The 112,328-nt window shown below is 70.5% G+C and carries 98 protein-coding genes and 1 pseudogene (2 of these 99 cut by a window edge); 47 read left to right on the forward strand and 52 right to left on the reverse strand.

Annotated features, from left to right (window positions below; all coding sequences use genetic code 11):
* The 4 genes in view from ACE101_RS17265 to ACE101_RS17280 are tightly spaced (at most 36 nt apart) and all read right to left on the reverse strand, a layout consistent with a single transcriptional unit that may run on beyond the window.
* Positions 1–344, reverse strand: the start of a protein-coding gene (locus ACE101_RS17265) for a M20 family metallopeptidase (RefSeq protein ID WP_379131835.1). It extends 1,069 nt beyond the left edge of the window; 344 of the gene's 1,413 nt are visible here — the first part of the coding sequence; the start codon lies at positions 342–344; the stop codon falls past the left edge of the window.
* A gap of 36 nt (positions 345–380) precedes the next feature.
* Complete coding sequence (locus tag ACE101_RS17270; protein WP_379131838.1) at positions 381–1,313, reverse strand: ABC transporter permease; 933 nt, start codon at positions 1,311–1,313, stop codon at positions 381–383.
* On the reverse strand, positions 1,310–2,224 hold the full coding sequence (locus ACE101_RS17275) for an ABC transporter permease (RefSeq protein ID WP_379131841.1): 915 nt from the start codon (positions 2,222–2,224) through the stop codon (positions 1,310–1,312). The genes ACE101_RS17270 and ACE101_RS17275 overlap by 4 nt, the downstream gene beginning before the upstream one ends.
* Before the next feature lie 9 nt (positions 2,225–2,233).
* Positions 2,234–3,775: an ABC transporter substrate-binding protein gene (locus ACE101_RS17280; RefSeq protein ID WP_379131844.1), complete on the reverse strand. Its 1,542-nt coding sequence runs from the start codon at positions 3,773–3,775 to the stop codon at positions 2,234–2,236.
* A gap of 177 nt (positions 3,776–3,952) precedes the next feature.
* Here ACE101_RS17280 and ACE101_RS17285 point away from each other — a divergent pair, with 177 nt between their 5' ends.
* Positions 3,953–4,858 (forward strand): LysR family transcriptional regulator, encoded by a 906-nt coding sequence (locus tag ACE101_RS17285; protein ID WP_379131846.1) that lies wholly within the window; start codon positions 3,953–3,955, stop codon positions 4,856–4,858.
* A 138-nt stretch (positions 4,859–4,996) separates the two neighbouring features.
* Here the strand turns inward: ACE101_RS17285 and ACE101_RS17290 are convergent, their stop codons facing one another.
* Positions 4,997–5,701 carry a GntR family transcriptional regulator gene (locus ACE101_RS17290; protein ID WP_379131848.1) on the reverse strand — a complete coding sequence of 235 codons (705 nt, stop codon included), beginning with the start codon at positions 5,699–5,701 and terminating at the stop codon, positions 4,997–4,999.
* 253 nt (positions 5,702–5,954) lie between these two features.
* Here ACE101_RS17290 and ACE101_RS17295 point away from each other — a divergent pair, with 253 nt between their 5' ends.
* The 10 genes and pseudogenes from ACE101_RS17295 (at position 5,955) to ACE101_RS17340 (ending at position 15,875) form a co-directional block, all read left to right on the forward strand.
* Complete coding sequence (locus ACE101_RS17295; RefSeq protein WP_379131851.1) at positions 5,955–6,647, forward strand: ABC transporter ATP-binding protein; 693 nt, start codon at positions 5,955–5,957, stop codon at positions 6,645–6,647.
* Positions 6,640–7,380 carry an ABC transporter ATP-binding protein gene (locus ACE101_RS17300; RefSeq protein WP_379131853.1) on the forward strand — a complete coding sequence of 247 codons (741 nt, stop codon included), beginning with the start codon at positions 6,640–6,642 and terminating at the stop codon, positions 7,378–7,380. The genes ACE101_RS17295 and ACE101_RS17300 overlap by 8 nt, the downstream gene beginning before the upstream one ends.
* 80 nt (positions 7,381–7,460) lie before the next feature.
* Positions 7,461–8,696 (forward strand): ABC transporter substrate-binding protein, encoded by a 1,236-nt coding sequence (locus ACE101_RS17305; protein ID WP_379131856.1) that lies wholly within the window; start codon positions 7,461–7,463, stop codon positions 8,694–8,696.
* A 139-nt stretch (positions 8,697–8,835) separates the two neighbouring features.
* A complete protein-coding gene (locus tag ACE101_RS17310) occupies positions 8,836–9,741 on the forward strand; it encodes a branched-chain amino acid ABC transporter permease (protein ID WP_379131859.1) in 906 nt (301 codons plus the stop codon).
* Positions 9,742–9,824: 83 nt separating this feature from the next.
* Complete coding sequence (locus ACE101_RS17315; protein ID WP_379138750.1) at positions 9,825–10,805, forward strand: branched-chain amino acid ABC transporter permease; 981 nt, start codon at positions 9,825–9,827, stop codon at positions 10,803–10,805.
* Positions 10,806–10,897: 92 nt separating this feature from the next.
* Entirely contained in the window at positions 10,898–11,794 is an 897-nt protein-coding gene (locus ACE101_RS17320; RefSeq protein WP_379131862.1) for a dihydrodipicolinate synthase family protein, read from the forward strand.
* 10 nt (positions 11,795–11,804) lie between these two features.
* A complete protein-coding gene (locus ACE101_RS17325; RefSeq protein WP_379131864.1) occupies positions 11,805–13,040 on the forward strand; it encodes an NAD(P)/FAD-dependent oxidoreductase in 1,236 nt (411 codons plus the stop codon).
* A 29-nt stretch (positions 13,041–13,069) separates the two neighbouring features.
* Positions 13,070–14,071, forward strand: coding sequence for a 4-hydroxyproline epimerase (locus ACE101_RS17330; protein WP_379131867.1), 1,002 nt, complete (start codon positions 13,070–13,072; stop codon positions 14,069–14,071).
* Positions 14,072–14,099: 28 nt separating this feature from the next.
* A pseudogene (locus tag ACE101_RS17335) lies at positions 14,100–14,344 on the forward strand (M20/M25/M40 family metallo-hydrolase); the annotation flags it as partial.
* 133 nt (positions 14,345–14,477) lie between these two features.
* The gene (locus tag ACE101_RS17340; protein ID WP_379131870.1) at positions 14,478–15,875 is read left to right on the forward strand and encodes a rhamnan synthesis F family protein; all 1,398 of its coding nucleotides are present in this window, start codon (positions 14,478–14,480) and stop codon (positions 15,873–15,875) included.
* 54 nt (positions 15,876–15,929) lie between these two features.
* On the opposite strand, the gene ACE101_RS17345 is transcribed toward ACE101_RS17340, so the two are convergent.
* Together ACE101_RS17345 and ACE101_RS17350 are read right to left on the reverse strand one after the other, a co-directional pair.
* The gene (locus tag ACE101_RS17345; protein WP_379131873.1) at positions 15,930–16,670 is read right to left on the reverse strand and encodes a TylF/MycF/NovP-related O-methyltransferase; all 741 of its coding nucleotides are present in this window, start codon (positions 16,668–16,670) and stop codon (positions 15,930–15,932) included.
* A 117-nt stretch (positions 16,671–16,787) separates the two neighbouring features.
* Positions 16,788–17,618 (reverse strand): glycosyltransferase family protein, encoded by an 831-nt coding sequence (locus tag ACE101_RS17350; RefSeq protein WP_379131875.1) that lies wholly within the window; start codon positions 17,616–17,618, stop codon positions 16,788–16,790.
* 284 nt (positions 17,619–17,902) lie between these two features.
* On the opposite strand from ACE101_RS17350, the gene ACE101_RS17355 reads away from it, so the two are divergent.
* Positions 17,903–18,265, forward strand: coding sequence for a hypothetical protein (locus ACE101_RS17355; protein ID WP_379131878.1), 363 nt, complete (start codon positions 17,903–17,905; stop codon positions 18,263–18,265).
* 18 nt (positions 18,266–18,283) lie between these two features.
* Here the strand turns inward: ACE101_RS17355 and ACE101_RS17360 are convergent, their stop codons facing one another.
* Complete coding sequence (locus ACE101_RS17360; RefSeq protein ID WP_379131881.1) at positions 18,284–18,646, reverse strand: hypothetical protein; 363 nt, start codon at positions 18,644–18,646, stop codon at positions 18,284–18,286.
* 263 nt (positions 18,647–18,909) lie between these two features.
* Between ACE101_RS17360 and ACE101_RS17365 the strand changes: the two genes are divergently transcribed.
* The 6 genes from ACE101_RS17365 (at position 18,910) to ACE101_RS17390 (ending at position 29,032) form a co-directional block, all read left to right on the forward strand.
* Complete coding sequence (locus tag ACE101_RS17365) at positions 18,910–19,659, forward strand: AAA family ATPase (RefSeq protein ID WP_379131883.1); 750 nt, start codon at positions 18,910–18,912, stop codon at positions 19,657–19,659.
* Positions 19,660–20,340: 681 nt separating this feature from the next.
* On the forward strand, positions 20,341–21,225 hold the full coding sequence (locus ACE101_RS17370) for a hypothetical protein (protein ID WP_379131886.1): 885 nt from the start codon (positions 20,341–20,343) through the stop codon (positions 21,223–21,225).
* An 85-nt stretch (positions 21,226–21,310) separates the two neighbouring features.
* On the forward strand, positions 21,311–23,170 hold the full coding sequence (locus ACE101_RS17375) for a calcium-binding protein (RefSeq protein WP_379131888.1): 1,860 nt from the start codon (positions 21,311–21,313) through the stop codon (positions 23,168–23,170).
* Between the two features lie 297 nt (positions 23,171–23,467).
* Positions 23,468–25,687 (forward strand): peptidase domain-containing ABC transporter, encoded by a 2,220-nt coding sequence (locus ACE101_RS17380; protein ID WP_379131890.1) that lies wholly within the window; start codon positions 23,468–23,470, stop codon positions 25,685–25,687.
* Positions 25,688–25,799: 112 nt separating this feature from the next.
* Positions 25,800–27,140: an HlyD family type I secretion periplasmic adaptor subunit gene (locus ACE101_RS17385; RefSeq protein WP_379131891.1), complete on the forward strand. Its 1,341-nt coding sequence runs from the start codon at positions 25,800–25,802 to the stop codon at positions 27,138–27,140.
* Positions 27,137–29,032, forward strand: a complete 1,896-nt coding sequence (locus ACE101_RS17390; RefSeq protein WP_379131894.1) for a tetratricopeptide repeat protein — start codon at positions 27,137–27,139, stop codon at positions 29,030–29,032. Before ACE101_RS17385 ends, ACE101_RS17390 begins: the two co-directional genes overlap by 4 nt.
* Positions 29,033–29,080: 48 nt before the next feature.
* On the opposite strand, the gene ACE101_RS17395 is transcribed toward ACE101_RS17390, so the two are convergent.
* From ACE101_RS17395 to ACE101_RS17450, 12 genes are all read right to left on the reverse strand, one after another.
* Complete coding sequence (locus ACE101_RS17395; RefSeq protein ID WP_379131897.1) at positions 29,081–29,983, reverse strand: polysaccharide pyruvyl transferase family protein; 903 nt, start codon at positions 29,981–29,983, stop codon at positions 29,081–29,083.
* 22 nt (positions 29,984–30,005) lie between these two features.
* The gene (locus ACE101_RS17400) at positions 30,006–30,875 is read right to left on the reverse strand and encodes a beta-1,6-N-acetylglucosaminyltransferase (protein WP_379131900.1); all 870 of its coding nucleotides are present in this window, start codon (positions 30,873–30,875) and stop codon (positions 30,006–30,008) included.
* A gap of 123 nt (positions 30,876–30,998) precedes the next feature.
* Positions 30,999–33,602, reverse strand: a complete 2,604-nt coding sequence (locus tag ACE101_RS17405) for a glycosyltransferase (protein ID WP_379131902.1) — start codon at positions 33,600–33,602, stop codon at positions 30,999–31,001.
* Between the two features lie 63 nt (positions 33,603–33,665).
* Positions 33,666–35,183, reverse strand: a complete 1,518-nt coding sequence (locus ACE101_RS17410; protein ID WP_379131903.1) for a DUF6212 domain-containing protein — start codon at positions 35,181–35,183, stop codon at positions 33,666–33,668.
* 295 nt (positions 35,184–35,478) lie between these two features.
* Positions 35,479–37,404 carry a response regulator gene (locus ACE101_RS17415; protein ID WP_379138753.1) on the reverse strand — a complete coding sequence of 642 codons (1,926 nt, stop codon included), beginning with the start codon at positions 37,402–37,404 and terminating at the stop codon, positions 35,479–35,481.
* On the reverse strand, positions 37,401–39,128 hold the full coding sequence (locus tag ACE101_RS17420; RefSeq protein WP_379131906.1) for a response regulator: 1,728 nt from the start codon (positions 39,126–39,128) through the stop codon (positions 37,401–37,403). The genes ACE101_RS17415 and ACE101_RS17420 overlap by 4 nt, the downstream gene beginning before the upstream one ends.
* On the reverse strand, positions 39,125–40,189 hold the full coding sequence (gene cheB, locus ACE101_RS17425; RefSeq protein WP_379131909.1) for a chemotaxis-specific protein-glutamate methyltransferase CheB: 1,065 nt from the start codon (positions 40,187–40,189) through the stop codon (positions 39,125–39,127). The genes ACE101_RS17420 and cheB overlap by 4 nt, the downstream gene beginning before the upstream one ends.
* Before the next feature lie 85 nt (positions 40,190–40,274).
* On the reverse strand, positions 40,275–42,518 hold the full coding sequence (locus ACE101_RS17430) for a hybrid sensor histidine kinase/response regulator (protein ID WP_379131912.1): 2,244 nt from the start codon (positions 42,516–42,518) through the stop codon (positions 40,275–40,277).
* Positions 42,519–42,544: 26 nt separating this feature from the next.
* Positions 42,545–44,230, reverse strand: coding sequence for a methyl-accepting chemotaxis protein (locus tag ACE101_RS17435; RefSeq protein ID WP_379131915.1), 1,686 nt, complete (start codon positions 44,228–44,230; stop codon positions 42,545–42,547).
* Positions 44,231–44,248: 18 nt separating this feature from the next.
* On the reverse strand, positions 44,249–44,821 hold the full coding sequence (locus ACE101_RS17440; protein WP_379131916.1) for a chemotaxis protein CheW: 573 nt from the start codon (positions 44,819–44,821) through the stop codon (positions 44,249–44,251).
* Complete coding sequence (locus tag ACE101_RS17445) at positions 44,818–46,221, reverse strand: CheR family methyltransferase (RefSeq protein ID WP_379131918.1); 1,404 nt, start codon at positions 46,219–46,221, stop codon at positions 44,818–44,820. Before ACE101_RS17445 ends, ACE101_RS17440 begins: the two co-directional genes overlap by 4 nt.
* Positions 46,209–46,697, reverse strand: coding sequence for a chemotaxis protein CheW (locus ACE101_RS17450; protein ID WP_379131921.1), 489 nt, complete (start codon positions 46,695–46,697; stop codon positions 46,209–46,211). Before ACE101_RS17450 ends, ACE101_RS17445 begins: the two co-directional genes overlap by 13 nt.
* 348 nt (positions 46,698–47,045) lie before the next feature.
* Between ACE101_RS17450 and ACE101_RS17455 the strand changes: the two genes are divergently transcribed.
* On the forward strand, positions 47,046–48,824 hold the full coding sequence (locus ACE101_RS17455; protein ID WP_379131924.1) for an acetolactate synthase 3 large subunit: 1,779 nt from the start codon (positions 47,046–47,048) through the stop codon (positions 48,822–48,824).
* Between the two features lie 18 nt (positions 48,825–48,842).
* Entirely contained in the window at positions 48,843–49,385 is a 543-nt protein-coding gene (gene ilvN, locus ACE101_RS17460) for an acetolactate synthase small subunit (protein ID WP_379131927.1), read from the forward strand.
* Between the two features lie 312 nt (positions 49,386–49,697).
* Here the strand turns inward: ilvN and ACE101_RS17465 are convergent, their stop codons facing one another.
* The 4 genes from ACE101_RS17465 to ACE101_RS17480 all read right to left on the reverse strand — a co-directional run bounded on the left by ACE101_RS17465 (position 49,698) and on the right by ACE101_RS17480 (position 53,608).
* The gene (locus ACE101_RS17465) at positions 49,698–50,195 is read right to left on the reverse strand and encodes a hypothetical protein (protein WP_379131930.1); all 498 of its coding nucleotides are present in this window, start codon (positions 50,193–50,195) and stop codon (positions 49,698–49,700) included.
* A 51-nt stretch (positions 50,196–50,246) separates the two neighbouring features.
* A complete protein-coding gene (locus tag ACE101_RS17470; RefSeq protein ID WP_379131933.1) occupies positions 50,247–50,711 on the reverse strand; it encodes a GIY-YIG nuclease family protein in 465 nt (154 codons plus the stop codon).
* A gap of 361 nt (positions 50,712–51,072) precedes the next feature.
* Positions 51,073–52,797: a class I adenylate-forming enzyme family protein gene (locus ACE101_RS17475; protein WP_379131935.1), complete on the reverse strand. Its 1,725-nt coding sequence runs from the start codon at positions 52,795–52,797 to the stop codon at positions 51,073–51,075.
* A 43-nt stretch (positions 52,798–52,840) separates the two neighbouring features.
* Positions 52,841–53,608: an SDR family oxidoreductase gene (locus tag ACE101_RS17480; RefSeq protein WP_379131937.1), complete on the reverse strand. Its 768-nt coding sequence runs from the start codon at positions 53,606–53,608 to the stop codon at positions 52,841–52,843.
* 215 nt (positions 53,609–53,823) lie between these two features.
* Between ACE101_RS17480 and ACE101_RS17485 the strand changes: the two genes are divergently transcribed.
* The 6 genes from ACE101_RS17485 to ACE101_RS17510 all read left to right on the forward strand — a co-directional run bounded on the left by ACE101_RS17485 (position 53,824) and on the right by ACE101_RS17510 (position 62,113).
* Positions 53,824–55,026: an acetyl-CoA C-acyltransferase gene (locus ACE101_RS17485; RefSeq protein WP_379131940.1), complete on the forward strand. Its 1,203-nt coding sequence runs from the start codon at positions 53,824–53,826 to the stop codon at positions 55,024–55,026.
* Between the two features lie 83 nt (positions 55,027–55,109).
* Complete coding sequence (locus ACE101_RS17490; RefSeq protein ID WP_379131943.1) at positions 55,110–57,188, forward strand: 3-hydroxyacyl-CoA dehydrogenase NAD-binding domain-containing protein; 2,079 nt, start codon at positions 55,110–55,112, stop codon at positions 57,186–57,188.
* 127 nt (positions 57,189–57,315) lie between these two features.
* A complete protein-coding gene (gene pimC, locus ACE101_RS17495; protein WP_379131945.1) occupies positions 57,316–58,524 on the forward strand; it encodes a pimeloyl-CoA dehydrogenase large subunit in 1,209 nt (402 codons plus the stop codon).
* Between the two features lie 179 nt (positions 58,525–58,703).
* Positions 58,704–59,852, forward strand: a complete 1,149-nt coding sequence (locus ACE101_RS17500; protein WP_379131948.1) for an acyl-CoA dehydrogenase family protein — start codon at positions 58,704–58,706, stop codon at positions 59,850–59,852.
* Positions 59,853–59,925: 73 nt separating this feature from the next.
* Positions 59,926–61,032, forward strand: a complete 1,107-nt coding sequence (locus ACE101_RS17505) for a CobW family GTP-binding protein (protein ID WP_379131951.1) — start codon at positions 59,926–59,928, stop codon at positions 61,030–61,032.
* Between the two features lie 127 nt (positions 61,033–61,159).
* Entirely contained in the window at positions 61,160–62,113 is a 954-nt protein-coding gene (locus ACE101_RS17510) for a GNAT family N-acetyltransferase (RefSeq protein WP_379131953.1), read from the forward strand.
* A 24-nt stretch (positions 62,114–62,137) separates the two neighbouring features.
* Here the strand turns inward: ACE101_RS17510 and ACE101_RS17515 are convergent, their stop codons facing one another.
* The 5 genes from ACE101_RS17515 to ACE101_RS17535 form a co-directional block, all read right to left on the reverse strand.
* Entirely contained in the window at positions 62,138–62,455 is a 318-nt protein-coding gene (locus tag ACE101_RS17515) for an HPr family phosphocarrier protein (protein WP_379131954.1), read from the reverse strand.
* 81 nt (positions 62,456–62,536) lie between these two features.
* Positions 62,537–62,938, reverse strand: coding sequence for a PTS sugar transporter subunit IIA (locus ACE101_RS17520; RefSeq protein ID WP_048432106.1), 402 nt, complete (start codon positions 62,936–62,938; stop codon positions 62,537–62,539).
* A 90-nt stretch (positions 62,939–63,028) separates the two neighbouring features.
* Complete coding sequence (locus ACE101_RS17525) at positions 63,029–63,490, reverse strand: HPr kinase/phosphorylase (RefSeq protein WP_379138756.1); 462 nt, start codon at positions 63,488–63,490, stop codon at positions 63,029–63,031.
* On the reverse strand, positions 63,487–65,187 hold the full coding sequence (locus ACE101_RS17530; RefSeq protein ID WP_379138759.1) for a sensor histidine kinase: 1,701 nt from the start codon (positions 65,185–65,187) through the stop codon (positions 63,487–63,489). Before ACE101_RS17530 ends, ACE101_RS17525 begins: the two co-directional genes overlap by 4 nt.
* Before the next feature lie 279 nt (positions 65,188–65,466).
* Entirely contained in the window at positions 65,467–66,183 is a 717-nt protein-coding gene (locus ACE101_RS17535; RefSeq protein WP_379131956.1) for a response regulator transcription factor, read from the reverse strand.
* A 313-nt stretch (positions 66,184–66,496) separates the two neighbouring features.
* On the opposite strand from ACE101_RS17535, the gene ACE101_RS17540 reads away from it, so the two are divergent.
* From ACE101_RS17540 to lepA, 4 genes are all read left to right on the forward strand, one after another.
* Positions 66,497–67,279: a HugZ family pyridoxamine 5'-phosphate oxidase gene (locus ACE101_RS17540; RefSeq protein WP_379131959.1), complete on the forward strand. Its 783-nt coding sequence runs from the start codon at positions 66,497–66,499 to the stop codon at positions 67,277–67,279.
* A gap of 208 nt (positions 67,280–67,487) precedes the next feature.
* Entirely contained in the window at positions 67,488–69,098 is a 1,611-nt protein-coding gene (locus ACE101_RS17545) for a phosphoenolpyruvate carboxykinase (protein ID WP_379131961.1), read from the forward strand.
* 122 nt (positions 69,099–69,220) lie between these two features.
* Positions 69,221–70,315, forward strand: coding sequence for an NAD(P)/FAD-dependent oxidoreductase (locus ACE101_RS17550; protein WP_379131964.1), 1,095 nt, complete (start codon positions 69,221–69,223; stop codon positions 70,313–70,315).
* A gap of 242 nt (positions 70,316–70,557) precedes the next feature.
* Positions 70,558–72,363, forward strand: coding sequence for a translation elongation factor 4 (lepA, locus tag ACE101_RS17555; protein ID WP_379131967.1), 1,806 nt, complete (start codon positions 70,558–70,560; stop codon positions 72,361–72,363).
* 17 nt (positions 72,364–72,380) lie between these two features.
* On the opposite strand, the gene ACE101_RS17560 is transcribed toward lepA, so the two are convergent.
* The 4 genes from ACE101_RS17560 to ACE101_RS17575 all read right to left on the reverse strand — a co-directional run bounded on the left by ACE101_RS17560 (position 72,381) and on the right by ACE101_RS17575 (position 76,119).
* Complete coding sequence (locus ACE101_RS17560) at positions 72,381–72,785, reverse strand: hypothetical protein (RefSeq protein WP_379131969.1); 405 nt, start codon at positions 72,783–72,785, stop codon at positions 72,381–72,383.
* A gap of 137 nt (positions 72,786–72,922) precedes the next feature.
* Positions 72,923–73,303 carry a hypothetical protein gene (locus ACE101_RS17565; protein ID WP_379131972.1) on the reverse strand — a complete coding sequence of 127 codons (381 nt, stop codon included), beginning with the start codon at positions 73,301–73,303 and terminating at the stop codon, positions 72,923–72,925.
* A gap of 73 nt (positions 73,304–73,376) precedes the next feature.
* Positions 73,377–75,212, reverse strand: a complete 1,836-nt coding sequence (locus ACE101_RS17570) for a methylmalonyl-CoA mutase family protein (protein ID WP_379131974.1) — start codon at positions 75,210–75,212, stop codon at positions 73,377–73,379.
* A gap of 103 nt (positions 75,213–75,315) precedes the next feature.
* Positions 75,316–76,119 (reverse strand): undecaprenyl-diphosphate phosphatase, encoded by an 804-nt coding sequence (locus ACE101_RS17575; protein ID WP_379131977.1) that lies wholly within the window; start codon positions 76,117–76,119, stop codon positions 75,316–75,318.
* A gap of 290 nt (positions 76,120–76,409) precedes the next feature.
* Here ACE101_RS17575 and ACE101_RS17580 point away from each other — a divergent pair, with 290 nt between their 5' ends.
* From ACE101_RS17580 to ACE101_RS17590, 3 genes are read left to right on the forward strand one after another with little or no spacing between them, the layout of a single operon-like run.
* Complete coding sequence (locus ACE101_RS17580; RefSeq protein WP_379131978.1) at positions 76,410–77,102, forward strand: glutathione S-transferase family protein; 693 nt, start codon at positions 76,410–76,412, stop codon at positions 77,100–77,102.
* 44 nt (positions 77,103–77,146) lie between these two features.
* Positions 77,147–78,283, forward strand: coding sequence for a tRNA epoxyqueuosine(34) reductase QueG (queG, locus tag ACE101_RS17585; protein WP_379138762.1), 1,137 nt, complete (start codon positions 77,147–77,149; stop codon positions 78,281–78,283).
* A gap of 26 nt (positions 78,284–78,309) precedes the next feature.
* Positions 78,310–79,161 (forward strand): SDR family oxidoreductase, encoded by an 852-nt coding sequence (locus ACE101_RS17590; protein WP_379131979.1) that lies wholly within the window; start codon positions 78,310–78,312, stop codon positions 79,159–79,161.
* 76 nt (positions 79,162–79,237) lie between these two features.
* On the opposite strand, the gene ACE101_RS17595 is transcribed toward ACE101_RS17590, so the two are convergent.
* The 3 genes from ACE101_RS17595 to ACE101_RS17605 are packed head-to-tail and all read right to left on the reverse strand — an operon-like array spanning position 79,238 to position 82,509.
* Entirely contained in the window at positions 79,238–80,650 is a 1,413-nt protein-coding gene (locus ACE101_RS17595) for an O-antigen ligase family protein (protein ID WP_379131981.1), read from the reverse strand.
* Between the two features lie 3 nt (positions 80,651–80,653).
* The gene (locus ACE101_RS17600) at positions 80,654–81,124 is read right to left on the reverse strand and encodes a GtrA domain-containing protein (protein WP_379131984.1); all 471 of its coding nucleotides are present in this window, start codon (positions 81,122–81,124) and stop codon (positions 80,654–80,656) included.
* Entirely contained in the window at positions 81,121–82,509 is a 1,389-nt protein-coding gene (locus tag ACE101_RS17605) for a glycosyltransferase family 87 protein (RefSeq protein WP_379131987.1), read from the reverse strand. Before ACE101_RS17605 ends, ACE101_RS17600 begins: the two co-directional genes overlap by 4 nt.
* Before the next feature lie 261 nt (positions 82,510–82,770).
* On the opposite strand from ACE101_RS17605, the gene ACE101_RS17610 reads away from it, so the two are divergent.
* Both ACE101_RS17610 and ACE101_RS17615 read left to right on the forward strand, forming a co-directional pair.
* Positions 82,771–83,826 (forward strand): acyltransferase family protein, encoded by a 1,056-nt coding sequence (locus ACE101_RS17610; RefSeq protein WP_379131989.1) that lies wholly within the window; start codon positions 82,771–82,773, stop codon positions 83,824–83,826.
* Between the two features lie 29 nt (positions 83,827–83,855).
* Positions 83,856–85,382, forward strand: a complete 1,527-nt coding sequence (locus ACE101_RS17615; protein ID WP_379131991.1) for a right-handed parallel beta-helix repeat-containing protein — start codon at positions 83,856–83,858, stop codon at positions 85,380–85,382.
* A gap of 67 nt (positions 85,383–85,449) precedes the next feature.
* Here the strand turns inward: ACE101_RS17615 and ACE101_RS17620 are convergent, their stop codons facing one another.
* Positions 85,450–86,517 (reverse strand): GNAT family N-acetyltransferase, encoded by a 1,068-nt coding sequence (locus ACE101_RS17620; protein ID WP_379131993.1) that lies wholly within the window; start codon positions 86,515–86,517, stop codon positions 85,450–85,452.
* A gap of 259 nt (positions 86,518–86,776) precedes the next feature.
* On the opposite strand from ACE101_RS17620, the gene ACE101_RS17625 reads away from it, so the two are divergent.
* Positions 86,777–87,976: an FAD-dependent oxidoreductase gene (locus tag ACE101_RS17625; protein WP_379131996.1), complete on the forward strand. Its 1,200-nt coding sequence runs from the start codon at positions 86,777–86,779 to the stop codon at positions 87,974–87,976.
* A gap of 75 nt (positions 87,977–88,051) precedes the next feature.
* Here the strand turns inward: ACE101_RS17625 and ACE101_RS17630 are convergent, their stop codons facing one another.
* The 5 genes from ACE101_RS17630 to ACE101_RS17650 form a co-directional block, all read right to left on the reverse strand.
* Positions 88,052–88,375 carry a CsbD family protein gene (locus tag ACE101_RS17630; protein WP_379131999.1) on the reverse strand — a complete coding sequence of 108 codons (324 nt, stop codon included), beginning with the start codon at positions 88,373–88,375 and terminating at the stop codon, positions 88,052–88,054.
* Between the two features lie 97 nt (positions 88,376–88,472).
* Positions 88,473–89,375, reverse strand: coding sequence for a PhnA-like protein (locus tag ACE101_RS17635; RefSeq protein ID WP_379132001.1), 903 nt, complete (start codon positions 89,373–89,375; stop codon positions 88,473–88,475).
* A 35-nt stretch (positions 89,376–89,410) separates the two neighbouring features.
* Positions 89,411–89,755, reverse strand: a complete 345-nt coding sequence (locus ACE101_RS17640; protein WP_379132003.1) for a CsbD family protein — start codon at positions 89,753–89,755, stop codon at positions 89,411–89,413.
* 213 nt (positions 89,756–89,968) lie between these two features.
* A complete protein-coding gene (locus ACE101_RS17645) occupies positions 89,969–91,444 on the reverse strand; it encodes a PAS domain S-box protein (protein WP_379132004.1) in 1,476 nt (491 codons plus the stop codon).
* Positions 91,445–91,842: 398 nt separating this feature from the next.
* A complete protein-coding gene (locus ACE101_RS17650) occupies positions 91,843–92,352 on the reverse strand; it encodes a Fur family transcriptional regulator (RefSeq protein WP_379132007.1) in 510 nt (169 codons plus the stop codon).
* A gap of 167 nt (positions 92,353–92,519) precedes the next feature.
* On the opposite strand from ACE101_RS17650, the gene ACE101_RS17655 reads away from it, so the two are divergent.
* Genes ACE101_RS17655 through ACE101_RS17665 form a run of 3 tightly spaced genes read left to right on the forward strand, consistent with a single transcriptional unit; the run spans position 92,520 to position 94,386 of the window.
* Positions 92,520–92,672, forward strand: a complete 153-nt coding sequence (locus ACE101_RS17655; protein WP_379132009.1) for a hypothetical protein — start codon at positions 92,520–92,522, stop codon at positions 92,670–92,672.
* Positions 92,669–93,523 (forward strand): metal ABC transporter ATP-binding protein, encoded by an 855-nt coding sequence (locus ACE101_RS17660; protein WP_379132011.1) that lies wholly within the window; start codon positions 92,669–92,671, stop codon positions 93,521–93,523. The genes ACE101_RS17655 and ACE101_RS17660 overlap by 4 nt, the downstream gene beginning before the upstream one ends.
* Positions 93,520–94,386, forward strand: coding sequence for a metal ABC transporter permease (locus ACE101_RS17665; protein WP_379132013.1), 867 nt, complete (start codon positions 93,520–93,522; stop codon positions 94,384–94,386). Before ACE101_RS17660 ends, ACE101_RS17665 begins: the two co-directional genes overlap by 4 nt.
* Before the next feature lie 15 nt (positions 94,387–94,401).
* Here the strand turns inward: ACE101_RS17665 and ACE101_RS17670 are convergent, their stop codons facing one another.
* The 4 genes from ACE101_RS17670 to ACE101_RS17685 all read right to left on the reverse strand — a co-directional run bounded on the left by ACE101_RS17670 (position 94,402) and on the right by ACE101_RS17685 (position 99,134).
* Complete coding sequence (locus ACE101_RS17670; RefSeq protein WP_379132016.1) at positions 94,402–95,436, reverse strand: transporter; 1,035 nt, start codon at positions 95,434–95,436, stop codon at positions 94,402–94,404.
* The gene (locus tag ACE101_RS17675; RefSeq protein WP_379132019.1) at positions 95,436–97,076 is read right to left on the reverse strand and encodes an inorganic phosphate transporter; all 1,641 of its coding nucleotides are present in this window, start codon (positions 97,074–97,076) and stop codon (positions 95,436–95,438) included. The genes ACE101_RS17670 and ACE101_RS17675 overlap by 1 nt, the downstream gene beginning before the upstream one ends.
* A 225-nt stretch (positions 97,077–97,301) precedes the next feature.
* On the reverse strand, positions 97,302–98,777 hold the full coding sequence (locus tag ACE101_RS17680; RefSeq protein ID WP_379132021.1) for an amino acid permease: 1,476 nt from the start codon (positions 98,775–98,777) through the stop codon (positions 97,302–97,304).
* A 138-nt stretch (positions 98,778–98,915) separates the two neighbouring features.
* A complete protein-coding gene (locus ACE101_RS17685; protein WP_379132024.1) occupies positions 98,916–99,134 on the reverse strand; it encodes a hypothetical protein in 219 nt (72 codons plus the stop codon).
* Positions 99,135–99,386: 252 nt separating this feature from the next.
* Here ACE101_RS17685 and ACE101_RS17690 point away from each other — a divergent pair, with 252 nt between their 5' ends.
* Positions 99,387–101,114 carry an IlvD/Edd family dehydratase gene (locus ACE101_RS17690; protein WP_379132026.1) on the forward strand — a complete coding sequence of 576 codons (1,728 nt, stop codon included), beginning with the start codon at positions 99,387–99,389 and terminating at the stop codon, positions 101,112–101,114.
* On the opposite strand, the gene ACE101_RS17695 is transcribed toward ACE101_RS17690, so the two are convergent.
* On the reverse strand, positions 101,102–102,043 hold the full coding sequence (locus ACE101_RS17695; RefSeq protein WP_379132029.1) for a hypothetical protein: 942 nt from the start codon (positions 102,041–102,043) through the stop codon (positions 101,102–101,104). The two genes, ACE101_RS17690 and ACE101_RS17695, sit on opposite strands and share 13 nt — an antisense overlap.
* Positions 102,044–102,122: 79 nt before the next feature.
* Complete coding sequence (locus ACE101_RS17700) at positions 102,123–102,773, reverse strand: alpha-ketoglutarate-dependent dioxygenase AlkB (RefSeq protein WP_379138765.1); 651 nt, start codon at positions 102,771–102,773, stop codon at positions 102,123–102,125.
* Positions 102,774–102,854: 81 nt separating this feature from the next.
* Between ACE101_RS17700 and yddG the strand changes: the two genes are divergently transcribed.
* Positions 102,855–103,739 (forward strand): aromatic amino acid exporter YddG, encoded by an 885-nt coding sequence (yddG, locus tag ACE101_RS17705; protein ID WP_379132031.1) that lies wholly within the window; start codon positions 102,855–102,857, stop codon positions 103,737–103,739.
* Between the two features lie 4 nt (positions 103,740–103,743).
* On the opposite strand, the gene ACE101_RS17710 is transcribed toward yddG, so the two are convergent.
* Positions 103,744–104,187, reverse strand: a complete 444-nt coding sequence (locus ACE101_RS17710) for a cupin domain-containing protein (RefSeq protein ID WP_379132034.1) — start codon at positions 104,185–104,187, stop codon at positions 103,744–103,746.
* Positions 104,188–104,198: 11 nt separating this feature from the next.
* Positions 104,199–104,966, reverse strand: a complete 768-nt coding sequence (gene gloB, locus ACE101_RS17715) for a hydroxyacylglutathione hydrolase (RefSeq protein ID WP_379132036.1) — start codon at positions 104,964–104,966, stop codon at positions 104,199–104,201.
* A gap of 232 nt (positions 104,967–105,198) precedes the next feature.
* On the opposite strand from gloB, the gene ACE101_RS17720 reads away from it, so the two are divergent.
* The 4 genes from ACE101_RS17720 (at position 105,199) to ACE101_RS17735 (ending at position 108,226) form a co-directional block, all read left to right on the forward strand.
* Positions 105,199–105,939, forward strand: a complete 741-nt coding sequence (locus ACE101_RS17720; protein WP_379132038.1) for a methyltransferase domain-containing protein — start codon at positions 105,199–105,201, stop codon at positions 105,937–105,939.
* 2 nt (positions 105,940–105,941) lie between these two features.
* Complete coding sequence (locus tag ACE101_RS17725) at positions 105,942–106,658, forward strand: MarC family protein (protein WP_379132041.1); 717 nt, start codon at positions 105,942–105,944, stop codon at positions 106,656–106,658.
* A gap of 88 nt (positions 106,659–106,746) precedes the next feature.
* Positions 106,747–107,544: a 4-hydroxy-tetrahydrodipicolinate reductase gene (dapB, locus tag ACE101_RS17730; protein ID WP_379132043.1), complete on the forward strand. Its 798-nt coding sequence runs from the start codon at positions 106,747–106,749 to the stop codon at positions 107,542–107,544.
* Positions 107,545–107,599: 55 nt separating this feature from the next.
* On the forward strand, positions 107,600–108,226 hold the full coding sequence (locus ACE101_RS17735) for a 2,3-bisphosphoglycerate-dependent phosphoglycerate mutase (RefSeq protein ID WP_379132046.1): 627 nt from the start codon (positions 107,600–107,602) through the stop codon (positions 108,224–108,226).
* 469 nt (positions 108,227–108,695) lie between these two features.
* Here the strand turns inward: ACE101_RS17735 and ACE101_RS17740 are convergent, their stop codons facing one another.
* On the reverse strand, positions 108,696–109,655 hold the full coding sequence (locus ACE101_RS17740) for a ring-cleaving dioxygenase (protein ID WP_379132049.1): 960 nt from the start codon (positions 109,653–109,655) through the stop codon (positions 108,696–108,698).
* 176 nt (positions 109,656–109,831) lie between these two features.
* Between ACE101_RS17740 and ACE101_RS17745 the strand changes: the two genes are divergently transcribed.
* Entirely contained in the window at positions 109,832–110,767 is a 936-nt protein-coding gene (locus ACE101_RS17745; protein ID WP_379132052.1) for a glycosyl hydrolase, read from the forward strand.
* Between the two features lie 24 nt (positions 110,768–110,791).
* A complete protein-coding gene (locus tag ACE101_RS17750; protein WP_379132055.1) occupies positions 110,792–111,643 on the forward strand; it encodes a PIG-L deacetylase family protein in 852 nt (283 codons plus the stop codon).
* Positions 111,644–111,745: 102 nt separating this feature from the next.
* On the opposite strand, the gene ACE101_RS17755 is transcribed toward ACE101_RS17750, so the two are convergent.
* Positions 111,746–112,328, reverse strand: the 3' portion of a protein-coding gene (locus tag ACE101_RS17755) for a CgeB family protein (protein WP_379132058.1). It continues 512 nt past the right edge of the window; only the last 583 of its 1,095 coding nucleotides appear in the window; its start codon lies off the right edge, out of view; its stop codon occupies positions 111,746–111,748.

Consider the following 112,328-nt stretch of genomic DNA (forward strand, 5'->3'; position numbering starts at 1 on the left):
ACGGTGATCCGCCAGGGATGCAGGCCCTCGCGCCACTGCTCGGGATAGCCCCGCACGGTATCGCCGTGGCCGTAGATCAGCACGGTGGGCAGGTTCTCGCCCTCGCGGCGCTCGGCGATCAGGAAGGGCCCGTGCGTGCCGTCCGGGTTGTCGAGGAGGCGGCTCGTGAAGCCGAGGCGCGCGACGGCGGGTGCGAGGAACTCGGTGAGGTAGGCGGTCAAGGCCGGGATCTGGCCGGGGGCCTGGCTCTCGGTGGGGCGCGCGACGGCGTCCTGAAGGGTGGCGAGGAAGCCGCCCTCGTCGAAGTGCCGGGTCGCGGTCGCGATGGCGTCGTGTCGGGACATGTGGGAACTCGGGATGCGGGAGGGGCGGGCGCCGCGCTAGCGGCGCCCCTCGGGGGCGGTGATGTCGCGCAGGCCGTCGCCGAGCAGGTTGATGGCGAGCACGAGGAGGAGGAGCGCCACGCCCGGGATGGTGATCACCCAGGGCTGGAACAGCATGTACGGCTTGCCCTCGGCGATCATCAGACCCCAGGAGGGCAGGGGCGGCTGCACCCCGAGGCCGAGGAAGGAGAGGGCGGCTTCGAGCAGGATCGCGTGCGCCATCTCCAGCGTCGCCACCACGATGAGGGCGTTGAGGATGTTGGGCAGGATCTCCTGCAGCAGGATCCGCGCGGTGGTGAAGCCCGCGGCCTCCGCCGCCGCCACGAAGTCCTGGCTGCGCACCTGCCGGGTCGCGGCCCGGGTGACCACCGCGAAGCGGTCCCACAGGAGCAGGCCGAGCACCAGCACCACGACCTTGAGCGAGCCGCCGACCAGGGCCGCCATGGCGAGCGCCACCAGCACCACGGGGAGCGCGAGGCGCGTGGTGACGATGTAGCTCACCACCGCGTCGACCCGGCCGCCGAAATAGCCGGCGAGGATGCCGAGCGTGGTGCCGATCAGGCCGGAGATCAGCGCCGCCGAGAGGCCGATCAGCAACGAGATCTGGCTGCCGTAGATCAGGCGGCTGAGATAGTCGCGCCCGAGCTTGTCGGTGCCGAGCACGTGCTCCCAGGTGCCCTTGGCCTGCCAGACCGGCGGGATCAGCCGGCGCGAGACGTCCTGCGCGTAGGGGTCGTGGGGTGCGATGAGCGGCGCCGCGACGGCCGCGAGCAGGATGAGGCCGAGCAGCACGGCCCCGATCATGAAGCCCGCATGGGTCAGGCCGCGCCGCAGCACGATGGCGGTGGGCGAGCGCACGGCGGGCAGCGCGTCGGCCGCCGGGGCGGACAGGCCGGTCTCGGCCGGAGGGGAGGAGGTGGGAGCGATCATTGGCGCAGCCGCGGATCGAGGAAGGCGTTGAGGAGATCGGCGGCGAGCGTCAGCGCGATGTAGATCATCGCCAGCACCAGCACGATCGCCTGGACCACCGGGAAGTCGTTGCGGGCGATCGATTCCCAGGCGAGCTGGCCGAGGCCCTGCAGGGAGAACACCGCCTCGACCACGATCGAGCCGCCGAGCATGAAGCCGAACTGCACCGCCGCGAGCGCGATCACCGGGATCACGGCGTTGCGCAGGGCATGGCGGATCAGGACCTTGCGCGGCGGCAGGCCCTTGGCGCGGGCGGTGCGCACGAAGTCGGAGGAGAGCACCTCCAGCATGCCGTTGCGGGTGAGGCGCATCACCGCCGGCATGGCGTAGTAGCCGAGCGCCACCGCCGGCAGCACGAAGTGCTTCCAGGTGGCGTTGCCCGAGACCGGCAGCCAGCGCAGGTTCACGGCGAAGACCGTGATCAGGGCGAGGCCGAACCAGAAGGTCGGCATCGCCTGCCCCAGCACCGACACGAACAGGGCCGCCCGGTCGATCCAGGTGTCGCGGCGCACCGCCGCCAGCACGCCGAGCGGGATCGCCACGAACAAGGCCACCGCGAGGGCGACGACGCCGAGCGTCAGCGTCACCGGCATCCGCGCCGCGATCAGGTCGGAGACCCGCTCGCGGAAGTAGAACGAATGCCCGAAATCGAGGTGCAGCGCGTTCCAGGCCCAGGTGGCGAACTGCGTGAGGAGCGGCTGGTCGAGCCCGTACTGGACCCGGATCGCCTCGATCTGGGTGCTGGTCGCCTCCGGCCCGGCGATCGCGGTGGCGAGGTCGCCGGAGAGGTGGAGCAGCATGAAGCTCGCCACCGAGACGGTGACGGCCACGCTGAGCGCCACCAGGAGGCGGCGCAGGGCGAAGCGGAGCATCTCAGGCCCTCACTTCCACGAGGCGGCGTAGAAGCGCGGCACCTCGTCGGGCTGCGCCGTGAAGTTCAGGTCCTGCGTGAAGGCGTAGTTCGACGGGTAGGAGAACATCGGCAGGGCGTAGGCCTCGCCCGCGATGCGCGAGAGGGCCTCGCGGTACTTCGCCTTGCGGCCCTCCGGATCGCCCGCCGTGTCGCCGGCCTGGAGCGCCGCGATGGTGGCCGGGTCCTTGGTCAGGTCCTCGTCGCCGCCGCGGAAATACACGCCCGTGAAGGCCGAGACGTCGTTGACCGAGAACGAGCCCCAGGTCTGGAAGCCGATCGAGACCTTGCCGCCGCGCAGGGCGTCGCGGAAGGCGGCGTAGCGCAGGTAGTTGAGGCGCGCCTTGATGCCCACCGCCCGCAGGTAGCCGATCACCGCCTCCGCGTATTCGCGCTCGCGATAGGCCGCGAGGTCGATCTCGAACCCGTCCGGATAACCGGCCTCCTTGAGGAGCGCCTTGGCCTTGGCGGGATCGTAGGCGTAACGCTGCGCGCCCTCGTCGACGCAGCCGAACTGCCCGACGAAGCAGAGCACGTTCATCACCCGGGCGCCGCCCCGCACGAGGTTGTCGACCATGGCCTGGCGGTCGATGGCGTAGGAGATCGCCTGGCGCACCCGCTTGTCCTTGAGCGGCGACTTCTCCGTCGCCCGGCCCGCCACGTCGAATTGCAGGAAGCCGACCCGCATGGTCTCGGCGCTCAGCACCGTGACGCCGGGGGCCGTCCGCAATTGGTCGGCCTGGTCGCCCGGCACGCGCCAGATCCAGTCGATGCCGCCGGTGACGAGTTCCGCCATGCGGCTGTCGCCGTCCGGGATGACGCGGAATTCGAGCTTGCCGATCTTCGGCTTCGCGATCGGGCCGCCGGTCCAGTACTTCTCGAAGCGCTCCAGCTTCACGCCGCGCCCGCTGTCGACGCTGACGATCCGGTAGGGGCCGGTGCCGACCGGCGCCTTGGCGAAGCCGTCGAGCCCGACCTTCTTGAAGTAGGCGGCCGGGAAGATCGGGGTCGGGCCGGCGAGGTATTCGAGGGCGGCCGGGAACGGGGCCTTGAGGTGGATGCGCACCGTGTGCGCATCGACCACCTCGGTGGACTTCATCCAGTCCACGTTCTGCTTGGTGACGGTGCGGGCCTCGGGCGTCAGCACGTAGTTGAAGGTGAAGGCCACGTCCTCGGGGGTGAGGGCATCGCCGTTGTGGAAGGTCACGCCCTCGCGGATGGTCAGTTCCAGGGTGACCGGATCGACCCATTTCCAGGCGGTGGCCAGCATCGGCTGGTACTGCCCGGTGGCGGGATCCCGGTAGATCAGCGTGTCCCAGGCGTTGCGGGCCAGGATCACGCCCTCGCGGGCGCTGTTGTGATAGGGGCTGACGTTCTCGGGCTCGCTGTCGGAGGCGTAGACCAGGGTGTCGTTGGCCTTGCCGGCGAGCGCCGGGGCGGCCGTTCCGGCGAGCAGCAGGGCCGCGAGGGCCCCGGCGGTGAGGGAAGAGGCCGCGAAGGTCTGTCTCAGCATGTCTGAATCGCCCCTGGAACGCGGCCCCGGTGCCCGGCTGCCATCCGCCCGAGCTGTGCCGCTTTTTTGACCCTGCCAGGATGTTGTGCAGAAGCGATCGCAGCAAGTAGAATTTGGCGATGTGATCGTTGCCGATTCGGCAACGGAGCGGACCGAGGATCGGACCGGGGAGCGGGGATGCAGCCGACGAGCCTGCGGTATTTCCTGGCGGTCGCACGCACGGGCTCGATCGCCGCGGCGAGCGCGCAGCTCAATGTCGCCGCCTCGGCGATCAGCCGCCAGATCGCGAATCTCGAATTCGAGCTGGATTGCGTGCTGTTCGAGCGGCGCCCGCGCGGGATGGTGCCGAGCCCGGCCGGCGAGCTGCTGGCGCAGCACGCCCATCAGGTGCTGATGCGCAGCGATCAGGTCGTCAGCGAGATCCGCGAGTTGCAGGGGCTCGCCCGCGGGCTGATCCGGCTGGCGAGTTCGGAGGGTTTCGCCCTCGACCTGCTGCCCAACGCCGTCGCGGAGTTCCACGCGCGCCATCCGGGCATCCGCTTCGAACTCGCGGTCCTGCCGCCCGCGCAGGTGACCCAGGTGGTCGTCGCGGGCGACGCCGATATCGGCGTGACCTTCGCGACCGATCCGGCCGCGCCGGTGCACGTGGCCTATGAGACCCGGCTGCCGATGATCGCGGTCGCGGCTCCCGGCCATCCGCTCGCGGGGGCGCCGCTGCTGCGGCTCGCCGATCTCACCGCCCACCCGATCGCCCTGCCGACCCGCGACACCACGGCCCGCCGCACCTTCGACGCCGCCTGCGCGGCGGAGGGCATCACGGTCGAGCCGACCCTCACCGCCAACAATCTCTGGGCGCTGCTGCCCTTCGTGCGGCGCTCGCGCGGCCTCGCGGTGATGGCCGCCCTCACGGTGCAGACGCCCCTGCGGCACGGGGATCTGGTGGCGATCCCGATCCACGCCCATGGCGGGCTGATGCGCGGCATCCAGGTCCAGACCATGCGCGAGCGGCGCCTGCCGCACGCCGTGCAGGCCTTCCTGCGCGAACTCGTCGCCGCCCTGCCGCTGGCCGGGGAGGGGAGCTGATCCGGCCTCCGCTTTGATCAAGCGGAGGCCTTGTCATACGGTTTCCGGATGATCGCTTCGCGATGCGGAAACCGGCCTCGCTCAGGCGCCGCGCGGGCTCATGATACGGTTTCCGAAAGTGATCGTCCGGAAACCGTATCACCCCGCCGCGGACTTGCGGTAGATCGCGATCAGCGAATGGCCCGCATGCTCCACGTGGCTGCGCAGCAGGTTGGCGGCGGCGGCGATCTCGCCCGCCTCGCACAGATCGAGGATCGTGGTGTGCTCCCTGTCGGCCCGCGCCACGTCGCCGGTGAGCGAGAGCTGAAGGCGGGTCGGGCGGTCGCAATCCTGAAGCAGCCCCGAGACGATGGCGAGCGAGCGCGGCCGCCCGGCATGGCGCAGCAGGCCGAGGTGGAAGCGCCGGTTCAGCTCGCCCCACTGGTCGATCTGCCCGGCCGTGAGGGCGGCGCTGTACTCGTCGCGCAACGCGCGCAGCTCCCGGTAATCCTCGCCCGTGAGGTGGCGGGCCGACAGGATCAGCAGCTGCGGCTCCAGCAGGGTGCGCAGCTGGAAGATGTCCTCGATCTCCTCCACCGAGAGGTCGGAGACGACTGCCCCCCGGTGCGGCATGATCCTGACGAGCCCGCTCGCTTCGAGCTGGAGGAGGGCCTCGCGCACCGGGATCCGGCTGATCCCGAACTCCTCCGCCAGGGCGTCCTGGCGCAGCTGCGTGCCCGGGGCGAGGTCGCCGCCGAGGATCCGCTCGCGCAGGGCCTCGGCCACCGCCGCCGAGACGGTCTTGTGGCGCAGGCCGTCCCGGCCGGCCCGGGCAGGCTTCTCGATCGCCGATCCTGAACTCACGCCACGTCTCCGTTCCGCGTATATTTTATACGTCAATTCAGTCGTCCGCCATCCCGGCTTGCGGTGCAGGGCGGCGCATCCTCGACCCTGAACTCGGTACCGGCCGACCGCGCCGATGGTCGGCTTCGATTGTCGCTTGACCGAGTGCAGATTTTATACAATCTACGAACCGGGATTGGCAAGGAAGCGGGCCGTGTCGGAGATCGCCCTCGAGACCCTCGGTCTGACCTAGTCGTTCGGCGGCTTCACCGCCGTGCGCGACGTCGCCCTGCGCATCCGCCGCCACGCGATCCACGCGCTGATCGGGCCGAACGGCGCGGGCAAGACCACCGTCTTCAACCTGCTGACCAAGTTCCATGCCCCGACGCGCGGGCAGATCCTCTACGAGGGCACCGACATCACGGCGGAATCCTCCGCCGCCACGGCCCGGCGCGGCCTCGTGCGCTCGTTCCAGATCTCGGCGACCTTCCCGCACCTCACCGTGCGCGAGAACGTCCGGGTGGCGCTCCAGCGGCGGCTCGGCACGCAGTTCCACTTCTGGCGCTCGTCGCGCTCGCTCACGGCGCTGGACGAGGAGGTGATGGGGCTGCTCGCCGAGGTCGGGCTCACCGACGCGGTCGAGACCAAGGCCGCCGACCTGCCCTACGGCCGCAAGCGCACCCTCGAACTCGCCACCACGCTCGCCCTCGATCCGGCCTTCCTGCTCCTCGACGAACCGACGCAGGGCATGGCGATCGACGACGTCGACCGGGTCAAGCGCCTGATCCGCCGCATCGCCCGCGGGCGCACGGTCCTGATGGTCGAGCACAACATGGCGGTGGTCTCGGACCTCTGCGACACGATCACGGTGCTCCAGCGGGGCGAGATCCTGGCCGAGGGGTCCTACGCCGCGGTCTCGCAGGATCCGGCGGTGCGGGCCGCCTATCTCGGGGGCGGGCATGGCTGAGGCAGGTTTGGCTGAGGCAGGTTCGGCCGGGCGCCCGGTCGTCCTCGAAACCCGCGGCCTCGAAGCGTGGTACGGCGAGAGCCACGTGCTGCACGGCGTCGACCTGACGGTGCGCGAGGGCGAGTGCATCACGCTCCTCGGCCGCAACGGGGCCGGGCGCACCACCACCCTCAAGGCGATCCTCGGGCTCACCGACCGGCGGGCCGGCTCGGTGCGGGTGCGGGGCGCGGAGGTGATCCGGCTGCCGCCCCACCGCGTCGCCCGGCTCGGAATCGGCTACTGCCCGGAGGAGCGCGGCGTCTACCGGACGCTGACCACGCAGGAGAACCTCACCCTGCTGCCGCGGCTCGGCGAGGCGGGCCTGCCGCTCGCCGAGGTGCTGGCGATGTTTCCGAACCTCGCGGAGCGGGCCGACAGCTACGGCGGGCTCCTCTCGGGGGGCGAGCAGCAGATGCTGGCGCTCGGCCGCATCCTCACCACCGGCGCCCGCATCCTGCTCCTCGACGAGATCACCGAGGGGCTGGCGCCGGTGATCGTGGAGGCGCTCGGCCGCGCGGTGGCGCTGCTCAAGGCCCGCGGCTTCACCATCGTGCTGGTCGAGCAGAACTTCCACTTCGCCCGCCACCTCGCCGACCGCCACTACGTGGTGGAGCACGGCCGCATCGCCGCGGAGATCGCCGCCGACGCGGTCGAGGCCCGCGAGGAGGAGGTCGGCCGGCTGCTCGGCCTGTGACGGGTTCCGCGGGAGCCGTCTCCCGCGTCGCGTTCAGTGTGGCGTCCCATCCAACGAAGCGGATCGAACAGGAGGCGGGAATGCGGTCGCGTGTGGGTCAGTCGGTCAGGGCTTGCGTGCTCGGGGTCTCGCTCGCGGCGCTCGCCGCCACGGGCGGCCGGGCCGCCGAGGCGGTCAGCGACGGGGTCGTGAGGATCGGCATCCTCAACGACCTCTCGGGCATCTACTCCGACTTCACCGGCCGCGGCTCGGCGGTGGCGGCGCAGATCGCCATCGACGAGATGGGCGGCAAGGTGCTCGGCGCTCCGGTCGAGCTGGTGGCCGCCGACCACCAGAACAAGCCCGACATCGCCGCCAACCTCGCCCGCGAGTGGTTCGATCAGGGCAAGGTCGACATGATCGCGGACTTCCCGACCTCCTCGACGGCGCTCGCCGTGATGGAGATCGCCAAGCAGAAGAACCGCGTGACCATGCTCTCGGCCGGCGTCGCCATGGCGGCGATCACCGAGAAATGCTCGCCGCTCAACGCGCAGTGGATGGTCAACACCTACGCGCTCGCCGCGGGCACCGCCAAGGCGCTGATGCAGGCGGGCAAGAAGTCCTGGTACTTCGTCACCGCCGACTACACCTTCGGCCACTCCCTGGAGAAGGACGCCGCCGCGGTGGTGGAGTCCGAGGGCGGCAAGGTGCTGGGCACCTCCCGGCATCCCTTCCCGGGCGGCGACTTCTCCTCCTACATGCTGAAGGCGCAGGGCACGGGCGCCCAGGTGATCGCGCTCGCGAATGCCGGCAGCGACACCATCAACGCCATCAAGCAGGCCGCCGAGTACGGCATCGGCCGCAGCGAGAAGCAGGTCATCGCCCCGCTCCTCACCTACATCACCGACGTGAAAAGCCTCGGCCTCGCCAAGGCCCAGGACATGTACCTGACGGAAGCCTTCTACTGGGATTACGACGACCGCTCGCGGGCCTTCGCGGAGAAGTACTTCGCGAAGATGAAGCGGATGCCGAGCGCCTCGCAGGCGGCGGTGTACTCGGCGGCGCTGAGCTACCTGAAGGCGATCCAGGCCGTCGGCACCGACGAGGCCGGGGCGGTGATGAAGCAGTTGCGCAGCATGACCATCGACGACGCGGTGATCCGCAACGGCCGCCTGCGGCCGGACGGCGCCCTCGTGCACGACCTCCTGCTGCTCCAGGTCAAGAAGCCGGCCGACTCGAAGCGCGACTGGGACTTCTACACCGTGAAGGCCGTGCTCAAGGGCGACGACGTCTATCCGAAGCCGAGCGACGCCTGCCCGCTGAACGCCAAGGGCTGAAGCGGGGCGCCTCTCTCCTCTCCCAAATGGGAGAGGCGCCTCGTCCGACCTCCGGACAGCCATGCGCGTGCGGGGAGAGGGTCGGCTCACACACCGGAGCGTGAACCGCACGCCGTCCATCCATGCCGTCGAGGTCCCCATGCCGGACATCACCCTCCAGGCCTTCCTGGCCCAGCTCACCATCGGGCTCATCGGGGGCTGCTTCTACGCCATGCTCAGCATGGGGCTCGCGATCATCTTCGGGCTCCTCAACATCATCAACTTCACCCACGGGGCGCAGTTCATGATGGCGGCCTTCCTGGCCTGGATCGGGCTCACCCAGCTCGGCCCCTGGCTCGGCCAGCCCGATTTCCAGGTGAATTTCTGGCTCGCGCTCCTGCTCGCGCCGCTCTGCGTGGCGGCCTTCGGGATGCTGATCGAGCGCACCCTGCTGCGGCGGCTCTACCATCTCGACCATCTCTACGGGCTGCTCCTGACCTTCGGCGTCGCCCTGGTGATGGAGGGCGGCTTCCGCTACGCCTTCGGCGTCTCGGGCCAGGGCTACGAGCCGCCGGAGATCCTCCAGGGCCCGGTCGATGTCGGCTTCATGCTGCTGCCGAAGTACCGCCTGTTCGTGGTCGCGGCCTCGCTGCTGATCTGCCTCGCCACGTGGTACCTGTTCGAGCGCACCAAGCTCGGCGCCTATCTGCGCGCCGGCACCGAGAATCCGCGCCTGCTCCAGTCCTTCGGCATCAACGTGCCGGTGATGATCACGCTCACCTACGGCTTCGGGGTCGCCCTCGCCGGCCTCGCCGGGGTGCTGGCGGCGCCGATCATGCAGATCACGCCGCTGATGGGCGGCAGCCTGCTCAACATCGTCTTCGCCGTGGTGGTGATCGGCGGCCTCGGCTCGATCCTCGGCTCCATGGTGACGGGCCTGAGCCTCGGCCTGATCGAGGGGCTCACCAAGGTGATCTACCCGGAGGCCTCGACCGTGGTGATCTTCGTGATCATGGCGGCGGCGCTGCTGGTGCGGCCGGCCGGCCTGTTCGGCCGCGAAGCGTGAGGGCCGCCATGTCCGACACCGCCATGTCCGACACCGCCATGTCCGACACCGCCATGTCCGATACCGCCAGCGCCCGGACGTCCCTGTCCCCGACCCTGAGGATCTTCGGCGCCCTCGTCCTCGCCGCCTGCGCGGTGCCCCTGGTGCCGGGCCTGATCTACCCGATCTTCGTCATGAAGGTGATGTGCTACGGGCTGTTCGCCTGCGCCTTCAACCTGCTGCTCGGCTTCACCGGGCTCGTCTCCTTCGCGCACGCGGCCTTCCTCGGCACGGCGGGCTACGTCACCGGCGCGCTGATGATCCGCTTCGGCGCCCATCCGCTCGGGATGCCGGTGGCCTTCCTCGCCGGCATCGCGGCCGCTGCCCTCGTCGGCTTCGCGATCCGGCGGCGCGGCATCTACTTCGCGATGATCACGCTCGCCCTCTCGCAGATCGTCTCCTTCGCGGCGGTGCAGTTCCGCTGGACCGGGGGCGAGGACGGGCTCCAGGGCATCCCGCGCGGCACGCTGTTCGGCCTCGTCGCCCTCTCCTCCGACACGGCGATGTACTATCTCACCCTCGCGCTGTTCGCGGCGGGCTTCCTGTTCGTCTACCGGGTGGTGCATTCGCCCTTCGGCCAGATCCTCCAGGCGGTGCGGGACAACGAGGCGCGCGCCACCTCGCTCGGCTACGACACCGACCGCTTCAAGCTGATCGCCTTCGTGCTCTCGGCGGCGGTGGCGGGCTATGCGGGCGCCCTCAAGGCCCTGGTGTTCCAGCTCGTCTCGCTCAACGACGTCTCGCTCCACACCTCCACCGAGGTGGTGCTGATGACGCTGCTCGGCGGCGTCGGCACCCTGTTCGGACCCCTCGTCGGCGCCGCCCTGGTGGTCGGCCTGCAGAACTACCTCGCCACGATCGGCGACCTCGTCACCGTGGTGATCGGTCTGATCTTCATCCTCTGCGTGTCGTTCTTCCGGCGCGGCGTGGTCGGCGAGCTGCTGCACTGGCGCGCCCGTCCGCGGCGCCGGATGCAGGCCGCGCCGGAGACGCCGCCCGCCGCCGCGGCCGCGAAGGCCGCCTGACCGCCCCTTTCCTCCGCCGCGCCCGCGAGGCCGGGGCGCGGCCGATCCTCGTCTCCCGGCCGATACCGATCGATCGAAGAAGGACCAGCCCCATGTGGACAGGTGTCATCCCCGCCGTCACGACCAAGTTCACGCCCGATGGCGACCTCGACCATGCCGAGATGGAGCGCTGCTTCGCGCTGCAGCTCGATGCGGGCTGCGACGGGATCATCGTCTGCGGCTCCCTCGGCGAAGGGCCGATGCTGTCGCAGGACGAGCGCCTCGCGGTGCTGAAGACCGCCCAGGGCGTGGCGGGCCGGAAGCCCGTGCTGCTCACGGTCTCCGAGGCCGGCACCCGCGAGGCCTGCGCGCTCGCCGCCAAGGCCGCCAAGGCCGGGGCCTCGGGCCTGATGGTGGTGCCGAGCCCGATCTACCACACCGACGAGGCCGAGACCGTCGCCACCCTGCGCGCGGTGGCCGCCGCGGGCGACCTGCCGGTGATGATCTACTCGAACCGGGTCGCCTACCGGGTCGACGTCACGCCCCGGATCATGGAGGCGCTGGCCGACGACGCGCGCTTCGTGGCGATCAAGGAATCCTCCGACGACATCCGCCGCACCACCGAGATCTTCAACCTCCTCGGCGACCGCTACGCCGTTCTCACCGGGGTGGACAACCTCGCCTTCGAGGCGCTGAGCGTCGGCGCGGTGGGCTGGGTCGCGGGCCTCGTCTGCGCCTTCCCGGAGGAGACGGTGGCGATCTACCGGCTGGTCAAGGCCGGGCGCCTGGCCGAGGCCCTGGAGATCTACCGCTGGTTCCGCCCGCTCCTCGACCTCGACGTCTCGACCTACCTCGTCCAGAACATCAAGCTCGCGGAGGCGCTCGCCATCGGCTCGACGGAGCACGTGCGGGCACCGCGCCGTCCGCTCGCCGGGGCGCGCCGGGCCGAGGTCGAGGCCGTGGTGCGCCACGCGCTGGAGCGCCGCCCCGCCCTCAAGCGCGCCGCGTGACCGCTCGCGCATGAGGGACGTCGCGGTGGTCGGGGCCGGCATCGTCGGCCTCGCCTGCGCCTTCCATCTCCAGCGGGCGGGATGGCGCGTGCGCCTCATCGAGCGCGGCGGCGTCGCCGAGGGGGCGAGCTTCGGCAATGCCGGGGCGCTCGCCTTCACGGACGTGCTGCCCCTCGCCTCGCCGGGAATCCTGCGCAAGGCGCCGGGCTGGTGCCTCGATCCGCTGGGCCCGCTCGCCCTGCCGCCCGCCGACCTGCCGCGGATCGCTCCCTGGCTGCTGCGGTTCTGGCGGGCGAGCCGGCCCGACCGCTACCGGCGCTCGCTCGCGGTCCAGGCCGGGCTGATGCGCGTCTCCGCCGCGGCCATGGAGGCGATGGTCACCGATGCCGGCCTCGCCGGGCGCCTGCGCCAGGACGGCAACCTCCAGCTCTACGAGAGCGAGGCGGAACTCGCCGCCTCGCTGCCCGGCTGGGAGGCGCGGGTCCGCGAGGGCATCGCCTTCGCGCATGTCCGCGGCGAGGCGCTCGCCGCCCTGCAGCCCGGCCTGTCGCCGCGTTTCGTCGCCGGCACCTTCACGCCGCACTGGAAGACGGTCGATGACCCCTACCGGTTCGCCTGCGCGCTGCACGCCGCGCTGATGGCCGGCGGCGCCGCGCTGGAGCGCGGCGAGGTGGCCGAGATCGCCCCGGCGGAGGCGGGCGTGCGCCTGACCCTCGCGGATGGCCGCACGCTCGCGGCCGACGCCGCCGTGCTGGCGGCGGGGGCATGGTCGAAGGGGCTGGCGCGCCGCCTCGGCGACCGCGTGCCCCTCGACACCGAGCGGGGCTACAACACCACCCTGCCGGCGGACGCGTTCGACCTGCGCCGCCAGCTCACCTTCGGGGGCCACGGCTTCGTGGTGACGCCCCTCGCGAGCGGGATCCGGGTCGGCGGGGCCGTCGAGTTCGGCGGGCTCGACCGCCCGCCGAACTTCGCCCGGGCGGACGCGATGCTCGGCAAGGCGGCCCGGTTCCTGCCCGGCCTGCGCGTGGAGGGCGGGCGGCGCTGGATGGGCTTTCGCCCGTCCCTGCCCGACAGCCTGCCGGTGATCGGCCCATCGCGGGCGAGCCCGCGCGTGGTCTACGCCTTCGGGCACGGCCATCTCGGCCTGACGCAGAGCGCCGGCACCGGCCGCCTCGTCGCCGACCTGCTCGCCGGGCGCCCCCCGGCCATCCCGCTCGCGCCGCTGCGGGCGGACCGGTTCTAGAGTGCGGAGCGGCACGGGAGGATCGCGCCATGGCACGCCACAGCTTCTTCTGCATCGACGGCCACACCTGCGGGAACCCGGTGCGCCTCGTGGCCGGGGGCGGGCCCGTCCTCTCGGGCGCCACCATGATCGAGAAGCGCGCCCACTTCCTGGCCGAGTACGATTGGATCCGCACCGGCCTGATGTTCGAGCCGCGGGGCCACGACATGATGTCGGGCTCGATCCTCTATCCGCCGACCCGGCCCGATTGCGACGTCGCGATCCTGTTCATCGAGACCTCGGGCTGCCTGCCCATGTGCGGGCACGGCACCATCGGCACCGTCACGATGGCGATCGAGCACGGGCTCATCCGGCCGAAGACCCCCGGCACGCTGCGCCTCGACACGCCGGCCGGCCTCGTGGTGGCGACCTACCGGCAGGAGGGCGAGCACGTGGAGGAGGTGCGGATCGTCAACGTGCCGTCCTACCTGCACGCGCGCGGCCTCACGGCGGAATGCCCGGATCTCGGCGAGATCACCGTGGACGTGGCTTATGGCGGGAACTTCTACGCCATCGTCGAGCCGCAGGGAGCCTATCGCGACATGGCGGATTTCGGCGCGGGCGACCTCGTGCGCATGAGCCGGGGCCTGCGCCGGGCGCTCAACGAACGCGACGCGCCGGTCCACCCGGAGAAGCCGGAGATCCGCGGGATCAGCCACATCCTGTGGACCGGGCGGCCCACGGTGGCGGGGGCGCAGGCCCGCAACGCGGTGTTCTACGGCGAGAAGGCCATCGACCGCTCGCCCTGCGGCACCGGCACCTCGGCCCGCATGGCGCAGCTCGCCGCCACCGGCCGGCTCGGCATCGGCGACGATTTCGTCCACGAGAGCATCATCGGCTCCCTGTTCCGCGGCCGGGTCGTGGCGGAGGCGCAGGTCGGCGAGAACCCGGCGATCGTCCCCTCGATCGGCGGCTGGGCCCGCATGACCGGCCTCAACACGATCTTCATCGACGATCGCGACCCCTTCGCGCGGGGATTCACCGTAACCTGAACCCGATCGGGGCGGGCACGAGGCCGTCCTCTCCTCCTCCCCGGCCCTCGGCCTTCCCGACGATGCGCCGCTGCGCGGGCTGACCGAGGCCCTCGCCGGCCGCCAGGCGCAAGGGGCGGTGAGCTACGGCACCGAGGCCGGGCTGTACCAAGCAGCCGGGATCCCCGCGATCATCTGCGGGCCGGGTTCGATCACGCAGGCCCACAAGCCCGACGGGTTATCGCCGCGGCCGATCTCGCGGCTTGCTGCGCGATGCTGGAGCGCCTCGCCGCCCATCTCGGATCGAGGCCGGGCGCCAGCGCCGCACTTGTTCCGCCGCGGCGTCCGTGCTCCTCGTGTCCCCGCGCCGGATCACGGCGGCCGGAGCCGGCCGCGCCGCGCGGCTCGCCGGTCAGGGGCTCGGGATTTGAGAATCGCGGTCGTCGCGCATTGCCACTACGCCGAGCAGGCTCACGCGATCGTCCGGCGCCTCGCCGCCGTGCCGGATCGCCACGACCTGTTCGTCAGCACGAGCGATGCCGCCCTGGCGGAGACCCTGGCGGGCGAGATCGAGGCCGTCCCCGCCATCGACGATTGCCAGATCGTCATCGCCCCCAACAGGGGGCGCAACTTCGCGCCCTTCCTGGTCGAGTTCCGGGAGGACCTGAAGCGCTACGATCTGATCTGCCACGTCCATACCAAGCAATCCCGGCACCGCGGGGACGCGCTGACAGGGTGGGGCGAGTACCTGATCGACCATCTGATCGGCGACGGCCCGGCGTGGTCGCGGGCGGTCGCGCTGTTCCGGAGCGAGCCGCGCTGCGGGCTGGCCTATCCGGATGCCTACGCGCCGCTGCCGTTCTGGAGCCGCCACTGGCTCGGGAATTTCGCGATCGCCCGGCTCTGGGCGGAGCGGGCCGGCGTGCCGATCCGCCCGGGCTTCGTCCATTATCCGGTCGGCGGGATGTTCTGGGCGCGGCCGGCCGCGATCGCCCCGCTGCTCGACGACGACTGGTCCTACGCCGACTTCCCGGACGAGGAGGGCCAGATCGACGGCACGATGCAGCACGCCATCGAGAGGCTCGTCGGCGCGGTCTGCCACCACACCGGCTACGACCATTTCGCGCGGGCGCCCGGCCGGGAGGACTTCGTGAAGGTCCAGGACGGCGTGTTCCCGCACGACGAGAACTTCCGCGCCGACAAGCTGGCGGAGCGCGTCGCCGCCTCGCGATACGTCTCGTTCGACCTGTTCGCGCTCGCCGCCGGAGCCCGGGATGAGATCGAGAGCGCGGCCCTCGAGCGGGTGTCGCGTTCGCTCATCGCCGCGAAGGTGATCGCGTCGCCGGAGCCGTATCTCCTGCACCGGCGGCTGATCGAGCTGCGGTCGCGGTTCGAGTACCGCCATGCGGGCCAGATCGCCTTCGGCGAGCTGGTCCGGGCCCTGTCCCTCGCCCTCCGCGGCCCGGATGCCGCCCTGCTGCGGGCGGAGGCGGATCACGTCGCCGGGATGATCGCCCCGGACGCCCGCGTGACCGAGATCTACCGGGCCGCCGCCGCGGCGGGCCGGCCGATCCTGATCGTGGCGGATTGCGTGTACGGGCGGGGCTGGATCGCGGACGTCCTGCGCCGGCTGGACCTGCCGGATCCCGCCCATTGCTTCTGCACCAGCGACGTGCCCGGCCTGCGGGCGGACGGAACGGTCTGGAAGACCGTCGCCGAGGCCGTCGGGGCCGGTGCGTGGGAGATCACCCATTTCGGCAAGGACGTGGCCGAGGACTACCTGCTGCCCCAGCGCAGCAAGGTCTTCACGATCCATGTTCCCTGAGCATCGTTCGCCGAACCGGTGACCGCCTCGGCGGATGATGCCGAGGAGCGGGACTCAGCGCTTCAGCAGGACGCCCTGGCCGGTCGTCATCTCGAGGATGCGGTATCCGCGCGTCTCCGCCCAGCGCTTCTCCGCGTCGTGCTGCTCGCGGTAGCCGGACCAGCCGTAATCGTCGAACACGATCATGCCCCCGGGCGACAGGCGGTCGAAGAGAGCGTCGAGCGTCTCGATCTCGGCCTTCGACGAGTTCAGGTCGAGATGCAGGAGCGCGATCCGGCGCGGGCTGCGCTCGCGCAGGATCTCCGGCAGCATGCCCCTGACGACATGGACGTTCTCGTAGCGCCGGAACCGGAGCACCACCTTCTCGTAGAGGTTCTCCTCGCGCAGGACGGGGTGATCGTGCTTCTCGGTGTCGTACCGGGCGGGGATGCCCGCATAGGTGTCGTAGAGCCACATCTGCTTCGGCACTTGGCCGAAATCGAAGTAATCGGCGAGGACGCTGAACAGGAAGCCCTTCCAGACGCCGCACTCGACGATGTCGCCGTCGATCCGCAGCGCGTGGTCGAAGGCCCAGATCAGCGTGTTGAGGCGGAAGATCAGCGACCGCTCCTGCTCGTTCGTGGCGTGCCGCTTGATCGCCGCGAGCAGCTTCGCATCCTGCAGGTACGAGCAGTTTCGTCCGATGATGATGTTGTTGTCGCCGTAGGCGACGCTTCCGAAGATGGATTTCAGCCGTTCCAGGCATGAATTGAGAAACGAAAGGTCGTCCTTGTTCTTGAAATCGCCGTAAAACATTCGGTTCCCCAGCTCCGTCGACGGACTTGAGGGGCCCGTCCCGGATGATCGACGGTGCGGACAGTATCGTCTGCCGGTGGACTTGCCCAGCCTGCGCCCCGCGCGGGTCCCTGGGCGTCAGCGGGACAGCACCGCCGCCGGGCAGGCATCCAGCAGGGCGGAGCGGGCCTCGGGCGAGACCAGCGCGGCGACGGCGCGGCGCGCTGCCAGATAGGCCGGCCGGGCGCGCCGGAGCAGCGCCTCCTGCCGCGGATCGGGGCGGATGAGGTCGCCCGCCCCGGTCATCATGTTGGGCTTGAGGAACTGGAAATGCGTGATGATGGGCGCACCCTCGCAGCCGAAATACGGCCGGCAATTGAAGGTCTGCGGCAAGGCCGCCCACAGGCCGGCGCAGACGGAGTTCATGATGCCCTGATCGTACCAGGGATTCGTGTAGGTTCCGGCGGAGAGGTCGATCAGCAGCCGCTCGAAGACGGGATGAAGGCTGCGCATGAACTTGACGTTCATGAGCATCACGCCGGCATTGAAGGCGCGGTCGGTCTCGCGGACCTCATCGTCGGTGAGGATCTCGCGGATCGCGGCGAGGGGAGCCGGCGGGGGCGCGAGGGCGACCTCCCGGTGGAAGAGCACGTCGGTATCGGTGTAGAGGACGACCTCGTCCTCCGCCTCGACGAGGGGGATGTCGAACCGCAGGGCGTTGCCGAGCAGCCAGTCGTAATCGATCGGCGCCGCGCCACGATTGCGCGCGATCTGCGGCGCGAAGCTCAAGGAACGAAAGACGACGGTGACGCCGCGGCGCTCGAAGTGCCGCATGAGGGCGTTCGGCGGGCCGTCGAAGATGAGGTGCGGCTTCAGGCGCGTCCGCGTCAGGCAGGATTCGACCGCGGCGATCAGGCATTCGCCGCCGGAGGCGAGGCCGGCCTCGTTGCAGCAGGTGTACCACTTCATCATCGGCCTCTGCGCCTGCTCCGGTGTCGGGCCGGACCATGGCGGGCCCTATAGCATGGCCGTCCGCCTGCGCGCCGTGCCGGCGGCGCGCGGCCTTGCGCCGGCTGGGCCGCGCGGGAGCCCCGCCCGATCGCGTGGCGATCGAGCGAGGCTCTAGGTCCTTGATCGTGACGCATTTTCTACGACGAACCGGGATCCACTTCGTCGGGAAATGCTCTATCGATGCGCCTACCCGTGCGCCGGCCGCGCGGAGCCGGTGGCGTCGCAGCGACGGAGAAACAGGCGTGGCAGATCAGGATTGGCGCGGGGTCATCAGCGATGACGGCCAAGCGGCCGTGATGACGATCCCGCAGGGACGATCGGAGGAGGCGACGATCGTCTTCCACGGCGCCGAGGATCTCGACCGGCTGATCCAGATGGTCAGCGTCCTGCGCGCCCAGATGACGCCGCCGGTGCCGGAGACGCCGCGGGACAGCGACATCCCGATGAGCACGACGCCGCCGGTCTGGGCGGCCCTCGGGACCCGGACGGACGGCAAGCGGCCGCTGCTGCTGCGGCATCCCGGCCTCGGCTGGGTCGGGTTCCTGTTCGACGACGAGAGCGCCGCAATCCTCGCCGCCGCCCTGACGAGCCGCCCCGCGCGGTGAGGCGCGCTGCGCCCCCGCCTAATCCAGAGGCGCCTGCGCCGGATCCTGGATCGCGAGGTCGGTCGGCATCTCGGGAACCAAGACCTTGCGGTGCTGGCCGGGGCCGCCGGTCGGCTTGCACTCCGTGCAGATCGACTGCTGGATCTTGCGCATGCGGCGGTCCCGGGCGGCATCGTTGGCCGCCTGCTTGGCCGAGTCCTGGTTGAACTTCTCGATCACCCGCTCCCGGTCGGCCAAGTCCCGGCTAGCCAAGTCCCGGCTGGTCAAGTCCCGTCCGGCCGAGTCCCGTCCGGCCAAGTCCCGGCCGCTGATCGTCTGCGCGTGGACCGGCCCGGCCATCATGCAGGCGGACACCACGGCCGAAGCCAGGATCGCTCTCATCGAAATCCTCAACCGTCCTCTCGGCCGTTCCGGGGAAGGCGCCGGACGGTCTCCGCCGGGCGCCGGCCGGGATCGCTCCCGCCGGCCGACCTTCATCGGCCCGGAGGAGAGCCACGGCCCTGCGGCTGATTTGTGGCCCGGCCCGCCACGGCTGCTTCGGCGCCGGCCCGCACGGGCCGTCCAGGGGAGTGCGACGGATCGGCAACGATTGCGCCACGAATGCCTGCCCGCGCGGACGAACCCGTTGAGGCCGAGTCCTCCTTGTGGCAGCGTCCCGCCGCCTCGATCCCGCCAGGCAGCTCACCGTCTTTCCGAAATCGACGCCGGACGGCACCCGCGTGCCGCCCCGTGAAACAGAGTCCGAGACCATGCTCGTCGTATCGATCGTTCAGCAGAAGGGCGGAGTCGGCAAGACGACGCTGGCGATCAATCTCGCCGGCGAGCTGCGCCAGCGGAAGATGAAGGTGATGATCATCGATGCCGACCCGCAGGCATCGGCCACGGCATGGTCCTCGCCGCGCAAGCTCGGTTTCGATGTGCGCCCGGAACTGGTGTCCTCCGGCACCGTGTCGCAATGGCTGCGGAACGTCCTCAAGCAGCAGGCGGATGTTCTGATCATCGACACGCCGGCCGGCCTGGGACCGGTGTTCCGCGCTGCCGTCGACGTGGCCGACCTGATCCTGATTCCCTGCGGTCCGTCCAGCCTCGACCTGAACTCGGCGCGCACCACCCTCGGGGCGGTGGCGAATCAGCTGCGCAACGACAGCCGGTCGCATGCCCGCGTCGCCCTCGTCCCGACCCGGGTCGATCGGGAGACGCCGGAGGGTCAGCAGATCACCGACGAACTGGACGCGCTCGGCGAGCCCGTCGGCCCGGCCCTCAGCCACGACGTCTACTTCGTGCGCGCCTTCACGCAGGGGGTCACGGTGACGACGGCGGCCCCCGCGAGCAACGCCGCGGGCGAGATCCGCGCCGTGGCCGAATTCGTCCTCGCGCAGCTGCCGCGCGCCTGACGCGAAGCGGCTCCTCGTGGTGCCGCTGGTTCCGGCGGCGACAGGCCTGCGAAAGCTCCGGCGGATAACGGACATGCTGACTTGGATCAGGGTCGGTGATCGTCCTCGTGCGGGATACCCGGTCGCTCATCCGCGGCGGCATGACGGCATGACGGACGGTTCATCGCGAGCCGCGGCGGCGCGACCTTCTCCGGCCCCGGTTTCGCGGGAGTCCGGCGCCCCAGCGGGGCGTGACGGCCCGGCCGATCCACGGACGTGGCCGGGAGTTCGGCCGGTGCTGGTGGCGCGGGGAGCCTCGACCGGCCGTCGCCGGTGGGGCGCGATTTGATTTTGCAGCGGTGATCGAAGCAGAGCGGCAGCGGACATGCGTCGGAAATCATGCCGATTCGGCAGGTGTGCGTTCGCTTTTCGGGGTTCGCGGCTGTTCCAAGACGATGGCGCAGGCTTGTTGCATTTTTGCACCATAGTCAAATGTTGATTCAATTCCGAGTTCTGATGATCGCGTCACGACATCAATACAGGTGTGCTGCTCAATAGTGTGATGTTCAGGTGAGGGATAGAACTTTCCGCTCGAAGGATTAGGTGGTTGCGAGACTTTCATTGACCGAAGCCTGCAAATCACATAGCGTTCGAAGCACGGCGAGGATCGGCATGGCACGGGTGCGGTAGGCCAGACGTATTATGGGCGATCAGGTTAGTCCTCTGACAGTCGAGGCGGGGCTTTACGTCCTGCGCTATGTCAAGCCGCTGTCGCGCGGAGCGTCTCCGACCGTAGAGGTTCGGATTCCCGCCGAGTTCGGTCGTTACGTTCAGGCGATCTCCTCGCCTTTCGACGATCCGGGGGTGATCGGCGGGCCGGGCGGGTGTCTCGTGCTCCGGGCCGAGCGGCCGGCGACCTTGCAGATCGTGGTCCGCACGCCGGCCGGACACGGCGAGGTTGAGCTGCAGCTTGAGCCGCTGGTGACGGCACGGACCGCCGCGGCGCGGCCGGCGGCCGGACAGCCGCAGCAGCCCGGGCCGGCGCAGGCCGGGCTGCCGCAGGCGGGGGCGGCGCTCGACATCCTGGCCCACGTCTCCCGGCGCGGGGACGTCAAGGTCGGCGCAGAGGCCTGGATCGCCGGCCCGGCATCCCCCGCGCCGATCGAGGGGCTGGAGATCCGCACCGGCGGCCTGCCGGGTCTGCGCCTGGAGTATCAGGTTCTGGTCGGCGGCGCGGGCGGCGGCTGGACCCGCTGGATGAGCGGCGGCGAGTATGCGGGCACGCGGGGGCAGGCCCGGCCGCTGCTCGGCATCCGCCTGCGGCTCTCCGGCGGCGCGGGGCAGGGGGTGACCCTCGGGGCCGAGGCCCTGTTCCTCGGCGCGAGCGTCGAATCCGCCCGCGGCGACGTCGTCGAGCTGGTGAGCGGAGCCGGGATCGATCCGCTCGTTGGCCTGAAATTAACGTTTGTCCCCGCTCGTTCGGAGGCGGGGCGGTTGCAGGGTGGTCCGGTCCCATCGGGATCGGCCCAGCCGGCGGGACCGCGCACCGGGCGGGTGCGTGTATTCCGGGCGTCCGGCGTCCGTTAGCGGGCGTCGTCGAGTAAAAATACAACAACACTAATCACCGCATTGAGGGGATTGAGTTATGTCGGGGACATACCAGACAGATCAGGTGTCGCTTGATCTGTCCGTCGCACAGAACAGCGACCCTGGCGTCGCGGCGGCGATCAAGCAGGCGCTGATCGCCGCGGGTGCGGTGGCGCCGGACGGGGCGGGGCTCGTCAACTACTACAAGAGCACGTTCGTCAACGAGGACGGCTCGCCGGTCACGCTCGACCTCTCCGGCGAGGGGACGGAGCTGCTGATCGCGAACGGCGCGGGTCAGAACCTGAGCATCGGCCCGACGGAGAACCTCGTCGTGGCGACCGGCGGTGAGCCGGGGACGATCGTCCTGCAGGGCGACGCGACCGTCCGGGTGGTCGTCGGCTCCGGCGCCGCCTTCGTGCAGGGCAATGCGGGCGCCAACACGATCCTGGGCGGCACTGGTAACGACACCCTGGTGGCGGGCCTGAACGGCGGCGCCCACCTCATCACCTCGGGCGGCGGCAACAACGAGCTCTACGGCGGCACCGGAGCGGACACGCTCCAGGCGACCGAGGGCGGCAACAACCTCATGTACGCCGGCACGGGCCGGAACGTGCTCCAGGGCGGCAACGGCCGGGACACGCTCATCGGCGGCGGCCAGTCGGTGCTGACGGCCGGCAACGGCGGCAACACCCTCTTCACGGATGCCCGCGGTGCGGACACGCTCGTCGGCGGCGCCGGCAACGACTACCTGATCGCGCTCTCGGGCAACAACCAGCTCACCACGGGCGGCAGCGGCACGGACGAACTCTACGGCGGCTCGGGTGCCGACACGCTGACCGCGGTCACGGGCAGCAACATCCTGTATGCCGGCACGGGCCGGAACGTGCTGCAGGGCGGCAGCGGCAAGGACACGCTGTTCGGCGGCGGTCAGTCGCAGCTGACCGCAGGCAGCGGCGGCAGCTTCCTGATGACCAGCGTCGGCGGTGCGGACACGCTCGTCGGCGGCTCGGGCAACGACATCCTGGTCGCGACCTCGGGCAACAACCAGCTCACCACGGGCGGCAGCAGCACGGACGAGCTCTACGGCGGCTCGGGTGCCGACACGCTGACCGCGGTGGCCGGCGACAACCTCCTGTACGCCGGCTCGGGCCGGAACGTGCTGCAGGGCGGCAGCGGCCACGACACGCTGTTCGCCGGTGGCCAGTCGCAGCTGACCGCCGGGAGCGGCGGCAACTTCCTGCTGGCCGATATCGGCGGCAGCAACACGCTCCTCGGCGGCGCCGGCAATGACACGCTGGTCGCGAATTCCGGCAACAACCGGATCACCGCGAATGGCGGGAACGACTTCCTGCTCGGCGGCAGCGGGGCGGACACGCTGACGGCGACGAGCGGCAACAACGTGCTGGTGGCGCGGTCGGGCCTCAACGTCCTCCAGGGCGGTTCGGGCCACGACACGCTCTACGGCGGCGGCCAGTCGGCGCTGACCGCGGGCAGCGGTGGCAACGTGCTCGCGACGAGCACCCTGTCGGCGGGTCACGACACCCTCACGGGCGGCGCGGGTGCCGACCACCTGGAGGCGATCGCCGGCAACAACCTGCTCACCGCCGTGGGCGCGGGGGACACCCTCTACGCCGGCGCGGGCCGCGATACGCTGGTGGGCTCCGGAGCCGGGACGACCTTCGTCGACGGCTCGGGCGGCAGCCACCAGATCACCGGATCGGCGGGCGACGACCTGTTCTACATCAGCAAGACCGGCGGCCACGACACCATCGTGGGCGGCGGCGGCAGCGACCTCCTGGCAATCGGCAACCATTCCCAGGCGGACGCGACCATCCAGAACAACGGGAACGGCTCCTTCACGGTGTCGTTCAGCGCGTCGGACAGCGTCACCGTGTCGGGCATCAGCACGATCCACTTCACGGACGGCAACAAGCAGCTGTCCTAAGGCTGTCCCGAGCCTCGTCGAGGCCGCCTCGGCGGCTCTCCATCGACATGTGGAAGGGGCGGCCCAGGCCGCCCCTTCGTCTTTGGCCCGACATTGGTCGCATTCCCGACCTAGAGCGCCCCGCGCCGGAATGGGGGGCGGTTCGGCGCGGCGGAGCGCATCGCGCCGGTGACCGGGAGCGGCACCCCGTCGACGTCTGCGGGGATGCCGCCTGCCCGAGGATCCGCGTCGCTTGGCGTTGACATTTGGCGCTGAAGTTCGGGCCGTCAGATCCGCGTGCGAAGAGGACAGCAATCCATGTCGGAATCCCAGGCGGGCCGGAGTGGCAAGGCGGGCGCGGACACGCAGCAGCCCGCTCTGCAATGCCTCGCGCTCGTGGCGCGCCAGCATGGCATCCACCTCACCCCCGACCAGCTGATCCACGACAACCAGCTGCAAGCGGGCGCGCTGTCCCCGGCGGATCTTCTGCATTGCGCCAAGCGCGCCGGGCTGACCGGCCGGCGCCTGCGCCTGAAGTGGCGGCACCTCGCGCGGCTCGGCCAGGCGCTGCCGGCCATCGTCTTCCTGGGCGACGGCACGCCCCTGATCCTGCGCAGCGTGCAGGCGACGGACGCGATCGAGCAGGTCGTCCTGCAGGATCCCGACGCGCCCGAGGATGCGCCGCTGGTGCTCGACCGCGTGCGCTTCGAGGAATTGTGGGACGGCGCCATCCTCATCCTCAAGCGCGACTACGGCATCCGCGACGAGGAGCAGCCCTTCGGCATCAAGCTCATCGCCTCGCTGATCTTCCGCGAGCGCCGCATCCTGCGCGACGTCGTGGTGACGGCGGTCTTCCTGAGCCTGCTCGCGCTGGTCCCGATCCTGTTCTTCCGGCTGATGACCGACCGGGTCCTGACGCATTCCGCCATGAGCACCTTCGTGGTGCTCTGCATCGCGCTGGCGATCTGCATCGTCTTCGAGACCGTGTTCAGCGCCCTGCGCCGGGCGCTCCTCCTGCACCTGACCGCGCGCATCGACGTCAAGATGTCGACGCTCATCTTCGAGCGCGTCATCCGACTGCCGGTGGAGGTGTTCGAGAAGACGCCGGTCGGTCTCATCGCCCGCCACATGAACGAGGCCCACAAGGTGAAGGGCTTCCTGATGCAGCAGCTGTTCGGGACGGTCCTGGACAGCGTCTGCCTCGTGTTCTTCATCCCGATCATGTTCATCCTGAGCCCGGTCCTGACCCTGATCGTGCTCGCCTGCTGCCTGCTGATCGCGGCCTGGACGGCGGCCATGCTGCCCGTCTACGCGAAGCGCTCGGGGGCGGTGATCGCGGCGGAGGGGCAGCGGGGCTCCTTCCTCGTGCAGACGCTGCAGGGCATCCGCACCGTCAAGTCGCTCGCCCTCGAACCGCGGCAGATCCACCAGTACGACGTCCTCGTCGCCCGCATCGCCCGGCTGCGCATCGCCGAAGGGCAGCTCTCGAACCTGATCCAGTCGGCGATCCTGCCCCTCGACCGCTTCATGATCTCGGGCACCCTTGCCATCGGCGTCTATCTCTCGATGACCTCCAAGGAGGCGGGGGCCGTCGCGGAGATCTTCATCTTCCTGCTGCTCAGCCAGCGGATCGTCGGCCCGCTCCGGCAGCTCGCCCAGCTCCTGGAGCAGTACGAGGAGGCGAAGAGCTCGATCGGGCTGGTGAGCGGGCTGCTCAATGTCGGGTCCGAGGACGAGAAGCGGGGCCAGGGCGTGCGCCTGCCCCTGACCGGCCGGGTCGAGTTCGCCGCGGTCCGGTTCCAGTACAGCGGCGCGACCAGCCCGGCTTTGGACGCCGTGTCCTTCGAGGTGCCCCCCGGGACGACCCTCGGGATCATGGGGCGCAGCGGTTCCGGCAAGACGACGGTCACCCGTCTGCTGCAGCGCCTGCACGCCAACTACGACGGGCTGATCAAGATCGACGGCATCGACGTGCGCGAATACGCCCTCGATCACCTGCGCGGCTCCCTCGGCGTCGTGCTCCAGGACAACTTCCTGTTCTCCGGCACCATCCGGGACAACATCACGGCGGCCAAGCCCGACGCGTCCTTCGACGAGGTGGTCCGCGCGGCGCGGCTGGCGGGCGCGGAGGAGTTCATCGACCGCCTGCCGCGCGGCTACGAGACCTACATCACCGAGGGCTCGAACAACCTCTCGGGGGGCCAGCGCCAGCGGATCGCGATCGCCCGCGCGCTGATCACCAATCCGCGCATCCTGATCCTCGACGAGGCGACGAGCGCCCTCGATCCCGACAGCGAGGCGATCGTGAACGCCAACCTGCGGCGGATCTCGGAGGGGCGCACGGTGATCGTCATCTCGCACCGGCTGTCCTCGCTCGTCGCCTCCGACGCGATCCTGGTTCTCGAACGCGGCCGCGTCCACGACATCGGCAAGCACGCGGAGCTGCTCGGACGCTGCGACATCTACCGCGATCTCTGGAACCAGCAGAACGGGACCGTGCGCGACGGCTCGGATCCGAAGCTGCGTCTGGTGAGCTAGAACAGGATCCGACCGCGTTGCCATCGGATCCTGCTCTAGCTCTTTGTTTTTGCCGCATTTTCTGCGACGAACCGGCATCCGCTTCGTCGCAAGATGCTTTAGGATGGCGCCGATGACGAAGCAGTCCGTCGAGACCACGCTGCTGCGCTTCCAGTCGGAGACCGACGACATCCGGGAGGCGCCCGAGCCCCGCGTCCTGCGGGCGACCACCTTCGCCGTCGCGGCGCTGGTGATGATCTCGATCGGCTTCGCGGCCGTGGCGCGCGTCGACCGGGTGGTGATGAGCGACCGCGGCAAGATCGTGCCGGCGCAGGGAACCGTGCTGTTCCAGGCCCTCGACACCGCGATCATCAAGACGCTCGACGTGCGCGAGGGCGATCAGGTCCGCAAGGGGCAGCTGCTGGCGACCCTCGACCCCACCTTCGCGGCGGCGGATGTCGAGCAGCTGGAGAAGCAGCTCGCCAGCCTGGAAGCGCAGATCGCCCGCGCCACCGCCGAGCAGAACGGGCAGGTCTACGCGCCGGAGATCAAGGACCCGGCGAGGGACCAGTACGCCCTCCTGCAGAAGACGCTGTTCGATCAGCGCGCCGGGCAGTTCAAGGCGCAGATCGCGAGCTACGACCAGAAGATCGCCCAGACCCAGGCGACCATCCGGCGGCTCGAGGGCGACGAGGCGCGCTACGCCGAGCGCGAGAAGATCTCGCGGCAGATCGAGGGCATGCGCCAGCAGCTGGTGGAGAAGCAGGCGGGCAGCCTCCTGAACCTGCTCGTCGCCAGCGACGCGCGGCTGGAGATGCTGCGGACCATGGAGAACGGGCGCGCCAGCCTCGTCGAGGCCAAGCACCAGCTCGCCGCGCTCCAGGCCGACCGCGACGCCTTCGTGCAGCAATGGATGTCGACGAGCAGCCAGGATCTCGTGACCGCCAAGGGCACCCGCGACACGGTGAGGGCGCAGCTCTCGAAGGCGGCGCGGCACAAGGATCTGGTGCAGCTCACCGCACCGGAGGATTCCATCGTGCTGACCCGCGCCAAGGCGTCGGTCGGCTCCGTCCTCAAGGAGGGCGAGACTCTGATGACGGTGGTGCCGACCAACGCGCCGGTCGAGGCCGAGATCAACATCTCCTCGCGCGAGATCGGCTTCATCCGGGCCGGCGACCGGGTGACGCTCAAGATCGACGCCTTTCCCTTCGTCGAGCACGGGGTGGCCCGCGGGCGCCTGAGCTGGGTGAGCGAGGGCGCCTTCACCCTCGACGAGGACGGCAAGCCCGTGGAGCCCTATTACAAGGCCCGCGTCGCCGTCGACGAGATGCACTTCGTCCGGGTGCCGCCCGGCTTCCGGCTGATTCCCGGCATGACGCTGACCGGCGACATCCATATCGGCGAGCGCTCGGTGCTCGGCTACATGATCTCCGGGGCGACGCGGCGGGTGACCGAAGCCATGCGTGAACCATGACGCTGGCGCGCCTGATCGACCGCACGACCCGCCTCTACGCGGATTTCCAAGTCCAGCAGGCCAAGCGCCTGCTCGCGGAAGGGCGGCTGGCGGCGGCGCACCGCGCCTTCGCGGCGGCGGCGCGGGCCGGGCACGTCGTGGCGCAGTATCACCTGGGGCACGATTACAGCATCGGGCGGGGCTGCGGGCGCTCGGGCAGCGAGGCGATCCGCTGGTTCGAGCGCGCCGCGCGCGCCGGCCACACGGAGGCGCAGTTCGAACTCGGCGTGCTCCTCCTCGCCGATCAGGATGTCGGCTGGTGCACCGGGCCGTCGGCGCGCTGGGCCGCCGCGGCGACCGACCGCGGCAGCCGCCTGGCGGATCTCGCCTTTCCCGAGGGGGTGACGCGGCCGAAGGATGCCGAGCGGGCCTATGGCTGGCTGCGCCGGGCGGCGGAGGCCGGCAAGCCCGAGGCCCAGGCCAATCTCGGCTGGCTGCTGCTCAAGGGGATCGGCTGCGCGCCGGACCGGCAGGAGGCGCATGAATGGCTGCGGGCGGCGGCGATGCACAACATCGCCCAGGCCGCCTTCGGCCTCGCCGAGTTCTACGGGACGCCGGGCCAGCCCGAATACGACCCCGAGGCGTCGCGCATCTGCCTGCGGCGGGCGGCGGATCTCGGCAACGCCTCCGCGGCCTTCAACCTCAGCCTCGCCCTGCTGCGCGAGGGTGGGTCGGCGGCGAACACGGCGGATGTGGAGCGCTACTTCGCCATCGCGGCCGAGCGGAAGCACCCGGAGGCGGCCTACGAACTCGCCTCCCTGCGGCTCGCCAGCCTCGCGCCGGGGGCCGATCCCGAGCCGGCCCTCAACCATCTCCGCATGGCCGCCAAGGCCGGCCATCTCGGGGCGGCCTTCATGCTGGGCGAGGTCTACAGCCGCGGCGACCGGGTCAGGCCGGACCTGCGCGAGGCGGCGCAGTGGTTCCGGCGCGCGGCCGAGGGCGGCCACGTCCAGGCGCAGTTCCAGATCGGCTGCTTCTACGCGCGCGGGGAGGGGGTTCCCCAGGATCTCGCCCATGCCGCCCGCTACTTCGCCCTCAGCGCGGCCGGCGGCCACGCGGTCGGCGCGCTCAATGCCGGGATCTTCTATCAGACCGGTCAGGGGGTCGGCCGCGACCTCGGCGAGGCCGTGAAGTGGCTGCGGGTGGCCGCGGAGCAGGGCCTGCCGCAGGCTCAGGCGCGGCTGGGCGCGCTGCTCGCCTCGGGGCAGGTCGATGGCGGCGACGCCGCGAGCGGGCGCGCGCTCTTGGAGGATGCCGCGGCCCAGGACAGCGCCGAGGCCGAGGTGGCCCTCGCCCAGATGCTGCTCGGCGAGGGCGGCGAGGAGGCGCGGGGGCGGGCGATCGATCTGCTGACCCGGGCGCTCGCCAAGACCAATCTGGTGGCCGCCGAGATGCTCCTCGACCGCCCGGCGGGCGAGGTGCCCGCGGCCGCCCTGGCGCAGGCCCTCCAGGTGCTGGATGCCGGCGCCGCAGCGGGCGTGCCGGGCGCCATGCTCCGCTTGGCGGCGGAGTGCCTCTCGGGCCGGCACGGCGCGGCGGATCCGGAGCGGGCCGAGGGCCTCCTGCAGCGGGCCGCGGCGGCGGGGGACGTGGAGGCGCGCTTCCGCCTCGGGGTGTTCTACTGCCAGCGCAAGGCCACGCCCGAGGATATCGCGCTCGGGCTGACGCACTACGTGGCGGCGGCCGAGGGGGGGCATGTGCTGGCGCAGTACAATGCCGGGGTTATGTATCTGAGCGGCGTTGGCACACCGCCCGATGTGAATGCAGCGGTTCGCCACCTGTCCCGTGCCGCCGATCAGGGGATCGAGAAGGCGGCCGAACTGCTCAAGAGGTTGAAGGAAACGGCCGGTTGATGGTATCGGCCGTCGATCGTGCGATCTTTCAGACTGGAAATGCCTGACCTAGATTCTTGAGTGGCGGAGCGTCGTTCCGGTTGCCGGTGCAGGTCTGTACGTTATGTGCGGAGAACGGGCTCGCATACTGTGGCGGTAAACGGATCCGACTTTACCATAGGAATTGTCTCTCAATACGCAGGCGATATCCAGCAGAAAGCATCCGATGCCGACATGCAGGCGATCCGTCAGTATTTCGTTGCAGGATGAAATCGTTTTCAGGAAGCACCACGTCGCTTTGCGGGCGTTGTCCGGCCAAACACCGTATTTGAATATCTCGGAGATGTCGGCATCGCTCTTCAGCTCCGCGGATACGGATTCCCAGTCAAGGCGTCTGAAGTCGCAGACACCGTCCGACTTGGAGATCGCATGCGACAAACCGGGATGTCGTAGTATTTCCGCTTTCCAATCGTCTTCGTAAAGTGAGCGTGCGTCAGGATCGTCAATGAACTGTCGCGCATCCAGGTGAAACGCCATGTCATGGCCAAGGAAAACTTGCGACTTGGTATTGTGAGTAATGACGTGCTCATAGCTGGCGGCATCACGACAAAATATAATGCAATTCTCGCCCATATTGGATAGTAGCTCTTCGTTGCCCCTGATGGTGTGTGGCAACAGGACGAGTGTCGCGGCAACTTTGTGGAATTTCGCGATTGCGTCAGCAATAGAAGTATATATTGGAATGAAATTGCCTCCCCCTCCGAGAAAAACAACCCTCCCGGCGATGTCTGCTTCACTACCGATCAAATCGTAAGAAACGTTGCATCGATTGAACGCTTCATAAGTGGCTGCCGCGATCAGCGAATCTCCGGCATTTCCAGGGTTCGGAAAGAAAGCAACTCGCTGTCCCTCAAACTTGCGGATAAGGTTCTCCACGGAGAAACGAAGATCTTGCAAGCACATGAGGTCCATGCCTTCACCTTCACGCTGTGTTTTAAGCTTCTAGTCGAGAAAATTGAGACTCATAAGCGCCGATAGCTGCTGATATTACACGCCTTGCTTCGGCGTCGGAGTCAAGGTCCTCGCCGAATTTTCGAGCGAACGGATGTGTTCCCGCTTTGACGGCCAAGCAGTAATCCTTAAGATCAAGCATTTTCGGGCTCCAGCTTCCTTCACGCCAATAGCACAGGGTGCTCGACGACCAGGCGACCTCGGAGCGATGCTGAGAGTTTAAAATCAAAGTATGGAAAAATGATTCGTCTGGAACATTAGATTCTGCAAGCCGTAAATAAATATTCTCGCTCGCGGATTTCAGAATGAATTCGACGTGATGCCGCGCAAGGATGACCCATTGACTGCCAACGAAGTAATTAAAATCTGGGGGGCCGAGTTTCTCAGTGCGCACGGCTCTGCCGTCAGACTCCATTTTGTATTTGTAAATAATCCGATCCCATATATCATGCGTCCATTTCAAACTAGGATCTGCTTTTGCCATATCGTTCCAAGTAAACATGCTGCGCTGAGGAACGAGCCATGACCGTATCCTCTCGATAGGCCACAGGGGTAAATGCGTCCCGCTCAGGATGACGGCATGAGTCCAAGGCCGATCCTGCTCGCGCCCGGAAGCAAGCGCTTCAATAGTCGCCTGAACAACTCTGAAGCTGCCCCACGAGCATGAAACCCGAGATATTACCTCAATATTTGGTTTTGTTTTTCCTGCGCCAACGAGCAGGTTCTTGAACGTCGGATCGGCCGACGCATCGACGTGGATAACGTAATGATCGACTTCATTATAGATCGCATCCAAGAGTCTTAGTGTTTGTCGGGGAAAATCATGGGTCAATATGACAAAAAGGATGCACATGAACGTTCGCCTTTGTCGTCGATATCAAAGCGGTGCCGTTACGAACCTCCGGCTGGCGCTGAGCACGTGCTGAGATCGCCGGTTGCCTGAGCCATCGCTCCAATTCATCCCACGATGGTCCTCCTAGCGAGCCGTTCTCCATCTTTCAAGAATGTCGATCAATGGAGCAGCCGATGTACTCCACTGCCGCCGCTGCGCACGCCTGAATGCCGCCGTCGAGCGTGAGATGCGAACAGTGTCGGAAGCAGAAAGTTCGCTCAAGATAGCGACAGTTGCATCGATGAGACGGGCATCGTCGTCGGCGGGCAGCAAATAACCGTCGGTGCCATCTTCGATCAGTTCGCTGACTGCGCCGACATCTGTAACGAGGGGAATGCAACCGATACGTTGCGCCTCCAACACGGAAAGTGGAGCGCCTTCCCAACGCGATAGAAGGATCAGGACGTCGGCTTCGCCCATCGCATGTGTCAGCCCCGCCTCATCGTAGGTAGGGGGCTCGACGACAACCCCGAGTTCTGCGAGCCGCGTCTCAGCCGCATCTTTTCCTTGTTCCGTCACCACCCGCCCGCCGATCACGCGCCACTCGACAGAGATGTCCAGCATTCGTGCTTGGCGAATTACCTCGTAGAGGCGATCCACGCCTTTCTGGCGGTCCAGACGCCCCAGATACAGGACCCTCAAGGGGGCTGGTGCCTCTCGATGGGATCGACGCATCATGATGTGCGTCAAGTCCGAGTGCGATACCTCGTAGCTCGGAGCGTTAGGGATCTCCATGATCTTCGCTCTGGGAACGCCCATGGCGTTCAGGAAGTCGGCCATTTGCTGAGAGCATGTCAGCAGTAGATCATAGGCATGTTCGAAAGCGAGGCCGACATAGGGATGCCCCGCCGGCCGGCCGTAAAGCGTCTCGTCAAGGACATGATAATGTCCAACAATCTTGGCGCCCTGACGCCTTAGATCTCCGAAGACGGAGTTCAGAGGGGCAACGTGCGACATGATGATGATGTCAAGGTTCGTGAGCGCCCCAAGCATGCGTTGTGCCTGCGCCGTTTCATCACCCGGCAGCGTGATCGTATGACCCATATATCTTTGATTGCCTGCCCACAAGACATAATCAGGCATAATCGATACGGTTTCGAATATGCCATGAAAATCGCCAAATTCGGCGTAACTTTTGCTGCCGATAATAAACAGATGACAGGCAAAATTGTTCTGCCAGGCAAGATTTGCTATATTGTAGGCAACCTTCTCGACACCGCCGAATGCTCCCATTGGAATGACGAAGCCGATATCGACACGTGGTGCCGATTTCAGTCGGTTCGTTACAGGTTCACCGCCGAGATGATTCCTGAGTTTCTTGTAGTTTTCTATACGGCTGGGCAAGCAATGTGAACGCCAGTTCCAACGCCGGCGGTCTAGACCTATGCCCGCTTCTTTCAGAGCGTTCAGAACGGAAAAGACCGATTCGATATCGAAGTCGCGTGCATCGCCAGCATGAACATAATGCGCAGGCAGCTTCACGATAATGTTGCCAATGCTGGGCTGCGGATACTCAGAGCAGATCGACCTAATCCAGCTGTCTGCAGCATCATCAACGCAGGCCCGCAAGGTTCCGTGCGTTGTCACAATCCCGGCCGGCATTCCGCAGTTCGGATTTTGCAGCCTATTGAGTGGATTTATTTCAATTCCATATACATTCTTTGTAAGCTCAATGTTTAATCTCACAAAATTATAGTATCCGGAGAGCCTTTCTGCCTCCAAGAAGACCGAATTGGCGAGCCCAGAGCGACGCAGTAAGTCAAAGCCGCGCCGCGACATCCAGAAAACGAAAGGAGGTACTTGGAACGTGTCGGGCTCTGTGACGGCGCGCCAGTGAGCCTGTGTGTAGTCCGAGAGAGCTTGAACAGCGTCTGCCTTGCGCGGATCGGTAAAGCTCGAGCAGCTAAGATCGTCCGCGAAAACACATAAGTAACGAGGATCCTCCTCGTGTTCCGTTGCCAGTAAATCACCGCTGGAAAAGAGTTTCTTATGTTTGTTGCGGATATAATCTAAGATTGCTTCGCGTTGCCGGTTCGAGTCTCGAACCATGCTCTCCGCCCGCTGGCGATAGTCCAAGCCGAAATGCGGAGCGTTGATGCCCCTGAAGCCCAGGTCCAGGCATTGCAACCAAAAATCCCAGTCTTCGTAGCCCGCCTTCATCTTCTCATCGAACCGCACACCGGCATCGACGATCCGACGGCTAATGAGACTGCCTGCCTCGCAGATATTATCGTAGACGACGTGTCTTAACTTCGAATATGATCCCGCATAGTTCCCGCTCCACTCAATGCCCATTTTGTCGATGTTTGGATAAACCCAATCAGCCGCGGCGTTGGAGATGAGGAGATCGACTGTGGAGCGAATCGTACTCGGATTAATGCGATTGTCGGAGTCGAGGAAATAAATGAATTCCACATTGGCAAGATGGCTCAATGTGTACTCGATACCGGCATTGCGGGCGGAGCTGAGCCCGCCATTCGATTTCCTGATGTAGTATATATTCCTGTATGCGTAAGAGAAAGATTTGCAAACCTGATGAGTCTCGTCGAATGGGCAGCCGTCATCGACGAGCACGATGGCGATCTTGTACGGTGCATCCTGCGCGAGCGCAGAGTCGATTGCCTCTGAGACCAGAACGGAATGTTTAAAAACCGGAATGATAATAGCGGCTTTGTAATCGAACTTCATGCTCAATGGAGGCGACATGGAATAACCTTTACTCGTCTGCCGATCAATAAAAATACGTCGAAATCATGCTTTGCTCTGCTCCATGACCGTGAGTCCGCGAACCACGAGGTGCGCGCTGCCGACATCGCCGCGCAACATCTTGGACGAAATCAGAATATTTCCGGATTCAAAATTTTCTTCCGCTATATAAATATTCAGATACACTGTCTCGTCCGAAGAAATTGTGAGTATCTCTGACGATTCGATCTGGCCGCTGTTCAATGATCTCGCTTCCGCATCGTCGATCGAGTGTGTGAGCGCCGCTCGTAATTGGACTGTTGCAGTGCAAGGGGCTGAGGAAGTCAGGCTTACCTGAGCAGAAACGCGAACCGTGTTGGGGCGAAGCGCACGAGGAATGACGATAGACAGGCTGTCGTTCTCGTGAATTTGGGCGGAGATGCTGGATTGGGTGACGTCTGACTTGTTGATCTGATTGAATCTGGAGCCTGACGTGCGGATTTGTGCGTGAAGTAACGTATCCGCTTTGATCTGCCGCTCGCGCAAGCTGCCGCGTTTGACGCTATTGATCCAGTCAGGGCTCATCATGCCGGGCAGGCCCGCCCACACGATCAAGGCGAGGTGCCGGTTCGCGATCGGGCTCCCGGTATCCAGGGCCGTGAGACGATATCGCTCGATTGGCTGAATTTCCGACAACCCGATCTGCGGAGCTGTGCCTTCGCCGGAATAGTGAAGTTCCAGGCGGACGGTTCTCCGCAATCCACCGAGAGAGCGTTCGAGACCGAACGTGTTCCACCCGAGTTTGAGGCTGCGCCCGGGGACGGTCCAGCGCCCGAGAACCTGATCGCTCTCCATCGCGCGCAGGACGAGCGTCAGATTGTCGGACGTCGAACCGGCCTGGGCAATATAGAGCGAAACCCCGATGATGCCTCGGCTGGACACCGGCAGGATCTGACCCACCATCCCGAGATTCGCGATGTCGACGACCTCCTTGCCGGCTTCCGGCATCGGCTCGGCTTGGAAGACGGCGTCGAACGGTTGCAGCTGCTGCCGATCGAGATAGATCTCAAGATCATGGTATCGATTTTGCAGCTCCTCGCAATGTTTGCGAAGCTGGGCGAGCTGTCGAGATAAACTTGTGATCAGTGAGGATTGTGCGAGCGTTGTATCAAGAGAAACAATATTGATGTTGACGTTTTGCGCTGATGTATGGCGTGCCGGAACAAGCCGCGGCTCTGGCAAGTGAGTGAAGCCGAACTTGCGCAATCCTTCGCGAACATGAAGCAGATCTTCGATTCGATCTTCGTGCTGCGTCAAAACTCCTGCGATGCAGGACAGGGGTGAGATCGCGCTGCCGGATTGGGTATCTACTAATTCCGACACGATTTCTCCCGTCGAAATGTTCGGGATCTCGATGAGAACGACCTCCCCGCTCAGGCATTGCGCGATGTCTCTCGCCTCATCTTCGTACACCATGATGCATGGTGTGCGATACACGTCGGGATCGCAGATGCCGTCGGTCAGGTCAGGCCTGTTCATACTAGAAGCTGCATTTGCTTGAAAAACCGTGCGATTGTGGAGCATAAATTCTAACGTTCGTCAATACCGGCGGACGTGCTGAAGCCGTCATGTGACAAGCTCAGCGAACAACGAATAGCTTTGTCACGAGTGTGAGATCTTTTTGTCTCGGCCGGCTATGCAGTCGGATGGTCTCGGCGAGGCATTGTATTGGCGTGCCGATGCTCAGAACGAACGAATGCGGCAAGCCTGATGGCCGTCGCCCGGTGCAGCGTCCGCAGCCCCGCCGACCGCTCCTGCGGGCGGCGGACATGACCCCTTGGGAGGGCTCTGCCGGGGATCGGTGCCCGACCTGGACGCCTCACCCCCGCTCCGCTCCCTCCGTCAGCAGCGTCGCCACCCGCGCGCCCAGTTCCGTCGACGGGAACGGCTTCTCCAGCACCGAATAAGCGTGCGGGATGCGGGCGGCCTCCGCGTGGCCGGTCACGATCAGGAAGGGGAGGGCGGGCCAGCGCTCCCGCACCACGTCGGCGAGGTCGAGCCCGCTCATGCCCGGCATCGCGAGGTCGGCGACCACGAGGTCGAAGGGCTCGGCCTCCAGCCGGACCAGGGCCGCCTCGGCGCCCGGAACCTCGATGGCGTCGTGGCCGAAGCCGCTCAGGAAGGAGGCGGTGACGTGGCGCACCTGCGGGTCGTCGTCGACCACCAGGATGCGGGCCCGGTGGCGGCGCGCCGGCACGGCGTCCGCGCCCTCGCTCTCCGCGACGGCGAGGGGCTCGTGCGAGCGCGGCAGGTAGAGCTCCACCCGGGTGCCGCGGCCGACCTCGCTGTGGATGCGGATCGTGCCGCCGGATTGCTGGAGCAGGCTGAACACCATGGCGAGGCCGAGCCCGGTGCCCTGGCCCTGCGCCTTGGTGGTGAAGAAGGGCTCGAACACCCGGCTCAGGATCTCGGGCGGGATGCCGGTGCCGGTATCGGCGATGGCGATCACCGCGTAGTCGCCGTCCGGCAGGTCGGGGTCGGGGCTGCCCGTCACGACGACGTTGCGGCTCGAGAGCGTCACCACGCCCCCGTCCGGCATCGCGTCGCGGCCGTTGATGCAGAGGTTGAGGATCGCCAGTTCGAGCTGCTCGGGATCCACGCGGGCCGGCCACAGACCGGGATCGAGGTCGTGGTCGACCTGCACGAAGCCGCCGAGGCTGCGCCCGAGCAGGTCGTTCATGCCGCGGATCACGCCGTTGAGATCGACCACGCGCGCCTGCAATTCCCGCTGACGGCTGAAGCTCAGGAGGCGCTTGGTCAGGGCCGCGCCGCGCTGGGCAGCGTGGGAGGCGTTGGTCAGCAGCCGCGACAGCCGGGCATCGCCCGCGACCTTCGGCAGCGCCAGTTCCAGGCTCCCCAGGATCGCGGTCAGGAGATTGTTGAAGTCGTGCGCCACGCCGCCCGCGAGCGTGCCGAGCGCCTGCATCTTGTCGGCCTGCCGCAGGCGCGCTTCGAGCTGCTTCTGCTCGGTGACGTCGCGCTCGATCGTGGCGAGATGCACGATGGCGCCGGCCGCGTCGCGGATCGGCACGCGCGTCACCTGCGTCCAGGTCGGGGCGGCGTCGGGGCCGGCCGTCACGGTGGCCTCGACGGGCTGTCCGCCCGCGATCGCGGCCCGGTCGGCAGCCGCGATCGAAGCGGCCGCCTCGGGCGGCAGGAAGTCGCTCTCCGGCCGCCCGAGGCACGCCTCGACAGGTGCGCCGAGCCGGGCCGCCTTGGCGGCGTTGACGCGCACGAAGCGCCCCGCCGCGTCCTTGAAGGCGATGGCGTCGCCCGCATGGTCGAGGAGGCCGCGCAGGAGCGCGCGCTCGGTGGCGAGGTCGCGCGCGAGACGGTGGCGCTCGAAGGCCGCCCGGATGGCCCCGCGCAGCAGGGCCGGGTCCCAGGGCTTGGTGACGTAGCCGGTGATGCCGCCGCGGTTGAGCGCCGAGGTCACCGCCGAGAGATCGGCGTAGCCGGTGAGGAGGATGGCCTGCGCGTCGCTGATGATGCGGGCGCGGGTGAGCAGCGCGTCGCCGGTCATGCCCGGCATGCGCTGGTCCGACACGATCACCGCCACGTCCGGCTCGGCGGCCAGCAGGGCGAGCGCCTCGTCCGGGCGGCTGGCGGTCAGAACCCGGTACTCGTCCTCGAGCAGATCCTCGAGGGCGACGAGAATGTCCGGTTCGTCGTCGACCGCGAGGATCGTGGCCCGCGCCGCGCTCGTCTCCATGCCCATCCGATGCTTCGCCTCGCCCGCGATCATGCGGCCCGCCGCGGGATGCTGATCACGAAGCACGCGCCGCCACCGGGCGCCGTCTCGACCGAGATAGTGCCGCTATGCGCCTGGACCACGCTGTACGCAATGGCGAGGCCGAGCCCGGTTCCGGACCCGACCGGCTTCGTGGTGAAGAAGGGTTCGAAGATCCGCTCGCGCAGGTCCTCGGGCACGCCCGGGCCGGTGTCGCTGATGCGGATGACGTCGTTGTCGCCCTCGCTCAGGGTCTCGACGGTGATCCGGCCGTCGCCGGGAATCGCGTCCGCGGCGTTGCCGATCACGTTCATGACCACTTGGTTGAGGAGCGCCGGGGTGCAGCAGATCTCCGGCTCCCCCGCGAGGCGACGCTCGACGGTGATGCGGCTGCCGAGCTTGTGCTGGACCAGCGCCAGCACGGTCTCGATCGCCTCCGGCACGTTGACGGAGCGCAGCTCGCCCTCGTCGAGGCGCGAGAACTTGCGCAGGTTCACGACGAGGTCCTGGATGCGGGCGAGGCCGAGCCGCATGGAGCCGATCCGGTCCTGGGCCTTGGCCAGCGCCCGGCGCGCCGGCTCGGGCAGGTCCCCGGTCCCGGCCGCCACCTCGCCGATCAGGCGCTCCACCGTGCCCTGGTGGGCGAGGATGAAGGCGAGCGGGTTGTTGATCTCGTGGGCGATCCCCGCGACGAGTTCGCCGAGCGAGGCCATCTTGGCGGCCTGGACGAGCTTCGCCTGCGCGTCCTTGAGCTGGCGGTTGGCGTCGGCGAGGTCGCGGTTGGCCTGTTCGAGGGCGCCCGCCAGCGCGGCCTTGGCCTCCGCCGCCGCGGCCTCGGCCTGGGCCCGCTCCACCGCGCGCTCGTGCTGGCGCAGCTCGTCGGCGACGCGGCGGTTGTCCTCCTCCAGGAGCTTGCGGCGCACCAGGGTGCGCACGCGGATCGCCAGGACCTCCCCCTCGGCGCCCTTCGGCACCACGTCGTCGACCCCCGCCGCGAAGGCCTGGACCAGCATGTCCTTGCCCGAGGCCGCGGCGCTGCCGATGCCCACGAGGTAGAAGCCGGCGCTCCCGCCCGGCCCGCCGCGCAGGGCCGCGATGCGGCGGCACAGGGCGATGGCGTCGTAGGCCGGGGAGAGCAGGTCCACCGTCACGCAGTCGAAGGCCGCCCCCGGCGCGTCGAGGGCGGCGAGCGCCTGGTCCGGCCCGTCCGCCGCCATCACTGCGTGGCCCTCCTGGCCGAACAGGCCGGCCAGATAGGCCCGGTAGGTGGCGCTCGCGTCGACGACGAGGAGGCGCGCGCGGCGGAAGGCCCCGCCCTGGCCGGCCTCCTGCGGGCCGCTCTGCCCGCGTTCGCGCAGGAGCGCGCGGATGCGCAGCACCAGGAGATCCCGGTCGGCGGATTTCGGCACGTAGGCGTCGGCGCCGCTCTGCAGCCCCTGGCGCTCCAGGTCGCGGCCCTGCGCCTCGGTGAGCATCAGCACCGGCGTCGCGCGGGTGCGCAGGGAGAGGCGGATCTGCCGCGTGAGTTCGTCGCCGTTGATGCCGGGCAGGTGGTAATCCGCCACCACGAGGTCGGGCAGGCCCTCGTTCAGGGCGTCGAGCGCGGCCTCGGCGGTGGCGCAGCGCGTCACCGAAAAGCCGCTCGCCTCGAGGAGAAGCCGCAGCTGCAGCGCCTGGGTCTCGGAATCCTCCACGAGGAGGATCCGGGCCGGTGCGGCCTCCGGGGGGGCGAGGCTCATCGGAACGTCCCGGGCTGCACCGCCCGCAGGAGGCGCGGGGCGATCAGGTCGAGGGGCAGGACCGATTCGGCCGCCTTCAGGCGCACCGCCGCGGCCGGCATGCCGTAGACGACCGCGGAACTCTCGTGCTCGGCGATGGTGAAGGCCCCCGCGAGCCGCATGTCGAGGAGCCCCGCCGCCCCATCCTCGCCCATGCCGGTGAGCAGGATGCCGAGCGCCCGCGGCCCGGCCTGGCGCGCCACCGAGCGGAACAGCGTGGTGGCGGAGGGCCGCTGGCTGCCGACCGGCGGCGCGTCCGACAGCGCGAGGAGGCCGCCGGGGCCGAGTTCGAGGTGGCGGTTGCCGGGCGCCACGTAGACGCGGCCGGGCAGCGGCCGTGCGCCGTCCTGCGCCACCGCGACGGCGAGGGGCACGACCCCGTTCAGCCAGGTCGCGAAGCCGTCCATGAAGGCCGCGCCCATGTGCTGGACGAGGAGGATCGGCGCCGGGAAGTCGGCCGGGAGCGCCCCGAGGAGCCGCGCGAAGGCGGGGGGCCCGCCCGTCGAGGCGGCCACCGCCACGAGGCTCGGCGGGGTGCCGGCGCCCTCCCGGGCGGGTGGATCGGGGAGGGCGGGGCGCTCGCGCTCGGCGCCGATCGCCCGGCGGCGGATCACCGGCACCTCGCTCATGATGCGCAGCTGCGTGCAGATCTGGTCCGCCACCGCCGCGTAGGCCCGGTGCCCGGTGCCGACCGGCTTCTCGACCACGCTGAGCGCCCCGGCCCGGAGCGCGTTCATGGAGATCTTCAGCGAGGAATCCTCGACCGCGTCCGCGATGACCACGATGGGCGTCGGCCGCTCGGCCATGATCCGCCGGGTGGTCTCCAGCCCGTCGATGCCGGGCAGCCGGATGTCCATGGAGATCACGTCCGGCTGGACGCGGTGGATCTCCCGCAGGGCCTCCTCGCCGGAGGGGACCGCGGCCACCAGGGCGAGGCGCGGGTCGCGGCTGACGATGTGGGCGAGGAGCTGGCGGACGACGAGGGAATCCTCGACCAGCATCACGCGGATGGGGGCGGTCATGGGGCGCTCCCGGCTGCGGCGGGGCTGGCCGTGCGGGCCGGGCCATCACCGTATCGGGGCAGAGGAGAGAGGCGGGCGGAGGCGCTCACAGCAGCTGACCGATCGTATCGAGAAGCTCGCGTTGGTCGAACTTCTGCTTGGTGATGTAGGCATCCGCGCCGAGATCGAGGCCGCGACGGATATCCGCGGGGTCGCCGCGGGAGGTCATCAGGATAACCGGCAGGCGCGTCAAGGCCGGGTCCGCCTTGATGGCCTGGAGCAGCCCGAACCCGTCGAGCCGCGGCATCTCGACATCCGCCACCACGAGATCGACCTCGGCGCCGTCGCGGCGCAGGCGGTCGAGCCCGTCCTGGCCGTCGACGCAGACGAAGACCCGGTAGCCCTGCGCCTCCAGGATGCTCTTCTCCAGGGTCCGGGTGGTGATGGAATCGTCGACCACCAGGATGGTCGGGCGCCGCCGGCGCGCGCCCTGCGCCGCGGGGGCGGCCGGGGCGGCGACGCGGCCGGAGGTCTCCGCCGCCCGCGCGACGAGGCCGGCGGGGTCGAGGACGAGGGCGGGGGTCTCCTCGGAGAGGAGCACCGTGCCGGAGAACAGCCCGGATTCGGCCCCGATCGGCGGCGCCGGCCCGACGAGGCTCGCGCGCACGTCGACCAGACGGTCCACCGCCGCGAGGCAGAGATCGCTGCCGCTGCGCAGGAGCACCGCCCGCACCAGCCCGTCCTCCACCGGAAGCGCGGCGCCGCCGCCCAGCAGCCCGGAGAGCGGCACCACCGGCACCGTCGCCTCGCGGCCGTCCACCACGAGGCGGGCCGAGGGCACCCCGGCGACGGGCACGATCCCGGCGGCGGGCAGCCGCACGAGCCGCGCCGCGGCGCTTCCCGGCAGGCCGTAGACCTGGCCCTCCGCCTCGACGAGGAGGAGCGGGCGGCGGGCCGCGGAGAGCGGCACGATGACCAGCACCTCGGCCCCGGCGGGCTGGACCCGGCGCAGCCGCGCCCGCCCGCGCAGGTGCGCGGCCGCCTCCGCCACCACCGAGAGCCCGACCCCGCGTCCCGACAGGCGGTCGACCTTGCCGGCGGTGGAGAAGCCCGGCGCGAAGACGAGGCCGAGGGCCTCGCGGGTGGTGAGCTTGGCGTCGGGGGCGACCAGCCCCTGCCGGCGGGCGGTCTCGACGATGCGGGGGATGTCGGGGCCGCGCCCGTCGTCGCGCACGCTGAGCACGAGGTCGCCCCCGCGCGCCGCCACCGTCAGGGTGACGGTGAGCGCCTCGGGCTTGCCCTTGGCGCGGCGCTCCTCGGGCGGCTCGGCCCCGTGGCTCACGGCGTTGCGCAGGAGGTGCAGCACCGGATCCTTGAGGGCCTGGAGCAGGCCGCGATCCACCGGCAGGTCGAGGCCCTGCAGCTTCACCTCGACCGGCAGGCCGGCCTCGCGGGCGATCTCGCGCACCATCCGCCCGTAGCCGCCGAACACCGTCTCGGCGGGGACGAGGAGCAGCCGGTCGGCATCCTCCCGCAGGCGGCGGGCGGCCGCCTCGATGGTGAGGGCGCCGCGGTGCTGGTTGCGCGCGAGCGCCGAGACGCCCCGGACCATCGCCCGCATCTCGCCGTCGAGCCGGCGGACGAGGTCGAGGGCCGCGTCGAGGAGCCCGGCCCCTGGATCACCCGCCTCGCGCAGGCGGCGGGCCAGGGCCGCCACCTCGCCGGAGCGGTCGCGCAGGGCGTCGGCGGTGCGCCGCAGGCCGCGGCTCTCGGCCTCGAGACCGGTGAGCGCGCCGCCGACCTCGTCCTGGCTCTGGAGCGCCAGGGTGAGGCCGTGCACCGCCCGCGACAGGCGCTCGACGTCGTCGCTGGCGATGCGCAGGACCGAGACGGCCGGCTCGGCCGACGGCTCCGGCGCGGCCGGCGCTGCGGGCTCGGCGGGCGGCGGAACGGGCGGCGCGTCCGGCGCTGCGGGGGCGGCGCCGAGACAGCGGTCGAGCGCGGCCGCGGCGTCCTCGGGCAGGGATGGCTCGGGGGTGGCCGCGAGGTTCGCCACCATGCCCTCGATCCGGTCGAGGGCGAGGGTCACGGCGGCGAGCGTGGCCGCGTCGAGGGGATGCGCGCCCTCGACGATGCGGTCGAACAGGGTCTCCAGCCGGTGGGCGATCTCCTCGATCGCCGGCAGGTCGACGGCGCGGGCCGCCCCCTTCAGGCTGTGGGCGCGGCGGAAGACGTCGTTCCAGTCCGGGCCGCGCCCCTCCCGGGCGGCGGCGAGCGCGGCCCGGATCGCCCCGAGATGCTCCCGGTGCTCGGCCTCGAAGGCCGCGAGCAGCATGGCGCGAATGTCCATCCGGGCGGCTCCTCAGGCCATGGCCCTCACAGCCGGTACCGCTCGGCCAGCGCCGTCAGCGCGGTCGCGAGTTCGCTGAGATTCGTCGCCGCGGTCTCCACCTGCCGGGTGCCGGCGGCGGTCTGCTGGCTCGCCTGCCGGATGTTCTGGAGGGCGCCCATCACCTGCTCGATGCCGAGCTGCTGCTGGTTCGTCGAGGCGACGATCTGCTGGAAGGTCTGCACGCTCTCCTGCACCCGGGCGGTGATCTCCTCGATCGTGGCATGGGTGGTGTCGGAGCGCTCCTTGCCGAGGGCCACCCGCTTCACCGCCTCCTCGGTCAGCATCACCGAGGAATTGATGCCCCGCTGGATGTCGCCGAGGATCGCCCGCACCTGGGCGGTCGCCTCCTTGGCCTGGTCGGCGAGCGCCTTCATCTCGGCGGCCACCACCGCGAAGCTGCGGCCGGATTCCCCCGCCGCCGCCGCCTCGATGGCGGCGTTGAGGGCGAGGAGATGCGTGCGCTCCGAGACGTCGTTCACCGTGGCGATGATCTCGCCGATCGCCTGGGTCTTCTCGCTCAAGGAGACGATGTTGGTCGCCACCGCCTCGCTCTGCTCGCGGATGGCGTCCATGGCCCGGGCGGTCTCGTCGACGGCGCGCAGGCCGGCCTGGGAGGTCTGGGCGGTGGCCTGGGCGGTGGCGATCACCTCCTGGGCGCGCTTGCCGATCTGGGCGCCCGCATGGGTGATCTCGTCCACCGTGGCGGCGGTCTCCTGCACGGCGGCGAACTGCTCCTCGACGCTCGCCGCCTGCTCCTGGGCCGAGGCGCGGATCTCGGCCGCCGCCGCGTTGAGGTTGGCGGTGGCCGCCCGGTTCTGGCTCGCGAGCTGGCGCAGGCCTTCCACCATCTGGTTCAGCACCACGCCGAGCCGGCCGAACTCGTCGCGGCTGTCATCGGCGATGCGCCCGGTGAGGTCGCCCTCGCCGATCCGCCCGACGAAGGCCATCACGGCCTCGAGGGGCCGCGACACCGAGCGCCGGATGAGCCCGGTGATCACCAGCGCCATCGCCACGCAGGTGGCGAGCGCCACGATGGTCGAGATGCGGCTCTCCTCGTAGACCGCGCCGATGCGGCGCTGGCCGGCCGCGATCGCCTCGTCGAGGGCGTCGCGCGCCGAGGTCATAGTGCGCACGAAGCTGTCCTGGGTCTGATCGAGGCTCGCCTCGGTGCTCTGGACGGTGCCGAGGTCGTTGGCGTCGAGGGCCTGGAACTGCCGCTCGGTGGCGGTGCGGATGCTGCGCAGCTCCACGCCCGCGGCGGTCAGGATCTCGCCGATGCGCTGCCACGCGGCGGCGCGGTCCGCCGACAGGGACTGGGCGCGGTACTCGTTCACGTTGGTGATGGTGCCCGCGAGCGCGGTCTCGGTGGCCGCGGCGGCCCGGCGCCAGCCGATCGCCGGCTCCTCCTTGGCCGGCACCTCCTTGTTGAGGGCGCGCAGGAAGTAGCGGGTGGTGGCCTCGTCGCGCAGGTCGCTCATCCGGCGCTGGCCCTCGCGGATGGCCTCGAGCTGGTGCATCACCGCGAGGTCGCGGCTGACGATGAGGTCGGTGGAGCGGCGCACGTCGCCGATCTGGGCGAGCGCGTAGAGGCCGAGCGCCACGATCACCAGGATGACGGCGGTGAAGCCGAGGAGGATGCGGTTCCCGATCGAGATCGACACGCTGGTCACAGGCTCCGAGGAGAGAGGTCAGGCTCTCGGCGCGATGCCGAGGAAGGGTTGCAGCAGGGCGCGCAGGTCGAGGAGGGCGAAGCCCTCCGCATCCTCCGCATCCGCCCGGGCATGACCCGCGACGGGCCGCCCCGGCGGCGCGGGGCCGTCATCGACGAGGGCGTCCAGCACCGCGAGCGCCCGCTCGACGCGCAGGCCGATGCGCGGGTTGTCCCGACGCAGGACGACGAGATGGGCCGGAGCGTCCGCGGCCGGGGCCGGCAGCGCCAGGGCGGTGGCGAGATCGAGGACGCTGAGCAGCGCGCCGCCCCGGCCGGAGAGCCCGATGAGGGCGGGCGGGGCTCCGGGCACCGGCGTGCAGGGACGGTAGGGCGCCACCTCCGCCACGGCGTCGAGGGGCAGGCCGACCCGCTCCGCCCCGATGCGGCAGAGGAGAACCCGGCGCCGCGCGCGGGCCTCGGCGGGAGCCCGGCCGCGCTCCGCCAGCGCGCGGCTGCGCGCGTCGAGGAGCGCCTCGATCCGGGCGGCCCCGAGGGCCGATTCGGCGTCCGGCCGGGTGGGGCCGGCGGGCGCGGGGAGCGTGCCGGTCACGCCGTCACCGCGCCGAGCAGGGGCTGCGCCGCATCCGCCAGGCGCGCGGCGGTCAGCCCGTCGCCCTCCGCCAGGGGAGCCTCGGGGGCGAGGGCGGCGGCGAGCCGCAGGGCGTTGGCGATCGCCCGGCGTCCGGCCTCGGCCCGGCCGGCGGCGATCAGCGTGAGGCCGAGATGGTAATGGGCCATCACGAAGCCTTTATCGAGGTAGACCGCGCCGCGGAAGGCGCGCTCGGCCTCGTCGGGCCGCGCCCGCGCCCGGGCGAGCAGCCCCTCGTAGAAGCGCAGGCGCGCATCCGTCGGATCCGCCTGGAGGGCGGCGCGGCAGGCCCGCCAGCTCGCATCGAGGTCACCCGCATCGGCAAGGTCCCGCACGGTGGCGAGCCGGTCCGGATCCGGGGCCGGCGGCGGTTCCGCCGGGAGCGGCCGCCGCGGGGGGAGAAGCGGGCGGGTGCGCGCCCGGACCGGCCGGAGCGGCGGGGGGGCCGGCGCGGCCGGTTCGGGCGGCACGGGCGCCGCCGCCTCGGCCTCTTCGGCCTCTTCGGCCTCCTGGCGCCGGTAGGCGGCGGTGCCCGGCAGGCTCACCGGGCGCAGGATCTCGGCGAAGGCCGGATTGGGCTCCGCATGGCCGAGCAGCAGCCAGCCCCCGGGGCGCAGCCGGCTCGCCAGAGCGCGCACCACCGCCGTCACCGTGTCGGGATGGAAGTAGATCAGGACGTTGCGGCACAGGATGAGGTCGTAGTCGGTGAAGGCGAGCGAGGCGGTGCCGCCCACGAGATGGAGCAGGTTCTGCGGTTCGAAGCGGGCAAGCCCGCGGAATTCCGGCCGCAGCGCGAAGGTGCTCTCGCGGGTGCCCGGCCGGAAGTAGCGCGCCCGGTCCTCGGCGGACAGGCTGCGCAGGGCCCAGACGCCGTACTCGGCCTTGCGCGCCACCGCGAGCACGTCGCGGTTGATGTCGGTGCCGGTGAGCGCGACACGCCACGTCGGCAGATCCTCCCCGAGGAGTTCGTGCAGCAGGATCGCGAGCGAGTAGGTCTCGGGACCCGTCGAGCAGCCCGCGCTCCAGATGCGCAGGCGCCGCTCGGCCCCCCGCGCCGCGATGCGCTCGGGCAGGATGGTCCGGCGCAGGGCCGCGAACTGCTCCGCGTAGCGGAAGAAGAAGGTCTCGCCGATGGTGATCGCGGCTTCGAGGGCCTCCCACTCGGCCTCGGATTCCCGCAGCAGCGCGAGGTAGGCGCCCGCATCCGGGATCGCGGCCGAGCGCAGCCGCGGCCGCAGCCGGTCCCACAGCAGGTCGTCCTTGTCGGCGTAGTAGTGGTGGCCGGTGCGCGCGACGATCGCCGCCTTCAGCGCCGCGAAGGCCGGATCGTCCGTCGGCGCCCGCGGGATCAGGCTGCCCATTCGGCGAGGCGGGCCTGCGCGGCGCGGGTCTGGGCGTCCAGGCGTTCGCGCTCCTCGGCGAGCAGGATCCGGCGGATGTCGAGGCCGTGGAGCAGGCGCTCGCCCACCCGCACCTCCGCGGCCACGCAGCCGTTGAGCGCCGTGCCCGGCGCCACCGGGTTCACCGCATCGGGCGCCACGGTGACGAGATCGCTGACCCGGTCGACCAGGAGGGCGAGGGGCGCCTCCGCCCCGAGCATGAGAAGGTGGCGGTAGACCATCGGCCGGCCGGCCTCCGCCGGCAGGCCGAACAGGGCGGCGAGGTCGATGACCGGCACCGCGGCGCCGCCGAGATTGAAGAAGCCGGCGAGCGCCGCCGGCACCCCGGGCGGGCGCCACAGGCGGGGCAGGGGCAGGATCTCGCGCACGGCCTCGCGCGGCACCGCGCAGGCGGTGCCGGCGACGTCGACCGTCAGGAAGGCCGCTGCCCGCGCCATCGTGTCGGATCCGTGTGAACGAGGAGCCTGCGGCCCAGATAGGGGAGGATGGCCGGAATCCCAACCACCGCCCGCCGGCTGCCCCGAAAGTCGAAGGCCGCGCGGGGCCGGAACGGGCCGGAATCATGGTTGACCGTCGGGGGCGCGGCGCGTAGGGTCCCCGCCACTTTTCGGGAATGGGTTCGACGCGAGATGCGCGCGGTTCTTATTGTAAGGTGGGCGCCACGGACGGGGCGGGCTTGAGATAGCCCGTAAGCCCGGCGGTGGCGCATGCAGGGTCCTTCGGGGCCCTTTTTTGTTGCCTGAACGAACCGCTGCACGACGAGACCGGTGCAAGGGAGACAGACGATGAGTGCAGGCGAGGTCATGACCGGCGCCGAGATGGTGATCCGGGCGCTGCAGGATCAGGGCGTCGACACGCTGTTCGGCTATCCGGGCGGCGCGGTGCTGCCGATCTACGACGCGCTGTTCCACCAGGACGCGGTCAAGCACATCCTCGTCCGCCACGAGCAGGGCGCGGTGCACGCCGCCGAGGGCTATGCGCGCTCCTCCGGCAAGGTCGGCTGCGTCCTCGTCACCTCGGGCCCCGGCGCCACCAACGCGATCACCGGCCTCACCGACGCGCTGCTCGACTCGATCCCGCTCGTCTGCATCACCGGCCAGGTTCCGACGCACCTGATCGGCTCCGACGCGTTCCAGGAATGCGACACGGTCGGCATCACCCGCAGCTGCACGAAGCACAACTACCTCGTCAAATCGATCGACGACCTGCCGCGCATCCTGCACGAGGCCTTCTACGTCGCCTCGCACGGGCGTCCCGGCCCCGTGGTCATCGACCTGCCGAAGGACATCCAGTTCGCGAGCGGCCTCTACCGCCGCCCGGCCGATAACGGCCACAAGACCTACCGGCCGCAGGTCCACGGCGATCAGGACAAGATCCGCGCGGCGGTCGCCCTGATGGCGGGGGCCCGGCGTCCGGTCTTCTACACCGGCGGCGGCGTCATCAATTCGGGGCCGGAGGCCTCGCGGCTGCTGCGCGAATTGGTGCGCGCCACCGGCTTCCCGATCACCTCGACGCTGATGGGGCTCGGGGCCTATCCGGGATCGGACCCGCAGTTCCTCGGCATGCTCGGCATGCACGGGACCTACGAGGCCAACCTCGCGATGCACGAATGCGACGTGATGATCTGCATCGGCGCGCGCTTCGACGACCGCATCACCGGGCGCCTCGACGCGTTCTCGCCGTTCTCGAAGAAGATCCACGTCGACATCGACGCCTCCTCGATCAACAAGAACGTCAAGGCCGATGTCGGCATCCTGGGCGACTGCGCCTCGGTGCTCGGCGACATGCTGAAGGCGTGGCGGGCGCTGACGCCGGAGCCGGACAAGGGCCGGCTCACCGAGTGGCTCTCGAAGATCAACGGCTGGAAGGCGCGCGAGTGCCTCGGCTACTGGCCCTCGGGCACGACCATCAAGCCGCAATACGCGGTCCAGCGCCTCTACGAGGCGACCAAGGCCCGCGAGACCTACGTCACCACCGAGGTCGGCCAGCACCAGATGTGGGCGGCCCAGTACTACAAGTTCGAGGAGCCGAACCGCTGGATGACCTCCGGCGGCCTCGGCACCATGGGCTACGGCCTGCCGGCCGCGGTCGGCACCCAGCTCGCCCATCCGGATGCGCTGGTGATCGACATCGCCGGCGAGGCCTCGATCCTGATGAACATCCAGGAGATGTCGACCGCGGTGCAGTACCGCCTGCCGGTCAAGATCTTCATCCTGAACAACGAGTACATGGGCATGGTGCGGCAGTGGCAGCAATTGCTGCACGGCTCGCGCTACTCCGAGAGCTACTCGGCGAGCCTGCCGGACTTCGTGAAGCTGGCCGAGGCCTACGGCGCCAAGGGCATCCGTTGCGAGAAGCCGGGCGACCTCGACGCGGCGATCCAGGAGATGCTGGATTACGACGGCCCGGTGATCTTCGACTGCATCGTCGACAAGACCGAGAACTGCTTCCCGATGATCCCGTCCGGCAAGGCCCACAACGAGATGCTGCTGTCGGACTATCTCGGCGAGACGGGCGCGGATCTGGGCGACGTGATCAGCGAGGAAGGCAAGGTTCTGGTCTGAGGACCGCGGGGAAGAGCGATGAACGCCATGAACACCCACTACCCCGAACCGGTCCGGGTCGAGCCGGCCGTCCGCCGCACGCTCGCGGTGATCGTCGACAACGAGCCGGGCGTGCTCGCCCGCATCGCCGGGCTGTTCTCGGGCCGCGGCTACAACATCGAGAGCCTGACCGTCTCGGAGACCGAGCACAGCCAGCACCTCTCGCGCATCACCATCGTGACCACGGGCACCAACGCGGTGATCGACCAGATCAAGGCGCAGCTCGACCGGCTGGTGCCCGTGCACCGGGTGGTGGACCTGACGCTCCAGGGCGATTCCCTGGAGCGGGAGATGTGCCTCCTGAAGGTGGTGGGGAAGGGCGAGCACCGGGTCGAGGCGATGCGCCTCGCCTCGGCCTTCGGCGCCCGCATCCTCGACGCGACGCTGAACTCCTTCGTGTTCGAACTCACCGGCGCGACCGACGAGATCGAGCGCTTCATCCGGCTGATGTCGGAGATCGGCCTCGTGGAGATCTCCCGCACCGGCGTCGCCGCGATGGGCCGCGGCGCGGAGCCGATGTAGGCGCTCCACTCAGTACAACCGGCTGGATCCGGGGCTGAAGCGCATGCCTTCCTTCAAGGGACATGACGGCGCTAAAGTCCCGGGTACTGCGGGTACTGCGGGAGGTGTCCGCCGTGCTCCGCTGCCGAAGTGATGATGAAGATTGTCCTAATCGCGCTTGTGATGACATTTTCAATGCTGTTTGTGGCGAAGTAAAAGCGGTTTTCCGGCGGAATAAATCGGTCTTCATGAACAAATTATCTATAATAAAACAGAGTAAACACTATTCAATTTTTGATCTAAATCCCATGTCTGATCTATTTTTAATGCCTATTATTGTGAATTTGCGCTCGTAATCGAATTCTCAATGTTAGTCAGTTCTTGTCGCCACCAATACACCGCCTCGCGAAAAAGCTGAAATGCATCTTCGCCATTCTCGAATGAAACGTAGTAGCCCTTTTCGTTGTGAGACAATTTGGCCCCGAAGGCGTACGTCTTCACCAGGTTGTTGCGTTCTCTCTCAATAAAATCCCAGAATATCCTCGCTTCTTCGGGATTCTCGCTTATATATTTCCACCATTTGGATATAACGGCAGCATGTTCTCCTGAAGTCAGAGCATCTACCTTGGCCAAAACATGACCTATCGTCCTAAGCAGAGTTATGCCAGAGACCCAATATAAACGCCACTCTGGAAGATCCTCACCGCAATCTTCCACATCGGAATTTTGAAAATGGAACAGAATGCCAACGCAGTTCCAGAACGGCTCCCAGGCCTTCAACGTTTGGTTTTGCGGCTCATGCGTAAAAATATTTCCTCTGATTATACTCATGATTGAAGCGCCTAATATTTGTGGAAATGATTGGGACGACTTATAGAAATTTTATTTTTCATGCTTGTTTTTCTGAGTATTTGACTCTTGTTTCACAAATTTCGGCAGCGAAAGGTGCTGTCGCGCGCGTTCGATACTGAACTCAGCCATCCCCTCCCCATTGAACCAGTAAATGAAATTGACTGAGTTTATATCTCTATCTTCGTCGGAGAACGCTATAAACCCGTCGAGGAGTGTTTCTTTATAATCCTCATCTTCGAATTCAAACCATTCTCCATAATACCATCCCCTGCAGAAACCTTCATGAAGCATGCGCTCAACTTTTGATACGTTCCAGAAAGGCTTTATGCCCATCAGTCGCATGTCGGGAAGCCACGTTTTCGCAGCTCTGGTCCTCGTCTTGGCGTCCGTAGTCTTTCCTATTTTATATCTGCCTCTATCCTCTATTATATAGATGTATCCATCATCAATCTTCGATATTCCAAAGATTGCCAAGTCTGGTTTGAAATCTGTCATCGACATCAAAGCTTGAAATTTTTGATAGATCGGCTAAGCCTGCTGCACTTGCCGATGCCGCATAATCGCTCATTTCTGCCTTAGAGGGTAGAGCGTATCCTGCGTAACCCACTTGAAGCGGGCCTCATCTGTCACTGGCACGCTCCACCGTTAATGAGACCTACGGCGTCCCCCCTGGTACCAGATGCAAGTGGCTCTGATACGGTTTCCGGAAGATCACTTTCGGAAACCGTACCACGAGCCCGCGCGGCGCCTGAGCGAGGCCGGTTTCCGCATCGCGAAGCGATCATCCGGAAACCGTATGAGGCATAGATTGGATCGGGCCGCCCGCGATTTCAGCCCGAATCCGCCGCCCCACGGGTCAGAACAGCTTCCGCAACGCGCTCTTGAGGATCTTGCCGCTCGGGTTGCGCGGCAGGATCTCCTCGTGGAGGAGGATGCGCACCGGCACCTTGAAGGCCGCGAGGCGGGACGCCACGAAGGCCCGCAGCTCCGCCTCGGAGACCTCCTGCCCGCGGCCCACGGCCACCACCGCGCCCGGCTCCTCGCCGAGCGTCGGGTGCGGGATCGCCACCACGGCGGCGTCCACCACCGCCGGGTGTTCGTGGAGCGCGTTCTCCACCTCGCAGCAATAGATGTTCTCGCCGCCGCGGATCAGCATGTCGCGGGCGCGGTCCACGATGGTGATGAAGCCCTCCGCGTCCATGCGAGCGAGGTCGCCGGTGGCGAGCCAGCCGTCCCGGAAGGCCGCCGCCGTCTCGGCGGGGCGGTTCCAGTAGCCCGCCACGACGTTCGGCCCCTTCACGTGCAGCTCCCCGACCTCGCCCGGCGGCAGCGCCCGCCCCTCCGGATCGACGATCCGCGCCTCGCAGACCGGCAGCGGCGGGCCGCAGCTGTCGGGCCGGTGCAGGTAATCCTCGCCCATGTGGTGGGTGAAGGTGGCGGAGGTCTCGGTCATGCCCCAGCCGGTCGCCGGCATCGCCTGCGGGAAGGCGGCGCGCAGGCGCCGCACCAGCTCGGCGGGGGCGGGCGCGCCGCCATAGGTGATGGTCTCCAGCGACGAGAGGTCGTGCGTCCCGGCTTCCCGGCCCTCCAGAAGCTGCCAGGCGATGGTCGGCACCCCGCCCGCGCTGGTGCAGCGCTCGCGCTCGATCAGCGCAAGGGCCCGGCCGACGTCCCAGCGGTGCATCAGCACGAGGCGCGAGCCGCGCGAGAGATTCGCCACCAGCGTCGCGAAGCAGCCGGTGACGTGGAAGAACGGCACCGAGACCAGCGATACCTTCTGGGGCGCTCCCGGGTCGGGCACCGGCACCGGCTCGCCCCGGCGCAGGGCCGCCCGCGCCCCCGAATAGGGATGGGCCATCACCCCGCAGGCCCCGTTGCGATGGGTGCCCATGGCCCCCTTCGGGCGGCCCGTGGTACCGGAGGTGTAGAACAGGGTGGCGAGGTCGTCGGGCGCCAGCGGGATGTCCGGCATCGCGCCGGCCGGGAGGCTGGTCCAGGCGGCGACGGGGCCGATGATCGCGTCCAGGCTCTCGGCCCCGGGCGCCGCGGCGCGGGCGAGGAGCACGCGCGCGAGCGCCGGGCAGGCGCCGCGCCGGTCCGTGATGCGCGCGAGGCGCTCGGCGTCGACGATCGCCACCGCGGCGCCGGAATCGGTCAGGGCGTATTCGAGTTCGGCCCCGGTCCACCACGCGTTGAGGGGGGCGGCCACGCCCCCCGCCAGCAGGGCCGCGAAGAAGGCGACCGGCCATTCGGGCAGGTTGCGCATGGCGATCGCGACCCGGTCCCCCGGACGCAGGCCGCCCCGGATCAGGTCGGCGCTGAGCGCCAGCACCGCGCGCGAGAACCCCTCGAAGCTCGCCCGGTCGTCCTCGTAGACCAGGAAGGTCTTGTCGCCGTGGCGGCGCCCGGCGAGGAAGACCTCGCGCAGGGTCGGGGGAGCCGCCGCCCAGACCCGCGTCGGCACGCCCCGGATCACCGCCTCGCTCACCGCGAAGGGGGCGCCGGGGGCGGTGAGGCGCGCGGTCGCCTCGGCGAAGGACAGGGCGGGCCAGGAGGGCGGCACAGCGGACGAGTCGGTCATCGGCGCACTCGCGGTGGGTCTCGGCGGCAGGGGGTGGGAGGCTTCAGGTGATCGTCTGTCCGCCATCCACGACGATGCTCTGGCCGGTCATGAAGGTGCCGGCCGGGCTCGCGAGGAAGACCGCGGCGCCCGCGATCTCGTCCGGCTGGCCGATGCGGCCGAGCGGCGTGCGCGCCGTGTAGGCGGCGCGGCTCGCCGGATCCTCCCACAGGGCCCGGGCGAAGTCGGTCTGGACCAGCCCCGGGGCGATGCAGTTGACCCGCACGTTGTGCGGTCCGAGCTCCACCGCGAGGTTGCGGGCGAGCTGGAAATCCGCAGCCTTCGAGATGTTGTAGGCGCCGATCACGCCGGAGCCCTTCAGGCCCCCCACCGACGACACGATGATGATCGATCCATCCCGCCGGGCGATCATGCCCGGGGCGGCAAAGCCGATCAGCCAGTGGTTCGCCACCACGTTGTTGTCGAGGATCTTGCGGAACTGCTCGTCGGCGATCCCGCTCATCGGCCCGTAATAGGGATTGGAGGCGGCGTTGCAGACGAGCACGTCGATGCGCCCGAACCGGTCCTCGGTGCGGCGCGCCAGCCGCTCCAGGTCGGGCTTGGAGGAGATGCTGGCCGGGACCACGATGGCGCGGTCGTCCCCGTGGCGCGCGTTGATGGCGTCGGCGACGGCCCGGCAGGCCTCCTCCTTGCGGGACGACACCACCACCCGCGCGCCGTGCTCGGCCAAGCGCTCCGCGATGGCCCGGCCGATGCCGCGCGAGGAGCCCGTCACCACGGCGACGCGGCCGGAGAGATCGAACAGCGACACGGGCGCTCCTCCCAAAATCTCTTGCGTTTTGCCGGGACCTTAGCTCTCTATGGCGATTAAGCAAGCCGCCCTTTCGAAAACGCGGCGGTGAGGAGGACGGCCAAGGGCGTGGCAGGCGGTTTTGAGGCCTTGCGGCGCCATACCCATTCCTCGATAAATCGGCACGCGCCCGGCCGGACCGCAGCGGCGGAGCCCCGGGCAGGAGGAGACTGGCAATGCGGGAAGCCGTCATCGTCGCGACCGCGCGCACGCCCATCGGCAAGGCCTATCGGGGTGCCTTCAACGACACTCAGGCCCAGGCGCTGGGCGGCCACGCCATCGCCGAGGCCGTGAGGCGCGCCGGCATCGACCCGGCCGAGATCGGCGACGTGGTGATGGGGGCCGCCCTCCAGCAGGGCTCGACGGGCTCGAACATCGCCCGGCAGGCCGCCCTGCGGGCCGGCCTGCCGGCGAGCGTGGCGGGCATGAGCGTCGACCGGCAATGCGCCTCGGGGCTGATGGCGATCGCCACCGCCGCCAAGGAGATCGTGACGGACGGGATCCCGATCGCGGTCGGCGGCGGCCTCGAATCGATCTCGCTGGTGCAGAACGACCGGATCAACCGGTTCCGCGCCGCCGATCCCTGGCTCGTGGAGCATGCGCCCGCCCTCTACATGACGATGATCGAGACCGCCGAGACCGTGGCGGAGCGCTACGGCATCGGCCGCGAGGCGCAGGACGCCTACGCCTTGACGTCGCAGCAGCGCACCGCGGCGGCGCAGGAGGCGGGCCGCTTCGCCGAGGAGATCGTGCCGTTCTCCACCCGCATGACCGTCACCGACAAGGCGACCGGCGAGACGCAGTCGCGGGAGGTGACCCTGGCGCAGGACGAGGGCAACCGGCCGCAGACGCGGCTTGAGGACCTCGCCGCCCTCAAGCCGGTGTTCAAGGACGGCCAGCGGATCAAGGACGGGCGCTTCGTCACTGCCGGCAATGCGAGCCAGCTCTCGGACGGCGCGGCGGCCTGCGTGCTGATGGAGGCCCGCGAGGCGGAGCGGCGCGGGCTCCAGCCGCTGGGCGCCTACCGGGGCATGGCGGTGGCGGGCTGCGAGCCCGACGAGATGGGCATCGGCCCGGTCTTCGCGGTGCCCAAGCTCCTCAAGCAGCACGGCCTCTCGGTCGAGGACATCGATCTCTGGGAGCTGAACGAGGCCTTCGCCTGCCAGGTGCTCTACTGCCGCGACCGGCTCGGCATCCCGGACGAGCGGCTGAACGTCGATGGCGGCGCCATCAGCATCGGCCATCCCTACGGCATGTCGGGGGCCCGCATGACCGGGCACATCCTGCTGGAAGGCCGCCGCCGCGGCGCCAAGTACGGCGTCGTCACCATGTGCGTGGGCGGCGGCATGGGCGCCGCCGGCCTGTTCGAGATCTTCTGAGGACGCGGGACCCCGCTCCCACCCGGGAGCGGCGTATCGCACCGCGACACCGTTCAAACGCCATTTCGAGAGGTTTGCCCGCGATGAACCAGGAGACACCCGTCGTTGCCGAGAGCCGCGAGGGCGCGGTCGCCGTCCTGACCCTGCAATCCGGGCCGGTGAACGCTCTCGGCTCGGCCCTGCGCGAGGGAATCCTCGCCGCCGTCGAGCGGGCCGAGGCCGATCCGGCCGTCACGGCAATCGTGCTGATCGGCGGGGGGCGGATGTTCAGCGCGGGCGCCGACATCACCGAGTTCGGCAAGCCCCAGCGCGGCATCCCGCTGCCCGACCTCCTCGACCGCATCGAGGCGGCCGGGAAGCCGGTGATCGCGGCGATCCACGGCAACGCGCTCGGCGGCGGCCTGGAGACGGCGCTCGCCTGCCACTACCGGGTGGCGGTGCCCTCCGCCAAGGTCGGCCTGCCGGAGGTGAAGCTCGGCATCCTGCCGGGTGCCGGCGGCACGCAGCGCCTGCCGCGCATCGTCGGCCCGCGCAAGGCCCTGGAGGTGATCGTCGGCGGCGCGCCGATCGGGGCCAAGGCGGCGGCCGGCATGGGGCTGATCGACGAGACCGCGCCGGAGGATTCCCTGCGCGCCCACGCCGTCGCCTTCGCGGAGCGCGTGGTGGCGGAGGGGCGGCCCCTCACCAAGATCCGCGACCGCGACGACCGCATCGCGGAGGGCCGCGACGATCCCGGCCTGTTCGACGCCTTCCGCCGGGAGAATGCCCGCAGGATGCGCGGCTTCGAGGCGCCGGAAGCCTGCATCGCCTGCATCGAGGCCGCCTGCCGGCTGCCCTTCGACCAGGGCCTCGCCTTCGAGCGCGAGCAGTTCCAGCGGCTCGTCTCCGGCAGCCAGTCGGCCGCCCAGCGCTACGTGTTCTTCGCCGAGCGCCAGACCGCCAAGATCCCGGACGTGCCCGAGGACACCCCGACCCGGCCGGTCGCCAAGGTCGGCATCATCGGCGCCGGCACCATGGGCGGCGGCATCGCGATGAACTTCCTCAACGCCGGCCTCCCGGTGACGATCGTCGAGACCAAGCGCGAGGCCCTCGACCGCGGCCTCGGGACCATCCGGTCCAACTACGAGGCGACCGCCCGGAAGGGCCGCCTGCGGCCGGAGGACGTGGAGACCCGGATGGGCCTCCTCACCGACACGCTCGACCTCGACGCCCTCAAGGAGTGCGATCTCATCATCGAGGCCGTGTTCGAGGACATGGGCATCAAGAAGGAGATCTTCTCCAGGCTCGACCGCATCGCCAAGCCCGGCGCGATCCTGGCCTCGAACACCTCCTATCTCGACATCGACGCGATCGCCGCCGTCACGGGCCGCCCCGGCGACGTGATCGGCATGCACTTCTTCTCGCCGGCCAACGTGATGCGCCTGCTCGAGGTGGTGCGCGGGGCGAGGACGGAGAAGGACGTCATCGCCACCGCCATGCAGATCGGCCGCAAGGTCGGCAAGATCGCGGTGCTGGTGGGCGTCTGCCACGGCTTCGTCGGCAACCGCATGCTCGCCGAGCGCCAGCGCGAGGCCAACCGGCTGATCCTGGAGGGCGTGACGCCCTGGGACGTGGACCGGGTGATCCACGAGTTCGGCCTGCCGATGGGTCCCTTCGCGATGAGTGACCTCGCTGGCCTCGACATCGGCTGGAGCCGGGAGACCAACCTGTCCGAGAGCGTGCGCGACCTCCTCTGCGAGATCGACCGCCGCGGCCAGAAGACGGGGGCCGGCTTCTACGACTACGACGCCAAGCGCAACGCCACCCCCTCGCCGGTGACCGAGGCGATCATCGCCAAGGTGGCCGGGCGGCAGGGCGTCGCGCGGAAACCCGCCTCCGACCAGGAGATCCTGGAGCGCTGCCTCTACCCGATGGTCAACGAGGGCGCGAAGATCCTCGACGAGGGCAAGGCGATCCGGGCCTCCGACATCGATATCGTCTGGATCAACGGCTACGGCTGGCCGGTCTACCGGGGCGGCCCGATGTTCTGGGCCGACGGCATCGGCCTGCCCCAGGTGCTGGAGCGGCTGCGCGCCTACGAGGCCGAGTACGGCGACGCCTTCAAGCCCTCGCCCCTGCTGGAGCGGCTGGCCGCGGAGGGGAAAGGGTTCAAGGACCTGTAGCGGACGCGGCACGGGGAGCCTCTCTCTCTCCCACTCGGGAGCGGGGTTCCCTCGGGTCATGACCGAGGAGGTTGGCGCCCGGTGCGCGGGCTGCCGCCGACGCAACGTCGATAAACGGGAGGCACCCATGGACCTTCGATTCACGCCCGAGGAGCGCGCCTTCCGCGAGGAGGTCCGCACCTTCTTCAAGGAGACCCTGCCGGAGGAGATCCGGCAGAAGATGGTGGACGGGCATCACCCCTCGAAGCAGGACATCGTCACCTGGCAGCGCATCCTCAATGCCAAGGGCTGGGCGGTGCCGCATTGGCCGGTGGAATGGGGCGGCACCGGCTGGGATCCGGTGCGCCAGTACATCTTCCTCGATGAGTTGCAGGGCTTCCCGGCTCCCTCGCCGCTGCAATTCGGCGTCTACATGGTCGGACCGGTGATCATCCAGTTCGGCTCGGACGACCAGAAGACGCGGTTCCTGCCCCGCATCGCCAATCTCGACGATTGGTGGTGCCAGGGCTTCTCCGAGCCCGGCGCGGGTTCCGACCTCGCCTCCCTGAAGACGAAGGCCGTGCGCGACGGCGACCATTACGTGGTCAACGGCCAGAAGACCTGGACCACGCTGGCCCAGCACGCCGACTGGATCTTCTGCCTCGTGCGCACGGATGCGGGCGTGAAGAAGCAGGAGGGCATCACCTTCCTGCTCATCGACATGAGGACGCCCGGCATCACGGTGCGGCCGATCCAGACCCTCGACGGCGGCCACGAGGTCAACGAGGTGTTCTTCGACGACGTGCGCGTGCCGGTGGAGAACCGGGTCGGGCAGGAGAACAAGGGCTGGGACTACGCCAAGTTCCTGCTCGGCAACGAGCGCACCAACATCGCCCGCGTCGGCGTCTCGAAGCAGCGCATCCGGCGCCTCAAGGAACTCGCCGCGCTGGAGCGGGCCGGCGACGCGCCGCTCATCGAGAACCCGCGCTTCCGCGAGAAGCTCGCCGCCCTCGAGATCGAGCTGAAGGCCCTGGAGCTGACGCAGCTGCGCGTCGTCGCCGGTGAGCGCAAGCGCGAGAAGGGCAAGCCCGACCCGGCCTCCTCGATCCTCAAGATCAAGGGCTCGGAGATCCAGCAGGCGACGACGGAGCTTCTCCTCGACGTGGTGGGCCCCTACGCGCTGCCCTACCTGCCGGAGGACGACGAGGCCGTGCACGGAACCAACGAGCCGCCGATCGGGCCGGACTGGGCGGGGCCGGCGGCGCCCACCTACTTCAACTGGCGCAAGATCTCGATCTACGGCGGCTCGAACGAGATCCAGAAGAACATCATCGCGAAGGCGATCCTGGGGCTGTAGCGCCCGTTCTCCCCTTTCCCGGGCCGCAGGCCGCGTCAGCGGCCTGCGGCCCGGGATCCAGCACGAGACGTCGCGACGCGACCGCAGTCGTCCGGGACAGGGCCGGGAATATCGGTCAGCACCGATCGGGCCCTCGACGACAGGTGCGGCACCACCACGACGATCAGGAAGAGACGTCCATGGATTTCGATCTCACCGAGGAGCAGAGCCTCCTCAAGGACAGCGTCGAGCGACTGCTCGCCGACCGCTACGACTTCGAGGCCCGCAAGCGCCACGGGCAGCATCCGGAAGGGTTCTCGCCCGAGATGTGGCGGGCCTATGCCGAGCAGGGTCTGCTCGGCGTGCCCTTCGCTGAGGAGGAGGGCGGCATCGGCGGCGGGCCGGTCGAGACCATGATCGTCATGGAGGCCCTCGGCGGCGCCCTGGCGCTCGAACCCTACCTCGCCACCGTGGTGCTGGCCGGCGGATTGATGCGCCACGCCGCCTCCGCCGAGCAGCGGGCCGCATGGCTGCCGGAGCTGATCGCGGGCGAGACCCGCTACGCCCTCGCGCATCACGAGCGGCAGGCGCGCTACGACCTGCACGATGTCGGCGTGAGCGCCCGGCGCGACGGGGCCGGCTACGTCCTCGAGGGCGAGAAGTCCCTCGTCCTGCACGGGGACAGCGCCGACCGGCTGATCGTCTCGGCGCGCACGGCCGGCGGACGCCGCGACCGCGGCGGCATCGGCCTGTTCCTGGTGGATGCCAAGGCGGAGGGCGTCTCGCGCCGGGGCTACCCGACCCAGGACGGCCAGCGGGCCGCCGAGATCGCCCTGTCCTCGGTGCGGATCGGGCCGGACGCCGTGCTGGGCGCCCCCGAGGACGGGCTGCCGGCGATCGAGCGCGTCGTGGACGAGGCCATCGCGGCCCTCTGCGCCGAGGCGGTCGGCGCCATGGACCGGATGCACCGGCTCACCGTCGAGTACCTGAAGACCCGCAAGCAGTTCGGCACCCCGATCGGAGCCTTCCAGGTGCTCCAGCACCGGGCCGCCGACATGTTCATCGCCCTCGAACAGGCCCGCTCCATGGCCTTCCTCGCCACCATGATGGCGGGCGAGGCGGATGCGCAGGAGCGCAGCCGCGCCATCTCGGGTGCCAAGGTGCAGATCGGCCGCTCGGGCCGCGTCGTCGGCCAGGGGGCGGTGCAGCTCCACGGCGGCGTCGGCGTGACCATGGAGTACAGCGTCGGCCACTACTTCAAGCGCGTGACGATGATCGACGCCCTGTTCGGCGATGCCGACCATCATCTCGCGCGGGTGGCCCGGATGGGCGGTCTCATCGCGGCCTGAGCGGCATCGGCCGGGGGTTGGCATCCGGGGCGGCGTGCGGGAGAACGGCGGTTTCCCGCGCGAGCCCGCCCGCATGACCGAACGCCCCCAGCCGATCCCGCTCACCGTCCTCACCGGGTTCCTCGGTGCCGGCAAGACGACCCTGCTCAACCGGCTGCTGAAGGACCCGGCCCTCGCCGACACGGTGGTGATCGTCAACGAGTTCGGCGAGGTCGGCCTCGATCACCTGCTGATCGAGACCGTGGACGAGGGCATGATCCTGCTCGGGGCCGGCTGCCTGTGCTGCACCGTGCGCGGCGACCTCATCGCCACCCTGGAGGATCTGCTGCGCAAGCGCGACAACGGCCGCATCACGCCGTTCCGCCGGGTGGTGATCGAGACCACGGGGCTCGCCGATCCGGCGCCGATCCTGCACGCGATCCTCTACCACCCCTACCTGGCGATGCGCTTCGCGCTCCAGAGCGTGGTGACGGTGATCGATGCGGTGAACGGGATGGGCACCCTCGACGCCCATCCGGAGGCCCTGCGCCAGGCCGCGGTGGCGGACCGGATCGTCCTGACCAAGGCCGAGCTGCCGGGGGCGCAGGCGGAGGCCCTGCGGGAGCGCCTCGCCCGGCTCAACCCGGCGGCCGGCCTGCTCGGGCCCGACGCGCCGGCGGAGTCCGTCCTCGGCGGCCTGTTCGGGATGGACGGCAAGGTCGCCGACCTGCCGGGCTGGCTCGGCGCGGAGGCGGTCGCGGCGGCGGAGCATCACCACCACGATCACGGCCATCACCACGGCCACCATCACCACGACGTCAACCGGCACGATGCGGCGATCCGCTCCTTCAGCCTCGTCAGCGACGCGCCGGTGCCGCGGGCGGCCTTCGAGATGTTCCTCGACCTGCTGCGGTCGGGTCAGGGGCCGAACCTGCTGCGCCTCAAGGGCCTCGTCGGCCTCGCCGACGCGCCCGAGCGGCCCGTCGTGGTGCATGGGGTGCAGCACGTCGTCCACGCCCCCGTCACCCTCGACGGCTGGCCGGGGCCGGACCGGACCTCGCGCCTCGTCCTGATCCTGCGCGACGGCGATCCGGCCTTCGTGCGCCGGCTCTGGGACGCGTTCCTCGGTCGCCCGGCCCTCGACGCGCCGGATGCGGCGGCCCTGACGGCGAATCCCCTCGCCATCCCGGGCGGCGCCTGAGCCGGACCGGCGAGCCGCAGGGCGCCGGCCGGCCCCCGGTATGGTTCTTGTTCCGTCAATGCCGCGCGGCCGTGGGGCCGCGCTCGCGTCCCGGGACGGGACGGAACAGCAGCGAATGGGGGCAGGCATGCGGGTGACACCCTTCTCGGTGATCCAGGGCGGTCTCCAGGCCGAGGGACGCTGGACGGCCGAGCTGCGGCATCCGTCCAGCCTGCGCGAGGAGGAGATCGCCGCGTGGCGGGATCTCCTGCCCCGGGCGCTCGGCCGCAGCGTGTTCGCCGAGCCGGACTTCGTCCTCACCATGGCCCAGCATTGCGCGGACGGCCGCCGGCTCGCCGTGCTGCTGGTCCGGCGGAACGCGGCGGACGGCACGCCCGTCCTGCACGGCGTCTTCCCCCTGCACCTGCCGGGGGGCTTGCGCCCGGGCCGCACGGCCGCGCTCTGGAGCGTGCCCTTCGCCGGGGCGCCCGAGCCGGTGATCGATGCCGGGCAGGCCCCGGGGGTGCTGCGTGCGGCCCTCGATCACTTGGTCGTCTGCGGCCTGCGGATCGATGCCTTGCGCATGGCCGGCCTCGCGCCCGCCGGTCCCCTGACCGACGCCCTGCGCGACGTCGTGGCCGGGACGGGCCGGCGCCTCACCATTCGCCCGCGGGCAGCCGCCGGCCCGGGCCCGAAACCCCTGCCGGCCCTGCCGCGGGCGCGCACCTCCCTCGAACGGGTGCGCGCGCTGCGCCCGGTGCGGGATGCGGTCGAGCATTTTCTGGTGCTGGAGGCCGCGCGCGCGACGGGCAGCCTCCTCGACGACGCGGCGGCGGTCACCGCCCTGCGCGTCGTCACCCGCCGCTTCGCGGCGCGGCGCCAATGCGGCGTCGATCTGGTGCGCCGGGACGGGGAGGTGATCGCCGCCGCGATTCGTCTCGGGCCGGCGGGCGAGGACCGGATCTGGCGCGAGGCCGGCCACGCGCTCTCGGCGCAGAGCGGGCCGGCGCCGGCGATCCTGACGCTGGAGGCGGTGATCGGCCTGCGGCCCGCGCGGGGCGCCGCTGAGCCGCCGCGGGCGCGACGCGCTTCGGCGTCCTGACCGGATCGGGAGACCGCCCGGGGGCTACTCGTCCTCGCCGAAGCGGTTGGCGAGGAGCGCCGCGATGGCCTCCAGGCAGGCGTCCTGGTCGGGGCCGCAGGCCGTGACCACGATGCTGGTGCCCTGCGCCGCGCCGAGCGTCAGCAGGCCCATGATCGAGCGCCCGCCCACGGTCTCCCCGGCCCGCGTGACAGTCACGTCGGATTGAAACCGCTCGACCGCCTGCACGAACTTGGCCGACGCCCGGGCATGCAGGCCGCGCCGGTTGATGATCGGCAATTCCCGCATCGCCGCGCCTTCGGGAATCGGCGGAAGCTCCGCGGCGTCGGAATCGTCGTTCATCGGGAGGCGTGACCCTGCTGGAGCCGGTTCGCGATGGCGGGTCAGGCCGTCCGGCTCTCGTCCGAGGAGGGGGAAGGGAGGTTATTTCCCGGCGAGAACCCGGGAGGCGACGTTGATGTACTTGCGGCCGGCTTCCTGCGCGTGGAGGACGGCCTCGCCGAGGCTCTCCTCGTCGCGCACGCTCGCGAGCTTGATCAACATCGGCAGATTGATGCCGGCGACCACCTCGACGGAGCCGCCGTTCATGCACGAGAGGGCGAGGTTCGACGGCGTGCCCCCGAACATGTCGGTGAGAACCACGACGCCGTCCCCGCTATTCACCCGGCAGACCGCCGACATGATGTCCTTGCGCCGGACCTCCATGTCGTCCTCGGGGCCGATGGTGATGGTTTCGAGCTGCTCCTGCGGACCCACGACATGCTCCAGCGCGGCCTTGAACTCCGTCGCGAGCAAACCGTGGGTGACGAGCACCATTCCAATCATCGACACGAGTTCCGACGCCCCTTATCAGAGCCGAGCCGCCATTTTGTGCAGCGCAAGGGCGAGCGCAAGAGCATTGCGGCGAAATCCGCATCAACCCGTCATCATCATGCCACGCGGGCGGCGCCAGCGCCACAACACCGTGCTGGCCCGGGCGGGGTCCCGGGGAAGGATCATGCGCGGCAGTCGGACCCCCAGGAGAAGGATGCTCTCCCGGGCCCGCTCGGGCATCCGCGGGGCCGTCTCGGCGAGATCCACGACCCCGCGCAGGACGGCGGAAGGTAGCGTGTTCTCAACGGCTTGCAGCCCCACGCCGCGGATCTCGACGAGACCCGCCAGGGCCGGGTGCGGGCTGGCCACCAGCCGGTCGTGGCAGACCTCCACCACCACCCTGTCGTCGCCGACGAGCGCGGCGAACGTGCCCGAGATAGGGCCCGCATCGAGGAGTTCCCGGGCCAGGGTCGTTTTGCCGCTCCCGGACGGTCCGCGAATCAGCAGGCCCGCTTCGCCGACCACCACGCAGGTGGCGTGGAGCGTGGCGGTGCGGCGGGTCAGCGGTTGAGTCCCGGGATCCGCACGACGAAGCGCGCGCCGAGCACGGTGGGCTCGCCGTCCTCGCCCGGCGGCCCGAGGCGGTTCTCGGCCCGGATCGTGCCGCGATGGGCTTGGACGATCTGGCGCGAGATCGAGAGGCCGAGGCCCGAATTCTGGCCGAAGCCCTGCTCGGGCCGGTCGGTGTAGAAGCGCTCGAAGATCCGCTCCAGGGCGTGGGGCGGGATGCCAGGCCCGTCATCCTCCACCATGAGCTCGATCGTGTTGCGCAGGCGGCGCAGGGACACGCGCACGGTGGCCCCCTTCGGCGAGAAGGAGCGGGCATTGTCGAGGAGGTTGTTCACCACCTGCCCGAGCCGGCTGTCGTGGCCGATGATCGCGAAGGGATCCTCGATGCCGGATGGCGGCGCATCGACCGTGAAGGTGATGGCGGCGTCGCGCGGGCGGCGGCGCTCGTTCGCCACCGAGGTCACGGTGGTGAGGAGCTTCTTGAGGTCCACCCGCGCGGCCTCCGCCCGGGCGAGTTCCGCATCGAGCCGCGAGGCGTCGGCGATGTCGCTGATCAGCCGGTCGAGGCGCTTCACGTCGTGCTGGATGATCTGCATCAGGCGCCCGCGCGACTCGTCGGTCTTAGCGAGCGGCAGGGTCTCGACGGCGCTGCGCAGGGAGGTCAGCGGGTTCTTGAGCTCGTGCGAGACGTCCGCCGCGAAGTTCTCGATCGCGTCGAGGCGGCGGTAGAGCGCCTGGGTCATCTCGCGAAAGGCCCGCGAGAGGTGGCCGATCTCGTCGCTGCGGGTGGTGAAGTCGGGGATCTCCTGGCGCGACTTGATGCCGAGCCGCACCCGCTCGGCGGCCTCCGAGAGGCGGCTCACCGGCCCGACGATCTGGCCGGCCACGAGGAGGGAGAGCACCACCATCACCAGGGCCGCGACCAGGAAGACCTGCAGCAGCGAGAACCGCTCGGAGGCGATGATCTTGTCGATGTCGCCCTCCTGGGTGGAGAGCAGCAGGGCGCCGCGCACCGTGCGGGCGCGCATGATCGGCACCGCCACCGAGACGATGGTGTCCCCGTGCAGGTTGCGGCGCACCAGCGTGCCGCGCGCCCCCGCCAGCGCCCGCTGCACCTCGGGCAGGCTGCGCCCGTCCGGCGGCCCGGCCTCCTCGGTGGATTCGCGGCTCAGGCCGGGAAAGAGCGAGCGCAGCCCGATCCAGCCCCGCTCCATCAGGCTGGGCTTCTCCTTGCGCACCGGCACCTCGGCGCGGCCGAGATCGCCGCGCACGTAGAGGTTGCGCGAATCGATCAGGCTGGTCCCGTCGCGGTCGTAGACCTGCGCCCGCGTGCCGGTGGGCGTGATGAGCCGCCGCAGGAGCGGCGCCACCCGCTCCGGGTTGAGGGAGAATTCGAGGGCCGAGAGGATCTCCTCGCCCCCCGCATTCGGCTCGCCCGCCTGGAGCTGGAGCAGCCGGTCGGGATCGATGCTGATCGCGTCCGTGTCCACCGTGGCCGAGGCCGCGATCGCGCCCGCGATGATGTCGCCCTGGGTGAGCAGGCTCTTCACCCGCGCCTCGATCAGCCCCTGGCGGAACTGGTTGAGGTAGAGCACGCCGACGAGGAGGGCGATGAGCCCGGCGAGGTTGAGGACGACGATGCGCCGGGTCAGGCTCGAGGAGGCGCGCTGGGCGATCCAGCGGCCGACCATGCGCAGGGAGAAGGGCTCCCGCGGCGTCTCCGCCTCGGGATCGGTCTCGCTGCCTGTACCGGGCGCACCGGCCCCGAGAAGGCGCCGGACGGCGCCGAGTGCGGAACCGCCGCTCACGTGATGGGTCTCATACGATTTCCGATTGATGGCTCGCCGATCGCCTCGGCAATCGCGTCGAAATGCGGAAATCGGCTTCGCTCAGGCGTGCGCGGAGCAAGGCTCCGCGCCGCGCGGGCATCTTGATACGGCTTCCGCACCGATCGTCTGGGGGAAGCCGTATCAGGCTTCCTTGAACCGGTAGCCGACGCCATAGAGCGTCTCGATCATGTCGAAGCTCGTGTCCACCACCTTGAACTTCTTGCGCAGCCGCTTGATGTGGCTGTCGATGGTGCGGTCGTCGACGTAGACCTGATCGTCGTAGGCCGCGTCCATGAGGGCGTTGCGGCTCTTCACCACGCCGGGCCGCTGGGCGAGGGCCTGGAGGATCAGGAACTCCGTCACCGTCAGCGTCACCGGCTCGCCCTTCCAGGTGCAGGTGTGGCGCTCGGGATCCATCATCAGCTGGCCGCGCTCGAGGGAGCGGGCGGCGGCGGCCTCGGCCTCGCGGGCGGCGGCGGCGGGGCCCGCCTCCTTGGCGGCGAAGCGGCGCAGCACCGCCTTCACCCGCTCCACCAGCAGGCGCTGGGAGAACGGCTTCCGGATGAAGTCGTCCGCCCCCATCTTGAGCCCGAACAGCTCGTCGATCTCCTCGTCCTTCGAGGTGAGGAAGATCACCGGCAGGTCGGATTTCTGGCGCAGGCGGCGCAGCAGCTCCATGCCGTCCATGCGCGGCATCTTGATGTCGAAGATGGCGAGGTCGGGCGGGGAATGCTTGAGGCCGTCGAGGGCCGAGGCGCCGTCCGTGTAGGTCTGGATGCGATACCCCTCGGTTTCGAGCGCGATCGACACGGAGGTGAGGATGTTGCGGTCGTCGTCGACGAGGGCGATGGTCGGCATGGGGCATTCCCTGGGACGAGGATGACGTCGCCCGGAAGGATCGCAGGATCCTCCTGAACGCCACCCGATTTCAGCGCCGGTTCGGGGCCGGCCTTGATGGTGGCCGCACGTCCCCTCCGCCGAAAACGGCTGGACAGTGACCGGCGGGCCACGATTCCGTCACCCTTAAGGCCATCGCGATCAAAAAGCGAGCACCCGTGACGCCTCCGCCACACCCGCGACGCGAGGCGCGGTGGACGGACCCGCGCGCGGCGGTCCAGGCTGGCGGCGAGCGCGGGGCGTCGCCCCCCGCCCACGAGGAGCCCGGAGCGTCATGGCGGAGACCGAGAGACAGCAGGCGGCCCCCTTCGCGGCCGCGGAGGCGCCGTTCGATGCGGTGGGCCTCGCCAGGACCCTGCTGCGGGCGACCCGCACGGGGGCGCTGGCCACCCTCGACCGGAGCGACGGCTCACCCTTCGCCTCGCTGGTGACCGTGGCGACGGATCTCGACGGCGCCCCCTTGATGCTGCTCTCGCGCCTCTCGGCCCACACCCTCAACCTGGAGGCGGAGCCGCGCTGCTCCCTCCTCCTGAGCGCCGGCGGCAAGGGCGACCCGCTCGCCCATCCGCGGCTGACCGTGGCCGGGCGGGTGGAGCGCAGCGATGCTCCGCGCGTGCGGGCCCGCTTCCTCGCCCGCCACCCGAAGGCGCAGCTCTACGCGGATTTCCCGGATTTCGCCTTCTACCGCCTGGAGCCGCGGGCCGGGCATCTCAACGGCGGCTTCGCCAAGGCCGCGACCCTCAGCGGCCCGGAGCTGCTCACGGATCTCGCCGGCCTTGAGGCGCTCGCCGACAGCGAGGCCGGCGCGGTCGCCCACATGAACGCGGACCACGCGGACGCGGTCGCCCTCTACGCGGCGCATTTCGCGGGCGCCGAGCCGGGGCCCTGGCGCCTGACGGGCCTCGATCCCGACGGCATGGACCTCATCGCCGGCGACCGGACGGCCCGCGTAACCTTCCCCGAACGGTTGAGCAGTCCCGCAACCCTGCGTCAGGTGCTGGTCGAGATGGCCCGCGAGGCGCGGCGCGCACAGGGCGGGGGCGGCCCCGCGAAGTGACAGAACTTGTGTTCTGTTACCGTGCCGTCGCGACTTCCTGATTGAACCGTGAAGGTTCGCCACCTACTAACGGCTGATACCCGGTCGCGCGTCCTGCGCGAACCGGGCGCGGCGGTCGCCATGCACGGGAACCTGGCGTCCGACGGAACGAGGGCATCGGCGCGTGCCGGGTGGACCCCCGCCCCGGACGGCGCCAGGAGGGACACTCGTGAGCGATATCGGCGTCTACAACGCTGCGGTCGGGGCTGACCGGGCCGGGCTGCGCAATCTCAAGCGCGTCTTCTGGAACCTGGAGGCCCCGAGCCTCTACGAGCAGTCGTTGCAGCGGGGTGAGGCTCAGCTCGCCGCGGGCGGCGCCCTGGTCGCCGAGACCGGGATCCACACCGGCCGCTCGCCCAAGGACAAGTTCGTCGTGCGCGACGCCGGGACCGAGAACGAGGTCTGGTGGGACAACAACGGCGCGATCACCGTGGCGCAGTTCGACCAGCTGCACGCGGATTTCATCGCCCATGCGGAGGGCAAGGAACTCTTCGCGCAGGACCTCTACGGCGGCGCCGATCCGGAGCACCGGGTGCGCGCCCGGGTCTTCACCGAATATGCGTGGCACTCCCTGTTCATCCGCAACCTGCTGATCCGGCCGGAGCGGAGCGAGATCGCCACCTACGCGCCCGAACTCACCATCATCGACCTGCCGAGCTTCAAGGCCGATCCGGCCCGCCACGGCGTGCGCTCCGAGACCGTCATCGCCTGCGACTTCACCCGCAAGATCGTGCTCATCGGCGGCACGTCCTACGCCGGCGAGATGAAGAAATCGGTCTTCACCTACCTGAACTACCTGCTGCCGAAGGCCGGCGTGATGCCGATGCACTGCTCGGCGAACGTGGGCGCGGAGGGTGATTCGGCCCTGTTCTTCGGCCTCTCGGGCACCGGCAAGACCACCCTGTCGAACGATCCGGCCCGGGTGCTCCTCGGCGACGACGAGCACGGCTGGAGCCCGAAGGGCATCTTCAACTTCGAGGGCGGCTGCTACGCCAAGACCATCCGCCTCTCGCGCGAGGCCGAGCCCGAGATCTACGCCACCACCGAGCGCTTCGGCACGGTGATGGAGAACGTCATCATCGATCCGGTCACCCGCCTGCCGGATTTCGACGACGCCTCGCGCACCGAGAACACCCGCTGCGCCTACCCGCTGCCCTTCATCCCGAATTCGAGCCCGACCGGCCGGGCGGGGCACCCGAAGAACATCATCATGCTGACCTGCGACGCCTTCGGGGTGCTGCCCCCGATCGCCAAGCTGACCGGCGCCGAGGCGATGTACCACTTCCTCTCGGGCTACACCGCCAAGGTGGCCGGCACCGAGAAGGGGCTGAAGGGGCCGGAGGCGACCTTCTCGACCTGCTTCGGCGCGCCCTTCATGCCGCGGCATCCCTCCGTCTACGGCAACCTGCTGCGCGACCTGATCTCCCGCCACCACGTCGATTGCTGGCTCGTGAACACGGGCTGGACCGGCGGCGGCGTCGGCACCGGGCGGCGCATGCCGATCCGCGTGACCCGGCGGCTGCTCACGGCGGCCCTCGACGGCTCGCTCGCCAAGGCCGATTACCGCCGCGATCCCTATTTCGGCTTCGCGGTGCCGACCTCGGTGCCGGGCGTCGAGCCGCACATCCTGTACCCGGTCAAGACCTGGCAGGATAAGGCGGCCTTCGCCGAGACGGCCAAGACGCTCGTCGAGATGTTCCAGGCGAACTTCAAGCGGTTCGAGGCCCATGTCGATGCCGACGTGCGCGCGGCCGAGCCGACCATGTCGATCGCCGCGTGAGCGGAGCGACGCCCCACGCAAGGGGGCGTCACCCGATGAGCGGAACAGCGCGGGGAACCCCTCTCCCGCCCGGGAGAGGGGTTCCCCGCGCCCTTTGACGAACGGGCGGGGGCACGAACGGTATGATGATCCTCGTCGTCGGCGCGGGCGTGGTCGGGCTCGCCTGCGGGCGGGCGCTGGCCCTGCGCGGCCATGAGGTGATCGTGGCGGAGGCCGAGGGCGGCATCGGCACCGGCGTCTCCTCGCGCAATTCCGAGGTCATCCACGCCGGCATGTACTATCCGGCCGGCTCGCTGCGGGCGCGCCACTGCGTCGAGGGGCGGCGCCGGCTCTACGCCTATTGCGCGAGCCACGGCGTGCCGCATGCCAGGACCGGCAAGCTCATCGTCGCGGCGACCGAGCCGGAGCGCGCCAAGATCGCGGCGATCTACGACCAGGGGATCGCGAACGGCGTCGAGGGCCTGCAATTCCTCGATGGCGCCGAGGCGCGGCGGCTGGAGCCGAACCTCGCCTGCGTGGCGGCCCTGCTCTCCCCCGAGACCGGCATCGTCGACAGCCACGCCCTCATGCTCGCCCTCCAGGGCGATCTCGAGTCCCATGGCGGTGCCCTCGCCCTCCACACCCCGGTGGAGCGGCTGCTGCGCGACGGGGCGACCTGGATCGCGCGGTTCGGCGGCGAGGCGCCGGGCGAACTTCCCGTCGATGCCGTCGTCAACGCCGCGAGCTTCGGTGCGCAGGCGCTGGCGCTGGCGACCGAGGGCTATCCGGAGGCGCGCGTGCCGCGCCTCGTGCTGGCCAAGGGCAATTATTTCGGCTGTCTCGGCCGCCCGGCCTTCACCCGGCTGATCTATCCGGCGCCGGTCGAGGGGGGCTTGGGGATCCATCTCACCCTCGACCTCGCCGGGCGGATGCGCTTCGGGCCGGATGTCGAGTGGGTCGACACGCCCGATTACGAGGTCGATCCGACGCGCGGGGCGCTCTTCACCGCGGCGATCCGGCGCTACTGGCCCGACCTGCCCGCGGGGGCGCTCTTCCCCGACTATGCCGGCATCCGCCCGAAGCTGTCGGGGCCCGGCCAGCCGGCGCAGGATTTCCTCATCGACGGTCCCGCCGAGCACGGATTGCCCGGGCTCGTGCAGATGTTCGGGATCGAGAGCCCGGGCCTCACCTCCAGCCTCTCCCTCGCCGAGGACGTCGCCGACCGCCTGGGCGCCTGAGCGCCGCGCGTCCGGCCGCCTCCCGGCGCGGCCGGGTGCCGTCTTGGGGTGGCCAAGGCCGTCTCGGGGCGGCCAAGCGCCGTCTTGGGGCGGCCAAGCGCCGTCTTGGGGCGGCCAAGCGCCGTCTTGGCGCGGCCGGGAGCCGCTGCTATCTCCCGTCGACTTTTCCTTTTACGCCGTGCGCCAAGCCGATCCGTGCGCCAAGCCGATCGCCGCGCCTGAGCGCCGGAGACCACCTGCTGATGACCGCCAAGCCCATCGACACGATCCGCAACTTCTCGATCGTCGCGCATATCGACCACGGCAAGTCGACCCTCGCCGACCGGCTGATCCAGGTCACCGGGGCGCTCTCGGCGCGCGAGATGACCGAGCAGGTGCTCGACTCGATGGATATCGAGCGCGAGCGCGGCATCACCATCAAGGCGCAGACGGTCCGGCTCGACTACAAGGCGCAGAACGGCCAGACCTACACCCTCAACCTGATGGACACGCCCGGCCACGTGGACTTCACCTACGAGGTGTCGCGCTCGCTCGCCGCCTGCGAGGGCTCGCTCCTCGTGGTCGATGCGAGCCAGGGCGTCGAGGCGCAGACGCTCGCCAACGTCTACCAGGCCATCGACGCCAACCACGAGATCGTCCCGGTCCTCAACAAGATCGACCTGCCGGCGGCCGAGCCCGACCGGGTCAAGGAGCAGATCGAGGAGGTGATCGGCATCGACGCCAAGGATGCGGTGCCGATCTCGGCCAAGACCGGCCTCAACATCGAGGCGGTGCTGGAGGCGATCGTCGCCCGCCTGCCGCCGCCGAAGGGCGACCGCGAGGCGCCGCTCAAGGCCCTGCTGGTCGATTCCTGGTACGACGTCTATCTCGGCGTCGTCGTGCTGGTGCGCATCGTCGACGGCGTGCTCAAGAAGGGCATGACCATCCGCATGATGGGGGCCGACGCGGTCTACGGCGTCGACCGCGTCGGCGTGTTCCGGCCGAAGATGCAGGACGTGGCCGAACTCGGCCCCGGCGAGGTCGGCTTCCTCACCGCCTCGATCAAGGAGGTGGCGGACACCCGCGTCGGCGACACCATCACCGAGGATCGGCGCCAGACCACCAACCCGCTGCCGGGCTTCAAGCCGGTGCAGCCGGTGGTGTTCTGCGGCCTGTTCCCGGTCGATGCGGCGGAGTTCGAGAACCTGCGCGCCGCCATGGGCAAGCTGCGCCTCAACGACGCCAGCTTCTCCTACGAGATGGAGACCTCGGCGGCGCTCGGCTTCGGCTTCCGCTGCGGCTTCCTCGGCCTCCTGCACCTGGAGATCATCCAGGAGCGGCTGGAGCGCGAGTTCAACCTCGATCTGATCTCCACCGCGCCGAGCGTGGTCTACCGCCTCAACATGGCGGATGGCGAGGTCAAGGAACTGCACAACCCGGCCGACATGCCGGACGTGATGAAGATCGCCTCGATCGAGGAGCCCTGGATCCGCGCCACCATCCTCACGCCCGACGAGTATCTCGGCGGCGTGCTCAAGCTGTGCCAGGACCGGCGCGGCACGCAGATCGACCTCAACTACGTCGGCAAGCGCGCCATGGTGGTATACGACCTGCCGCTCAACGAGGTGGTGTTCGATTTCTACGACCGGCTGAAGTCGATCTCGAAGGGCTACGCCTCCTTCGACTACCACATCTCCGACTACCGCGAGGGCGACCTCGTGAAGATGTCGATCCTGGTGAATGCCGAGCCGGTCGACGCGCTCTCGATGCTGGTCCACCGCACCCGGGCGGAGACCCGCGGCCGGGCGATGTGCGAGAAGCTGAAGGACCTGATCCCGCGCCACCTGTTCCAGATCCCGGTTCAGGCGGCGATCGGCGGCAAGATCATCGCCCGCGAGACCATCCGGGCCTTGTCCAAGGACGTCACCGCCAAGTGCTACGGCGGCGACATCTCGCGCAAGCGCAAGCTCCTCGACAAGCAGAAGGAGGGCAAGAAGCGCATGCGCCAGTTCGGCAAGGTCGAGATCCCGCAGGAAGCCTTCATCGCCGCCCTGAAGATGGACAGCTGAGCGGGGGCCTTCGGCCCCTACGGCTTGGGCGCCGGAGCCTCGGCATCGGCGCGCGGCTCGGCATTGGCCACCGCCTGGGTGGCGAGCACCGGCTTCAGGCGGTCCTCGAGGGCGCGAGCGAGGTGGCGCGTATAGGCGCCGCGGAAATAGCGGTCGCCGCTGCCCCAGCCGTGGCGCTGGTCGTGGGCGCGCACCATCGCCTCGACCTCGGGCCGGCAGAGAAAGCCGATCACGCCGGCGGCCTCGTACCAGCGGCCGTTGCGCGCGAGCGCGAGGGCCGATGGGTTGTTGCCGATACTCTCGGCGAAGCACTCGGTCGCCGCCGCCTCGATCGGCGAGGGGGCGCGGGCCGGGAGGTCGCGGGCGAGGGCGGCGCTGGCGGCGGTCGTGCAGACCAAGCCGAGGAGCAGGAAACGGGTCATCCGGGGGCGGCCCAAATCATCGAGAGGAACGAGCCTCCCGAGCTTGCCGCCGGTCCGGGGCGAATCTACGGCAGATCCTCCCCGGGATGTGGTGCGGTTGCGCGCGGGCCCAAATGTCGCGGAGAGGTTGTCGCGGCTCAGCCGCGGCGTTCCGCGTTCCAGCGCCCGCCACACCGGCTGGAGCCGGAGGTGGTCCAGGTTCCGTTGCCCCAGCCGTCGGCGAGCCGCCCCACGACCTGCGCGCTGGCGTCGCCCCGGCTGATCGAGCCGCGCACCGCGCCGTTCGGCTGCACGCGCCCCGTCACGGTGAAGTCGCTGCCCCCGGCATAGCGGGCCTGCCCGTTCTGGATGATGATGCCGTAGCGGTAGGCCCGGTCGCAGGTGCCGGATTCGGTGATGACCTCCACGCTCCATGTCCCGTCGAAGCGGGCCGCCGAGGCGGCGCCCCGCTTCGCCGCCAGGGCAGGACCCGCCGCGGCGGTCAGGATGATCGCGCCCGCGAGCGCAGTCCGCAGCATCGTCGTCACTCGTCACTCCCCGTGAGACACCCCCCGCGACAAACGCCCGAGCTTCGCCGTGGTTGCGACCGGATCAGGACCGGGCGAGGCTTTGCGCCTCCGCGAGCAGGTGCAGGAGGTCGCAGCCGGCATAGAGGTCGCGCGTCACGCCCGCCGCCCGCAGGTCCGCCTCCAGGGCGCCCGGCCGGCCGGCGAGGTAGAGGACGCGCGCACCCGCCTCCGTCAGGGCCCGGGCGGCGGGAACCGCCTCGCTCGCGTAGATCTCGTCGGAGGAGCACAGGCAGGCGAGCGGCGTGCCGGCCTCGCGGAAGGCCGCCGCCAGGGCGGCATGGTCCGGGAAGCCGTCATTCGTCACCGCCTCGATGCCGCCCGCCTCGAAGGCGTTGCGGGCGAAGGTGGCGCGGGTGTTGAAGGCCGCGATCGGCCCGAGATTGGCCAGGAACACGCGCGGGCGCCGGCCGGTCTCGGCGAGGATCGCGTCCGAGGCGTCGCGCAGCCGCTCGAAGGGCTCGGCGAAGCGCAGGGAGGGAAGGGCGCCCGCGGGGGGCGCCGCCGGCTCGGGGGCGGGGGCGAGCACGGCGACGGGCGCCTCGGCGAGATGCGGGAACTCGCTCGTGCCGGTGATCGGCTGCCGGCGGGTGGCGAGGTCGCGCTCGCGCCCCTCGCGGATCGCCGCGAGGCGCCCCTTGAGCGCGCCCGAGGCGAGGCTCTCGACGATGCCGCCCTCGCGCTCGATCGCCTGGAACTGCGCCCAGGCCTCGGTGCAGAGCGCCTCCGTCAGGGCCTCGAAGCCGCCCGCGCCGGCCGCCGGATCGGCCACCCGCCAGAGATTCGATTCCTCCAGCAGCACCACCTGCGTGTTGCGGGCGCAGCGCCGCGCGAAGGCGTCCGGCAGGCCGAGCGCCGCGGTGAAGGGCAGGACCGTGACCGCATCCGCCCCGCCGAGCCCGGCGGAGAAGGCCGCGCTGGTGGCGCGCAGCAGGTTCACCCAGGGGTCGCGGCGGGTCGTCGTGCGCCATGCGGTCTCGGCATGGAGGCGGATCGGCTTCGGGGCGAGGCCGCAGGCCTCCTCGATCCGGGCCCAGAGACGCCGCAGCGCCCGGAACTTCGCGACGGTGAGGAACTCGTCGGCATCGGCCACGAGCAGGAAGGCGAGGGCGTCGCGCGCCCGCTCCAGGCCGTGCCCGCCGGCTTCCAGCGCCCGCAGCAGCGCCACGCCGCTCGCCAGCACGGCGGCGAGTTCCCCCGCCTCGGTGGCGCCGGCCTCGTGGAAGGGCCGCGCATCCGCCAGCACCGCCCGTCCGGAAAAGCCCTTGGCGTCGAGGTCGGACAGGGTGGCGGAGAGCCGGGCCGCGGTCTCGCTCCAGGGCGCCGGCAGGCCGCCGCTCGCCAGCATGCCGACCGGATCGATGCCGAGATCGAGGTCGAGGCCCGCGAGCGCGTCGCCGCGGCTTTCCGCCAGGGCGACGATCCCGGCCGTGGCCGCGAAGGCGCCGGGGCCGGCATCGAGGCGCAGCGCGATCAGCGGCAGCATCACGCCCTGCAGTGCCGCCTCCAGCGCCTCCGGTCCGGGCAGGCCGAAGCCGCGGGACGCGGGCGCCCCGGCGAGGACCAGGGTGAGCGCGTCGGCGCCGCCTTGGAGATCGGTGAGCGCGAGGGCGTTCGCCTCGGCCGGGTCGGGATGGTCCACCCGCTGCGAGATCCGCCACGGGGCCGCCGTGCCGTCGCCGCGCGGCGGCTGCGGCGCGGGGGCGGCCGCGTCGTAGAGCGCCTCGATGCGGATGCCGTCGCGGGTCTTGTGGACGAGCCGCTTCTCGAACGCGGCGCCCTTGAGGACCCCGTCCACGAGGGCGCGCCACTGCTCGCGGGTGGCGGGTGGAAACGCGGCGGCGAGCGTGAGGTCGTCCATGACGGATCCTTGGGCGGGGCGGCTCTTCCTCTGCATCACACGGGATCGCGGCGCCACCCGTCAATGGTCGAGGCTGCCGACCGGGGCGATCGCCCCGGTGCGCCTACCCGAACACGATCAGCCCTGCGAAGCCCGCCGCGCCCACGATGATCCGCCACCACGCGAACAGCCCGAAGCCGTGGCGGGAGACGTAGTCGAGGAGCTTGCGCACCACGAAGAGCGCCGACAGGAAAGCGACCACGAAGCCGATGGCGATCAGCCCGACATCGTCGCGCGACAGGTTCTTGTAGTTGTCGAGCAGGTCCTTGGCGAAGGCGCCCGCCATGGTCGGCATGGCGAGGTAGAACGAGAACTCGGTGGCGGCGCGCTTGCCGGAGCCCATCAGCATGGCGCCCACGATGGTGGCGCCCGAGCGCGAGACGCCCGGAATCATCGCGAGGCACTGGAACAGGCCGATCTTGAGCGCCATCGACAGCGGGAATTGATGCACGTCGTCGTATTTCTGCTCCAGCTCGGTCTCGTCGAGCACGAGGAGCACGAGGCCGCCGGCCACCAGGGTCGCGCAGACGATCCAGGGATTGAACAGGTAGGCCTTGATCATCTTCGAGAAGATGCCGCCGACGATCGCCGCCGGCAGGAAGGCGATCAGCACGGCCAGGATGAAGCGGCGCGCATTCGGGTCGCCCGGGGCGCGGCGCGCGAGGTCGAGGAGCCTGCCGAAATAGACGCCGACGATCGCCAGGATGGCGCCGAGCTGGATCAGCACCTCGAAGGTGTTGTTCGGCGAATGGAAGCCGACGAAGTGGCCGACGAGGAGCTGGTGCCCGGTCGAGGAGACCGGAATGAACTCCGTCGCGCCTTCGACGAGCGCGAGGAGGACGGCCTTGCCGATGCCCGCGAGATCCATCAGCGGGCTCCCCGGCCGGCGCGGGCCGGCCTTCCGTGCTTCGACACAGCCGTCATGATCGCTCGCTCTCGCTGGAGGCCGCCGACGGCGGCGAAGGAAGGATCCGGGATGCGAAACCGTCGCACCGCCATGGTTGCGGGTCGGTTACCAGCATCGGCGACCCGTGTTAAGGATGCGGACGTCCTGCGCGGGGATGATGACCGGCCGTTAATCCGTTCCGGGCTCAATCGCCGCACAAGGCCCGCCCGCCCGACCGAGGCCAGCCAGACACGAAGCGCGACACGGCCCGCATGGCGACGCTCCACCACTCCCCCTTCTGCCCGCATTCCCGGTTCATCCGCTTGGTCCTCGCCGAGATGGGCATGGAGCCGGTCCTCGCGGAGGAACGCACCTGGGAGAGGCGGGACGAGTTCCTGATGCTCAACCCCGCCGGGGTCACGCCGGTGCTGGTGGAGGAGGGCGGCCTCGTGGTCCCGGGGGCGGGCGTGATCGCCGAGTACCTCGACGAGACGCGCGGCCTCGGCCTGTCGGAGCGCCGCCTCCTGCCGGAGGCGCCGGGCGCGCGGGTGGAGGTGCGCCGGCTGCTCGACTGGTTCCTGTCGAAGTTCGACCAGGAGGTGACGGGCTACCTCGTCACCGAGAAGATCCACAAGCGGTTCATGACCTCGCATCTCGGCGGCGGGCCGCCGGACATGAACGCGATCCGGGCCGCGCGCAGCAACGTGCGCTACCACCTCAAGTATATCGGCTACCTGATCGCCCGGCGCAAATGGCTGGCGGGCGACCATCTGACCTATGCGGATCTGGCGGCCGCCGCCCATCTGTCCTGCGTGGACTATCTCGGCGACGTGCCATGGGACGAGGACGAGATGGCGAGGAACTGGTACGCGCGGGTGAAGTCCCGCCCGTCCTTCCGCAGCCTGCTCGCCGACCGGGTGCCCGGAATGGCGCCGGCCGACCATTACGCGGATCTGGACTTCTGAGATCCGGACTGCCGAAACCCAACGGGGCGGGGCTCCGGCGCCTTCTGGAGGAGCGGGCGCGGGCGCTCGGCTTCGATGCGCTCGCCGTGACGGGCCCGGAGGCGGTGCCGGAGCTGCCCGGCCGCCTCGCCGCGTGGCTCGATGCCGGCCATCAGGCCGGGATGGGCTGGATGGCCGACCGGGTGGCGGAGCGCGCCGCGCCCGCCACGCTGTGGCCGGCGGTGCGCAGCATCGTGATGCTCGGGATCAATGCCGGACCGCAGGAGGACCCGCTCGCGGTGCTCGCCGCCCGGGACCGGGGGGCGATCGCGGTCTACGCGCAGCGGCGCGACTACCACGACGTCATCAAGGGCAAGCTGAAGGAGCTGGGCGGCGTGCTGGCCGCGCGCGGCGGGGCGGATCTCAAGGTCTTCGTGGATACCGCGCCCGTCATGGAGAAGCCGCTCGCGGCCGCGGCCGGGCTCGGCTGGCAGGGCAAGAACACGCTCCTCGTCTCGCGCGAGGTCGGCACGTGGTTCCTGCTCGGCGCCATCTACACGACGGCGGAGCTGCCGCGCGACGCGCCCATCGGCGACCGCTGCGGCTCCTGCCGGCGCTGCCTCGACGCCTGCCCGACCGGCGCCTTCCCGGGCCCCTACCGGCTCGATGCGAACCGCTGCATCGCCTACCTGACGATCGAGCATGCGGGGCCGATCGCCCCCGAGTTCCGCGAGGCGATCGGCAACCGGGTCTTCGGCTGCGACGATTGCCTCGCGGTCTGCCCCTGGAACAAGTTCGCACGGGACGCCCGCGAGGCGCGGCTCGCCGCGCGCCGGGAGCTGGCGGCCCCGGCGCTGTCGGATCTCGCCCGGCTCGACGACGCGGCGTTCCGGGCCCGGTTCGCGGGTACGCCGGTCAAGCGGACCGGGCGCGCCCGCTTCCTGCGCAACGTGCTGATCGCGATCGGCAATTCGGGCGACCGGGCGCTCGCCGCGGAGGCGGAGAGGCTCCTCGCCGATCCCGCGCCGCTGGTGCGCGGCATGGCGGTGTGGGCGCTCGCCCGCTTGGCGCCCGACCGTCTCCCGGCCTCTCCCCCCGCCGACGAGACGGATCCCGACGTGCTCGCCGAGTGGCACGCCGCGCGAAATCCGGGTGTCTCGCGGGCAGGGCCCCTGGCGGCTGCGGGGCAGCGCCCTGCATAAGGGCCTCAAGCTTGGGATTCCTTCGCATGAACCTGTTCGTCTTCGGGCTGGGCTACACGGCGCGGCACTTCGTGGAGCGGGAGCGCGGGCGCTTCGCGCGCGTCGCGGCCACCCTCCAGACCGTCCGCCCGCCCGCCCCCGAGGGCGTCGACCTGCGGGTCTTCTCGCCCCGCGAGGCGGATCCGCGCATCGCCGGGGATCTCGCGGGAAGCGACGCGATCCTGGTCTCGGTGCCGCCGCAGGACGGGGATCCGGTGCTGGCGGCCTATGCGGAGGCGATCGCCGAGAGCCCGGCGCGCTGGATCGGCTACCTGTCCACGATCGGCGTCTACGGCGACCGGCAGGGCGCCTGGATCGACGAGGCGACGCCGCCCGCGCCCACCCACGGCCGCACGCGGGACCGCGTGGCGGTGGAGGAGGCGTGGCGCGCCCTGGGCGCCCGCACGGGCAAGCCGGTGCAGATCTTCCGCCTGTCCGGCATCTACGGGCCGGGGCGCAACGCCTTCGTGAAGCTGCGCGAGGGGCGGGCGCAGCGCATCATCAAGCCGGGCCAGGTCTTCAACCGCATCCATGTGGACGACATCGCCACGGCGCTCGCCGCCTCGATCGAGCGGCCGCGGGCGGGGGCGATCTACAACGTCACCGACGACGAGCCGGCCCCGCCGCAGGACGTGACCGCCTTCGCGGCCGACCTCGCCGGGCTGCCCCTGCCGCCGGAGGTGGATTTCGACACGGCGCCCCTGAGCCCGATGGCGCGCAGCTTCTACGGCGAGAACAAGCGGGTCCGGAACCGGCTCATCAAGGACGAACTCGGCGTCGCCCTGCGCTTCCCGACCTACCGGGAGGGTCTGCGGGCCCTCGTGGCCGACGGGGCTTGAGGCGGAACGGCCCGCGGCGATTCGGCCGAGAGCCGCCGAACGGGCTCTCTGCACTGAGCCCCCCGCGGGCTCCCGCTCAGGCGCCGCGCCGCCGGTACGGCGACAGCCCGAGCGGATCGCAGGGGCGCGGCGGGGCCCGGGGCGCCCGGTAGATCATCACCGCGCCGACCCCGAGGCCGAAGATCGACCAGTGCCAGATCCCGACCATCGGGCCCTCGATCGCCACGTCGAAGGTGGCGTCGATGATGATGGCGAGGCCGTAGCAGAGGATCCAGAGCAGCAGGTTCGCCCACACCGTCTCCCCGCGGCGGCGCGCGGACAGGAAGGCGCTGATCATCATCAGGAACCAGGCTCCCTCGGCGGCGAACCACAGCACCACGCCCGGCACCCCGGCGCGGGCGAGCATCGTGTAGTGGACGTTGTGCGGCGAGCGCAGGGGCGGGCCGCCCAGCTCCTGGCCGACCATGAACCCGTCATCGACCGCGAGGCTGACGCCGAAGCCCTTGCCGGTCCAGAAATACGGACCGTGCAGGGTGTAGCCCTCGATGGCCTTCCACCAGCGCAGGCGCCACTGCTTGGTCCCGTCGAGGTTGGCGGCATCGCTGTAGCCGAGGAGGCTCTCGAAATTGCGCACGATCTGCCCGGGGCCGATGCTGCGTCCGTCCGAGAGGGGGATCTCGATCCCCGCCGCGTAGGCGGCGAGGAAGACGAGGAAGGCGGCGAGCATCGGCATGGCGATGAGGCGCAGGCGGCCGCTGACCACGATCGCGAGGGCGGCCGGCACCACCACGGACAGCATGGCGCCGCGGCTCGGCGTGATGAAGACGAGGCTGAGGAGCAGGAAGCCGCACCACCAGTAGCTGACGCGCCGGAAGCCGAGGATCACGAAGACCAGCGTGCCGGAGAGGTGGACCGCGGCCTCGCCGAGGCGCACGTAGATGGTGGGCACGCCGAGCCCCGGCCAGGTCGGGAAATTCGGAAACACCATGCTGACGTTGAGGATCGCGGGCGCCACGATGGCGTAGAGCCCCGCGAAGGGAGCGTAGACCGCGACGACCCAGCCGAGGCGCTCGGGCTTCTCGACCAGCAGGGCCGCCACCGCGAGGGCGTAGATCCCGTAGACCACCACCACGCTGTCGCGCGGCGCGTCGAAGCCGTGGATCGGCAGGAACACCACCGTCCGGCACAGGACCCAGACGATCAGCACCGTGAGGATGACGATCGGCACCGCGCTGCCGAGCGCGAACCAGCAGCCGCTGCGCAGGAACACGACGACCCCGAGGATCAGCATGATCTCGCCGATCAGCAGGGGTGGCAGGCCCACATAGGCGAAGCCCTTGCCGGCGAGCGCGTAGCCCGCGAGGCACACGCACAGGAATCGGAAGTAGCCGTCGCTGGAGAAGAGCCGGAACGGGGCGGTCCGGAAGACCGGAGGCGCGTGGCGGGCGCCCGCGGCGGCCGGTCCGGCGGATTGCGGCAGCAGGCGCATGGCTCAGGCTCCGGGATGCGCCGGACCGGGGGCGCCGCGCAACGATGCGGGCCGCGCCGGCCGGAAGGTGATGCTGCGGTGTCCGAGGAAGTTCAGCACCGCCCCCGCGGCGATCGCCGCCGCGTGGGCGAAGGCCAGGGCCGCCTCGCCCTGCCACCAGGGGGCGAGCGCGGTGCGGATGAGTTCGGCGAGCCCCGTGACCACGAGCGAGGTGACGAGGTTGACCGCGAGGAAATCGCGGATCTCCTGGTGGAGCGGGCGCGCCGAGAAGGGGAACACCACGCTCCGGTAGAGGACGAAGCCCGCCACCATGCCGATCGCCGCCGCGCTCCAGACCGCGAGCCAGAACGGCAGGACGAGGGAGAGGGGGAAGCGGGCGAGCCAGTTGAGCGCGGCGGCGGTGCCGCCGGCGAACAGGAAGCGGAGGGCGGGCGGCAGCGAGGCCGCCCGGGCCGCGAGCGGGGGCCGGCTCATGCGCGGGCCGGGTCCAGGGCGGCCGGGGCCGGGCCGGGGGAGCGGGCGGTCTGGGCCTGCACCCGGTGCAGCAGGACCAGCACCGTCACCACCGCGACGAGGCGCCAGGATTGGAGCGGGGCCGCCACCGTCCCGGCGAGGCGCTCCGAGATGTTCCAGTAATTGCCGATCGCCACGAGGCACAGGCCCCACAGGATGAGCCGCGTCCGGCGGCGCGCCGCGTCGGGATCGGCCGCGATGGCGAAGAACAGGATCACGAGCACCGGGAAGGCGATGCCGTAATGGTGTCCCCAGGCGATCGGCGAGGCGAGCGTGAAGGCCATGGCCGCCGTCAGGAAGTCGAGGATCGCGGCCCGCCGGGCGCCCGCCCGCGGCACCAGCGCGTAGGCCACGATGAGCACGGACGACCACAGGGTCGCGATGCGCACCAGCGGGGTCGGCGGCGGGAAGGACGAATAGTCGAACTTCAGAACCTCGTCGGGGAACATCAGCCCGTTCATCAGGCCGTTCACCGAGGTGTTGTCCCAGAAGATCTCCCCGCGCTGCGAGATGTAGGTCAGGACCGACAGGTAATCGAGGTGGTTGGAGAAGCCGAACAGGGCCACCGAGACGAGGAGGCCGAGGCCGAGGCAGACGGCTTGGCCGGCCGCGAAGGCGGTCTCGCGCCGGATCAGCGCCCAGACCAGGAACAGCGAGAATTGCGGCTTCACGAGGCAGACGAGGCCGATGCAGGCGCCCGCGAGGAGCCGCCGGTCCCACAGCCAGAGCAGGCAGGCCAGGGCGAAGAGCGCGTTGAGGAGCGCCTGGACCTGGCCGAGCCGCCACGCGATCATGATCGGGTAGAAGAACAGGGCCGCGAGCGCGAAGGCGGTCGCGAGCAGCGCGCCCGGAATGGCGCCGATCTCCCGCAGCGGCCCGGTCGTCATCAGCCTGACGCAGATCAGGGCGGTGAGGACCGGCATCGCCAGGATGCAGAACCAGACCAGCCGGTTGAGTGCGGCGACGCTCGGCGTGATGCCGAGGGCGTCATAGGCGGCGTAGATCAGCAGCGAGCTCGGGGGATACTGGAACTTCACGTGCTCGACGAAGAAGAGATCGTAGAGCGGCGAGGGGTTCCCGGCGACGATGTGGGCATAGGCGCGGCCCATCGGCATCCACGAATCGTCGAGCGCCCCCGTGAAGGTGAACCAGCTGTAGGCGCCGCCGACATAGCCGGAGAGCCGGAGCGCGATGCCGCAGCCGATCATGGCCAGGATCGCCGAGGCGGCCCAGAGCAGCGGCCGTCCCTGCCGGAGCGGGACGGGGCGCGCATGGGCGCGCGCCACGGCGCGCGCGCTGGCATTCGCAGTGGCGCGCCCGTTCATGCGGGGAATTCCCTCGGACATGACGTCTCCCGGTGATCGAGGTCAGGGAAGGCCGCAGCCGGGGCCTCTCGGACCCCCGGCGTCGCCGGATCTGTCCGGACGATAGGAAGATCAGCCGGACGGGCCTACGGCCCCTTTCGGGCTAGTGCTTGGGAGGAGGGTCCGGTCGATTGATGCGGCGGCCCGACCGCCGCATATCTTGAGGCACGCCCGGCGGCCGGTCTCGCGCAATACATCGGCCCATCTGCCGCGCGCTTGTCGCACGCGCTGGAGAGTGACCGCATGTCCGAGCGTCGGGGGGAGATCCAGTGGCTCAGGGCCGTGGCCGCGCTCGAGGTGGTGGTGGTCCATTCCGACCTCGCCACCAAGCACATCGCGCCGGGCTCGGTCCTTCAGGGCTGGTACGCGTCGCTGGGCGGGCTCGGCGTCGAGGTGTTCTTCGTCGTCTCGGGCTTCATCATGTGCATGGTGGCGTCGCGGGCGCCGGGCGCCGGGAGCTTCATGCTCGGCCGGATCCGGCGGGTGATCCCGCTCTGCCTCCTGTTCACCGCCGTCGCGGCGCTCATCCACGGCCTGTCCGCGCGCCACCTGATCGCCCCGGCCGAGATCACCCTCGACTCCCTGGTCCGCTCCGGCCTCGCCCTGCCGCAATGGCCCTTCCCGATCCTCGGGCCGACCTGGACCCTGGAGCACGAGATGATCTTCTACGAGATCGTCGCGCTCGCCCTGCTCCTCGGCGCCCTGACGCGCCCGACCAAGCTCGCGCTCGGCATCCTCGTGGCGGCCCTCGGCTGCGTCGGGGCCTGGCTCGGCCCGCATCCGGAGGTCGGGGTCTGGACCGCCCACGTGGCGAGCCCCTACATGCTGGCCTTCGGCTTCGGCTGGCTCCTGCGCTGCGCCGAGGAGAGCGCCCTGCCGGGCCGGCTCGCGATCGGCGCCGTCTGCGCGGCGGCGGTCCTGCTGAGCCTCGCGGCCGGGGAGCCCTGGAGCCTGCGGCTGGTGCTGCGGATCAGCCTCGCGACGCTCCTCTGCGCCATCGTGCTGAGCGCCCGCCGGCCGCTCTCGGCGGAGACCCCCCTGAACCGGCTGGCCTGGCGCCTCGGCGACGCCTCGTTCAGCCTGTACCTGACGCATTGGTTCGTGCTGTCGGCGAGCGGCAAGCTCGCCGGGATCCTCGCGATCCCGCCCGCGCTGGCCCTCGGCGTGCGCCTCGGCGTGATCCTGCTCGCGGTCGTGATCGGCCTCGCCGCGTACCGGATGATCGAGATGCCCCTCGAACGCTTCCTGCGCGGCGGGCTCCCGGGCCGCAAGCCGCTGCCGCAAGTCGCCCGGACCTGACGGCGGTCGCTCCCGGAGGAGACAGGGCCATGATCCAGCCGCATCCCCGGACCCGGCCCTCCGTCCTCGGCGGTGCGGCGCGCGCGCGGCGCGGTCGCGCCCCGGCGGGCGGGGCCCGCGCGGGCGTGCTCCTGCTTCTCGCCGCCGCTCCCGCCCTCGCGGCCGGACCCGACGAGAATGGACGGCCCGCCTGCCCGGCGGGCGCGATCCGCATCGCGCCCGGATCCTCGATCCAGGAGGCGGTTGAGCGGGCGGGGGAGGGCGCGCGCTTCTGCATCGGCGCGGGCCTCCACCGGATGCAGATCGTGACGCCGCGCAACGCGCAATCCTTCGTCGGCGAGCCCGGGGCGGTGCTCGACGGCTCGCGCCGCATCGAGAGCTTCACCCGTTCGGGCCGCTTCTGGGTGGCGGGCGGCCAGCCCGCGCCCTTCGACGTGCGGGGATCCTGCCTCGCGGGCCGCCCCTGCACCCGGCGGGCCGGGCTGTTCCTCGACGGCGCGCCCCTGCGGCAGGTGGAGCGGCGGGAGGAGATGGGCCCCGACACGTTCCTGTTCGATCCCCTGGCCGGGACCATCGTGCTCGCGCAGGATCCCGCCGGCCACGTGGTCGAAACGGCGCGGGCCGCCTTCGCCTTCTCGGGCCGGGCCGCGGATGTGCGGATCGCCGGGCTCGTCATCGAGAAGTACAACAGTGCCGCGCAGTACGGCGCCGTTCAGGCCGCCGCGGGCCGCGGCTGGCAGATCACCCATACGGAGGCGCGCCACAACAGCGGCGCGGGGATCGTGCTCGGCCCGGGCGCCACCCTGTCGGACAGCGTCGTCCACCACAACGGCCAGCTCGGCGTCGGCGGCGTCGGCGACGGACTCTCCCTCCTGCGCAGCCGGATCTTCGCCAACAACACCCACGGCTACGATCCGGACTGGGAGGCCGGCGGGGTGAAGATGGCGCAGGCCCGCACCGTGGTGATGCGCGGCAACCACGTGCACGAGAATCACGGGCCCGGCCTGTGGTGCGACATCGATTGCGAGCGCGTGCTGTTCGAGGACAACCGGGTCGAGGGCAATGACGGGCCCGGCATCTTCTACGAGATCTCCCGCATGGCGACGATCCGGGGCAACCGGCTCGTGCGCAACGGCGCCGGTCCCCGCGCCTGGGTCTGGGGGGCGGAGATCCAGGTGGCGGCCTCGGCGGATGTGGAGGTGGTGGGCAACGACCTCACGGTCGCGCCTGGCGGCCACGGCGTCATCCTGGTGGATCAGGGCCGCCCGCGGGCCCGGGGCGGCTACTACGAGACCCGCGGCAACACCGTGCACGACAACGTCACGACCTTCGACGCCATCGGCCGTTCCGGCGGAACCTCGGACGTGCCGGCCGGACGGCCGCAGGCCGGGATCATCGAGGCCGGCGGCAACCGCTTCGACCGCAACACCTATCGCTACCGGTCCGGCTCCGAGCCTCTCTTCCTGTGGGGGCCGCAGATGTCCTTCGCGGGCTTCCGGCAGGCCGGCCAGGAAGCGGGCGGCCAGATCCGGCTGATCGGGCCCGAAGGCCCCTGAAGCCGCGGGCCGACCGCGGCTTCGCCCGCCCGGACCTGCGGAAAGCCGGGCCGGCACCGGGGCGGCCTCACGCCGTGCCGAGGCGGCGCAGCCGCTCCGCCCATTGCTTCAGCCGCGGCCGCAGGTGCCGGACATAGGCCAGGGTGCCGTATCCCCCCGGGCGCAGCGGGACGACGTAGTCGCTCACCGGCATCGCGGCATTCGCCCATTCGCGCTTGTGCGGATAGGCGGGGGCGAGGAAGTCGAGCACCTCGATGCCGATCTCCGCCGCGTGTTCGACCATCCACCAGAACAGCAGCCGGCCCGGGCCGTGCGCGGCGAAGCGCTCGTCGTAGCTCTGCACGAGCGAGGCGTAGCAGCCGTCCCGGAGCGTGCCCGCCTCCAGGGCGGCGGTCTCGCTCCCGGTGCTGATGCGGGCCACCAGGAAATCCGGCCCCGCCGCGAGCTTCTCCAGGAAGAGGGCGTTCGCCGGATGGGCGTAGCCCGCGCTGATGCGCCGGGTGCGGGTGATCCAGGCCTGCTTGAGGCGCAAGGCCTCGCGCATCGCCGCGACGCGCTCGGCGGGATCGCGGACGAGTTCGATGGTGACGGCGCCGTGCTCGGCGAGGTCGCGCTGGTGGCGCCGGAGCGTGCTGCGGGTCCGCCCGGAGCGGGGCCGCATCGGGCCGCCCGCCGCGTCCGGCCGGAAGTCGCTGAGCGGCGATTCCTCGCGGCGGGTGACCCGCCCGCCGCAGCGCGACGCCAGCAGCGGGGCGATGGCGGCGTCGTCGCGCACGCCCTTGAGGATGAGGGCGTCGACGCCGCGCAGGCCCATCAGGGTTTCCCAGGCCCCGGCGATCCACGTCTCCCGGTTCGGGCCCGGCTCGACCAGCCAGTCGCCGTACTGGGTGGCCGGCTCGCCGAGCATGTGCAGGACCTTGAATGGCCCGAGGCGCCGCAGGGCGAGGGGCATCACCAGCACCAGCCGGTCGCCCGCATAGAGGCTGAGAAGATGCAGCCTCTCGCGGTGGCCCACCTCGCGGTTGGCCTCGATCCAGGCGCGGCACCAGTCGTAGCTCTGGAACACCGTGCCGCCCGCGCGCGCCTCGAGGTCGCGCCAGGGCTTCTCCAGATGCGCGAGGTCGTGTTCGACCACCGCCTGCCAAGGTCTGGCAACGACAAGCTTGGGAATGGACGCAAGGTCGGATGCTGACAGGGTATTGTGCATAGCAGCATTCACCGCACTGATTTGTTTCTAAGATGCCCTGGTTTAGTATCGAGGTAATCAACCACCCTGCGGAGAATCCGGGCTAAAATGTCGATGAACAGCGTACCTCGAAAGAAAGTGAGGGGAATTTGCCGGAAGGTTTAATCTGCATTCGGGCCGAGTAGGCCGAATTGAGCGGAGTCGCGCCGTGCAGACCGAGGTTGCCGTGGTGGGAGGGGGATTGGCGGGGGCGCTGGCGGCGACCATGTTGGGCCGCGCCGGGCACGACGTCGTCATCGTCGATCCGCACGAGGTCTATCCGCCCGATTTCCGCTGTGAGAAGCTGGAGCAGGGGCACATGGCGGTGCTGCGGCGCTGCGGCGTGGCCGATGCGATCCTGCGCAACGCGACCCATACGGGTGAGCTGTGGATCGCCCGGTTCGGCCGCATCGTCGACAAGGTCCCCTTCGACCAGTTCGGGCTCGCCTACGAGCGTTTGGTCAACACCGTCCGGGCCGAGATCCCGGCCTCGGTGCGGGTGTGCCGCACCTTCGTCGACGGGGTCACGCCGGGGGCGGACGGCGCCCAGGTCCGGCTGGCGGACGGCCGGACGATCACGGCCCGCCTCGTGGTCCTGGCGAGCGGCCCGAACTGGACCCTGCGCCAGGCCCTCGGCCTGACGCGCGACCTCGTGAGCCCCTGCCACTCGATCACGGTCGGCTTCGACCTGGAGCCCGCGGGCGGCGGCGACTTCGCCTTCCCGGGGCTGCAGTACAACCCGGAGCGCAGCTCCGAGGGCATGGCCTATCTGAGCCTGTTCCGGATCGGCCGGACCATGCGCGCCAATCTGTTCCTCTACCAGCCCCTGAAGAGCCCCTGGCTCAAGAGCTTCCGGGAGGATCCCGACGCGGCGCTGGCGGTGCTGATGCCGCGGCTGTCCCGCGTGATCGGGCCGTCGCGCGTGGTCGGACCGGTCAAGGTCCGGCCGACCGACCTGCACGAGATGCACGATCCCGTGCGGCCGGGGGTGGTGCTCGTCGGCGACGCCTTCGCGACGCCGTGTCCCGCCACCGGGACCGGCTCCCTGAAGGTCTTCACCGATGTCGAGCGGCTGTGCAACACCCACATCCCGCGCTGGCTCTCGACGCCCGGGATGGGGACGGAGAAGATCGGCGCCTACTACGCCGACCCGGCCAAGACCGCCTGCGATGCGATGTCGGTGGCGCGGGCCTACGAATTGCGCGCGCTGACCCTCGGCACGGGGCCGGTCTGGGAGGCGCGGCGCTATATGCGCTTCGGCCTGCGCCTCCTGCGCTGGGGCCTGCGCTCCCTGGTCCCGTCGCTTCCGGCCCGCCGGACCGAGCGCGAGGCAGATGACGCGCCGAAATCGGCGAGCCCGGTGCGTTGAGGGCCCGGCCGGTCGACGCCCTGACGGCGAGGCCAGGAACGCCGAACGACGGGATTCCCGGAGGCGCGCGGCGCCTCAGCGGCGGCTGAGCCAGCCCGCCGCGAAGGCCAGCGCGGCGATGCCGAGAAGCGTCGAGGTGCGGTGCGTGTCCGCGTAGTGCAGGGCTTGGCGGCCGTAGGTCCCGCCCTGCCGGCGGGCCTCGCGGGCGAGCATCGTGCCATCCGCGTAGAGATCCTCGGCCCGGTCGCGGGCCTGCCCGTAGGCATATTGCGCACCGCCGGCCACTTGGTTGACGGCACCGCGGATCTGGCGGGCCGGGTCGCCGGTCAGGCCGCCGACCACCGTCTGGGCACGCCCCTTGAGATGGCGGGCACCGCCCTGGAGATGATCACGGTTCATGGCATCCTCCGTCGGTTGCTGGGGGTGGAAAGGAGACGACCGGCCGGTGACGTCGCACCGGCCGGGACGGCGGCGTGGTCGCCGCCGGGTTGGCGCCTCAGAGACGATGGGCCTCGGCGGCGGCGACCGGGGAGACCCGGCCGGCCCGGCCGCCCAGGAAGGCCGCGAGAGCGCCCAGGATCAGGGCGATGGCGGCGGAGAAGGCGCCCTGGGTCGCCGCGGATTTCGCCGCGACCGCCGCCTGCTCCGCCTTCTGCTTCGCGGTGGCGACCGCCGTGTCGTACTGCTTCTCGTAATCCTGGACCTGCTGGCGGGCCTGCTCGACCGGGATGTTCTGCGCCTTGGCGAGGGCGTCGGCGGCGCGCGCCTCGGCCTGCTCCCGCTGGGAGGCGTCGCCGGTCAGCACCGCCCGCACGGCGGCCACGGCGGCGTCGCGCAGCGCCTGCGGGTCCTGTCCGTTCGCCTGCCGGCGCACCTTCTCCTCGATGCCGTCGATCGGGTTCGGGATCCGGGAGAGCGAGGGCGCGGCGGCCTGCGCGGCCGTCTGCACGCTGCCGCCGAGGAGGTTGCCCGCGCCGCCGAGCGTGCTGGCCACGCCCATGAAGGCGCCGCCGACGATCCCGCCGACCGTCGAGGTCAGGAGATAGAGCACCACGAGGGTCGTCACCGCCCAGGAGACGAGGCCGTGCAGGCCCGCCGCCCCGGCGATCGGCTTGCCGGAGAGGCGCCCGGCGATGAAGCCGCCCGCCAGCGAGGCGAGGATCCCCGAGACCACGAACCACAGCCCGGCCCCGAGCGACAGGGTCGAGGCGGCGGGGTTGTCGGCGGCGGTCGTGCCGACGCTGGCGAGCCCGACGCCGAGGCCGATCATGTTGAGGATCACCTGGGCCACGAGCGCGGTGACCGCGCCCGCGAAGACCGCGCCCCACGACACTTGGTTGAGGGCGACGGCGCGCGTGTCGCTGGCGGCGAGCGAGGGAAGGCTGGACGTGGATGCCACGGGACTGCTCCGAGTTTCAATCTGCGGCGTCCGCGTCAGCGGCGGCCGTGGACGAGGAGGGCGAGGCCGTAGCCCACGAGGCCCGCGATCAGCAGCGAGGCGATCGGGTATTCGGCGACCTGCTGGCCGACCTCGCGCCGGCCGTGGCGCAGCGCCTCGCCGCCCTGCGCATAGGCCTCCTCGGCATAGCCCGAGGCGTCCTCGGCGACGTGCCGCACGGCATCCTTGGCCTGGCCGTAGAGGTTCTCGGCCTGGCCCTGCGCCTCGCGGAAGCGGCCCTCCGCCGAATCCCGGTGGGAGCCGACGAGGTCTCCGACCGCGCTCTGCACCTTGCCGCCGATCTCGCGGGCGGCGCCGGTGATCCGATCCGTGTCAACCATGGGTCTCTCCTGTGGTGGCCCGTCACGGGCTGGCCGCCTCGCGCCGGGCGTGCTCCCGCGCACTCGCTGCGCACGGGCCAACGATCTTCATGTCTTCCGGCTGGAAGGATGAAGAATTCAGTTGATTTGATCGTTCGGTCCTCGCGGATACGGGGAATTCCGAACTGCCTCTGAGGTAGATTTCGATCCGAAATCTTCAATGGTAGAAAAATACTAGTCCGGTGAATTTTCCGAACCGAGGGTGCCGAGCGGGAATCCGTGACTGCGGCCCCAGAGGATGACCTCCGTGCGCTTGTGGACGCCGAGCTTGCGGTAGAGGGCGGCGCCGTGGTTGCGCACGGTGTTGCGCGATAGGCCGAGCTTCCGGGCGATGGTCTCGTCGTCGAGGCCCCCGCAGATCAGCGACAGCATCTGCCGCTCGCGGCCGGTCAGGTTCAGGGACCCGGTGCCCCTCTCCTGCGTCCGCGGGCGGCGCAGGTTCGCGAGCGTCTCGATGAGGCCGCGGCTGAACCAGGAGGTGTCGGCCATCACGGCCTCGATCGCCTGGAACAACTCGCGCTCGCCGGCCTTGCGCTCGCTGATGTCCTGCAGGACCACGAGCATGCAGGCCTCCTCGCCGATGTCGATGCGCTCGGCCGCGATCAGGCAGTCGATCTCCGCCCCGCTCTCGTGCCGCAGGCAGGCTTCCAGCCCCGGCTCGCTGCCGGACCTGCGGACGCTCTCCTCGAACCGCATCCGGGCCTCATCCGTCGCCCAGAGCCCGGTCTCGGCGGGCGAGCGGCCGATGATCCGATCCTCGCCGGGGCCGAAGACGCGCGTGAAGGCCTCGTTGATCGAGAGCACGGTGAAATCCTCCGCCCGCGCCAGGATGGTGGGGACGGGGGTGAGGCGGAACGCCTTCGCGAAGCGCTCCTCGCTCTGGCGCAGGGCGGTCTCCGCCTTGCGGCGCAGGTCGAGGTCCGCGAAGGAGAACAGCATGCAGGCCTCGTCGCCGAACTCGATCGGCTGGCCGGCCACGATCACGAAGCGCGTGCCGCCGTCCGGCAGCTGGAGGCAGGCCTCCATCTGCGGGATCGTGGCGCCCTCGTTGAGGCGCTGGATCGCGAGGTCGCGGCTGCGCGCGCCGGCGAGCACGTCGACCTCGTAGACGCTGCGGCCGATCACGGCCTCGCGGGAATAGCCGGTCATCTCCAGGAACCCGGCATTCACCTTGACGTGGCGCAGGTCGGAGAGGCGGCAGATCACCGCCGGGGCCGGGTTGGCGTTGAAGGTCCGCTCGAACCGCTCCTCGGCCTCGAACTGATCGGAGATGTCCTTGAGGATCAGGGCGAGAGAGCTCGGCCGGCCGGACACGTCCGTGGCGACGAGGCTGCGCAGCGAATGCACGAAGCTCTGGTCCGCGCTCTCGACGCGCTTCACCTCGACCACGTCGCCGCGGAGGATCTCCCCGGCGACGACCCGCTCGAGCGGGGTGCGCTCGGGCGCACGGCTGGTGCGGTAGCGCAGGGTGAAGCGCTCGCGGTATTCCTCGACGGTCCGGCCGAGATCGCCGAGGCTGCCGACGCCGTGCATCGCGAGAGCGGCCGCATTCGCCCAGGTGATGCGCCGGTCCGGTTCGAGAAGGATCACACCCTCGCTCAATCCGGCGATGATCTGCCTCAGTTCCGATCGGTCGGCGCCCTCTGTCACGTATCGTCTCCGGACGCTTCCGCTTGGTCACCCGGCCCTCAACAGGAGCATGGGACGGAGGTTCCGCGTCTTCTTGCTCTGACGCATTGGTACGCCGGTATCAGGGAGGGTGGTGCGTGTTGGCGGGCCGGTGAGCGGAAGGGCTGCCGCCGCACCGGGGCCGCCCTCGAAAATCGTACACAACACATTGCGCCACAACACATCTGTCGTGAACGCAGGCCGGCGGCGCGATGCGGCTCAGGAGGCACGAAAATACTCCGACGGAGTAATTCTCGATCGGGCGGCCTCCTCGAGGTGCTGGGTCAACCGGTCGCACCGCCGCGATCCGGGCGCGCCGGGAACCGCCGGCCCTGCGGCCGGCCTCCGTTCCGAAAGGGGCTTGTCGGCGCGCTCGGATCTCAGGCGCCCGCCTGGCCGGAGGCGCGGCTTTCCGCGGAGCGTTCCTGGCAGGCGCCGCACTCGCCCTCGACCTCGACGATGCGGCTCGCCGGCCGGAAACCGGCCTTGGCGAGGGTGCGGTCGAGCCCGCGCTCGATCTCCGCCGAACTCGTCTCGTCCACCGAGCCGCAGGCGCGGCAGATCAGGAAGACCACGCCCTCGCCATCGTGGTGGCCGTGCTCGCAGGGCACGAAGGCGTTGCGGCTGGCGATGCGGTGGACGAGGCCGTTCTCGGTGAGGAAGTCGAGGGCGCGGTAGACCGAGACCGCCGCCACCCGGCGCCCCGGCGCGCTCAGGCGCTCGGCGATGTCGTAGGCGCCGAGGGGGCGCGCCTCGGCGGCGATCACCTCCAGCGTGCGCTGACGCAGGGGGGTGAATTGCAGGCCGCGCTCGTCGCAAAGGCGCTCCGCCCGCGCCAGCAGGTCCGTCCGGCCCTCGCAGCCGCAGCCATGGCCCGCGCGCTCGCCCATGCTCGCTCTCCGGTTGACACGCCCGGCCTGTTACAGTGTAACGGGCCCCAGCCGTCAAGGGTGCTCCGTCCCCTCGGCCTCAAATGGTGAGCGGCGCGGTCGTTGTCAGGTGCCGGCGTCGCGCCGGTGCGCCACCCGCGCTGCCGCGCGAACGAGGATTGGCCGCGATGAAGGCCCACACACACGCGTCTGCGCGTCGCGTTCCGGCGGCGGCTCCGCCGGCCTCCCTGCTGGGGCTCGGCGTCGGCCTCCGCCTCGCCTTCGCGGCCGTGGCCGTGGCGGGCGTCTGGGGCGCCATCGCCTGGGCGGCGAGCGCATGACCGCCGCCGCCGCCGCGGGTGCGGTGATCTTCCGGGGCCTGACCCTCGGCTACCAGCGCCATCCGGCGGTGCATCACCTCGACGGCACCCTGCCGGCGGGCGCCAGCCTGGCCGTGGTGGGACCGAACGGCGCGGGCAAGTCGACCCTGCTCAAGGGCATCATGGGCGAGATCGCGCCCCTCGACGGGCGCATCGAGCATCCCGGGCTCGGGCGGCGCGACTTCGCCTACCTGCCGCAGGCCGCCGAGATCGACCGCGGCTTCCCGATCAGCGTGCACGATTTCGTGGCGATGGGCCTGTGGCGCCGGATCGGTCCCTTCGGGGCCCTGCGCCCGCACCGCCGGGCGGTGGCGGAGGCCCTCGCCACGGTGGGCCTCACCGGCTTCGAGCGGCGGCCCATCGGCACCCTGTCGGGCGGCCAGTTGCGGCGCGCCATGTTCGCCCGCGTGCTGCTGCAGGATGCGCGCGCGGTCCTGCTCGACGAGCCCTTCGCGGCGGTGGACAGCCGCACCACCGCCGATCTCCTCGGCCTCGTCCACCGCTGGCACGAGGAGGGCCGCACGGTGATCGCGGTTTTGCACGACCTCGATCAGGTGCGCCGCCACTTCCCGACCACCCTGCTCCTCGCCCGCGAGGCGGTGGCCTGGGGCGACACGGAGACGGTGCTGACGCCGGCGAACCTGCGGCGCGCCCGCCAGCTCTGCGAGGCCTGGGACGACACGGCGCCGGTCTGCCGCGGGGCGGCCGGGGCGCCGCCCGATCATGCCCATGCCGGTGCCCCGGCTCATGCGCACGGGCACGAGCATGCCCGTGATCACGCCCATCCGCACGACCGCGAGCACGCCGCGTGATCGACCTCCTGACCGGGCCCTTCGCCGAGTTCGCCTTCATGCGCCGCGCGCTCGCCGGCTGCATCGCCCTGTCGCTGAGCGCCGCCCCGGTCGGCGTCTTCCTCACCCTGCGCCGCATGAGCCTGATGAGCGAGGCGATGAGCCACGCCATCCTGCCGGGCGCCGCGGTGGGCTTCCTGATCGCGGGGCTGTCCCTGCCGGCGATGACGCTCGGCGGCCTCGCGGCCGGCCTCGCGGTGGCGTTCCTGTCGAGCGCGGTCTCGCGCGCGACGGTCCTGCGCGAGGATGCGAGCCTGGGCGCCCTCTATCTCCTGGCGCTCGCCTCCGGCGTGCTGATGATCTCCGCCCGCGGGACCTCGGTCGATCTCCTGCACATCCTGTTCGGCACCGTGCTGGCGCTCGACGATTCGGCGCTCCTGCTCCTCGGCGGCATGGCGGCGGCGACGCTCCTCGGGCTCGGCCTGATCTACCGCCCCCTCGTCCTCGAATGCGTCGATCCGCTGTTCCTGCGCTCCGTGAGCCGGGCGAGCGGGCCGGTGCACTACGCCTTCGTCGGCCTTGTCGTCCTCAACCTCGTCGGCGGCTTCGCGGCGCTCGGCACCCTGCTCGCGGTCGGGCTGATGCTGCTGCCGGCGGTGAGCGCCCGGTTCTGGGCGGACGACATCTCCGGGCTGATCCCGGTCGCGATGGCGATCGGCCTCGTCGCCAGCGTGGCGGGGCTCCTCGTCTCCTACTACGCCGACCTGCCGAGCGGGCCGGCGATCGTGCTGACGGCCGGCGCCCTCTACCTGGCCTCGATGCTCCTCGGCGCCCGCGGCGGCCTGTTCTGGCGGCTGTTCCCGGCGCGCCATCTCGAGGCCTGAGCGGCCCGGCCCGCCTCAGCGGCGCGGCGTGCGCACGCCGATGCCGCGGATCACCAGATAGGCCGCGAGCGCCGACGCCGCCGCGATGAACAGGGCGATCAGCGAGCCCTCCTCGAGGTCCGACAGGAACAGGCCCTTGGTGTTCATGCCGAACACGCCCGTGACCAGGGTCGGCGGCAGGAACAGGGCGGTCAGGATCGAGAGGTTGAAGAGCTGGCGGTTCGACTGCTCGGCGAGGCGGGCGGCGAGTTCGTCCTGCAGGAGACGGCTGCGCTCGGCCATCGCCAGCATGTCGCGGTCGAGCGAATCGAGGCGCTGGGCGATGCGGGCCGCGGTGGCGATCTCCCGGTCCGGCAGGCCCTCGGCCTCGCCGTCCTCCTCGAAGCGGTGGAACACGGCGCGCAGGCCCAGGAGCTGCCGGTGCAGCCGCACCGCGTCGCGGCGGATCGGGCCGATCCGGCGGCGCTCGTCGCGCACCGCCTCGTCGAGGATGTGGTCCTCGATGGCGTCGAGTTCGTCCGAGAGGGCGGCCCCCAGCGCGGCCATGGCGTTGACCACGTGGCCGACGAGGGCTTCGAGCAGCCGCACCGGCGCCGTGATCGGCTTGCCCTCGGCGGCGGCCTCGCGGGTGCGGTCGGGGCCGACCACCGGGTGGCGGCGCCCGCTGACGAGGAAGCGCGGCCCCATCACGAAGTGCAGGCGGCCCTTCGGATTCGGCCTGTCCGCCGCCTCGCGGGCGAGATCGGCCACGACGCCGCCGACGAAGCGCTCCTCGACGGCGATGCGTTGATGCTCGTCCCGGGAGAAGGCCATGGCGGCGAGCCGCGGCGGCCCGAACCGCCCCTCCGCGGTCAGCCCCTCCAGGCGCGCATCCGCAAGGTTGAGATGCAGCCAGAGGAAGCCCTCCCCGAAGCTGCCGGGGGCGGGCAGCTCCTCGTCGTGGCCGATGATGCGGCCCTTGCCGTCCTCGTCGAACACCATGGCGAAGAGCAGGCCCGGAAGGGCCGGCTCGTCGCAGAGGAGGTGCGGCAGGGAGGCGGGCGCGGCCATCAGAACACCCGCACGAAGATCACGTAGAGCGTACCGGAGAGCACCATCGCCACCGGCAGGGTGAGGAGCCACGCCATGGCGAGGTTGCGCAGGGTCGCGACCTGCAATCCCGAACGGTTCGCCGCCATGGTGCCGGCGACGCCCGAGGAGAGCACGTGCGTGGTCGAGACCGGCAGCCCGTACATGTCGGCGGCCGCGATGGTGGAGGCGGCGACGAGTTCCGCCGAGGCGCCCTGCGCGTAGGTGAGATGGGTCTTGCCGATCTTCTCGCCCACGGTGACGACGATGCGCTTCCAGCCCACCATGGTGCCGAGGCCGAGCGCGATCGCCACCGCGACCTTCACCCAGATCGGGATGAAGCGGGTCGCCTCGTCGAGGCTCTTCTTGTAGCTGGCGAGCGTCGCGGCCTCGCCCCTGGTCAGGTCGCTCTCCTTGTCCTTCATCAGGAAGCGGATGGCCTCGCTGGCGAGGTACATGTCGTTGCGGGTGTTGCTCACCGCCTCGGCCGGGACCTTGGCGAGGGAGCCGTAGCGCTCGACCTCCCGGGCGATCTGCGTCACCAGCACGGAGAGCGCCGGATAGGTGCCCGCTTCGAGCGTGTGGGCCGAGACGTAGGCGGTCACGGCCGGGCGCGGATCGCCGATGATGGCGTGGCCCGCGGCCTTCCCGGCGATGACCGTGGAGGCGTCCTGCGAGGCGGTGCGGAACTGCGCCACCGCGGACTCGGGCAGCGAGCGGTTGAGGGCGTAGGCGGTGGGCACGGTGCCGATCAGGATGAGCATGATCAGGCCCATGCCCTTCTGCCCGTCATTCGAGCCGTGGGCAAAGGACACGCCCGTGCAGGTCGCGATCAGCAGGCCGCGGATCCACCACGGCGGCGGCTCCTTGCCCTTGGGCTCGGCGTAGAGGGCGGGGTTGCGCACCACGAGCTTGAGCAGGAGGAGGAGCGCGCCTGCGGCGAGGAAGCCCACCATCGGCGAGAGCAGCAGCGACCAGCCGATCTCGGTGGCCTTCGACCAGTCGACGCCGGAGGTGCCGTCGCGCCCGCGCATCATCGCGTTGGCGACGCCGACCCCGATGATCGAGCCGATCAGCGTGTGCGAGCTCGACGCCGGCAGGCCGAAATACCACGTGCCGAGGTTCCAGATGATCGCCGCGATCAGGAGCGCGAACACCATCGCGAAGCCCGCGCCCGACCCGACCTGGAGGATCAGCTCCACCGGCAGCAGGCTGACGATGCCGAAGGCCACCGCGCCCGAGGAGAGCAGCACGCCGAGGAAGTTGAAGAAGCCCGACCACACCACGGCGACGGTGGCGGGCAGCGCGTGGGTGTAGATGACGGTGGCGACGGCGTTGGCGGTGTCGTGGAAGCCGTTCACGAACTCGAAGCCGAGCGCGATGACGAGCGCGACGAAGAGCAGGAGGTAGGGAAGGTAGGTGACGACCGGGGTTCCGGTCTCCACCACGTCGAGGCGGATGCTGTCGGCGACGTAGAACAGGGCGCCGCCGAGCACCGCCAGGAAGAGGGTGACGGCGAGACCGGAGGCCCGCCCGTCGAGATCGGGGCGCCCGTGGTGCGGGTGCGGTGCTTCGGGCGCGTCCGCCAGCGGGCCCAGGTTGCCGACAGCCGCGTTCGACATTGCTGCTTCCCTGTCCTCGGGACCGTGTCGCGGGTCCTTTGGACGGACCCTGATCCCGGGGGGATGACAGTCGTGTGACGGCAGCCGACAGCGGTGAAAGACCCGGGCCGATCTTGGCTGAATTGATCTTGGCGGAATCGGTCTTGGCTGAATTGATCTTGGGCCGACTCGGCCGGCACGGCGGGGCGCCGATCGGGCGGATCGACCGGCCGCGTCGGCCGTGCCTCAGGACACGGCCTCCTGCGCCTTCTCGCGGCCGACCCGGCTGTGGGCGCGGCTGTAGCCGAAATAGATCGCGAGCCCGATCGCGAGCCAGATCACCAGCCGCAGCCAGGTCTGCCCGTCGAGGGAGACCATCATGGCGAGGCAGACCACGATGCCGGCGAGCGGCACGAAGGGAACCGCCGGGGTGCGGTAGCCCCGCGCCTCGTGCGGGTGGCTGCGGCGCAGGATGAGGACGCCCGCGCAGACGATGATGAAGGCGAGCAGCGTCCCGATGCTCGTCATGTGGCCGAGCTGGCTGATCGGCAGGACGCCGCCGAGCAGGCAGGCGAAGACCATGAAGAACAGGTTCGAGCGGTAGGGCGTGCGCCAGGTCGGGTGGATCGCCCCGAAGAAGCGCGGCAGCAGCCGGTCCTGCGCCATGGCGTAGAACACCCGCGACTGGCCGTAGAGCAGCACCAGCATCACGGTGGTGAAGCCCGCGATCACGCCGAGCGTCACCAGGGTCTGCAGCCCGGGGAAGGGCGTCTGGGCGATGGCGGTGGCGACCGGGGCGGCGTCGCCCCGCATGGAATCGTAGCGCACGAGGCCGGTGAGAACCGCCGCGAAGGCGATGTAGAGCACCGTGCAGATCGCGAGCGAGCCGAGGATGCCCACCATCATCGTGCGCTGCGGGTTCTTCACCTCCTGCGCCGCCGTCGAGACCGCGTCGAAGCCGATATAGGCGAAGAACACCACGCCGGCCGCGCGCATGATCCCGCTCCAGCCGTACTCGCCGAAGGTGCCGGTGTTGTCGGGGATGAACGGCACGTAGTTCTGCGCCTTCACGTAGAACAGGCCGGTGCCGATGACGGCGAGCACCACCGCCACCTTCACGACGACGATCACCGCGTTGACCCGGGCCGATTCGCGCACGCCGCGCATCAGCAGGAGCGAGATCACGCAGAGGATCAGCACCGCCGGCAGGTTGACGAGGCCCGTCGTGTGGGTGCCGTCGGCGAGCTGCACCGTCTCGAAGGGCGAGTGCAGCAGGCGCGGCGGCAGCGTCACGCCGAAATTCTGGAGCAGGGTCGCCACGTATTTCGACCAGCTCACCGAGACGGTGGCGGCGCCCACCGCGTATTCGAGCACGAGGTCCCAGCCGATGATCCAGGCCACGAACTCGCCCATGGTGGCATAGGCGTAGGTGTAGGCGCTGCCCGAGACGGGGATCATGCTGGCGAGTTCGCTGTAGCACATGCCCGCGAAGGCGCAGCCGAGCGCCGCGATGGCGAAGGAGATCACCACCGCCGGCCCCGCATGCTCGGCCGCCGCGATGCCGGTGAGCGAGAACAGGCCCGCGCCGATGATGGCGCCGATGCCGAGGCCGACGAGGCTCCAGGGGCCGAGGGTGCGATGCAGCGCGTGCTCGCCCGTCCCCGCATCGCCCGTCAGCTGCTCGATGGGCTTGGTCCGGAACAGCCCGCCCGCTTCCGCCATCTTCCCCTCCCTGGTCGGACCAGCGCGGGCGAAGGGTTGGCCGGCCGATCGGCGGGACAACGCGCGACCGCGGCCGGGGTCGCGGGGCGGGAGGCGGATGTGTTCCGCCGCGTCAGGGCCGCGGCGATGCCGCGGCCCTCAGCCGTCGGCGAGGAGGAGTTCGACCGCCTCCAGGGTCTCGGGCTCCTCCGGCCGGCCGCCGCCGAGCCGCGCGACGAGCCGCGCGATCTCCTCCGGGAAGAGGCCGCTGCGGTCCACGCCGAAGGCGGTGTCGAGGGCCGGAAGCAGGCTCTCGATGAACGCCCGCGGCGCCGCATGGTGCTCCGTCGTCACGAAGGCAGGAGTACGCGCGAGCATGGCGGAAGCCGCTCCGGAGCGCACGGCGCCGCGCGCAGCCGAGGGATCGGTGCGCGGGGTCGGCGGATGGCGGTGATCGATGAAGCTGGACTATAGGAGCGCCGGATGAACGGTGGCTGACAGAACCTGGCCGGTTCCGTTCAGACGGGGCGGAATCGCCGCGGACCGGCCGGTTTTCCCCAGGACGTGGCGGGACAGCCCCGGATCCGGGGTTTACAGCTACGCGAACCAACGACGTTCGGGAGGAGAGCGATGGGCAAGGGTCTGCGCAAGGGGCTCACCAGCTACGGCGATGCCGGCTTCTCCCTCTTCCTCCGCAAGGCCTTCATCAAGGCCATGGGCTATTCGGACGACGCCCTGAACCGGCCGATCGTCGGCATCACCAACACCTACAGCGACTACAATCCCTGCCACGGCAACGCGCCGGCGCTGATCGAGGCGGCCAAGCGCGGGGTGATGCTGGCCGGCGCGATGCCGATGGTCTTCCCGACCATCTCGATCCACGAGAGCTTCGCCCACCCGACCTCGATGTACCTGCGCAACCTGATGGCGATGGACACCGAGGAGATGATCCGCGCCCAGCCCATGGACGCCGTCATCGTCATCGGCGGCTGCGACAAGACCCTGCCGGCCCAGATCATGGCGGCGGCGAGCGTCGACCTGCCGACCGTGGTGATCCCGGTCGGGCCGATGGTGGTGGGTCACCACAAGGGCGAGGTGCTCGGCGCCTGCACGGATTGCCGCCGGCTCTGGGCCGCCCACCGGGCGGGCGAGATCGACGAGCAGGAGATCGAGGTGGTGAACGGGCGCCTCGCCCCCTCGGTCGGCACCTGCATGGTGATGGGCACCGCCTCCACCATGGCCTGCATGACCGAGGCGATGGGCCTGTCGCTGCCCCTCTCGGGCACGATCCCTGCGCCCCATGCCGAGCGCATCCGCCTCGCCGAGGCGAGCGGGCGGCGCGCCGCCGCGATGGCGGTGGCGGGCGCCCCCCGCCCGAGCGAGATCCTCACCCCCGCCGCCTTCCGCAACGCCCAGACCGTGCTCCAGGCGATCGGCGGCTCCACCAACGGGCTCATCCACCTCACCGCCATGGCCCGGCGCGTCGGCGTGACGATCGACCTCGAGTCCTTCGACGCGATCGGGCGCGAGGTGCCGGTGCTCGTCGACCTCAAGCCCTCGGGCGAACACTACATGGAGCATTTCCACCACGCGGGCGGCGTGCCCCGGCTGCTCGCCGAACTCGGCGACCGCATCGATCTCGACGTGCCGAGCGTGGCGGGCGGGACCCTGCGCGAGGCCGTGGCGGCGGCCGAGCGGGTGCCGGGCCAGACCGTGATCCGCACCCCCGCCGCGCCGATCAAGCCGACGGGCGGGCTCGCGGTCCTGCGCGGCAACCTCGCCCCGCGCGGCGCGCTCATCAAGCACGCGGCGGCGAGCGAGCGCCTGCTCCAGCACACGGGCCGCGCCGTGGTGTTCGAGTCGATCCCCGACATGGCGGCGCGGATCGACGATCCGGACCTCGACGTGACCGCCGACGACGTGCTGGTGCTGCGCAATGCCGGCCCCAAGGGCGCCCCCGGCATGCCGGAGGCCGGCTACCTGCCGATCCCCCGGAAGCTCGCGCGGGCGGGGGTGAAGGACATGGTGCGCATCTCGGATGCCCGGATGAGCGGCACCGCCTTCGGCACGATCGTGCTGCACGTCACGCCCGAATCCGCCGTGGGCGGCCCGCTCGCGCTGGTGAGGACCGGCGACCGCATCCGCCTCGACGTGGCCGGCCGCCGCATCGACCTGCTCGTGGACGAGGCGGAGCTCGCCCGGCGGGCGGCCGCCCTGCCGGCGCCGTCCCGGCCGGACTGGGCGGCGCGGGGCTATGCCCGCCTGTTCCACGACACCGTGACCCAGGCGGACGAGGGCTGCGACTTCGACTTCATGCTGCCGGGCGGCGCGGCGCCCGGCGGCGGTCACGGGAACTGAACGGCGTCCACGACCTTGCGGAAGCGCGGCAGGATGGCCTCGCGGTCCTGCGCCTTCACGACGCCCACCGCGCGGAAATAGCCGTCCGGCTTGAAGCGGATGGTCTGGGACACCACGACCGGCATGCCGGAGGGGATGTCGGTCGCCCGCGCCACCAGCTCGTGCCAGTCGGCGCCGTTCTGGCGGAAGCTCTGCGCGCGCTCGATGGCGAAGTCCTTCATGGTCTGGTTGGAATAGAGCGCCGCCTTGGCGAAGGCGTCGCGCTGCTCAGCGGGCAGCGGGGGCTGCACCGCCTCGGCCAGCACCAGGATCGGCTGCTCCAGGCTGTTCATCTGGTCCTTCGGGCCGTCCGTGTAGAGAACCGAGTTGCCGGCCAGCACCCGGACCGGGCGGAAGCCCGCCGTCTCGGTGATCCGGAAGGGCAGGGCGGAGACCTGCTGGTCGAGGGAGAGGGCTGCGCGCACCCGCACGCTGGTGAGCATCTTGCGCATTGCCTCGTCGGTCTCGGCGCCGGGCAGCGTCTGGCCGATGACGAGGCCGGTCACGCTCGGATCCGCGACGAGCAGCACCCATTTGGCGATGGTCGGGGCGCCGGGCTGCTCGATCGGCTGCTCGCCGGTGAACAGGATGCCCTTCTTGTTGTCGCCGAGCGTGATCTCCTCGCGGTTCTTCACCGTGAGGCCCTGCGCCTTCAGGCTGTCGGTGGTGAAGCTCGCGGTGAGCGCCCCGTAATCCTGCGGCGGCAGCTCCACCACCGAGACCGTCGCGCCGCCGCCCGGCCGCTCGAAGCCGGTGAAGCGGCGGGAGACCTGCATGTCTTGGATCGGCTCGAAGCCGAAGCGGGAGCCGGGCGGGTAGACCGGCTCGGCGAGGGCCGCGTCCGCGAGGACGAGGCTCGCGAGCAGGGCGACGAGGACGCGCAAGGACATGGGCCGCGATCTCCTGCGGCCGGCGCTCGACGGCCGGCCGGATGATGGGCCGATTGCGTCGGCCCGCCGCCTGCCGCTGTCAAGCGGGGACGGGAGCGGAGACGCGTCGCAGGGTGAGGTTGAGACGCCCACCCGGCGGCACGGCCGGCAGTTGCGGCGGGGCGCCGCCGAGCAGGTCCGGCGCCTCCGCGACGATCCGGTCGATCCCGTGGAAGATCAGGCGCGAGGCGCCCCCGATCACCAGCGCGTCGCCGCTCCGCAGGCGGATCGAGCGCGTGGGGTCGCCCCGGCCGAGGCCGCCGTAGCGGAACAGAGCGGTCGCGCCCAGCGACAGCGAGAGCACGGGCGCTGCGAACTCGGCCTCGTCCCGGTCCTGGTGGAGGCCCATGCGGGTGCCCGGCGCGTAGAGGTTGACGAGGCAGGCCTCGGGCGGGTGCGGGTAGCCGGAGAGGGCGTCCCAGGCGGCGAGGATCGCGGGCGGGATCGGCGGCCAGGGCCGGCCGGTCCCGGGATGCAGGGGCTGGTAGCGGTAGCCGGCCCGGTCGGAGACCCAGCCGAGGGGGCCGCAATTCGTCATCCGCACCGAGAAGGGCTTGCCCGTGCGCGGCATGGTCGGCAGGAAGGCGGGCGCCTCCGCGAGCACCCGCGCGAGATCGGCCGCGAGCGCCGCTTGCGCCGCCGCGTCGAGATAGCCCGGATGGTGGATCAATCCGGCTGCGAGTTCGATCAGGGGCGCCTCCCGATGGTCGGTCCGCCTCCTCTAACTGATTCCGGGTGGGGTTGGCCCCATCCCCCGTGGTAAGCGCCCCGCATGACCGCTCGCACCGCCACCCTGACCGGATCCGGAGCGATCCTGCTCTGGTCGCTCCTCGCGCTCTTCACCGCGGCCTCCGGCGCGGTGCCCCCGTTCCAGCTCGCCGCCATGACCTTCCTGGTCGGCGGCCTCCTCGGCTGCGCGAGCTGGATCGTGCGTCCCTCCGGGATCCGGGCCCTGCGCCAGCGGCCGGCCGTCTGGGCGCTCGGGCTCGCGGGCCTGTTCGGCTATCACGCCCTCTACTTCGCGGCGCTCCGCCTCGCGCCGCCGGCGGAGGCGGGGCTGATCAGCTATCTCTGGCCGCTCCTCATCGTGCTGTTCTCGGCCCTGCTGCCGGGGGAGGGGGGGCTGCGGCCCGCGCACCTGATCGGGGCCCTGCTCGGGCTCGCGGGCGTCGTGACGCTGTTCCTGGGGCGCGGCAGCCTCAGCTTCGATCCGGCGGCGCTCCCGGGCTACGCGGCGGCGCTCGCCTGCGCCTTCCTGTGGTCGGGCTACTCGGTGCTGTCGCGGCGGGTGGGCGAGGTGCCGACCGACGCGGTCGCGGGCTTCTGCCTCGCCACCGCGGCCCTGAGCCTCCTCTGCCATCTCGCCTTCGAGACGACCGTCTGGCCGTCGGGCGCGAGCCAGTGGGCGGCGGTGGCGGCCCTCGGCCTCGGGCCGGTGGGAGCGGCCTTCTACCTGTGGGACATCGGCGTGAAGCGCGGGGACATCCGCCTTCTCGGCGTCGGTTCCTACGCCGCCCCGGTGCTCTCGACCCTGGTCCTGGTCGCCGCCGGCTACGCGCCCGCGACGCTCGCGCTCGCGCTCGCCTGCGGGCTGATCGTGGCGGGCGCGCTGGTGGCGACCCGGGCCGGGGCGACGAAGCGGGCGCGGGCGGCGTAGAGCCTCACCCCCGCGGTGCCGGCCGCCAGTCCGGGGGCGCCATCTCGAAACCCTCGAAGCGGAAGCCCGGCGCCACCGTGCAGCTCACCAGCGTCCAGGCGCCGAGGCTCGTCGCCGTCTGCCAGTGGCCCGCCGGCACGACGATCTGGGGCCGCTGGCCCCGGGCGAGGTCGGGGCCGAGATGCAGCGCCTCGGCGTCGTGGCCGTTCGGGCTCATGGTCAGCACGAGGGGCGCGCCCGCGTGCCAGAGCCAGATCTCGCTGGCATCGACCCGGTGCCACTCGGAGGTCTCGCCGACGTCGAGCAGGTAGTAGATCGCCGTCGAGGCCGCGCGCCCGTCGATCTCGCGCGGATCGCGGAAGGTCTCGCGGTAATGGCCGCCCTCCGGGTGCGGCTTCAGGTCGAGGAGGCGGATCACCTCGGCGGCGGTGAGGCTCGGGGACGGCATCTCCGGGCGCATCAGAAGCGGTTCTTCCACTCGCGCAGGGCCGTGAACACCGCGGCCGGGTCGGAGCCCGGCTCCATGCCGACCGAGCGGGCGAGCGCCGGCTCGGTGGCGCGCAGGAAGGGATTGGTCGCCTTCTCCTCGCCGAGGGTGGTCGGGACCAGGAAGCGCCCGTCGCGCTTCACCCGCTCGGCGACCTCGGCCCGCGCCTTGAGGTTGGCGTTCTCCGGATCGGCCGCCAGCGCGAAGCGGGCGTTCGACAGCACGTAGTCGTGGCCCGAATAGATCGCGGTCTCGTCCGGCAGGGGCAGGAAGCGGCTGAGCGAGCGCCACAGCACCGCGGGCGGGCTCTCCATCACGCGGCCGCAGCCGAGGGTGAACAGGGTGTCCCCCGCGAAGACGAGGCGCTGGCGCTCGAACCAGTAGGTGACGTGATCGGCGCAGTGGCCGGGGGTTTCCCACACGCTCGCCAAGAGGGAGCCGACCTTGACGACGTCGCCCTCCCGCACCGTGGCATCCACCTCCGGCACGGCGTCGCCCGCCTTGGCGGGGGCGGTGACGCGGGCGCCCGTCCGGGCCTTCACCTCCGGGATGCCCTCCACATGGTCCTGGTGGCGGTGGGTGACGAGGATGTCGGTGAGCGTCCAGCCGGTCTCCTTCAGGGCGCGCAGCACCGCCCCCGCCTCCGGCACGTCGATGGCCGCGCAGGCTCCGGTGGCGGGATCGTGGAGCAGCACCCCGATATTGTCGCTCCGGCACAGGAAGGTGCGGATCTCGGGCATGGTCGTCTCCCCTCGGCTCGTTTCCCCGCACAAGGTAGCGCGGGCGCGGCCGGCTTGGATATGCCGCCCCGCCGATCCGGCGCGCCTCGGCGATTCCGGCGCGGCGCGCCGGATCGGTTGGCGCCGCCGCCTTGCCGCGGGGGCCAACAGTGCCCATTGATGACCGCGGACGCGGCGGGATGGGGCCGGACCTCCGGCTCCCAGGGTCGCGTCGTGCGAGCGTCCAGTCTTCATGAGCGTCGACGTCACCGATCTCCGCGCCTTCTACAGCGGGCCTCTCGGCGCCGTGACGCAGCGCCTCGTCGGCCGCACCGTGCACCGGTTCCTCGGCTCCGTCGCGGGCCTGCGGGTGCTCGGGCTCGGCTACGCGGTGCCGTATCTCGGCCCGGTGCGGCACGCCGCCGAGCGCACCCTCGCCTTCATGCCGGCGACCCAGGGCGTCGTGAACTGGCCCGGCGCCGGGCGCTCGGCCTCGGCCCTGGTCGATCCGACCATGATGCCCCTGCCGGAGGCGGCGGTGGACCGGGCGATCCTCGTGCACGCCATCGAGGCGGTGGAGAGTCCCGCCGAATTGCTGCAGGAGGTCTGGCGCGTGCTCACGCCCGGCGGCCGGCTGGTGCTGGTGGCGCCCAATCGCCGCGGGCTGTGGGCGCGGCGGGACGCCACGCCCTTCGGGCATGGCCAGCCCTACAGCCGCTCGCAGCTCGGGCGGCTGATGCGCGAGACCCTGTTCTCTCCCGAGGGCTGGGCCGAGACGCTCTACGTGCCCCCGGTCGAGGGCTGGATCACGCTGCGCACCGCGAGCGCCTGGGAGCGGGTCGGCACCAGCCTGTCGCTGCCCTTCGCGGGGCTGCACGTGGTCGACGCGATCAAGCAGCTCCACCGGCCCGTCACCGTGCAGGCCCGGCGCGCGGCGCGGCTGCGCCCCCCCGTCCTCGTGCCCGCTCCGGCACCCGTGCCGGGTGGCGTCTGAGCGTGACCCCGCCCGCCCTCGACGTGGCCCTGCAGAGCTTCCTGCTCGCGCTCCCGGCCCTGTTCTCGATCGTCAACCCGCTCGGCGGCGCGCTGATCTTCGCCGAGGTCACGGCGCGGCGCAGCCACGCGGAGCGGGCTCTGCTCGCGCGCCGCATCGGCCTCTACGCGGCTGCGGTGATGCTGGTCTCGCTCTGGGCGGGGGCGGCGCTGCTGAGCTTCTTCGGCATCTCGCTCGCGGCCCTGCGCATCGCGGGCGGGCTCGTCGTGGCGGCCCAGGCGTGGCGGCTCCTCGCCGCCCCCGAGGAGCGCGAGGCGCGCAAGGCGGCCCAGGCGGAGCCCGCCCGCGACCGCGACCGCGAGCCGGACGGGCTGGAGCATGGCGGCCTCGACGAGATCGCCTTCTTTCCCCTGACGCTGCCCTTCACGACCGGGCCGGGCACGATCTCGGTGGTGATCGCGCTCGGCGCCAGCCGGCCCGAGGCCGGGGGCGCGCGCCTCGGCTTCCTCCTCGGCGCCTCCCTCGCCGCCCTCGTCATCGCCATGGCGGTGCGCATCGCCTACGCCTCGGCGGACGGGGTGGTGGCCCGCATCGGCCACGCCCGCGCCCGGGTGCTCGGGCGGCTCTCGGCCTTCCTGCTCCTCTGCGTGGGCACCCAGATCACGCTCACCGGCGTCACGGACGTGCTCGCCCCCCTGCTCGCCGCGGGCGCCCGCTGAGCGATCCGGCCGCCTTGGCAGGCGCGCCCCCGGCCTGTAGGAGGCGGGGCACGGCCGCGGGTTGGCCTTTTGGGGGAGCGAGGGCGCGATGCGACTCGTGGTGGTGGGTGCCTCCGGACGCATGGGCCGGATGCTGATCCAGGCGGTGGCCGGGACCGAGGGCTGCACGCTCGCGGGCGCGATCGAGCGCGAGGGCTCCGCGGTCATCGGCCAGGATGCGGGCGTGCTCGCCGGCCTGCCGCCGCTCGGCCTTCCCGTCACCGACGACCCCCTGCGGGCCTTCGCGGAAGCCGATGGCGTCCTCGACTTCACGGCGCCCGCCGCCACGGTGTTCTACGCCGAACTCGCCGCCCAGGCGCGCCTCGTCCACGTGGTCGGGACCACCGGCCTGTCGGAGGACGACCTCCGGAAGCTGGAGGCGGCCGCCCGCCATGCGCGCGTCGTGCGCTCGGGCAACATGTCGCTCGGCGTCAACCTGCTGGCGGGCCTCGTGCGCAAGGTCGCGGCGACCCTCGGCGAGGACTTCGACATCGAGATCCTGGAGATGCATCACCGCCACAAGGTCGATGCGCCCTCCGGCACGGCGCTGCTCCTCGGGGAGGCGGCGGCCGAGGGCCGGGCGGTGGCGCTCGGCGAGCGGAAGGTGGCGGTGCGCGACGGCCATACCGGGGCCCGCGTGCCCGGCACGATCGGCTTCGCGACCCTGCGCGGGGGCAGCGTGGTCGGGGAGCACAGCGTGATCTTCGCGGGGGCCGGCGAGCGGATCGAACTCACCCATCGGGCCGAGGACCGCGGGATCTTCGCCCGCGGCGCGGTGAGAAGCGCCCTCTGGGCCTTCCCGCAGAAGCCCGGCCTCTACGACATGGACGACGTTCTGGGTCTCTGACCCGCGGCCTTCCCGGGGTCTCCGACCCCGCCTTCACGGAGCGACACGGACAATCATGGACCGCCTTCTCGTCCTCGCACGGCACGGCCAGAGCGAGTGGAACCTGAAAAACCTCTTCACCGGCTGGCGCGACCCGGACCTGACCGAGGTCGGCGTCGCCGAGGCGCGGGCGGCGGGACGGCGGCTGAAGGCGAAGGGCATCCAGTTCGATGTCGCCTTCACCTCGGCCCTGACCCGGGCCCAGCGCACCGCCGCCCTGATCCTGGAGGAACTCGGCCAGCCGAACCTGCCGACCATCGTCGACGCGGCCCTGAACGAACGCGACTACGGCGACCTCGCGGGCCTCAACAAGGACGATGCCCGCGCGCGCTGGGGCGAGGAGCAGGTCCATGTCTGGCGCCGCTCCTACGACGTGCCCCCGCCCGGCGGCGAGAGCCTGAAGGACACGGTGGCCCGCGTGCTGCCCTACACCATGCGGGAGATCCTGCCGCGGGTGATGCGGGGCGAGCGGGTGCTGGTGGCCGCCCACGGCAATTCCCTGCGCGCGCTGGTGATGGTGCTGGACGGGCTCACCACGGAGACCATCCCCGGCCTGGAACTGTGGACCGGCGTGCCGCTCGTCTACCACCTGAAGGCCGACACCACGGTCGAGAGCAAGGAAGTCCTCAACAAGGACGTCTGATACGGTTTCCGGAAGATCACTTTCGGAAACCGTATCACGAGCCCGCGCGGCGCCTGAGCGAGGCCGGTTTCCGCATCGCGAAGCGATCATCCGGAAACCGTATGAGGCGCGCGGATCCCTCTCCGCCCGGGCTTGCGGATTCTCACTTCGGAGTGCGCGCATCTCCTCGCCCCGCTTGCGGGGCGAGGGCTTCGGTGATCTCGCCGTCACCGAAGCGAGGCGGCGCATCGATCCCGCAGGGACCGACCCGACGGTGAGGGGCTTCCGGAGGAGCCACATCCGGCGCCGCCCCCTCACCCCCGCCTTTCGGGCTTACTTCGCCCCGGCAAGGGCAGCGGGAGCGTTCCGATCCCCAGGGCCTCTCCCCGCACGCGGGATGAGAAGAGGTCCGCCCCTCATCCGGCGATGCGTGCAGGTCGGAGCCCCGCCCGGGCGAGGGGCCCGCTCGACCTCGGGCCCGTGGCCGCCGTCAGAGCGGCTTCAGCCCCGCCTCGATCTCCGCCCGGCGCGGCTCCAGGAACGGCGGCAGCGCGAGGCGCTCGCCGAGGGCCTCCAGCGGCTCGTCCGTGGCGAAGCCCGGGCCGTCCGTCGCGATCTCGAACAGGATGCCGTTCGGCTCCCGGAAATAGAGGCTGCGGAAGTAGTAGCGGTCGACCGGGCCGCTCGACGGCACCCGCAGGCTCCGCAGCCGCTCCGTCCAGGCCTCGTACTCCGCATCCGGGATGCGGAAGGCCACGTGGTGCACGCCGCCCGCCCCCGGCCGCGCCGGCCCGAGATCCGGCTCCGCCACCACGTGCAGTTCCGCCGCCGGCCCGCCCGCGCCCATGGCGTAGACCCGCACCGGCCGCTCCGCCGAGGCCTCGGCCGCCGCGTCGCCCGCCGGGTAGTCGCGCACCGGCCGCATCCCGAGCACCCCCGTCAGCACCGCCTCGGTCGCGGCCGGATCGGCCACGCTGAGCAGGATCGGCCCGAGGCCGCGGATCTGGTGCCCGGCCGGGACCGGGCTTCCCGCCCACGGATGGGCCTCGCCGCTGCCGCCATCGTCCACGAGGCTGAGCCGCTGGCCCTCCGGATCCTCGAAGTCGAGGGTGAGGCGCCCGTCGCGCTCCACCGGCGGCCGGTGCGTCACGCCCTGGCGGCCGAAATGCGCGCGCCACCACGCCATCGCCTCGGGGCCGGCCACCCGCAGCATGGTGCGGGCGATGCTGTTCGTGCCCCGCCGCTCGCGGGCGGCCGGCCAGTCGAAGAAGGTCAGGTCCGAGCCCGGCGAGGCGAGGCCGTCGGCATAGAACAGGTGGTAGGCCGAGACGTCGTCCTGATTGACGGTCTTCTTCACGAGCCGCTGGCCGAGCACGCGGGTGTAGAAGGCGAAGTTGTCGGCGGCCTGGGCCGTCACGGCGGTGAGGTGGTGGATTCCGGTGAGCTGCATCGCGGGATCTCCTGTCTCGCCCCCACCTGCGCATCCGGCGCCCTTGCCGCCAGGGCCCGGCCTGCCAGATCGCCTTTGCGCGCATGCAAGACGACATTTGGCAAGACGTCGCCTTGCCCCGCCCGACCCCGCCCGCCATGAGGGGCCGGAAGAGTGTCAGCGTCCGAGGAGCCCGCATGATCGAAGCGGCGATGATCTGGAACGAGCCCAACAACAAGTCGCATTGGGATCCCGAGGTCGATCCGGGCTGGCACCTCTTCGCCGATACGCTCGCCTGCACGGCCGAGGCCCTGAAGCGGGAGGCGCCCGCGCTGCCCACCGTGCTCGGCGGCCTCTCGCCCATCGACCCGACCTTCGTGCAGTTCCTCGATGCGAAGCGCGCCCTCGATCACGTCGACGTCGTGGCGGTGCACGGCTTCCCCCTCGACTGGAACCTCTGGCAGATCAACGAGTGGCCGGCCAAGCTCGCCGAGATCCGCGCGGTGACGCCCAAGCCCGTCTGGGTCACCGAGGTCGGGGTCTCGACCTTCGGGGCCGAGGAGGTGCAGGTCTTCGGCGTGGAGCGGACGGCGGAGCTGCTGATCGGCCGCACGCCGCGCATCCACTGGTACAGCCTCTACGACCTGCCGCAGGCCTGGGGGGCCACGACCCGGCACAAGGAGGCGGAGGGCTCCTCCTACTACCGCCATTTCTACATGGGGCTGCTGCGCGAGGACGGGACGCCCAAGCCCGCCCTGGAGGCCTTCGCCCGCCACGCGCCCGCGATGGGGCTGTGCCAGTGGTTCCACTTCGAGGATCACCGCCTCGACGAGGCGGTGGCCTGGATGCGGCGGCTCGGCGTGCGCTACCTGCGCACCGGCCTGTCCTGGGCCGATTCCTTCCGGCCCAACGCCCTCGACTGGTTCGACCGGCAGATGGACGCACTCGCCGAGTTCGACGTCACGGTGACGTTCTGCTTCACCCCGGAGCACCGGGGCATCGCCCCTCACCACACCAGCGCGCCGCAGGTGAAGGAGGAATTCGCGGAGTTCTGCGCCGCCATGGTCCGGCGCTACGCGGGCCAGCTCCGGCCGCGGCCCGATTCCCTCGTGATGCCGGCGCTTCGTCCATGAGGAGCCAGCCATGAGGAACTCCCGATGAGCGGCGTGGTCACCGGACCGCTCGCCCCGACCTCGCCGCAGGCGGAGGCGCTCCTCGCCGCCCTGGCGCATCCGGCCCGGGGGCCGGTTCCGGCCGGGAGCGCCGCGCTCGTCGTGGCCCATCCGGACGACGAGAGCGTCGGCTGCGGGGCGCAACTGCCGCGGCTCTCCGGGGTCACGGTGATCCACGTCACCGACGGCGCCCCCCGGAACGGGCGGGACGCCGCCCGCCACGGCTTCCCGGATCCCGCCGCCTACGCGGCGGCGCGGGCCCGTGAACGCGATGCGGCGCTGACCCTCGTCGGCGTCCCGCCCGAGCGGCGCATCGCCCTCGGATTGCCGGACCAGGGCGTCGCGGAGGCGTTGGCCCCCCTCGCCCGGCAACTCGCCGCACTCTTCGCGGCGCGCGGCATCACGGTCGCGCTCACCCATGCCTATGAGGGCGGGCATCCGGACCACGACGCCGTGGCGCTGGCGGTCCAGGGCGCGAAGCGGCTGATGGGCGGCGCCCTCGCGGTGATCGAGATGCCCTTCTACCATCGCGGCGAAGAGGGACCGGAGGCGGGCGCCTTCCTGCCGGCGCACCCGCCCCGGCGGGCGATCGCGCTCCACCTCGATCCGGAGGATTGCGCGCTGAAGGCCGACCTCTTCGCCATCCATGCGACGCAGGCCGCCACCCTCAACCGGCTGCCGATCGCCCTGGAGCGTTTCCGCGAGGCGCCGGACCACTCCTTCGACAGGCTGCCGAACGAGGGCCGGCTGCTCTACGAGGATTGGGGTCTGGGGCTCGACGGAGCGCGCTTCCTCGCCCTCGCCCGGGCGGCGGAGCGGGAGATCGGCGGCGCCTGATCCAAGGGGCGGGTGCTGATCGGAGATCCTCGTGCACCCTGGCCGCTCTGCGTTTGAAAATCGGCATGAGGGGCGGGTGTGATCTCCAAATCCCCCGTGCCGTCAGCCGGCAGCGGGCTGGCCCGCCGCCTCGCGCAGAGCCGCCTCCAGCTCCATCGCGCGGTGTCCGGCGCTGTGCGCGGCGAGCACGCGGGTCCGGGCGGCCTGCGCCAGCGCCGCCCGGTCCGCCTCCGCCGTCCCGGTCAGCACCCGCAGCACCGTCTCGGGATCCTCCGCGGTCACGATCTCGCGGCCCGGCTCCAGGACCGTGTCGAGCCCGGGCCAGGTGTCCGACAGGATCGGCGTGCCGCAGGCGGCGGCCTCGAACAGGCGCACGCTCGGGCTGTAGCCGGCCGCCCGCATGTCGGCCCGGGTGACGTTGAGGGTCCAGCGGCTGAGCCCGTAGAAGGCCGGATGGTCGGCGGGGCCGACATGCTCGCGCCGCTCCACGTTCGCCGGCCACGCGATGTCGGCGGGATATTGCGGCCCGGCCACCACGAAGCGCAGGTGGGGCGCCCGCCGGGCGGGCTCGATCAGCAGCCGCTCCAGGGTCGGCTGCCGGTCCGGGCTGTAGGTGCCGAGATAGGACAGGTCGTAGGCCGGCGCGCCGGCCGCGGGGGCGTAATGGGCCGGATCCACCGAGCAG

Origin of the sequence: Methylobacterium carpenticola (assembly GCF_042748905.1) — a bacterium.
GTDB classification, from domain to species: Bacteria; Pseudomonadota; Alphaproteobacteria; order Rhizobiales; family Beijerinckiaceae; genus Methylobacterium; species Methylobacterium carpenticola.

What these genes read in the sequence shown, in the direction of transcription:
- ACE101_RS17590 (WP_379131979.1), top strand. Translation starts at nt 78,310, where the DNA reads ATGAACCTGTTCGTCTTCGGGCTGGGCTACACGGCGCGGCACTTCGTG.
- ACE101_RS17650 (WP_379132007.1), bottom strand. Translation starts at nt 92,352, where the DNA reads ATGGGCGAGCGCGCGGGCCATGGCTGCGGCTGCGAGGGCCGGACGGAC.
- ACE101_RS17360 (WP_379131881.1), bottom strand. Translation starts at nt 18,646, where the DNA reads ATGAGAGCGATCCTGGCTTCGGCCGTGGTGTCCGCCTGCATGATGGCC.
- ACE101_RS17320 (WP_379131862.1), top strand. Translation starts at nt 10,898, where the DNA reads ATGTGGACAGGTGTCATCCCCGCCGTCACGACCAAGTTCACGCCCGAT.
- ACE101_RS17695 (WP_379132029.1), bottom strand. Translation starts at nt 102,043, where the DNA reads ATGTCCTTGCGCGTCCTCGTCGCCCTGCTCGCGAGCCTCGTCCTCGCG.
- ACE101_RS17750 (WP_379132055.1), top strand. Translation starts at nt 110,792, where the DNA reads ATGAGCGGCGTGGTCACCGGACCGCTCGCCCCGACCTCGCCGCAGGCG.
- ACE101_RS17310 (WP_379131859.1), top strand. Translation starts at nt 8,836, where the DNA reads ATGCCGGACATCACCCTCCAGGCCTTCCTGGCCCAGCTCACCATCGGG.
- ACE101_RS17740 (WP_379132049.1), bottom strand. Translation starts at nt 109,655, where the DNA reads ATGCAGCTCACCGGAATCCACCACCTCACCGCCGTGACGGCCCAGGCC.
- ACE101_RS17690 (WP_379132026.1), top strand. Translation starts at nt 99,387, where the DNA reads ATGGGCAAGGGTCTGCGCAAGGGGCTCACCAGCTACGGCGATGCCGGC.
- ACE101_RS17680 (WP_379132021.1), bottom strand. Translation starts at nt 98,777, where the DNA reads ATGGCGGAAGCGGGCGGGCTGTTCCGGACCAAGCCCATCGAGCAGCTG.
- ilvN (WP_379131927.1), top strand. Translation starts at nt 48,843, where the DNA reads ATGAACGCCATGAACACCCACTACCCCGAACCGGTCCGGGTCGAGCCG.
- ACE101_RS17395 (WP_379131897.1), bottom strand. Translation starts at nt 29,983, where the DNA reads ATGGACCTCATGTGCTTGCAAGATCTTCGTTTCTCCGTGGAGAACCTT.
- ACE101_RS17505 (WP_379131951.1), top strand. Translation starts at nt 59,926, where the DNA reads ATGACCGAACGCCCCCAGCCGATCCCGCTCACCGTCCTCACCGGGTTC.
- ACE101_RS17285 (WP_379131846.1), top strand. Translation starts at nt 3,953, where the DNA reads ATGCAGCCGACGAGCCTGCGGTATTTCCTGGCGGTCGCACGCACGGGC.
- ACE101_RS17490 (WP_379131943.1), top strand. Translation starts at nt 55,110, where the DNA reads ATGAACCAGGAGACACCCGTCGTTGCCGAGAGCCGCGAGGGCGCGGTC.
- ACE101_RS17390 (WP_379131894.1), top strand. Translation starts at nt 27,137, where the DNA reads ATGACGCTGGCGCGCCTGATCGACCGCACGACCCGCCTCTACGCGGAT.
- ACE101_RS17535 (WP_379131956.1), bottom strand. Translation starts at nt 66,183, where the DNA reads ATGCCGACCATCGCCCTCGTCGACGACGACCGCAACATCCTCACCTCC.
- ACE101_RS17675 (WP_379132019.1), bottom strand. Translation starts at nt 97,076, where the DNA reads ATGTCGAACGCGGCTGTCGGCAACCTGGGCCCGCTGGCGGACGCGCCC.
- ACE101_RS17520 (WP_048432106.1), bottom strand. Translation starts at nt 62,938, where the DNA reads ATGATTGGAATGGTGCTCGTCACCCACGGTTTGCTCGCGACGGAGTTC.
- ACE101_RS17570 (WP_379131974.1), bottom strand. Translation starts at nt 75,212, where the DNA reads ATGGACGACCTCACGCTCGCCGCCGCGTTTCCACCCGCCACCCGCGAG.
- ACE101_RS17605 (WP_379131987.1), bottom strand. Translation starts at nt 82,509, where the DNA reads ATGTCCGAGGGAATTCCCCGCATGAACGGGCGCGCCACTGCGAATGCC.
- ACE101_RS17385 (WP_379131891.1), top strand. Translation starts at nt 25,800, where the DNA reads ATGACGAAGCAGTCCGTCGAGACCACGCTGCTGCGCTTCCAGTCGGAG.
- ACE101_RS17485 (WP_379131940.1), top strand. Translation starts at nt 53,824, where the DNA reads ATGCGGGAAGCCGTCATCGTCGCGACCGCGCGCACGCCCATCGGCAAG.
- ACE101_RS17455 (WP_379131924.1), top strand. Translation starts at nt 47,046, where the DNA reads ATGAGTGCAGGCGAGGTCATGACCGGCGCCGAGATGGTGATCCGGGCG.
- ACE101_RS17735 (WP_379132046.1), top strand. Translation starts at nt 107,600, where the DNA reads ATGGACCGCCTTCTCGTCCTCGCACGGCACGGCCAGAGCGAGTGGAAC.
- ACE101_RS17470 (WP_379131933.1), bottom strand. Translation starts at nt 50,711, where the DNA reads ATGACAGATTTCAAACCAGACTTGGCAATCTTTGGAATATCGAAGATT.
- ACE101_RS17380 (WP_379131890.1), top strand. Translation starts at nt 23,468, where the DNA reads ATGTCGGAATCCCAGGCGGGCCGGAGTGGCAAGGCGGGCGCGGACACG.
- ACE101_RS17630 (WP_379131999.1), bottom strand. Translation starts at nt 88,375, where the DNA reads ATGAACCGTGATCATCTCCAGGGCGGTGCCCGCCATCTCAAGGGGCGT.
- ACE101_RS17640 (WP_379132003.1), bottom strand. Translation starts at nt 89,755, where the DNA reads ATGGTTGACACGGATCGGATCACCGGCGCCGCCCGCGAGATCGGCGGC.
- ACE101_RS17615 (WP_379131991.1), top strand. Translation starts at nt 83,856, where the DNA reads ATGATCCAGCCGCATCCCCGGACCCGGCCCTCCGTCCTCGGCGGTGCG.
- ACE101_RS17515 (WP_379131954.1), bottom strand. Translation starts at nt 62,455, where the DNA reads ATGAACGACGATTCCGACGCCGCGGAGCTTCCGCCGATTCCCGAAGGC.
- ACE101_RS17655 (WP_379132009.1), top strand. Translation starts at nt 92,520, where the DNA reads ATGAAGGCCCACACACACGCGTCTGCGCGTCGCGTTCCGGCGGCGGCT.
- ACE101_RS17565 (WP_379131972.1), bottom strand. Translation starts at nt 73,303, where the DNA reads ATGCTGCGGACTGCGCTCGCGGGCGCGATCATCCTGACCGCCGCGGCG.
- ACE101_RS17280 (WP_379131844.1), bottom strand. Translation starts at nt 3,775, where the DNA reads ATGCTGAGACAGACCTTCGCGGCCTCTTCCCTCACCGCCGGGGCCCTC.
- dapB (WP_379132043.1), top strand. Translation starts at nt 106,747, where the DNA reads ATGCGACTCGTGGTGGTGGGTGCCTCCGGACGCATGGGCCGGATGCTG.
- ACE101_RS17420 (WP_379131906.1), bottom strand. Translation starts at nt 39,128, where the DNA reads ATGAGCCTCGCCCCCCCGGAGGCCGCACCGGCCCGGATCCTCCTCGTG.
- ACE101_RS17660 (WP_379132011.1), top strand. Translation starts at nt 92,669, where the DNA reads ATGACCGCCGCCGCCGCCGCGGGTGCGGTGATCTTCCGGGGCCTGACC.
- ACE101_RS17575 (WP_379131977.1), bottom strand. Translation starts at nt 76,119, where the DNA reads ATGGATCTCGCGGGCATCGGCAAGGCCGTCCTCCTCGCGCTCGTCGAA.
- ACE101_RS17450 (WP_379131921.1), bottom strand. Translation starts at nt 46,697, where the DNA reads ATGGCGCGGGCAGCGGCCTTCCTGACGGTCGACGTCGCCGGCACCGCC.
- yddG (WP_379132031.1), top strand. Translation starts at nt 102,855, where the DNA reads ATGACCGCTCGCACCGCCACCCTGACCGGATCCGGAGCGATCCTGCTC.
- ACE101_RS17465 (WP_379131930.1), bottom strand. Translation starts at nt 50,195, where the DNA reads ATGAGTATAATCAGAGGAAATATTTTTACGCATGAGCCGCAAAACCAA.
- ACE101_RS17710 (WP_379132034.1), bottom strand. Translation starts at nt 104,187, where the DNA reads ATGCCGTCCCCGAGCCTCACCGCCGCCGAGGTGATCCGCCTCCTCGAC.
- ACE101_RS17720 (WP_379132038.1), top strand. Translation starts at nt 105,199, where the DNA reads ATGAGCGTCGACGTCACCGATCTCCGCGCCTTCTACAGCGGGCCTCTC.
- ACE101_RS17595 (WP_379131981.1), bottom strand. Translation starts at nt 80,650, where the DNA reads ATGCGCCTGCTGCCGCAATCCGCCGGACCGGCCGCCGCGGGCGCCCGC.
- ACE101_RS17325 (WP_379131864.1), top strand. Translation starts at nt 11,805, where the DNA reads ATGAGGGACGTCGCGGTGGTCGGGGCCGGCATCGTCGGCCTCGCCTGC.
- ACE101_RS17540 (WP_379131959.1), top strand. Translation starts at nt 66,497, where the DNA reads ATGGCGGAGACCGAGAGACAGCAGGCGGCCCCCTTCGCGGCCGCGGAG.
- ACE101_RS17475 (WP_379131935.1), bottom strand. Translation starts at nt 52,797, where the DNA reads ATGACCGACTCGTCCGCTGTGCCGCCCTCCTGGCCCGCCCTGTCCTTC.
- gloB (WP_379132036.1), bottom strand. Translation starts at nt 104,966, where the DNA reads ATGCCCGAGATCCGCACCTTCCTGTGCCGGAGCGACAATATCGGGGTG.
- ACE101_RS17330 (WP_379131867.1), top strand. Translation starts at nt 13,070, where the DNA reads ATGGCACGCCACAGCTTCTTCTGCATCGACGGCCACACCTGCGGGAAC.
- cheB (WP_379131909.1), bottom strand. Translation starts at nt 40,189, where the DNA reads ATGACCGCCCCCATCCGCGTGATGCTGGTCGAGGATTCCCTCGTCGTC.
- ACE101_RS17345 (WP_379131873.1), bottom strand. Translation starts at nt 16,670, where the DNA reads ATGTTTTACGGCGATTTCAAGAACAAGGACGACCTTTCGTTTCTCAAT.
- ACE101_RS17275 (WP_379131841.1), bottom strand. Translation starts at nt 2,224, where the DNA reads ATGCTCCGCTTCGCCCTGCGCCGCCTCCTGGTGGCGCTCAGCGTGGCC.
- ACE101_RS17560 (WP_379131969.1), bottom strand. Translation starts at nt 72,785, where the DNA reads ATGACCCGTTTCCTGCTCCTCGGCTTGGTCTGCACGACCGCCGCCAGC.
- ACE101_RS17410 (WP_379131903.1), bottom strand. Translation starts at nt 35,183, where the DNA reads ATGCTCCACAATCGCACGGTTTTTCAAGCAAATGCAGCTTCTAGTATG.
- ACE101_RS17270 (WP_379131838.1), bottom strand. Translation starts at nt 1,313, where the DNA reads ATGATCGCTCCCACCTCCTCCCCTCCGGCCGAGACCGGCCTGTCCGCC.
- ACE101_RS17445 (WP_379131918.1), bottom strand. Translation starts at nt 46,221, where the DNA reads ATGGGCAGCCTGATCCCGCGGGCGCCGACGGACGATCCGGCCTTCGCG.
- pimC (WP_379131945.1), top strand. Translation starts at nt 57,316, where the DNA reads ATGGACCTTCGATTCACGCCCGAGGAGCGCGCCTTCCGCGAGGAGGTC.
- ACE101_RS17745 (WP_379132052.1), top strand. Translation starts at nt 109,832, where the DNA reads ATGATCGAAGCGGCGATGATCTGGAACGAGCCCAACAACAAGTCGCAT.
- ACE101_RS17300 (WP_379131853.1), top strand. Translation starts at nt 6,640, where the DNA reads ATGGCTGAGGCAGGTTTGGCTGAGGCAGGTTCGGCCGGGCGCCCGGTC.
- ACE101_RS17610 (WP_379131989.1), top strand. Translation starts at nt 82,771, where the DNA reads ATGTCCGAGCGTCGGGGGGAGATCCAGTGGCTCAGGGCCGTGGCCGCG.
- ACE101_RS17500 (WP_379131948.1), top strand. Translation starts at nt 58,704, where the DNA reads ATGGATTTCGATCTCACCGAGGAGCAGAGCCTCCTCAAGGACAGCGTC.
- ACE101_RS17350 (WP_379131875.1), bottom strand. Translation starts at nt 17,618, where the DNA reads ATGAAGTGGTACACCTGCTGCAACGAGGCCGGCCTCGCCTCCGGCGGC.
- ACE101_RS17685 (WP_379132024.1), bottom strand. Translation starts at nt 99,134, where the DNA reads ATGCTCGCGCGTACTCCTGCCTTCGTGACGACGGAGCACCATGCGGCG.
- ACE101_RS17305 (WP_379131856.1), top strand. Translation starts at nt 7,461, where the DNA reads ATGCGGTCGCGTGTGGGTCAGTCGGTCAGGGCTTGCGTGCTCGGGGTC.
- ACE101_RS17600 (WP_379131984.1), bottom strand. Translation starts at nt 81,124, where the DNA reads ATGAGCCGGCCCCCGCTCGCGGCCCGGGCGGCCTCGCTGCCGCCCGCC.
- ACE101_RS17550 (WP_379131964.1), top strand. Translation starts at nt 69,221, where the DNA reads ATGATGATCCTCGTCGTCGGCGCGGGCGTGGTCGGGCTCGCCTGCGGG.
- lepA (WP_379131967.1), top strand. Translation starts at nt 70,558, where the DNA reads ATGACCGCCAAGCCCATCGACACGATCCGCAACTTCTCGATCGTCGCG.
- ACE101_RS17415 (WP_379138753.1), bottom strand. Translation starts at nt 37,404, where the DNA reads ATGATCGCGGGCGAGGCGAAGCATCGGATGGGCATGGAGACGAGCGCG.
- ACE101_RS17580 (WP_379131978.1), top strand. Translation starts at nt 76,410, where the DNA reads ATGGCGACGCTCCACCACTCCCCCTTCTGCCCGCATTCCCGGTTCATC.
- ACE101_RS17400 (WP_379131900.1), bottom strand. Translation starts at nt 30,875, where the DNA reads ATGTGCATCCTTTTTGTCATATTGACCCATGATTTTCCCCGACAAACA.
- ACE101_RS17510 (WP_379131953.1), top strand. Translation starts at nt 61,160, where the DNA reads ATGCGGGTGACACCCTTCTCGGTGATCCAGGGCGGTCTCCAGGCCGAG.
- ACE101_RS17430 (WP_379131912.1), bottom strand. Translation starts at nt 42,518, where the DNA reads ATGGACATTCGCGCCATGCTGCTCGCGGCCTTCGAGGCCGAGCACCGG.
- ACE101_RS17670 (WP_379132016.1), bottom strand. Translation starts at nt 95,436, where the DNA reads ATGGCCGCGCCCGCCTCCCTGCCGCACCTCCTCTGCGACGAGCCGGCC.
- ACE101_RS17405 (WP_379131902.1), bottom strand. Translation starts at nt 33,602, where the DNA reads ATGAAGTTCGATTACAAAGCCGCTATTATCATTCCGGTTTTTAAACAT.
- ACE101_RS17530 (WP_379138759.1), bottom strand. Translation starts at nt 65,187, where the DNA reads ATGGTCGGCCGCTGGATCGCCCAGCGCGCCTCCTCGAGCCTGACCCGG.
- ACE101_RS17370 (WP_379131886.1), top strand. Translation starts at nt 20,341, where the DNA reads ATGGGCGATCAGGTTAGTCCTCTGACAGTCGAGGCGGGGCTTTACGTC.